Source organism: Zhenhengia sp. (genome assembly GCF_046966505.1).
GTDB lineage: Bacteria > Bacillota > Clostridia > Lachnospirales > Cellulosilyticaceae > Zhenhengia > Zhenhengia yiwuensis.
The window spans coordinates 57,672-173,014 of sequence record NZ_JBKVCH010000003.1; the positions used below are offsets into that span (position 1 = coordinate 57,672).

Genomic DNA, 115,343 nt, shown 5'->3' on the forward strand with positions numbered 1-115,343 from the left:
TTGTTTATTCTACTTTACCATCTTTACAATTTACCATATGTTATATAAAAAGTAAAAGGCTTAAAATATCCATGTAGTTGTCTGAAGTATAGGAAATAGTGAATTCATCTATCTGTCTTGCCCCTGGATAAAAAGAATATTTGTAAGCATCTTGATGCTTGTTAAAAACAATCTTTAGGTTAAAGACTTCTGGTATTTTTACATCACTTTGCCAACCTACTTTCTTAAGATCTAATAGACTCTCTTTAACTGTTTTTTCAATGCGCTCTAGTGCAAGGTCTGGGTGAATACTAATCAATCCCCCGCCAAAGCCTTCCTGTACAGCTACGGTTGCAATCTTATCATCAAACTGATTTACTTCTCGTACAAGACCACCATCTCCTGTTACAGCTATAATAGGTACACTTAATAAGTAAGCTACATAAGCATATAAAGTAAATTCACTTGCTGGTTGATTATTTAAATAAATCCCCCTAATTACATTTGGAAATAATGTATGTGCAAGAGGAGAGGTATTCGATAAGCCTTGACTATGGTAACCAATAAAAATAATACCATCAAAAGTATCATCAAGTCCTTCTACCATATTATAAGGATGATTACTCCATCCTGATAAAAGTTTTGCATTTCTAGGCAATAAGTTCCCTAAAAGGTTATGACCTTCTCCATGTGCATCTTTAATAACAAAATCCAAAGCACCTGCACTAATAGCTCCCTTACATGCTGCTACTACTTCCTTTGTCATACGTTCCTTTGCTTCATACGGTGGCACGTCGGCTGCCATATTCCAGTTAGAAATGCCTGTAATTCCTTCAATATCTGCAGTAATAAATAAACGCATACCTTTCCCCCTGTCTTTTGTATCTTTTGTTTATAGTATATCAAACGTTTATAATTATTTCCATTTTTCTATTATGTTTTAAGTAAAAAAGTAGTATACTAAAGCTATTCAATTTCTTTATTTTGAAAGGAGTAAACGATGTCAACTTTAATTAAACGTAGTGATGTTGCACTTCAAGATACATGGTGCCTTGAAGATATTTTTACAACAGATGATCTTGTAAAAGAAGGTATGAAAGAGGCTAGAGCACTTCTTGACGGTTTTAAAGTATATGAAGGTAAACTCACTTCTTCTGCAGAAGTTTTATATGAAGCACTTCAAAAAAGTGATGAGGCAAGCAAGCTTGTTGAAAAAATTTATGTATACAGCCATATGCGTCTTCATCAAGATGGTGGCAACAGTTTTTACCAAGATTTATCAAGTCAAAGCGAAAAGCTTCTTGTAGACTTCCAGACTGCTCTTTCTTTTGTAAATCCTGAACTTAGTACACTTACTGAAACGGATGTAGAGAAGCTTATCGCTTCTTATGAACCCCTTAAACTTTACAAACGTAGTCTAGAAGAAGTACTTCGTCAAAAAGAACATATTTTAGATGCTAAAATGGAGGATGTACTTTCTCAGTTCAGAGAAATTGCTACTGCACCAAGTAATACTTATGCTATGTTCAATAATGCGGATATTAAATTCCCTATTATTCAAGATAGCCAAGGTACTCCTATCCAAATTACTCACGGTAACTTCATTGACTTCTTGGAAGGTCATGATCGCAGAGTAAGAGAAGAAGCTTTTAAAGGTGTCTATCATACGTACTCAAGCTTCAAAAACACATTAGGAACTAACTTTGCAGCTAATGTGACACAGTACAGCCTTTTTGCTAAACTTAGAAATTTCAAATCTCCTCTTCATGCAGCTTTAGATGCTAATAATATTCCTGTTGAAGTATATAATAATTTAATTCATACAATGGGCGAACATATGAATCTTATGCACCGTTATATGGGGCTTCGTAAAGAAATCATGGGTGTAGATGAACTTCATATGTATGACCTATTTGTACCACTTGTAAGTGATTTTACAAAAGAAATTACTTATGACGAAGCCTGTAGCATTGTGCTAGAAGCCCTTAAACCACTTGGTGAAGACTACACTGCTCTTGTAAAAGAAGCTTTCGAAAATCGCTGGGTAGACAAGTATGAAAATGAAGGAAAACGTAGCGGTGCTTATTCATGGGGCTGCTTCGATGCACCACATCCTTATGTTCTTATGAACTATACAAATAATGTAAACAATCTCTTTACTTTAGCACATGAGATAGGTCATGCAATGCATAGTTATCTTTCTTCTCATACTCAACCGTATCCATATGCAGACTACTGTATCTTTGTAGCTGAAGTTGCTTCTACCGTAAATGAAGCGCTTCTTATGCAATACCTTCTTAAAACAACAACAGATGAAGCATTCCGTAAATACCTTGTAAACTACTTTATGGAACAGTTCAGAACAACCATCTACCGCCAAACTATGTTTGCTGAATTTGAAAAAATGGTTTATGACATGCATATGGAAGGTGTTACTTTAACAAGCCAAACTTTATCTGACACTTACTATGCCCTTGTTAAAAAATATCATGGTGATCATATGGTAGTAGATAGGGAAATTGCTATGGAATGGGCACGTATTCCTCACTTCTATACACCATTCTATGTTTACCAATATGCAACAGGCTACTCTGCAGCTATTGCTTTATCTGAAAGCATCTTAAGCGAAGGTGAAGAAGCTGTTAAACGTTACAAAAACTTCTTAAGCGGTGGTTCTTCTAAAGACCCTATCGACCTGCTAAAAGATGCCGGTGTAGATATGAGCACACCAGCACCTATTGAAGCAGCACTTAAAGTCTTTGAAAATCTTATTGAGGAAATGCGTAGTCTTTAACCAATACCGCATCCCCATCTTATAAGAATATAGAAGCTTATAACAAATAAACCAAGCAGAATGTTCCGTGTTACCATGGACTTTCTGCTTTTTTTAGTCCAAAAACTATATATAAGTAACACAGCTAATACAGGTAACATGACATAACCATTAAACCAAAGCATAATCTCACTATGCTTCCACCAATCCATAAACTGCTCTTGTAGAATATTCATTCCAAAAAAGCCTGTTACAAAAGTGGGGATAACAAGTGCTGTACCTATAATAGTCAAAAAATCCATTTTCCCTTTAGATTGTGCCTTATCAATTAAAGTAGCATATTCATGAATTTCCTGCATTTCAAAATCCAGTTCTTTCACGCCTCTTTCAATACTTAACTGCCTTAAAAGTTCATTATAAATATAGCTTCCTTGTACATCTACTGTTACCTCATTAAAGCGCATTTGACTGATAAACTGAATATAAATTTCATATAAATTCCCTATAGCAGATACCAATTCGTTTTTAGGTAGATCTGCAATAAAAGCAATCTGATTACCAAAATGAAGCAATGAAGCTTTCTGCATAAGTGCTAAAATCACAAGCTGATTATAAAGCTTGCTTTCTTTATTAGACTCCATCATACAAACTAAAGAAAATCTACTAATCCCATAAACGACTTTAGGTAAATCTAAATAAGTTGCGCCTTCTAGTAGCTTCTCTTTTTTACTAAATAAAATAAAACTATTTAAAAAGCGTTTAGAAACTACCTTATTTTTAACATCTCTAAGAAAACTAGGATTTTGATACATACATAAAGCAAACATACGATTGCCAAATAAGGGCTCTACAAAAAGCTTACCTTTTTCTAGAAACTTATAGTCAAAGATAAAACTTGGTCCTAATACTTTCCTAATCATGTCACAAATACACATAGGTGCTTGCTTATAGTCTTTTTCGAACTTTTCTACTATCTCTTCATGCGCATTAAAATGAATAATGACCTCTTTAGGAAATAAGTCTTTATGCGCATTTTCAAGGGGAAGCTTATAAGGATAGACGCTCTTACTTAAGCTATTAATAGCTATAATATCTTCTGGATTACCATATTCTTTATTAAGACATTTAAAGCTTAAAAGTCCTATACCATTTTTATATAGCCTAAGCTCCATGTTTCTCAGTACTGTCTTATATGTCTTTTCTCCTACTTTAATCTGAATAAAGCTTTCTTTCTCTATTCCCTGTTTTTCATAGTTATAAACCATACTCTTGCCTTCTACATCATAAAGCATCTGAAAGGCTGGCTTATAAAAGTATACATATTCATTATAACTTTCATCTGTTAAAGCTTTAAATACCCTATCCTTCCATCCTTCTAAGGGAATTCTGTCCTTTGTTTTTTCATGTTTATGTCCTTTAAGTACCTGTCTTCCACTAATATTTTTAAGTTCCCATGAAAAAGGAAGATAAAATACGTGAGTACTTATAATACTATCTTGCATACATGATTCATCCCATCATTTACCTTTTATTAGTTTAACTTATCTGCTAAGTTTATGTAAAAAGAACATAAAAAATACCCTGACTCGTTCTATAAACGAATCAGGGTATTTCGATTAAGTATATTTAGTTGCTACGCCTTCAATAAAGGTTGGGTAAAGCACGAAAGCAATTTCTAACATCCATACAGCACTATTAAGCACTGCCTTGTTTACATCTAATTCCATGCGCTCATGCATGGTATGACAATTTGCTATTTCCGCTTTATAACTTTCATTTTCCATATAGATATAAGCATCTATTCCTTTTTTTCTAAGCTCATTCCATTTTTTAAAGATAAGACTAATATCAAAATGCTGAGTAAGGTCTCTAATATGACGATGCATATAAACCTCATACTTACGATGCTGTCTTAAAGATAAATCATGAAAGTTATGCGCATAGCAAAAGGTATCACTAATATAATGACTCATAATGCCTGCCGCATAAGATATAAGCCAAATAGTATAACGTCTCTTATGCACAAATTCTGTAAAAGACTCCCATTCTTTTGCTGCAATTTTTATATTATGTGCTTTGAATCTTCTATGTGGTGCTAGGTCAGGCATTCCTGCCCCTAAACTGATTGCTTTTTCATTAAAAGTTATAGGAAGATACGCCTTAACAAGTTCATACGCTGTATGAGCTATAACTTGATGTGTCTTAACTTTCAATTACCTAACCTCTTTTCCTTTGTTATAATATGCTCTTTAAACTCTATGAATAGGTGTAAGATTATAGCGATTAGCAACCGTAACCTGTAAGTCTTTTCCTATTTCTATCTGTTTCTCTAGTAGAGCATTTTTAGCACTTAAATACGCTAAATCTGGAAGATTGTTCTCGTTGCTAAGATGCCCAAGTATTGCCCATTTTAAGTTTGGATGATAAATATGAGCCAGTACTTTTGCTGCAAGCTCATTATTTAAGTGCCCATAGTCGCCTAATATACGTTGTTTAAGTGGAAAAGGATAACTTCCTACTTCTACCATATTCACATCATGATTAAACTCAAGGAGTATACCATCTGCATTATAAAAACGCTCTACTATTTTCCTGTCCACTTTTCCCATATCTGTTGCAAGAACCATTTTTTTACCCATATACTCAAATACATAGCCTACAGGATCTACAGAGTCGTGATAAATGCTATAAGGTGTTACCATTAACTCTCCAAAGTAAATAGGCTCATCTTTAGAGATAATTCTTTGATTATGTTCTTTGACTTTACCAAGCATTTGAGCACTTTCCATACGCTCCCAAGTAGGTTTTGTTGCATAAATAGGTAAGTCATATTTACGACTTATAATACCTACACCTTTGATATGATCACTATGTTCATGTGTAATGAGAATACCTTTTAGTGTAGTAGGATCAATATCAATTTCGGTAAGTCCTTCTGTTACACGTTTCCCACTTACACCAACATCTATCAGTAATCTTTGTTCATCAGCATGTAGATATGTACAGTTTCCACTACTCCCACTTGCAATGGGACATAAATAAAATTCCATTTCAGTCCTCCATTTTAGTCACGCTTATTTTGTTACATATATGTAGTTTATCATATTCACCCCTATTCGTATACGTTTAGCTCACTCAAAAAATAGAGGGCAAAAAACTGGATAAACCTTGACTCATCCAGCTTTTTGCCTCTTTATTAATTATTTTCAATAAGTACTTTTTTATCCTCACTACAAATCACCTTACGTTCAAATCCTGTAAGATATGTCTTTAGAATGACTTTACCACCCCAAAGAGCTTGAATATGTTTAAGTGTTTCCGTAGCATAAGAAAGCTGAAGTTCACGCCCATCATAAATATGTCTGAGAATGAGTGTATGATCACCACGCTGCATATCTTCTACAATAATATTAGGAATACTACCTACTCCTACATTATTAGCAAGTGTATTACGTACCTGCCTCCAGCCATCTTCATTAGATACTTCTGTAATTACATAATAGCGCTCTTCTTCTTCAAATTCAAAAAGGTTAGCTGTATTAGCAAGGTCATAAGTTAAATAATTACGAATAAAAGACGCATCTCTTTCCACGCTTCTAATACGTGCAAGTTCCTTAAAACTATGGTCATACTTTTCATAAAGGTCTTCCCAAATTTGAAACCCTATAAAATAAGGATTAAGTCTACCGGGTACACTACAAATAACATTATTATGATGTTTCAAAAATTCAATTTGCATACCGGAAGAGAGTCCTAATTCATTAACAATATGATAGTGCCAAAAACTTGCCCATCCCTCATTCATAATTTTAGTTTCAATTTGTGGGGTAAAGTATCTACTTTCCTCCATAACAATGAGTAAGATGTCTTTTTGCCACTCATTAAGCTCCCCTTCTCTCCATAAGAATTCTAACAGGTTCTCATAGGGATATTCTATTTTCTCTTCAAAATTAGTAGTCAGCTGGCAGAAGGCACCACAATGATATTTAATAGAGTGCGCCGCATCCAATATACGTTCCACTTCTTCATAACCTATGCTGGGATCTTGAATATATTCTCTGATACGATTGGCATGGTTTTTAAACATGTCAATCGTTAAATTAGCCCTTGTATACTCTTTGAAAAGACGGTTATTCTTAAAAAAGTCGTTATGCCCATACACATGAGCCATAGTCAGTATTTGTAATACTAAACTATTATCTTTCATTAAGTAGGCAATACAAGGATCGGAATTAATAACCATCTCATAAGGGAGCCCTGTCAAGTTATACTGATAAAGTGTCTTAATGCGCTCGTAATTTTTCCCATAACTCCAATGTGGATAATGAGAGGGCATCCCTACATAAGCTTCATAGCAAATCATATCTTCAAAACTAATAACCTCAAACTCCTGCTCATAATAGTCAAGGCCTATTCTTTGAGCAATTTCTTCTATCTGGGTATTATAGTCCATTAACTCCTTCAAAGAATAGTTCATTACGCACCCCCATCTTCACTTGTTCGCTTCTCAATTTTCAGCATATCCATAAAGGCTTTCCACACGTCTTCCTTCTTGAAGATTCTAACAGCTGAAAAATTCGTTTTCTTTACTTCTTCCATATATTTATTCATAATAGTACTCGTATAAGTACTAATTTTAATTTCACCATACCCAAAGAGATTACATACATCACACAGTTCATTAGCCAATACTACTGCCTGTTCATTATCTTCTCCCCAGTTATCTCCATCACTACAATGAAAAGCATAAATATTCCAGCTGTCTGGAGGGTATTTTTCTGCGATAACGTCTAGTGCTTTTTGATAGCCACTACTAATATAAGTCCCTCCACTTTCTCCTCGATGGAAAAAGTCATCTTCTGTTACTTCCTTAGCTGTAGTGGTATGTGCAATAAAGACAATCTCTACATTAATGTATTTAACCTTTAAGAATTGATAAAGAAGGAAATAAAAACTTCTTGCTAGGTACTTCTTCGTATGTCCCATAGAGCCAGAGGTATCCATGATACAAATAACAACAGCATTAGAATCCCTTTGCATCTTAATCTTTCTTCTAAAATATTTCAGATCATCTTCATGAAAAGGTATTCTCTCATTAGTAACCTCAAGACCAAGCTCATGTGCTGCACGCTGCAAGCACTTCTCCCTCTTGATTTTAGCCATCATAGTATGTTTTTTAGAAAGGCGGGGAGGGATCCCCTTTTGCTGAATACCCCATTTTTTACTACTCGCCTCTGATTCTATTTCTTTAAATTTCTTTTGCTCTAGATAGGGCAAATCAAGATCTTCAAACAAATAATGAATGGCCTCATCTATGGTAATTTCTGTTTCATAGATGTCTTCACCTTCTGCATTGCCTGCCCCTTGATTCTGACCACTTTCATCTCCTTTAGCTACACGTTTTCCTTTTTCTTCCTTTCCTGTTCCAGCCCCAATATTTTGCTGATTCTTACCATATCTAAAATAATATTCTTTAACCCCTTTAATAGGAATTTTAATCTTCTTATTTTTAGTCTGTCCAATAATACTTTCTTCAGAAATAATGCTGCCTATATTCTCTTTAATACTCTTTTCTACTAATTCTTTATGCCTGCGTCTATCTTCTACACTCCTATCTCTGCTATTCGGTTGAAACTCTTTAAAAATAGCCATGTGCATCACCTAGTCTTTCCAAAGGTTATTGGCAGCATATTTCAAAATAACGTTACAACAGTGGTCACAGTAACCATTATTCTTCATTTCTTCAACCATTGCATCATACTTCTCATTTTGCTCTTTATCTCTTACCTTACTCTTTGTAATAATACGAGAAAGTTCTCTTACAGACGCTGTAAGTTTCTTTTCTATTGCTTCTTTAAGGGGTTCATAAGATGTATAATCTACACTTGTACCATTACGAATAACTGAGAACATATAGGCTGTTACATCTTGTCTAAAGCCTTTAGCACCACTTTGTGTTACACCAATCTGCTCTTCTATAGAACGCATGAATACTTCATCAGGTGTTAACTCTTCTCCTGTACTGCTGTCTTTTAGCTTTGTTTTATTCACATAAGCCTCTGCATGGTCTAAATAGTTATTAAACAAATCTTGAGCCTGTTCTTTGTAACCATGAATAAAGGCTTTCGTGACTTCTTTTTCTAACATCTTATGATATTCTTTTTTAATCGTATCCTGCAAAAATCCTAAATAACGTTTTTTAAGTTCATCCGATACAGCCATTTCTTTAATTTCTTTTAAGAGTACTTCCATTAGGCCGATAGGGTTAATACAGTCATATTCAGACTCTGATAAAGCTGTATCAAGAGCTTTAGAAATAAATCTTGTTGAAATACCTGACATACCTTCTCTTTCAGCTTCATCTTTTAGTTCCATAATATCGATACGTTTTGTTGTTCCTTTTTCAATAATTTCTTCTCCATTATAAATTTTAAGCTTAGTCATAGGATCAACCTTTGCAGATGGGCCAAGTCTTGTTAAAATAGCAAACATAGAAGCAATCTCAAGTGTGTGCGGTGCAATATGCGCTTCAAAATTAGAACTTTTAAGCATCTTACGATAAATCTTCACTTCTTCATCTAATTCTAAGCAATAAGGCACTTCTACCTTAACAATACGGTCTAGAATAGCTTCGTTAGTATGATCAGATTTAAACTTATTCCACTCCGCTTCATTAGAATGGGCTAAAATCACACCATCAAAATAAATCATAGCCCCTTTACCTGGTGAAGGGATATTTTTCTCCTGGGTAGCTGTAATCATCGTATGGAGATACTCCACATCATTTTTGAAAACTTCAATGAATTCTACTAATCCCCTATTTCCTACATTAAAAGCACCATTTAAAGAAAGTACACGTGGGTCATCCTCTGGATATAAGTCCATTTTTGAAATATCGACTGAACCAACTAATACAGACGTATCTTGATTATTAGGATCAACAGGTGGCACAACACCTATTCCTTTACGTGAACGAATGGAATAATCTGTTTGACTTACTGGAAATCTTTCATATTCTCCTTTAAACTCATGAATTAAGCGGTATCGACATACAGGACATAAGTCTCCTTCAATTTTTACTCCTAAAATATCTTCAAATGCTTTACGACTGTGTTTAGGAATAAGATGAAGTGGCTCTTCTCTCATAGGGCAACCTTCTAGTGCATAGATTGGCTCACTATTTTCTACTAAGTTCTTAATACTATCAATTAAAGAAGATTTTCCTGCACCTACTGGTCCTACTAGGTAGAGCACCTGCCTTGCTTCTTCTCCTTGCATAGCCGCAGAATGTAAATACCTTACAATCTTCATCAAAGTCTTATCAATGCCAAAGAAATTGTCTTTAAAGAAATGATAGCGTTTAAGAGTATCCTTTCCATAGATTCTTCTTAGTCTAGGATTTTCTTCCGTTTTAACGAACTCAACCCCTTGATCTACTATTAAATCATAAATACGTTTATGCGCCAGCTTATAAAGTTCTGGATGTTCATATAAAATATGTAAGTAGTCAAGAAAAGTTCCTTCAAAATGTTCAACTTTCCTTGACTGCCTATCGTTTAAAATCATCTTAGAAAAATCTACCATATATTTAATCACTCCTTTAAAAGTGTATAAACTTACTTATATCAAATATATGGCTTAAACTACTTTTCCATGATTAAAAAATTAAAACTGCATATTGTAAGTTTCGAGTAAATTTTCTATACTGAAATATCTATTGCCGTCTAAATAATCAATATAAGGAACTCCTCTTGTATCAATTGTATTAAACAGTGTACGTACATAGCCCTTTTCTATATATTTCTCATCTTCTATTTGTAAAACAGGGACTGTATACTTCATCTGCTCCGTTCCACTTACAGGTGTCTCTTCCTCGACTTCATGCAAAAATCTATCGGATTGAAGTAACCCATGATAGGCATTCACTAACTCAGCTTGGCTAGAGATACGGTAATCATCCTTTCCGCTACTCGCTACTTCCTTCATATCTACATCAATATAAAGCATGCCCTTAATTCTTGGGTAAATCTTTGGAATCGTATCATAAAAGTAATTTAAAGTTTCAGTAGCTTCTCCTACTTTATACGTATGATCTACACGTGAAAAATGAGAGACTGCAATTCCAGAGAGCATCATAGGCTTACTAGTCTGAAAGTTTTTATACCAAAAGTCTAGCCCATCCCCTAAAGAGAATTCATAACGCTTACCATTTTGATATCTTGGTATATACACATTAAGCCCTACCCAATCTACCATGTGGTCTCCAGGATAATAAGTCATACAGTCATAAACTGAGTCTGCACTAATACTCCATACGACTACTGACTCTGGCAAATACCTTTTAATGAGCTTATAGGCTCTTTCATAATAATTCTTATAATTCGAAGGATCCTTCACAGAACTATCTACTGGATAAAGCTCAATAAACACAGGCATACTATAACGTGTCTTAATATTGCTAATCATATGATAAATAGGATTAATATCATAGTCCTTAGTTGGGAGTACTTTAATATAAGGTACTTGCTTATCTGCCAGACATTCTAACATTTGCCTACTCGTTACATCTGAAGCAGTCCTATACTGCATGACACGAATAGCATGCTTTTGCCCTGTCACTTGTTCAAACTGCGTCATACTATAATCAAGTTCAATATTATCCTCTACATAAGCACCGATATAAATGCCGTCTGCTGGCTCTAGCTTGCTATAATCTATTTGTTTAGGTAGATATAAGTCTACTAATTTTTCTGTAACGTCTAGCTCCATTAAAGCTTCCGTAGTCAATTCAGGCTCACTCACTACCTGATTGGCACACCCTGTTAAAAAAGCAGTCATTAAAAAAATCCCTATGAGTGTTTTCTTCATCTTTCTCACCTCATAAGGATTATGGACAGCTTTTCAATTTTATATACTTCTTTTAGATGCAATATACCTGGATAAAGGCTTTAAATAATTCAGATATAGGCCCCCTTCTATAAAAATCTCCATATTATCTTGAAAAGCTGTATAGGGAATAGACTTACGTCCTCCACTTACTGATGCATCATAGTATTTACGTACTTCATCTATCATAAATAGGAAATAACGATCGTATTTTTTAAAGTACACAATAAGGAAGGCCTCACCCCCTTGCTTCACAAAGTCTTCCATAAAGGTAATTTGATGGAGATGAATATTAGCTAGCGGCAGAGATTCTTTTGTAGTCTCTTTCGCATCAAAACAGAGTGGAACCCCTTGTGCTACCCCTATGTAGTCAACTGTACTTTTTTGGTCAAAATAAGCCAGTGTAATAACACCTTTTCCCTTATCAATATTAATAGGCTTAATGGGCGTAGGAACCTTCTGAATTAAAGCCAAATTTTTTTCTCTATAAAGATCATTTGTTAGATTAATCGTTTCTTCTAGAACGCTTCCCCTAAGACCACGTGTATTCCAATATCCCATTTGTTTCCTCTTTTCTTGATTTTTTGTAATTATTTGGTAAAATAAAATTAAGTTCATTAGATTGGAGGGGCTTTATGTATTATGTTCTTTTTATTATAAAATGTCTATTTACAAAGTTCAATTTCTTTCGTCTTACTTCCAATGAAAAAGCTTTGGTCCTTAAAAGAAACCACCTTTATTTCGCTTCTGGGTTACTTTATATGAAAAACAAATCTTATCAAAAGGCCATTTACTGTCTTGAAAAAGCTCATGCCTTTAAGCAGCTTATGGTGTGCTACGAAAAATTAGGTGCAACTTCCTGTGCTATTGGACTAGCTGAAGAACATGGTTATTATAAACAGGGTGCTCTTATCTGTATGAAACATCATAACAAAAAAAAAGCTGCTTACTTCTATAGTTTCACGAAACCACTTTATGCTGCTAAGCTGTATAAAGAATGTGACTGTTACTATGAGGCAGGTATAGCTTATATGAAAACTTATCAATTTCTTCAGGCTATCGAATGTTTCTATAAGGCGACTGACCCTCTTCAGAAACTGGACGGGCTCAGACAAATTGAAGAAGTTGCCATTGTACTTTATCTAAGTAAACAATATGAAGATAGCCTTAAGCTCTTTGAAGCACTTGGCGATTATTACTCTGTTTTAGAATGTGCTAAACGCTGCAAGAATACTGAGCTTGTTAGAAGACTGCAAGAACTTATTGCAACTTATGAAGCACATGAAAACAACTATCTAACAGCAGCACATTACATAGCTTCCTTAAATATGGATAGGGCAAGACTTTATTACTATTTAGATCAATCTTCCAATGACGCTCTTAAACTTGCTATTGATAAGGGTAATTATTTTAGTGCACTTAAAATTTGTTTTAATACGAATAATTTACCCCTTGCAAAACAAGTGGCGAAACTCTATGCATAGAGCTTCGCCACTTTAACTACCTATTAGTCCTTCACCTAAGCAGATTTCACTATAAATCTTCGGTGCTGCCACAGTAAAGACACGGTTTTCCATATATTCAAATAAACTTTCACAAAGTTCAAATTTAATCTTATATGCACAAAGTACCTGATAACAAAGGCCATAACGATTTTTAAAATACTCATTTTCAATGGCATCTCCATATTTTGGATCCCCAATAATAGGATGACCAATCTGACTTAAGTGTGCACGAATTTGATGTGTTTTACCTGTTACAAGTTGTACTTCTATTAAAGTATAACGTCCATTTGTCTGAAGTGGTAAAATACGCGTTTCTACAGGCTTAGCCCCTTCTATATAGTGGTCTACAATTTTCACTTCATTTTTGCCAGGTTCTTTATAATGGTAACCTTTTAATACAATAGGCTCTGTAATACGTCCTAGAACAATACTCATATAGTATTTAGAAATTTGCTTTGTCTTAAGCATCTGACTAATTTCTTGCGTTGCTTTAAGGTGTTTCCCTACAAGTACAATCCCTGCTGTATTACGGTCAAGTCTATTACAGGGTGCTGGTGTAAAACCTTTAGCCATTTTAACGTTATAAGAACCATTTGCGGTTAAATGATAAATCACTTCTTCAGCAAGACTATGTCCATCCTTCTTATCTTTTTGTGTTAATAATCCTAAAGGCTTATCTACAATAAGAATATTTTTATCTTCATAAACAGTCTTGAAATGAATTGGACTTTCTTTAATTTCCTTCTGCTCTTGCAAACTTACAATTTGTTCGTCATGAAGAAACAATTTAATCTGATCATCTTTTACCAGAATTTCATTACCTTTTGGTTTCTTACCATTATATTTAATTTTGTTTGTTCTCATAAATTTATAAAGGAGGCTCTTGGGACACTTATTTAAATACTTTAATAAAAACTTATCTAGTCTTTGGCCTTCTTCATACTGGGTTATAGCCATTTCTCTCATGATGTACTCCTATTTACATTAACATCCCATCAATTATCTTGATTGTATTTTCTAGTGCTTCACCAACTTGACACGCATCTTTTTCTATTCTAATGGTAGCATTTTTTATAGTCTTACCATTTTCCGCATAAATAAAATGTAATTTACTATTTTGAATACCTTTATTTCCAAGTCTTAATGCTAAGATGGGTTTAGCTTTTTGAATGATCTCTTTATTTTTACTGATAAAATAGATACTTTTTGTTGTAACAATAATATGTTCAAAATAGAGTGTACAAGTTGTATCCGGTATAATGGCACTATGATAAAGCCCATAATGACCTTTCATCTGCTCAAGTAGTGCCGCTTGCTTAGGGCTTGGATCTTTATACTTTGCAAAAGCAAAAAAACGTGTAATATGTAGGGCAAGAGGTAAAACAAGTACTGCCGCCACTACTGTAAAATAACTTGAACGTGTATCTAGTAATAAAATACCTGCTCCCATTATTGCTATAATGACACCTGCCCATATTACCGCTTTTATGAAATGATTTTTTTTCTTCTCTGCAATATAGTTTTTCTTTTGTTTGACCATTTTTATCCCCCTATTCGGCGTAAATCATTTTTACCGTCATTCCGCCATCAATTACAAAGTTCCCCCCTGTAATAAATCCTGCATCTTCACTGCTTAAATAAAGTACTGCCCTTGCTATATCTTCTGGTCTTCCTACCCTACCTGCTAAATGTTGTTGATGATCCCTCTCTCTTAATGCTACAAATTTTCTGTCTTTCTTTTTCTTCCATGCATTATCTTCAATCCACCCCGGACTAATAGCATTAACTCTTACCTTTGGTCCTAAACTTGCTGCAAGTGCATGCGTTAAAGATAGGAGAGCTCCTTTTGAAGCCGCATAAGCTTCTGAATTTGGCTCGCTCATAAGTGCTTTTGTAGACGCGATATTCACAATACTTGCGCCTTCACTTATCATATGAGGTGCGCAGTATTTGCTACAGATATAAGCCCCTGTTACATTGACACGCATAACTTGTTCAAATGCCTCTACAGATACATGAAATAGATTACCATTAGTGGTCACTTCCGCATGATTTACTAAAATATCTATTTTTCCATAACGCTCAGCTACTTTTAAAGTCATATTTTTAACAGACTGCTCGTCTCTTACATCCGTTCTTATAAATAAAGCTTCGCCGCCTGCCTCTTTAATGTTTTCTTCTACTTCAAGCCCTGCTTCTTCATCTATTTCAGCAATAATGACTGTTGCATGGTATTTTGCAAATTCTGTCGCTACACATGCACCAATCCCTTGACCTGAACCTGTGACAACGACGATTTTATTTGAAAAATCCATAGCACACCTCCTACCTCCGTTTAGTGCTTTAATGTTTATTCTATCAAAAAAAAACGTGTCTGAAAAGAATCTCTTAGCAAAAAAACACATAAGTCTTAAGAAACTTATGTGTTTTTTGCTTTATATCTTAAATTTTTAAGGTTTCTTCAAATAAGGCCTCATTTTGCGGAATACTTACTGTATTACCAAATACACAGTATTGGTCTTGCTCAAGTACTTTTTTAATAGGTTCCGCAAAGCTTCTAAGGATTTCATTATCTACATTAAAGATATCATCTCTTATACTTTGAATGTCTTCTTTTGTCGTACCAACTAAAGCATAGACTTGAGCTGTATAACCTTCTGTAGATGCTGTATAAGGGAAGTCCATACTGCTAATTGTACCAATTAAATATTGCAACAATTCACGTTCACTTAATTCTAATGATGCAACATACTCTGGAATCTGTCTGTAAATATCTAATGTTTTCTCAACATTAGGATCACGATAAGATACAAAGAACATATTACCGCTCTTTCTGAAATCTGCAAAGCAACCATAAGCCCCATTTTTCACACGAACTTCATTCCATAAATAATCCATAGAAAGGATAGATTTAAGAAGTACAAGACCACCATGATAATCAAAACCTAATTTTTTAAAGTTATATCCCATGGCTACATAATTCACATTCCCCGGATAGATAAGTCCCATTTTCATAGAATGTGATGTAAATGGTATTTTGTGCTCTACTATTTCTTCTTCCTCAAGCTTACTTAATGCATCATACGTACAATCCATACACTCTGTAACACGCTCTTCATCTACTGTAAGTCCTATTGTATAGCGTTTGCGATTCATAAAGAACTGGTAAGCTTCTTTAAGATTTTCTATAACTTCATCTTGTTTTGCATCCCAGTTCTCATCAATTTCACGAACTGTTTGATAGAAGCTTAACCCTTTTGTCGTTTCATCAAAAGCTTCTGCTGGTGAAAAACTGGATAAAAGCATACTATAAGCAATCTTATGCCCTTCACTGCTTAATGACATCTCCATCATAGATTTCATTTCTTTAATAATCTCACGGATACGATTGCGGTCTTCAAATAAAGTTTCATTCATAATGGTATGAACCAGTTTTACTTGGTCTTTTAGTTCATCAATAAGGGCTTTTGTCTTCACTACAAACATTTTTTTGTAAGCTGCTGGATTTTTTACGTCATGCATAGACTGAATATGGAATTCAATACCACCTAAGTGCTGGTCAATGGCCATAGATAAGTCTTCATAATCATAAGAAGCTGTATCTAATTTACTTAACATCCCTACCAGCATACCTAAATAAGGAAGACTTTTATCTGGCACACCTTCTAAATTGATAAAGTAATTAATATACGCAATTTGATTTGTAAAAATTGGTGTAATAATATAGGATGTTCCCTCTTTCTGCCTTGTTTCATAACGTGGGAACATAGATTCTTTATCTAATTCTTCTTTTTTAAGGAGTGGAATACTTAAAAGTGCCTCAAGACTATCTGGTTCTTTTTGCATCTGATTGAAAGCCCGTGTCTTTTCTACACAAGCTTTAATTTGTTCTGGTGTCCAACTTGCTTTAATAGCTTCTAGTTTCTTCTGTACTTTTTCTTCTATAGCTGCATCTAATCCTACTTTAGGATGAATCATCATTTTAACATGATGGCTATTGTTTAAGAGGTATTTTTCAATAAGCTCTTCAAAGTAACCTGTATCTTTTTTAGCTTGAAGAGAATCGATAAGATCCTCATATCTTAAATAGATATTAGGGTCTTCATCATAAATCCAGCTCTTCATAGTCCCTATATAATAGAGCAAGCCTTTGGAGTAACCTTTAAAATCACCTTCTCTTAATTCAAATTCTTTTACTTGAAGTGCACCTTGAAGAAGTGACTTTGGTATACCTTCTTTAACTAAAGTATGAAGTGTTGTATCAATGACTTCATAGAAGCGTTCTTTATTTTCTTCACCTACATTTTTAGCCATTACACTAAAGATAGGCTGTTTAAGATGAGTTTGGAAAGCACCAAATACATCTTCTCCTATCCCCGCTTTAATGAGCGCCTTTTTAAGTGGAGATGCTGGTGTTTCTAGTAGTAAGTATTCTAATATAGATAACCCTACCATAAGTTCACGGTCTACTGTCTCCCCTACTACCCAGTTTGCAGATACATAAAGTTGATTTGGTCTATCCTCTGCTACAGAGTAGTAAGTATCTACTACCTTAGGTGTATCAAAAGGCTTCTGCATAGCAACTTTTGAGTCTACCTCTTGGTATTCAAAATGAGATAAGTATTCTTCATCTATAAAGGTTAAGACTTCTTCAATATTCATATCTCCATATAGCCCAATGTAGCTATTAGATGGATGATAGTACTTTTTATGGAAGGCTAAAAAGTCTTCATAAGTTAAGTCTACGATAGCCTCTGGTGCACCACCTGACTCATTGTGATAAGTGGTATCTGGGAAAAGGGCTTCTTTAATTTTTCTAAACCCTACCTCTTCTGGAGAAGAAAAAGCACCTTTCATTTCATTATAAACAACCCCTTTGTATTCTAGTGGGTCATTTTCATTTTCTAAATGATAACGCCAACCTTCCTGCATAAGGATATAATCATTCTTATAAATGTTTGGGAAGAATACAGCATCTAAATACACATCCATTAAGTTATGAAAATCTGCATCATTCTGACTTGAAATTGGATAAATCGTTTTATCCGGATAAGTCATAGCATTTAAATAAGTATTTAAAGAACCTTTTGAAAGCTCAATAAAGGGGTCTTTAAGCGGAAATTTTCTAGAACCACAAAGGACAGAGTGTTCGATAATATGAGCTACACCTGTACTATCATGAGGAGGTGTTCTAAAAGCAATCCCAAATGTTTTATGAGGATCTTCACTTTGCATATAGAGAATCTTTGCTTTTGTACAGTCATGCTCGTAAAGATGAACATTACTATCTATTTCTTTTATATATTCAGTGTTTAAAAGGGTATATCCTTTAACCTTCTGTTCCATTACATTCTCCTTATTTTTAAATTTTTATTTATAAACTTCAGTTTATCATTTTTCTATTGTCCTTGCAAGTTGCGCATAAGCTGGCTAACCGTTACAAATTCTACGTTTTTAGCCTGTAACTGGCTAATCATAGACTTCAGTGCCGCTGCAGTATGAGGACCTTTCTCTGGACCTACATGACCAATTACAACGGCATAACCTTTTTCTTTCGCGACTTTATAAGCTTCATTTAAGCGCTCTACTACATAACCTGTACTTGGTGTATTATCTAGAAAAACATCTCTTACCAAATACGGTGTATGTCTCTCAGTAGCAATTTCCTGTGCAACCTTATTATCATAAGTTTTACTATCTACAAAGTAAAAACCTTTTTCATTAGCAAAGTCCATAAGTGTTCCTACTACATTTTTACTTTGCATTGCACGAGATCCCATATGATTGTTCATCCCTACTGCATAAGGGATTTCTGTCATAGATTCTTCTAATACCCCTCTAATCTTTTCACTACTCATTCCTGAAGTAATTCCTTTTGGCCCAAGCCAGTTTGGTTTCCCCTTAATAGGTTCAAGTGGTACATGCAAAATAACTTCCTTACCTGCATCATGAAGTTTTTTAGCATCATCCTTTGCAAAAGGCATACCTGGAATCACAGCACCTGTAAGTGGAATAGGTAATTTTGCAATTTCTTCTGTTCCTGCCATTTGATTACCAAAGTCATCAATAATTATAGCTATATATACTTTTTGATTCTGAACCTCCTGTGCATATAGTGGGCATACTAACCCCATTAATAAAATAAATGCACTTACTAAACTTTTTATGATACGTGTTGTTCTTTTCATATTGTCGCCTCTTTTTTCACATTATGTTTTAGTATGTGTCTTTAGGCAAAAAAAAACACTTGTTTTAAACAAGTGTTTAATGTGCTAAAAATTTTTCTCTACATTCCCAACTACAGAAGAAATATTCTACGCCATCTTTTACAATGCGATAAGCATCTTGCTTAAGAATTTCTTTGCCGCATATAGGGTCTGTTACTAAATCTTTTGCCTTTTCTTCAGTGCCTACTTCAGATAGGTTTGGCACATTTTCTATAATTTTAATCTCTCCATTCACAATGGAGATGCCTTTGATATTTGGATTATCTTTATGCATTTTCATAATTTTTCTTATCTTAAGCGTATAGCGTACTAAGTTAAATAAACTGATTAACATCATAATAAGAAAAATATCTAATATAAAATCAAAAACAACCATTTGACGGATCCTTTCTATTTAGAAATAATGCCATTATACCTAAAGAATGTGAATTTAGTTTGAATATGTAAAGGCTTCTTCTAAATCTTCAATGATATCTAATACATTTTCAATTCCAATACTTAAACGTATCATAGTTGGACTAATACCAGCTGCTTCTAACTCTTTATCACTCATTTGTCTATGTGTAGAGCTTGCAGGGTGAAGTACAGCTGTTCTTGCGTCTGCTACATGAACAACAATGGCTGCAAGTTTTAAATGGTCCATAAATGCTACAGCATCTTCACGACTTCCTTTAATACTAAAAGAAATAACACCACTTGCCCCTTTAGGTAAATATTTTTTAGCTTTTTCATACTGACTATCCCCTTCTAAAAGTGGATAGCTTACACTTTCAACTTTCGGATGATTTTTAAGGAACTGTGCTACCTTTAAGGCATTTTCACTATGTCTTTCCATACGTAAATGTAAGGTTTCAAGACCTAAATGAGTGAGGAATGCATTTTGAGGACTCATACAATTTCCCATATCTCTTATAAATTGTACCCTAGCTTTTGTAATATATGCAGCATTGCCAAAAGCTTTTGTATAAGTTAAACCATGGTAAGAATCATCTGGCTCTGTAAAACCTTTAAATTTGCCATTTGTATAATCGAACTTGCCACTATCTACAATAACACCACCAACACTCGTAGCATGCCCATCCATATATTTTGTAGTAGAATGAGTTACTATGTCTGCCCCATGTTCGAACGGTCTACATAAGTATGGTGTTGCAAAAGTATTATCTACTACAAGAGGTATACCATAACTATGTGCAATTTCTGACCAGTAAGCAATATCTAATACCACTAAAGCTGGATTAGCAATTGTCTCTCCAAAAATAGCTTTTGTATTTGGTTTAATAAGTTTTTCTACCTCTTCTTTTGTGGCATCGGGAGATACAAAGCTTACCTCTACTCCTAATTTCTTAAAAGTAATAGCAAATAAGTTATATGTACCGCCGTAAATAGTATTAAGGGCAATAAAATGGTCCCCTGCTTCACATAAATTAAGCATTGCTACCATAGATGCTGATTGGCCTGATGATGTACATAAGGCTCCTACACCACCTTCTAAAGCTGCAATTTTATTTTCAAGCGCTTCTACTGTGGGATTACTGATTCTAGAATACATATGACCTGGTACTTCAAGGTCAAAAAGCTTTGCAACATGCTCAGTTAAATCATATTTATAAGTTGTGCTTTGGTAGATAGGAAGTACTCTAGGCTCCCCGTTGCCTGGTTTGTATCCTTCTTGTATAAGTTTAGTTTCAATTCTCCAGTTATGTTCCATTTTTATTCCCCTTTTCTTTTGTATCAAACTCTACTTAGATATATTTTAGGAAAGATTTATCTTCATCTTCTTCAGTATTTGATTCATCTTCTTCATACTCATCATCATCTTCTTCATCTTCATACTCATCATCTTCTTCATCGTCTTCTTCATTTGCTGAATCCTCACTACGTTTTGCAGCTTCTTCTGCAGCTTTAATATGAAGTGTGAAGTTCTTTTGAATGAAGAAAGAACAAAGTGCCATTGTTAATACAGGTGTAATTAAAAGCATCATAGGAAATGCAATACTTGCTACCTGAACTAAAAGTGCAATACCTACCATAATAAGACTTGATGCAAGATGTTTATGTGCAAAAACAAAGCCTGTTAAAAAGATGCTAAAACCTTTCATATGGAAACGTGACAAGATGGCAAACACATAAAGTGTTAATATGGATGTTTCAAGCACTAAGAAAAGTGCAAATCCTGTAAACAGGAATGAAACTTGTCCATTATAAGCCACTAAAATCATACGGTATAAAAAGCATGAAAGCCATAAAACACCTATTCCTAGCGTAATTGGAATAGAGACCTTAAAGTTTTCTTTGAAACTTTTAAAAAAGTCTTTTGTTACATAGACATCTTCACCTCTTACCTTTTTCCCATACACATAAAAAACTGCTGTTGTAGATGCTCCTATTGAAATAATAGGTAAACTACACACAATCCAGTAAAACGTTAAAATGAGCAGATCAGCAATTTCCGTTCCTATACGGTATACTGGCCCGTCTAAATCAAATAGTTTCACTTTAAAAACCTCCTAGTCATTCTTCTTACTGTGAAGTGATAGTATCATTATACTATATATCATAAGCGAATCATATGTAGAAATTATAATTTGAATGTTAATAAAAATAATACTTGAAATTTAATTTTTTTAATGTATAATTATACATAAATAATCATATATATTATTTTATATTACTATAGGGGGTATTCATTATGAAAGAAAAAGTGGTTTTAGCTTATTCAGGTGGTTTAGATACATCCGTCCTTATTCCATGGCTTAAGGAAAACTATGACTATGAGGTTATTGCTGTATGTATTAATGTAGGGCAGGATGCAGAACTTGTAGGCCTTCGTGAACGTGCACTAAAAATGGGAGTAAGTAAAGTTTACGTAGAAGATGTGAAAGATGAATTTATGGAGGAATATGTATTTCCAATGATTCAATCTGGTGCTATCTATGAATCTAAATATTATTTAGGTACTTCTATTGCACGTGCTGTTATCGCCAAAACACTTGTAAAAATTGCATTAAAAGAAAAGGCTGTAGCTATTTGCCACGGCTGTACAGGTAAAGGCAATGACCAAATTCGTTTTGAATTAGGTATTGCAGCACTTGCGCCTCACCTTAAAGTTATTGCACCATGGCGTATCTGGGATATTTCTTCACGCGAAGAAGAAATCGCCTATCTTGAAGAACGTGGCCTTGAAGTTCCTATGAAGAAAGAAGACAGTTATAGCCGTGATCGTAACATGTGGCATATCTCTCATGAAGGGCTTGACTTAGAGGACCCTTGGAATGCACCTCACTATGAAAAACTTCTTAAACTAGGTGTTTCTCCAGAACAAGCGCCAGATGAACCAACTTTTATCACTCTTACTTTTAAAAACGGTGTACCAACACATTTAAACGGCGTCGAAACAAGACCTTCTCTTCTTCTTGAAAAACTTAATGAGCTCGGGGGAGCAAATGGTATCGGTATTGAAGATATTGTAGAAAACCGCGTTGTAGGTATGAAATCTCGCGGTGTTTATGAAACACCAGGTGGCACTATTCTTTATAAAGCACATGATGAACTTGAACACCTTACACTTGACCGTGAAACTTACCGTTATAAACAAGAAGTTGCGCTTCAATACGCAGACCTTATTTATAATGGCAAATGGTTTACACCACTTCGTGAAGCTTTAGGTGCTTTTGTTACAAGCACCCAAAAAGTCGTAACAGGTGAAGTGAAACTTAAACTTTATAAAGGAAATATTATTCCTCAAGGTGCTTCTTCTCCTTACTCACTTTATAGCGAGAACTTAGCAAGTTTCACAACTGGTGATCTTTATAATCACCATGATGCAACAGGCTTTATTAATCTTTATGGACTTCCACTTAAAGTGCGTGCACTTATGGAGGCCGCTCATCAAGAAGACAACTAGGAGGATAGAACTTATGAAACTTTGGGGAGGGCGCTTTGCAAAAGATACAGATGCTTTAACGGATCATTTTAACTCCTCTATCTCTTTTGATGCAAGGCTCTATAAGCAAGATATTTTAGGAAGCATCGCTCATGTTATGATGCTTGGCAAACAAAACATTATTAAAGAGGAAGAAGCTGTTACGATCAAAGAAGGCCTTCTTAGTCTCCTTCAAGATATAGAAGAAGGCTATGTAGAATTTAATGTTAAGGCTGAAGATATTCATATGAATATTGAAACACTTCTTATTCATCGTATTGGTGATGTAGCCAAGAAAATGCATACAGGTAGAAGCCGTAATGATCAAGTAGCTCTTGATATGCGTCTTTATGTCATGGAAGAAATTTTAGCTATTAAAGATATGCTTCACCACCTTATGAGCGTTATTACAGATATAGCCAATGAGCATACTGAAACTATTATGCCAGGCTATACACATCTTCAGCGTGCACAGCCTATTACTTTTGCCCATCACTTAATGGCTTACTTTGAAATGTTTAAGCGTGATTATAAAAAATTAGAGTTTACTTATGAGATGACAAGTAGCCTGCCTCTTGGAAGTGGTGCACTCGCTACTACCACTTACCCTTTAGACCGCCAAGCTGTTGCAGATGCACTTGGCTTTAAAGAAGTCTGTGCTAATAGTATAGATGGTGTATCAGACCGAGACTTCTGTATAGACCTCTTATCTAATTTAAGTACTATGATGATGCACTTAAGCCGCTTCAGTGAAGAAATTATCCTTTGGAGTAGTCATGAATTCCACTTTATTGAACTTGATGATGCTTACAGTACAGGTAGCTCTATTATGCCTCAGAAGAAAAACCCTGATATCGCCGAGCTTGTACGTGGCAAATGCGGCCGTGTGTATGGCGATTTAATAGGTCTTTTATCCACTATGAAATCCCTGCCTCTTGCTTATAACAAAGATATGCAAGAAGATAAGGAACGCACTTTTGATGCTATAGATACGATTAAAATGTGTCTCCCTATCTTTACAGCTATGCTTCAAACTATGACTGTATGTAAGGAAGCTATGTATAAGGCAGCTTCAGGTGGCTTTACCAATGCTACTGATGCAGCCGATTATCTTGTGAAGAAAGGATTGGCTTTCCGTGATGCCCATGAGGTTATTGGTAAACTTGTCCTTCATTGTGTTACGCATAGTACTGACCTTGAAAATCTTTCTTTAGAAGCTTATAAGGCTATTCATCCAATTTTTGAAGAAGATATTTATGAGGCTATCCGTCTTACAACTTGCGTTAATGAAAGACGTGTTAAAGGTGGGCCAAGTAAAGAAGCTGTCTTAGACCATTTAAAAGCCGCTCATGCTTTTTTAGAACAATCAAAATGAGTGCATAAAAAACGAGAGAAAGTTATCCCATAACTTTCTCTCGTTTTTTTGTTCTTAAATCAAAATAGTTTAAAATCTCATCTAGATAATATTCTATAATCTCTAATACTTTATAAAGGCCTTCATTATTAAGTGGAATAAGTTCCTGCCACCTATTATAAACTTGGAGTGCCTCTCCTCTTGTAGATGCATTATAAAATTTTACAAGAAAATCCTTTATATCATAACTGAATCCTAAATCACTACCTTGCACAAACGTTGCTGCTACTTCTTCCATACAATATAAAGCATCCTTGCCAAACAGTCTAGTCAGAAACTGATAAACCGTTTCTTTATTAATAACAATCAGCACCTTTGGTTTTAAAACATAGATAATTTCGATATAAGCTTCATTAAAAGGCACTTCTATATAATCAAGTGGTTCATTGTAAAACCTAAGCCAGTGATAAAATTGTCCCAGTTCTGTATCATATAAAGTTTGTAATACTTCTTCTGTACCTATATGAGTAATGGTTAGTTGATGATAAGCTGGATCCTGTTGTATCCTTAATCCTTGCATCGACTCACTCCTTTATTTAATTATTTACATACTTTCTAATAATTAAACAAATAAAGGAGTATTCTTAAGAACCTTTATAGAGAAACTACCTTCCTAGAACTCCATGTATAAATCACTGATACTTTTACCTCCCATTATCCCCCTCCGAATTCCCATTTATAATGAAAAAGTCTCCTTCTTTAGTTTTTTTCTTTTTTTAATACAGTTATTGCAAGAGGTGGGATTTCTATTACAATATGCTGACTTTGATTGTGCCATGGTGCATCTACCGCTACTACATGAGTATTTAAAACGCCACTTCCTCCATAAATAGGATGGTCACTATTGAGTATTTCTTTATAAGTACCTCTCTCTGGCACACCAATCCTATAACTATGCCTTACTTCAGGTGTAAAGTTGACTACAACAACTAAATAATCTTCTTCTTTTTTCCCTTTACGTATAAAAGAGACTATACTTTGGTCCCTATTATCGCAGTCAATCCACTCAAACCCATCATAGGTATCATCTAACTGCCATAAGCTCTTTTGTTCTTTATAGAAAGTATTTAAGTCTTTTACAAAACGTTGCATCCGTCTATGTGGTTCATACTGTAAAAGCCCCCATTTAAGTTCTTCTTTTTCTGTCCATTCATTAGTTTGAGCAAAGTCATTTCCCATAAAGAGCATTTTCTTACCTGGATGTGTAAACATATAACCATAGCATACACGTAAGTTGGCAAACTTCTTCCACTCATCGCCTGGCATTTTATAAATCATCGGGCTCTTACCATGTACAACTTCATCATGAGATAAAGGTAAAATGAAATTTTCACTAAAAGCATACATTAAACTAAATGTAATTTTATTATGCTCATACTTTCTAAAAAGAGGATCCATCCCCATGTATTTAAGGTAATCATTCATCCATCCCATATTCCATTTAAATCCGAATCCAAGTCCTCCCTGATCTACAGGATGTGTGACACCAGCCCAATCGGTAGACTCTTCCGCAATCATCATAATACCTTGGAACTTTTCATAAACTACCGTATTAAGCTGCTTTAAAAACGCAATGGCTTCTAGGTTTTCCCTGCCTCCATTACGGTTTGGAATATAATTTCCACCTTCTCTTCCAAAATCTAAATAAAGCATAGAAGCTACAGCATCTACCCTAAGCCCATCAATATGATATTGACTAAACCATGAAAGTGCACTATTGATAAGGAATAAACATACTTCCTTTCTTCCATAATTAAAAATTAACGTGCCCCACTGTGGATGATTAGCCTGTTCAGGTAAAAAATGTTCATACAGTGCCGTCCCATCGAATTTTTCAAGTCCAAATGCATCCTTAGGAAAATGTGCAGGTACCCAGTCTAAAATAACACCTATTTTATTACGATGCATTTTATCTATAAGGTATTTAAAATCATCAGGTGTACCATATCTACTCGTTGGTGCAAAGTAACCTGTTACCTGATAACCCCATGATCCATCAAAAGGATGCTCTAAAATGCCTAATAGTTCTATATGGGTATAGCCCATTTCCTTAATATAATCCGCTAACTCATCTGCAAGCTCTCTATAAGTATAAAAGTTTCCATCAGCATGCATTTTCCATGAACCTATATGTAACTCATAAATAGACATAGGGGACCTATGCCATTCTTTTTTCATTCTACTTTCTAACCACTTTTTATCATGCCATTTATAACTATCCTGCGTATAAACCCTAGAGGCTGTATGAGGTCTTAGCTCACTTCTTGTAGCATAGGGATCTGCTTTATAAAGAAGTGTGTCATCCTGTGTTTTAATTTCATATTTATAGCAGCTATCTACTTCAATCTCTGGTATAAAGATTTCCCAAATACCATTTGTCCCTAGGCATCTCATACTATGTCTTCTACCATCCCATAGATTAAAGTCTCCTACTACACTCACACGTTTGGCGTTAGGCGCCCATACTGCAAAAGAAACGCCTTTTACCCCTCCTAATGTAGTAAAATGTGCCCCTAGCTTTTCATAAAGTGTATAATGCTTCCCTACTTCAAAAAGTCTTAAATCTTCCCCTGATAAAAAGCTTTCAAATTGGTAGGGGTCAATATAATTCCATTTATTTCCCTGTTCATCTTCGCAAAATACCCTATAAATGAATCTATGTTTTCTACGTTGCAGTACACAAAAAAATAATCCTTCACCAACTGGCATTAATTTATATTTTTTTTGCTTATCCCCTACTGGTGCAATACTTATACTTTTAGCATCTGGTCTATAAATACATACTGTTAGTTTCATTTTTTCATCTATTGTATATTCATGTAAACCAAGTAATTGATGAGGATTTTTAGATTCGCCATTTAAGAGAGCTTGTCTCTTATCCTGACCGATTAGATTGAATTGTTCCATTTTTCTACCCCCTTTATATTATTTTAATTGACTATGGTAATAATTTCAAGAAAATAAACCATATTTTTACAAATACCTTAGAATTAGGCTTGCATGTTATATAGAAATTGTATATTCTTAATAGAGTATGACTTTGAAAGGAGATTTTTATGGACAACAATCAAAAATCTATATTTGCAGCTGTTTCCTATTCATATATTTGTATGATAGATGATTATTTAAATGTACTTAAAAATCCTTGTACTTCTTCTTTCCAATACTTTGATGAAGACGTATCAGGCATTTTATCTGACTTAAAAACACTCTTTACAACACTTCCTAGTCTTTTAGATGGCGAAAGTGAATTTAAAGAAACTTATGCTCAAAATTTAGTAGACTACCGTAAAACTCTAGAAGAGAAATTCCGTAGTTTAAGTGCTTATAAACGTGAACTTATGCATCTTACTTCTCTTTACAATCTTAAAAGCTCTATTAATGAAGCAACTTATGAAGATTACCATCTGACAGAAGAAGATGCTAAAAATATGGACTTTAATATGCTTGCTAAAGACTGTAGTAGCTTTGTCTTCGCTGAGAAAGTCCCTCACAAACGCCAAGACCGTGCAGCAAGCCTACTTCCATACGTTCCAATGCGTATGACTAAAGACAGCTTCTTAGCTTATGTTGAGAAGAGCCTTCAAAAAATTAACATTGAAGACACAAGAGAAAATGCTGAGTTTTTAACAAGTATCCTCCTTCAACTTTTTGATGGACAACTTTATGAAAATTACGGATTAAGCTTTGTAGATATTAGAAGAAGTCTTGAAGAACTTCAACTCATTGAAGACCCTGAAGAATTCTTCGAAGAAGCCGATCTTACAAATGAAACTTTAGATTTTGCTATTGATTTACTCCAAAATCTTTATCATATGATTTGTTCATTTAGTAACTTACTTATTTTTGATGCACTTTCTTTCGAAACCCTTACAGATCTACATGTAAGCTTCTATGACTTATACTGTACAATTCAAAACATCTTAACAGATTCAGATGATAAAGATATCTTCCTTGAAACACTTCCTGAACGTGTTGGAACTATTAAAGAAGAGTTAAATGGACTTTATAAAAAAGCTTGCAAAACAAAAGAGATCGATCCACTCTTTGTACTGATGCAAACTTACCTAAGCATGTCTGTTCATCATGTCTTTGGATTTGATGCTGGTAAGCATGAGCCTTATAGCCAAGAAGTACTAGAGGTACTTAAAGACTTTATGAGTGATTTACGTACAAGACTAAATACGCTTGCTCCTATCCCTCGCAAATTACGTATGCAATACTTTATGTCTGTTGTGCCTTTCATTATGAATGAACAAACTTTCTATAACTATATTATGCAAGGTTTTGAAAATGTATCTGATCCAAAACGTAATCTATTCACTATGATGTACTTAAGCAATGTCCTTGAAGAAAAGGGCTTCTTTGATACATTAAGCGGCGTGGATCAAGATGGCTATGTACCTTATGATTTTGAAGATGATTACTATGATGATTCACCACTTTACGGTATGGAGCATGATGACCACTGTGGTTGCGGACATGACCATCACCATCATGAAGAAAATCATAAATGTTGCGGTGGACACCATCACCATGACGCCCATGAGTGCTGCGGCGATCATCATCACGATGATGATCACGACTGTGGGTGTGGACATCACCACCACTCATAAATTAGAAAAACACCCTATAAGTAGCAGGTTATCCTCCTTCTTATAGGGTGTTTTTTATAATCCTATTTAATCTCTAAATTTGATAAAATCTTCACCCATTTCATCTATAATCGCAAGTGACTCAATACGTATACCTTGTTCACGGAGTGCATCTCCACCACCTTGGAATCCTTTTTCAATTGCAATCCCTGCACCTACAAGTGTCGCTCCTGATTGTTTAATGATATCTAATAATCCAATAAGTGCTTTCCCATTTGCAAGGAAATCATCAATAACAAGTACTTTATCTTCTGCTGATAAGAATTTCTTACTTACACGTACCATATATTCCTTTTGATGTGTAAAAGAATAGATTGGACTTGTATAAAGATCTCCATCTAAGTTACGTGATTCTGACTTCTTAGCAAATACAACAGGCACATTAAAGTGTCTTGCAACTATGCAAGCAATCCCTATACCTGATGCCTCAATTGTGACAATCTTTGTAATTTCATCTTCTTTATAACGCTCTTTAAATGCCTTTCCCATCTCATCAAATAGATGAATATCCATCTGATGATTTAAAAAGCTATCTACCTTTAATACATTCCCGCTTTTCACACGACCTTCTGTTAAAATTCTTTGTTTTAGTTGCTCCATGATTTTTCCTCCATTAGTAATCTATTCCAGTCTAATTTTGTGTCTATATCTATAAGTTCGTTCTTATCGCTTACTTCAAAAAGGGTTACATCAGCTAAATGTTTCTTCAGCACTTTTTTACCTCCCACATCTCCTTTCAGCTGCATAAGTTCTTCTTTATAGCAGTTACTAAAAATAACAGGATTACCTAATTCCCCTCTATGGGAAGCACATAAAATACCTGTTTGATTGTCCTTGTAAGTGTTAAGCATATCCGCTATTGTCTCTTTTTTTAAAGCAAGCTGGTCTGCAACTATAAAGCAATAAGCCTCACATTCACTACTTAGTTGCAAACCTAATCGTATAGAAGTACTTATCCCTTGCTGTGCATCTTTATTGATTAAAATGTTGAACTTTAGTCTTTCATCTATAAGCTTATAAGTCTTTTCATTCGTTACAACGTAAACTTCTTCAAATGGTAGTTCTTTTAACTTATTCAAAAGATAATTAAGGACCGTTTGTCCTTTATAAAGTTTCGCAAGCTTATCATCACCAAAACGTGTGCTCAAACCCGCTGCAAGTACAATAGCATGGATACGCATTTTATTCACCGCCTAATATAATTTTTTCAGGGGTAATTGGCAGTTCTCTCACACGTACACCCGTTGCATTATAAATAGCATGTGCAATAGCTGGACAAGGTGTATTAATAACAACTTCACCAATCGATTTAGCCCCAAAAGGTCCTGTTGGTTCATAAGTACTTTCAAATGCTACACGTATATTCCCCACATCTAACCTTGTTGGAATATTATGCTGCATAAAGGTGTTATTACGCATCTTCCCTTCTGCTGTATAAGTAATATCTTCATAAAGTGCCATTCCAATTCCTTGTGCAATTCCACCTTCTGCCTGTATTCTTGCAAGACTTGTATTGATGACTGTTCCACAATCTACAACTCCTACATAATCAATCATTTCAGTGTGTCCTGTTTCAGTATCTACTTCTACCTCAGCAAAACCAACCATAAAAGGTGGTGGTGATACTGGACTTGAATGCGATGCTTGAGCAATGAGGCAATCATGCTCACCTACTACTGCATTTTGAGCAAGTGTATCTAAGCTAATCGTTACCGTACCTTCCTCATTACTAATTTGGTGACCTTCAAAGATTAACGCTTCTTGTGCAATACCTAGTTGAAGTGCTGCTTCTTTTAGCATTTTCTCTTTAAGTTCTTCACAAGCTTTAATAACACTCATTCCAGTTACATAAGTTGTACTCGATGCATAAGAACCCGTATCATATGGAGATTGGTCTGTATCTACGCCATTTACAACAATTTTATCTAAATCACACTCTAAGCATTCTGCTGCCATCTGTGCAAGGATTGTGTCACACCCTGTTCCCATATCTGCTGCACCGATAAGTAAGGTATAGAACCCATCATCATTTAAACGGATCTGACTTGATGCAATATCAATATTCGAGATACCTGAACCTTGCATGGTCATAGCCATTCCAACGCCCCTTACCTTATGGTCATCTACTCTATAACTTGGATATTTTTTATCCCACTCAATCATCTTTTTACCTGTCTCAAGACATTCTAAAAGCCCACAGCTTTGAAGAATCTCACCATAGTAGGCTTTAATACTTTCGCCTACTTCTAACATATTCAGTTTACGCAAAGCAATAGGATCCATATTAAGTTCTACAGCAAGCTCATTCATAGCAGACTCTAATGCAAAAGTACCTTGCGTAGCACCATATCCTCTAAATGCGCCTGCAGACATGGTATTACTATAGACAACGTCACAGCTGAATTTAAGTGCCTCTGCTTTATTATAAAGTGACATGGTTTTATGCCCTGATAGGCCAACTGTTGTAGGTCCATGCTCACCATAAGCACCTGTATTCGATAAAGTGTACATCTCAATCCCTTTAATATGACCTTCTTTATCTGCTCCTATTTTAACGGTAATCTTCATTTCATGACGACTTGTAGAAGCCATAAAAGTCTCTGTACGTGTAAAGAATAGACGTGCTGGCTTGCCTGTCTTAAGTGTAACAAGTGCTGGATAAGGCTCACTTACTACGGTTTGTTTTGCTCCAAATCCTCCTCCAATACGTGGCTTAATAACACGTACTTTACTCTTTGGCATATCGAGTGCACGTGCTAAAATACGTCTTACATGGAAAGGAATTTGTGTTGCTGTTACAATATTAAGTCGCCCATTATAGTCTAAATAAGTATAAGTCTTAAACGTTTCCATCATAGCTTGGTTGTTTGCTTTTGTATGATATGTACGTTCTAGTACAACATCTGATTCACTAAATGCCTTATTTATATCCCCTGCTTCAAAGCCTTCTTTACAACAAATATTACGTTTTACCTCATTACCAATATCAAAGTTTACATGATAATCTTCTTCTGGATGAATACATGAAGGATGATCTATAGCTTGTTCAAAATCAAGAACAGGCTCAAGTATTTCATATTGTACTTTAATCAGCTTAAGTGCACGGTCAACAGCTTTTTCATTCTCTCCTGCTACAATAGCAACAGGATCACCCACATAACGTACATATTTATCTAAGATTAGCCTATCATAAGGACTTGGTTCAGGGTAAGACTGACCGGCCATGGTGAAGCGTTGTTGTGGTACATCTTCATAAGTCAAAATACATTCTATCCCTGGTACTTTAAGTGCGATATCTTTTTTAATCTCTAATATTTTTGCATAAGCATGTGGACTACGTAAAAGTTTTACAACAAGGCAGTCACTTGGTGCTAAGTCCTCCGTATAAACAGGCTTTCCTGTTACAAGCGCTTTTGCATCTAATTTTATAATAGGTTGATGAACTGTCTTCATGTTATGCCTCCCCATTTTGACTCATGTATTTTTTAATGGCACGTAACTGCCCCATATAACCTGTACATCTACATAGATTTCCTGATAAATAAGCTTTAATTTCCTCATCTGTTGGATTTTTAAGCTCTCTTTTCATTCTTAATACATTCATAATTAGACCAGGACTACAATAACCACATTGCTCTGCTCCTTCACTTGCAAGCATCATTCCAAAAGCTTCTGCTTCATCTTGTAAGCCTTCTAAAGTTGTTACATGTTTTCCATCAACACGCATAGCAAGTACACTGCAAGAAAGTACTGCTTTTTCTTCTACCCATACTGTACAAAGCCCACAATTACTTGTATCACAACCACATTTTACACTTTTATAGCCTTTATCTCTTAAGTAGTTAAATAAAGTCATATCTGGTGCAATATCATCTTGAACTAATTTTCCATTAACCCATACTTTAATTTTCATGTCTTTCCCCCTCTAGTAACTAAGTGTTTTTAAAGAACGTTTGATAAGCACTTTTGCAAGATGTTTACGATAAGTTTCACTTGCTCTCATATTTGACCCAAAGTTCAGTTCTTCTATTACTTTATGTACTGCACTTTCTATCATTTCTTCACCAAGTTCATCTCGTGTATTTAAATAATGCATTGCCTCATAGGCAAGTGCTGCTTTACTTGGCCTAGCACCTACAGAGATTTTATAGCCCTTTTGACCTTTCGTAACAGCCACAGCTAAAACTGGAAAATCTGTATGGCTCAAACGTTCTGTCTGATAAGTCCCCTTTATCTGTTCTTTCTTAATAATTATTTTAACAAGAATATCTTTTTCATAAGATGTTTTAATAAAATCTTCTAAAGATAGAATCCCCCCATGATAAAGTTCTACATAAGTATCTAGGGCAAGTAGTGCTGTAAGTATATCAGAAAACCCAAATCGGCTGTAAATGCTTCCTCCAATAGTTGCACAGTTTCTAAACTGTACACCTACTATATCCTTCACACTTTCAGCAACTATCCCTGAAAAATATTCATTCATAAGGGGATGTGTTTCAATCATCCTTAAGGAACACATTGCCCCTATTTCTATAGCTTCTTCATTTTCTACAATTTGATCTAATCCTAATTGACTAAGGTCAATACCTGTATGGATTGTTTGGCTCCCCATTCTCATCCATAAAGTACCCCCTAGAATCTTATTACTTTTATTTTTCCCTAATAAGGCATACGCCTCTTCTAGTGACCCAACTGTTACATAATTTGTCATTGTGAACACAACTCTATCCTCCGTCATTACTGTTTTGATTGTAATAAAATGATGGCTAGTAAAATAGCCCCCATAAAAGATGTTAAAATACTAATGGGAAGCTCTGCTGGAAAAAGTGTTCGCGCACAAGTATCTGCTATAAGAAGCACTAAACTCCCTAACACCATAGCCATGGTCATGCAACTTAAATCCTCTTTCTTTGTATAAAGCTTTGCAAGGTGGGGAGCAATAAGTCCAATCCAACTTACAAGTCCTACTAAAGAAATAATGATTGCAACTAAAAAAGTTGCTACACTTAAAGCACCATAACGTACAGCCTTTACATTGACCCCTAATACATGTGCCGCTTCATCTCCAAGCATCATAACTTTTAACTTCCATCTTAATAAATATAAAGAGACTATAGCTATACTAAATATTAAACCTATCGCCCCAACTTGTTGCCAACTTGCTTGATAAAAACCACCCATAAGCCAAAACTCTATGGCTGGCAACTGTTTGTAAGGGTCTGCTCCATATTTAATGAGCATCAGTCCTGATGAGGCAATGGAACTTGTTACAATCCCCCAAAGTACCAAACCAAGTGTCTTATTTCTCATACGCCTTGCAAGTAGCATGGTTAAACTTACAACAACTATACCGCATAAAAAAGACATGCCTCCTATTGCCATAAGCCCTCCACCTAGAAAAACCATGGCAAAAGCTGCACCAAAAGAACATCCTGCACTTACCCCTAATACATCTGGCGATACAAGAGGATTCCTAAAGACAACCTGATAGGTATGTCCTGCTAGGGCAAGTCCACTACCACATAATAGAACAAGCATAATACGCGGTAAGCGCATTCCATAAACAACTGTATAATGGAGACTTTCTTTAGAAGTCCCCATTATAACTTCTAAGACCTCTTTAAAAGATAGACTATAACGCCCTAATGAAAGGGCCATCATGATGCATAAGATTAAAAGACTACCTACAAAAAGAGTTTTCTTTCTCATAGTCCAAGTGCTTCCTCTGTTACCTCAATATCATAGAATTCTTTATAAAAGGCTTTTGCATCTTCTAAATACGCTTCTTCGTCATAAAGATCTGGATGAAGATCATTTAAAAGCCAAAGCATACCAAGTGCTGCTGATGGTGTTGGATAATCCCAAGGTTCAAGGATAGATGGGAAGTATGCAACATTTCCTGCTTTTACAGCTTCAATATCTTTAAAGTTAGCCTCTTCTGTAATAGCTGTTAAATCATAATCTGCATAACTTACAGCATACATATATTCAGGATTCATACTTAAAAGTTCTTCATTTGAGATTGTCTGCCAGTAAGCATCTGTTAACTCCTTTGTTACATTCTCCCCACCTGCAATCTCAATAAGATCGTTTTGATACATAAGTCCTGTACAAGTTACAAGAGGATTACTACTTCCTGCTAGATATACAGAAGGTCTATCTGTAAGTGAAGCCGTAAGACCTTCTACTTCTTTTGTCACATCATCAAAATATTTAAGAAGCTTCTCAGCCTCCTCCTCATGTCCAATAGCTGTTCCTATTAACTCAATACATGCAAGGAAGTCTTCCATACTTTCAGGCTCTACTGCAATAACTGGAATATTTAAAGATTCAATTTGTGGAATAAAAGATTCTAATCTATACGGTAAAATAATAAGATCTGGCTCTAATGCAAGTGCTTCTTCTACATTGAAAGTTTTACCGGATCCTACTGCTGGAAGCTCTAAGAACTGCGGTGCTGCTTGTTTGTAAATTTCTCTTGTATCTGCCTTCATTTCAAGCCCTACTACTTTATCTTTTGCATCTAAGGCAATAAGCATAGAAGATGTAATGTAATAAGAAGAGACAATACGGTTTACATCTCCTTTGATTGTTACGTCTCTACCTAGCTGATCTGTAACTGTAATCTCACGTTCTACAGCTTCTTGTTCTGGCTGTTTTGCAGTTGCTTCTTTATTTTCTGTACCCCCTTGCTCAGCTGATATAGGCTCAGATGTTACTTCAGGTGAGCCCACTGGTGCCTTTGCACAGCCTACTAATAAACTCATACATGCTACCATATACATAAACTTTTTCATTTTCATGCTATTCCCCTTAATCTATTTATTTGAAAACCTTTTTAGGTAATCTTGTTTAATCTGTTCTTTTATCTCATCCCTATTTTCTTCAGTGACTGTGTAAATCATTGTATCTTCTCTTTGCCTAATGGCATCTAAAAAAGGATGTTCCTTATGCTTTATAACCCCTAGTACAATTTTAGGACTGCTTAATAAGTTATGTACTTGTTCCTGAAAAAGATAAGCCTCTCCTTCTAAAGTGCCAAGTTCGTCCATTACTACATGTTTTTCTGGATATTCCAAGCTTTTAATGAGGACATCCACACCAAGGGTTTCAAAAGTTTCCCTAATACTTTCACAAGACACTTCATCAGGCTGAATAGAAATAGGCTTGTCATTCCCCTCTACTTCTATCATACTATGCAGATAAAATCCTTTTCTTGCCTCCTTTTCAAAGTAAGGTAAAGTAACAAATCCAGTTAAATCTTTAGTCAGCTCTAGTTCCTCTGTAAGTGCCTTTAAAAGTGTAGATTTTCCCACACCTTTACCACCTGTAATAAAGAAATTGGATACATTCATGATTTAACACCCTTTTCTATAAAATAGTAATAAAAAAAAGACTCCTCAAAAAAAGAGGAGTCTATAAGCTTTGCATAGCATGCAAAACATAAACACCTCGTAGTCCACAAATTTAAGGTTTGTAGGTAGAAACTTTCGATCCATATTATCGAATTTATACGATTATTTATAGTCAGTTAACATTATACCTCAATATAAGTATTTTTGACAAGTTATGCTGCTAAATCATTGTATTCAGTTATGAAGCCTTCTCCAAGTACTTCTTTTACATCAGCAATGGTTACAAAAGCCTTAGGATCTATATCTCTTACTAAATCACGAAGCCTCGTAATTTCTTTTTGAGATACAACCACATAAAGGACTTCTTTATCTGATTTAGAATACATCCCCGTTGCTTTAAGCCCTGTTACACCACGTGGAATTTTCTCCATAATTTCTTTAGCAATCTTATCACTATGGGCTGATATGATAAATGCTGCTTTAGCATAGTGTACACCTTCTATAATATTGCTTATTACTTTTGAAGTAATAAATACAGCAATAACAGCATACATAGCTTTTTCCTGCCCGAAAATAAAGAAACCACATAATATAATTATACCATCAATCATAAGCATAAGCTGAGTGATAGGAAAGGATGGGTTCTTAAATTTAATAATAGAGGCAAGCATATCTGTTCCACCTGTTGTCCCTCCTGCTTGTATAACAAGACCAATTGCCGCCCCTATTAATGCTCCTCCAAAAATAGCTGGAAGAAGTAAGTCTCCTGTTGTAAGGAATGGATTAGGGAAAAATCCTGTGAACCATAGAGCAACAGAAAGCCATAAAACACTGTATAAAGACTTCTGCGCAAATTTAAAACCACGTTGTTTAATACTTATTAAAAATAGAGGAATATTTAAACAAATATTCGTTACCCATAAAGGTACACCTACACCAAACACATTGCTTGTGACTTCCTCTACGATAATAGAAGTTCCTGAAATTCCTCCTGTAACTAAGCCACTTGGTGATAAAAACCAGTTAATAGCTAAAGCAAGAAGGGTTGTTCCTAATAAGATTAGGAATAGTTCTTTCTTTGTAATACCTAATATTTTCATACTGTCTCCTCTTTAAGCTGCATATTCTTCATCTCTTGTAACATTGGTAATCCATTTCCAACTTATAATACGTCTTGTACTACAAATAACCTTTAATATTTCATCTACTCTTATAACACAAAATACAGCAATAACTGGCCAGCCCCATACAAAAGCAGCAATAAACCCTAACGGAATAGCTACAAGCCACATAAAAATGACATCATTAACCAATACAAACTTTACATCTCCACCACCACGCAAAATACCAATATTAGTTGTGTTTGCCATGGCCTGGAAGAATACAATCACAGAGTTAACAGCCATAATATCCATAGCAATAGACTTCGTTAAATCTGATACATTATAGAACTGTACAATGAAAGGTCTAAGTGTAAAAGTAAGAAGTCCTGCAAAAACAGCTAAACAAGCTACACAAATTGCAATAGTTGCTGCATATTCTTTAGTCTTCTTATAGTTCCCTTCTCCAATACTATTACCAATCATAACAGCTGCTGCACTTGATAAACCAAAAATAAAGACCGTTACAAATTGATTAACTACATTACTAATACTATTAGCTGCTACAACTTCTGTTCCTAGTCTGCCTACAATAACAGCTACCATAGAAGATCCCATGGCCCAAAGAAATTCATTAAATACAACTGGTGTACAAGTTTTAATGTAATCCTTTTTCATTAGGGCATCTTTTATTTTAAAGTGGCTTAATCTAAACTTGATTTTTTTCTCAAAGAATGCCATAAAACACATTACAATTGCAAATTCTACAAAACGCGCTAAAACCGTAGCAATTGCCGCACCTTCTATCCCTAAACGTGGTGCACCTAAGTTACCAAAAATAAGAATCCAGTTAAAGAATGCATTAACAAGTAGAGAAATAGAATAGACTACCATAGAGATTTTAACGGTCTTCACGGAACGAAGCATCATAATACTACAATTTGTAATAGCATAGAAAAAGTATCCTAATCCTACAATGCGTAAGTATTTTTCTCCAGCATCCACAACTGCCATATCTGGTGTGAAAATACTAATAAATAGACGAGGTGCACATAGTGCTATAGCCGTAAAAACAATAGATAAAGCTACACACACTTTATACATTATAGCAAGCACCTTATGAATAGCCTTTACATCATTCTTTCCCCAATATTGAGAAATAAGAATATTAGAACCTCCTGCAAGCCCAAAGTTCAAAATCATAAAGACAAAGAAAAGATTATTACTAATAGATGCTGCTGATAACTCTACTTCACCTAGTGTCCCAAGCATTAAAGTATCTACCATACTTACTGCAAAAGTAATTAAGTTTTGCATAGCAATAGGAAGTGCAATGCTTAATAATAATTTATAAAACTGTTTATCCCTTGTAACAAGCATATCATATCCCTCATACTTTCTGTAAACCTTTTTAATCTTTAGGTAGTATACAAAAAAACTCATTATATTTCAATAGTCGTACATTATAAAAGCGTGTAAGATTTCATATCTTACACGCCTCTATTTAAGATAGCCATACTTTGTCTAAAAATAGGAAAATAAAGAAATAACCTACCGCGAATGCAAGGACTAATGGCAATATGGCAGCTATAATACCTTTATAAATAGCACGTTTCTCTCCCTTAGTGAGTACAATACGCTCTTCTACAAGAGAGTTACGTTTTGCCTTAGGTCTATCGCCTAATCGGTCATTAGGACCTGCATACCATGGCATACCTGGTATATCCATATCTGCTACTGTTCTTCCATCATCTTTGAATTCATCATTTACCTTATTCATTGTCATATAAGTGGCATGCTACAAAATGTTCATTACCATAATCTCTATACTCTGGTGCCACTGTCTTACAAATTTCCATGCAATGCTGACATCTTGTATGGAATTTACACCCTGATGGAGGATTTGCAGGTGAAGGAATATCTCCTTCTAGGATAATACGATTCATTTTTACTGTTGGGTCTGGCACTGGAATAGCACTGAAAAGTGCTTTTGTATAAGGATGTTTAGGATTTTTGAAAAGCTCTTCTTTAGGAGCTTTTTCTACTAAATTTCCAAGGTACATAACCCCTACTTCATCTGAAATATGTTCAACAACACTTAAGTCATGGGAAATAAATAAGTAGCTGTATCCAAATTCTTCTTGAAGGTCTTTAAGTAAGTTAATAATTTGAGCTTGAATAGATACATCAAGCGCAGATACTGGCTCATCACATACAATAACTTTTGGTTTAAGCGCTATAGCACGTGCAATACAAATACGTTGGCGTTGTCCACCTGAGAATTCATGTGGATAACGGTCAATATGATGAGGTTGAAGACCACATTTTTCCATAATACTCATAATATAGCTTCTATATTCTTCTTTAGGTACAATATTATGCTCACGCACACCTTCCCCAATAATTTCACCAACTGGCATTCTTGGACTAAGGGAGCTATATGGATCTTGGAAAATAAGCTGCATATCTGGGCGAATAGCACGTAATTGTTTGTTAGAAAGCTTGAAAACATCTTTATCATCAAACATAACACTTCCGCCTGAACTTTCTTGAAGACGAAGAAGTGTACGACCAACTGTTGTTTTACCACAACCCGATTCCCCTACAAGCCCAAAAGTAGAACCTTTCTTGATATTAAAAGAAATACCGTCGACAGCTTTAACATGCCCTACTACACGTTGGATAACCCCTGCTTTAATAGGGAAATATTTTTTCAGCTCTTTAACTTCTAAAATATTTTCTGACATTTATTTCCCTCCTTTGCTATCATAAAGATGACAAGCCACTTTATGATCCTCTGATATATATCTAAGTTCTGGAATATCTCCATTGCATTTTGCAATACACTTATCACAACGGTCTTTAAAGAAACAGTAATTTGGCATACTTACAGGGTTTGGTACCGCTCCTGGAATAGAGTAAAGACGGTCTACTACTTTACCTACTGCTGGCTTACTCTTAATAAGCCCCATTGTATAAGGATGTTTTGGATTAAGGAAGACTTCATGAGCTGTTCCTTGTTCTACAATTTTACCTGCATACATAACCACAACATAATCTGCCATTTCTGCTACTACACCAAGATCATGTGTAATAAGGAGAATACTTGCATCTATTTTTTGCTTAATATCACGAAGTAAGTCTAAAATCTGTGCTTGAATCGTTACATCAAGTGCAGTTGTAGGTTCATCTGCAATAATAAACTGAGGGTCACAAGAAAGTGACATAGCAATCATAACACGTTGACGCATACCACCTGAAAGTTCATGTGGATAACAGTCATAAATCCCCTCTGCACGGGCAATCCCTACTAATTTAAGCATTTCAATAGTTTGCTTTTTAATATCTTCATCTTTCATATCAGGTCGATGAAGTTTAATGGTTTCATCAATTTGATAACCAATTGTAAAGATTGGATTAAGACTTGTCATCGGCTCTTGGAAAATCATCGCAATTTCATTACCACGAATATGTTGCATTTCGCTAATTGGAGCCTTAACAATATCTACTGCACCACCTTTACGGTTATAGCGAATAGCTCCATCTACGATTTGACCTGTAGGTCCTTGTACAAGCTTCATAACAGAAAGACTCGTAACAGACTTACCACATCCAGACTCTCCTACTAATGCAACTGTCTTTCCTTTTGGCACTTCAATAGAGACACCATTTACAGATTTAACTGTCCCCATATCTGTAAAGAAATAAGTATGTAAATTATCAATTTCAATAATGTTATCTGGATTTTTCATAGTTGTTTGATACTCAGAAGGATCAACCTTTTTGCGTTTCTTCTCTTTCTCAAACTTCTTAATGATTTTATTATTTTCTTTAGAAATTTGCTTCATACGTAGCTTAGCTTCTTTTTGTTCAGCTTTTTTTATCTTTTTCATTTCTGCTGTCATACCGCTCATGTTATCACCTACCTTTTCATTTTAGGGTCGAAGGCATCACGAAGACCATCGCCAACAAAGTTGAATCCTAGTACTGTTAATAAAATACAGAATCCTGGTGGGAACCAAATATTCAAATACTCCCTCATAATAATAGGATCTGTTACCGTATTAACCATATTTCCCCAAGACGCAAGAGGGAATGGTACCCCTATACCAAGATAACTGTAAGATGCTTCTGCTAAAATAACACTCCCCATACCCATTGTTGCAATAACAATAAGTTGTGGCATAACATTTGGTATAAGGTGTTTCATAATACGTTTAGCTGGGTGAAGGCCAATCGCTTCTGTTGCCACCATAAACTCTTGTTCACGAAGGCTTAGAATTTGACCACGTACAAGACGTGCTACACCTGCCCAACCTAATATACCCATGATAAGCATCAAAATATAAATCTTATATTCTTGTGGTACGCCATATGCTACCATAATAGAACTTACAATTAACATAACAGGAAGAGTTGGTATGCAATAGAATATATCTACCAAGCGCATTATGAGGTTATCAATCACACCACCATAATATCCTGCTATACCACCCATAATAACACCTACTGCTAATTGAAGACCTACTACTACAAAACCAATTAATAAAGAGATACGGCCACCATACATCAAACGAACTAAAATATCACGACCATCTTTATCTGTTCCAAGTAAGTGTGCTTTTGATGGTTTTGCTTTCCCATTAATTTTTACACCACTTTCTTGTGGATCCATACCCTTGTGATCATCTGAACTAAATTCTACACCATCTTTTACAAAGAAAATAGTATATTCACCATAACTTGTAAAAAGAGGCCCTAAGAAAGAAAACAGGAACATACATACAAGAATGACTACTCCCGCAATAGCAAGCTTATTACGTAAGAAACGCTTCATAACAAGCTGCCCTGGAGTAACGATTTTCTCTAAGTTTGCAACTTCCTCTGGTTGATTATTTGTTTGTAATACTTTTTCTTCAGCCATTTCATTACTCCCTTCTATTTAAGTCGTACGCGAGGGTCTACCACCGCATAGAGAATATCAGATAATAGTGTTCCTAATAATGTAAGAATGGCAAGGAACATGGTAAAGGCCATCATAAATGGAATGTCCCCTGATCTAAGTGCTTTAAGCCCTATATATCCAAGACCTTCAATAGAGAAGATTCCTTCTGTAATCATAGCCCCTGAGAAAAGTCCAGGAATCATACCACCAACCATTGTTACAATTGGAATAAGTGTATTTCTAAATGCATGTTTGTAAATTACTTTATGTTCACTAAGGCCTTTAGCTCTTGCTGTACGTATGTAATCTGCATTTAAAACTTCGAGCATATTGGTACGGCTATATCGCATAAGTCCTCCAATACTTAATACAGTAAGTACTGTGATAGGCAGAACAAAGTGCCATGCCATATCCATAATATGTGCAAAGCCTACATAATCTTCACGAGCTGTAACCATCCCTTGAAGCGGAAACCATCCAAGTCCCATTGAGAACGCTCTTTGCAGTACTGCTGCGAAGAAGAAACTTGGAAGAGAAATCCCAATTAAAGCAATTGTTGTAACAGTATAATCTGTAATAGAGTACTGTTTTGTTGCTGAAATAATTCCTAGTGGAATCGCAATTAAGAGTTGTAAAATAAAGGATGGAAGTGCCATCCAGAAGGATACCCACATCTTATCTTTAATAACATCTTGTGCGGGTTTGTTATAAATGAAAGATTGACCTAAATCACCTTTTAAAGCTGAACTTAACCAATCCACATAACCTTCTACTATCCCTTTATCAAGACCATAGAGTTCAGTTAATTTTGCTTTCATTTCCGGTGTTGCATCTGGAATTCCGTTTGTTATAGTACTTACATAATCTGCTGGTGCAGTACGTAGTAAACCATAAATGATAGCCGATACACCCAATAATATAAAGATAGAAATAAATAATCTTCGAATAATATATTGTCTCATTTATATTCACTCCTTTTCTAGTTTAGTGCTTAAACAATGCGCTTTCTTTCTGATTAATATCAACTTACAATAATTGGATTTTTTTGCATTATTTACATAACATTTATTATAGGCTGATATTAATCACCAACCCCTAAGGAGTTGGTGATTAGTTTCATGCCCTATGACTATTTAAGTCTGAATGTCTCAACTTCAGCAAAATATGTATAGTATGGAGTCATGTTCTCTGGAAGAGATTCCATATCTACAATTTCTTGGTTGAATACATACATATTTTTTCTTTGGTAAACTGGCATTTCTACCGCTTCATCCATAATGATATCAAGCGCTTTGCTATAGTAGTCTTTTCTTACTTCTATATCATTTGTTTGACGTGCATCTACAATAAGCTTATCAAGTTCATCATTTTTGATTTTGTAATGATTTGATGGACCTGTTGAGTGGTATACTTGGTACATATCAGGGTCAACGGTTGCCCCCCAAGCTGCTACCCACATGTCCCAATCACTTGTGTTAAGTCTATCAAAGAATACTGTTCCATCTGTATCTGCGATTTCAAGTACAGCACCCATTTTTTCCATTTCAGTTTTCATTTGTGTAAGTACTGGAGCAGTTGGATGGTCCATAGTACCACCACCTGGAATACCTACTTCAACGCGAAGTTGTACGCCATCTTTTTCAAGGCTTACTTTACCATTTTTATCTACTTGCTCATAGCCAGCAGCTTTGAAGTATTCTAAAGCTTTAGCCGGATCGAAGCCATAGTATTCTGTCGCATCTTGTGGGTAAGCCCATGATACTGTTGACATTGGTCTTTCAATAACTGTAGCAAGTTCACCATAATAGGTTTCTACAGCTGGACGACGATTCATAAGGTGCATTAAACCTTTACGAACGTTTTTGTCTGGAATACGTTCTGCATTCATACCAATGTAACCATAACCAAGGTTTTCAATTAATCTATATTCAAGACCTGCAGCTTCTACATCCGCTACCATATCTGGTGAAGCAGATGGATCTGAAATGTCAAACTCACCAAGTTTTAAGCCTTCAAGTTTATTAGTCTCTGCTGTTACTTGGTATTTAATAGTTGGTGTCGCTGGTGCACCTTTGTAATAGTTTTCATTTGCTTTAAGTGTTACTACGTTATTATCAAAGCTCTCAAATTTATAAGCACCCGCACCCATTGGCGCAGCATTTCTTGATTTAGGAACGCTCATATCCCCTTTAGCATATTCTTTACCAGCATCATCTACACCGTAGTATGCTTTTGGCGCTACAGCAATACCACCAAGTTTCCAGATTGCTGCTGGGTCAATGCCTTTAAGTGTAACTTTTACAGTTTTCTCATCTACTTTTTCAATACCACTAATTTCTGTAGCATCACCTTTATTGTACTCTTCCATACCAACTACTGGTAATGTAGTAAGTGTAGATGGACCATCATATGCTGGGTCCGCTAATACCTTATATGAGAAAATAACATCATCAGCTGTTACAGGTGTACCATCACTGAATGTCACACCATCCTTAAGTGTAAAAGTGTAAATTGTTTCAGAAACTGTACCATCTTCACCTTTTATTTCTTCAATTGCATACTCAGCTAGAGCCGCTTCTGGTTGTGCATTACGGTCTGCTTTAATAAGTGATGCATGGACCATATCTGCAATATCCATATCATAACCTGTTGTAGCAAAGAATGGGCTGAATACACCATTCATTTCAAGTGAAGCAACAACTACTGTTTTGTATTTTGATTCTTTTTGAGTATCACCACTACTCTCTTTCTCTCCTGCAGCTTGGCTTGTACCGTTATCTGTTTGTGGTTTATCTTGGCTACAGCCTACTAAAGTAGAAGCAGCTAATCCAGATACTACAGATAAAACTAAAAATTTCTTAGCAAACTTTTTCATCTTAACCCCTCCATTTATTTCATTATTTTTCATTTCAAGTATCGATACTGTTTTTGCAAGTTTTTATCAAATAAACTTCATATCGTATAATTGATTTTTATTTTTCTCCTTCATATTACCATAATATTATGGGTTATTCAATCTTATTCTTGGATTTTATAATAATATTTATTTAAAACAAAATAATTGTATACATGTACATGATTTATTTATAACACAATCTATCATATTTTTGAATTTATTTCAACCAATGTTTATCCCTAATAAATACTTATGTTTGTATATGTCGTACACTTTATGCTTGATTATACAAAAATTATATTATTTATTCTCACAAAAATAACTAAACATTATTTATTATTAGAAATAATATCATAAACTATATTTTTTTACTATATATTTATAAAAAAGAAGTGTTTAATAGCTAGCTATTAAACACTTCTTTTTTATTCATTCCCTTCAGTAGCCCACTCATCTATATTTTGCATTGTATATAAAGGATTAAGCAATTGGGAAACTGTCATCGGTGTTAAATCCATAAGCACATCACTCAAATAGCCCGGGCAATCTATCTCTTCATTTAATCTTCTATCATTAAAAAGATCCGCTGTTGCATCAATTAAATCGGATTCTACTTGAAGTTCTTTCATATGCTTTAATACATCTTTTGTTTCATAAATATAACACACCCCAGCCTCTGCCCCTATAAGGGTATAGACATATCCCACATCTACCGAACTCATTGTTTCATATGTGTACTGCTGGTCCTTACAATAGGCATCTATATCTGAACGTTCTTTTTCATCGCAATACTGCGCTACTTGTTCACCATGATCAAAGCAAATGATTTTACGCGCTGGTGATAAAACTACATACTTCATAAATTTTCCTCCATTATTATAATACTCTTCTTATTTATAATATCTCTTTCACTTACTTATTATTCAGTATCAAGCACTTACTTTTATACATATTGACACCCTATTACCCATAATGTTACTATTAATTATAATTATTCAGAAAACTTCATAAAAAAGGGGGGTATTATATGATAGAACAAAATACTCTTTACACTTCTACTGATCCTTTCAACGAACTTACCCACTTAGCTCAAGAAAATAACCTTATCAATCCTGAACTTTTTACAAAGTACGCTGTTAAACGTGGTCTACGTGACTTAGATGGCCGAGGTGTACTTGTAGGATTAACAGAAATAGGCGAAGTCCATTCCTATATTGTAGACGAAAACGAAATTATTCCTGTTCCTGGTCGTCTACTTTATAGAGGTATCGATATTGCTGATATCACTAAAGGTTACTTAACTGATCATCGCTATGGTTTCGAAGAAACTACTTATCTTTTACTTTTTGGCAAACTCCCTAATCCTAGACAACTTGAAAATTTCAATAAAATATTAAGTGAAAAGCGCAAACTACCTGATGACTTTGTCCGTGATATGATTCTAAAAGCACCTACAAAAGATATTATGAATAGCATGGCCCGAAGCGTACTTGCACTCTATAGTTACGATGAGGATAATCCTGATGATACTTCTTTATCTAATGTCCTTAAACAATGTATTCACCTCATTTCTTGTTTTCCCTCTTTAGCTGTATATGGCTATCAAGCTTATGCTCATTACCATCAAAATCAAAGTCTCTATATTCACACACCTAGGCCAGAACTCTCTACAGCAGAAAATATCCTTTATATGCTTAGACCAAATCGCAAATACACCGAACTTGAAGCTCTCCTTTTAGACCTAGCTCTTATTTTACACGCTGAACACGGTGGTGGTAATAACTCTTCTTTTACAACCCACCTTGTAACCTCTTCTGGGACAGATACTTACTCTACCATCGCCGCTGCTTTAGGTTCACTAAAAGGCCCTAGACACGGCGGTGCCAACCTAAAAGTTGTTAAAATGTTTGAAGATATGCGTGAAAAAATTAAAGATTGGCAAGACGAAGAGGAAATCTGTACCTATCTCACCAAACTTCTTAATAAAGAAGCTTTTGATAAAGCCGGACTTATTTACGGCATTGGTCACGCCGTTTATTCCATATCTGACCCCCGTGCTATTATCCTTAAAGAATATGCAGGTAAACTCGCTGCCGCCAAAGGCGTCGAAGATGAATTTGAATTCTATACACGTATTGAACGTCTTGCACCACAAGTGATTAGCAAAGCTCGTAAAATGTATAAAGGCGTTAGTGCCAATGTAGATTTCTATTCTGGATTTGTCTACAGCTTATTAGATTTACCTTTAGAAATGTATACACCTATTTTCGCCATCGCCAGAATAGCGGGCTGGAGCGCTCACCGCATCGAAGAAATCGTCAATGCAGGAAAGATTATCCGCCCAGCTTATAAGAGCGTAGCTCAGAGAAAGGAGTATATCCCTCTTTCTATGCGCCAATAATTTATTTACTTTTTTTCACACAAAAAGGACTCTCTAAATTGGTTTTAGAGAGTCCTTTTTCATTACTGCATTATTTATTAAACTTTTCAAGGCGTGCTACAACTTCTGCAAGCATAGCTTCGTATTTAGCTTGTTTTGCTTTTTCTTCTTCAATAAGCTTAGCAGGTGCTTTCGCTACGAAACCTTCATTAGAAAGTTTTTTTACAACGCGATCTACTTCACTTTGAAGTTTTGCTTTTTCTTTTGTTAGACGTTCAATTTCTTTTTCAAAATCTACAAGTTCCGCAAGAGGCATGTAAAGTACTGTTTCTGGAATAACTGCTGATACAGCATCCTCATCAATACCTGCTTTATCTTTTTGCATAACAACTTCTGATGCAGAAGCAAGGGTAGCAAAGAATACTTTACCTCTATTAAAGATATCAAGTACTTTTTCATTTTCAGAAACAACAAATACTTGTGCTTTTCTTGATGGTGGTACATTCATTTCACTTCTTACATTACGAATAGAACGTACTGCTTCTTTAATAAGAGAGATTTCTTCCTCTTCTACTTGGAAGTTCCATTCTTCTTTATATACTGGCCAGTTAGAAATCATGATACTTTCTTCTCTATCTTGAAGTCCCATAAAGATCTCTTCTGTAATAAATGGAATATATGGATGAAGCATCTTAAGAACATTAATCATAACTGTTTTAAGTGTCCATAATGCAGCATGACGCGTAGCATCTTCTTTATTGTAAAGACGTGGTTTTACCATTTCAATATACCAGTCACAGAATTCTTCCCATGCAAAGTCATAAAGTTTTTGAACAGCAATACCAAGGTCGTATTTATCCATGTTCTCTGTTACTTCATTTGCAAGTGTATTAACTTTTGAAAGAATCCATTTATCTGCTGCAGTCAGTTCATCAAGACCTACCTCTAGATTTAAATCTTCTCCTTCATAATTCATAAGAATGAAACGTGTTGCATTCCAAAGTTTGTTACCAAAGTTACGGTTCGCTTCTACACGTTCATAATAGAAACGCATATCGTTACCAGGTGCATTACCTGTAATAAGTGTAAGTCTAAGTGCATCTGCGCCGTATTCTTTAATAACTTCAAGTGGGTCAATACCATTTCCTAAAGATTTACTCATCTTACGTCCTTCAGAGTCACGCACAAGACCATGGATAAGAACATCTTTAAATGGTACTTCACCCATTTGTTCAAGACCTGAGAATACCATACGTACAACCCAGAAGAAAATAATATCATAACCTGTTACAAGTACACTTGTTGGATAGAAATGTTTAAGTTCTTCTGTATTATCTGGCCAGCCAAGTGTTGAGAATGGCCATAAAGCTGAACTGAACCATGTATCTAATGTATCTTCATCTTGAACAAGATGTGTATGACCACATTTACTACATGCTTCCGGCATACTACGTGCAATAGTTACTTCACCACATTCCTGGCAGTAGTATGCTGGAATTCTGTGTCCCCACCAAAGCTGACGAGAAATACACCAGTCACGAATATTTTCTAACCAGTTAAGGTATGTTTTACCAAAACGTTCTGGAACGAAACGTAAGTCACCTTTTTTAAGCGCTTCAATAGCAGGTTTAGCCATTTCTTCCATACGAACGAACCATTGTGCTTTCACCATAGGTTCAATAACTGTTTTACAACGGTCATGTGTACCTACATTGTGCATATGAGGTTTAATCTGAATAAGAAGACCTTGCTCTTCTAAATCTTTAAGCATTTCTTTACGTGCTTCATAGCGGTCCATACCAGCATATTTGCCTGCTAAGTTATTCATTGTACCATCATCGTTCATGACACAGATTTCTTCTAAGTCATGACGACGACCTACCTCAAAGTCATTAGGGTCGTGTGCTGGTGTAATTTTAACAACACCTGTACCAAATTCCATATCTACATAATGGTCTGCAATTACTGGAATTTCTCTATCTGTAAGAGGTAATTTAAGCATTTTACCAATTAAATGTGTATAGCGTTCATCTTTTGGGTTAACTGCTACTGCAGTATCTCCAAGCAATGTTTCTGGTCTTGTTGTAGCAATTTCAACGAACTCATCACTCCCTACTACTGGGTAACGTAAGTGGTAGAAGTTGCCTTGACTTTCAATGTGCTCAACTTCAGCTTCTGAAATAGTTGTTTGACATACTGGACACCAGTTAACAATACGTGAACCTTTGTAAATATATCCTTTTTCATGAAGACGAATGAATACTTCTTGTACTGCTTTTGATAAACCTTCATCCATTGTGAAGCGTTCTCTTTCCCAGTCACATGAAGAACCAAGTTTTTTAAGCTGCCCGATAATTGTGCCACCATACTCTTCTTTCCATTCCCAAGCACGTTTTAAGAAACCTTCACGTCCAAGGTCTTCTTTTGTAAGACCTTCTTCTGCCATTTTGGCCACAATTTTCACTTCTGTTGCAATACTTGCATGGTCAGTTCCTGGCATCCAAAGTGTATTATAACCTTGCATACGTTTATATCTAATTAAGATATCTTGAAGTGTGTTATCAAGTGCATGCCCCATATGAAGTTGCCCTGTAATGTTTGGTGGTGGAATAACGATTGTAAATGGCTCTTTGTCTTTTTCAACTTCAGCATGGAAATAACCATTGTCCATCCATTTTTTATAAAGTCTTTCTTCTACGGTACTTGGATCATAAACTTTTTCTAAGTTACTCATATTGAATCCTCCTTTTATTTGTTACATCATCAGAAATAGAAATCCCATAACAGCCACAATAAAGCCTGAGACCTTAACAGCAATAACACCGCCACTTGCTAGCATTTCCATTTCATTTTTATCCTTTTCTTCTAGACGCACTTTAGAAAGCACGATACGCCTTGCTGCAAAGATCAGCATGACACCAATGACCAAAAGTACAAAACCCATAGGCTTCATAGGACACCTTCTTTCTGAAATAAGAATATAAAAAAAGCACTCTCGCCCCTAATAAGGACGAAAATGCTCGCGGTACCACCTTAATTCCAGACTTCTATCTGGCTCTCTATGCTGTAACGGGCCTACCCGCTGCTTCCTACTTAGTTTCAAAAACAGTGCTCAAAAGCTACCTTCTAATATCCTTACATAAGAAACCTTTCAGCTTATAAGTTTCTCTCTCTAAATGCAGGTGTATTATACTCCTCTTTTTCATCGCATTTTTCTATGACGTTTACTTTATGTGACATTTACTTATTATTTTATGCATGAGCCTTTTCTTTGTCAAGTAGAGCTGGTAATTCTTTTATGCTATAAAGTGTATAGTCTGCTTCTTTCATCTCTTCTTCCTGACCAAATCCATACAAAGCAGCTATACAAGGTATATGATTCCAATGTGCTGCTTCTATATCATGAATACGGTCACCTACAACCACACCCTTACATCCCTCATACATCTTAAGTATTTTCGCTAAAAGTTGTGGTTTAGCTAATCCATTATCTTTAACACACTCCGCATAATCTACATAATTTCTAATACCTAGTACATCAAGTGCTGACTCCATATAAGCTCTTGAACAGTTACTATAGAGTACAAGTTTATAACCTCTCTTATGAAGTATAGAAAAAGTATTCTCTACACCTTCAAATTCCTTACCATAGGCTGCCATAGCTTCTGCCATATGCGCCCTATTATAAGCTCTAATTTCTTCCCATCTCTCTACACAACTCTCATCCAATACCCCTTTATAATACTCTTCTGCTGTGCAACCTAAATAGCCCCTTACACGCTCCTCACTCACACGATAAACATAATCAAAGTGCTCCAAAGTATTGTTCATATTTTCCACATTAAAATAAACAGAGTTTAAAAGCGTTCCATCTATATCCAAAATAATTACTCTCGTATCTTGTAACATCCCTTGCCTCCACATACAAAAGAGTGCCCATTAGGCACTCTTTTAATCATTCTATTTAAATAAATCTTTAAAAGCATTTCCTAAAACATCACCCATAGTTGAGATGCTTTCCTCTTCTTCGTTCATATATGCCATCATAGAAGGATCGATCTCTTCTTCTACTTCTGTCATGCTTAAACCAATTTTTTTATTTACTTTATCAAGTTGTGTAATTTTTACCTTAACTTCTTGACCAATCTCTAATGCTTCTTCTGGTTTTGAAATACGTTTCTCTGTAATTTGAGAAACATGAAGAAGACCTTCTACATTTTCACTAAGAGATACAAACGCACCAAAGTTCATAAATTTCACAACTTTACCTTTTACAACTTGTCCTTTTTCAAGGTTTGCTGTTTCTAAGAACCAAGGATCCATCGCTACATCTTTAGCACCAAGAGCAATTTTACCTTTTTCTTTATCTATGCTCAGAACAGTTACATTAAGCTTGTCCCCTTCTTTAACAACATCTGAAGGATGTTTAATACGTGTCCATGAAAGATCTGTATTATGAACAAGACCTTCTACACCACCAATGTTAACAAATGCACCATATGGCATAAGTTTTGTCACTGTACCTGTATATTTTTCGCCCTCTATAATAGAATCAAAACGTTCTTTTTTAGCTTGCTGTGTTTTAGCCTTTGCAATAGCCTTACCTGAAAGAACAAGTTTTTTGTTTTTAGGATTAAACTCGATAATTTCTACTTCAATTTCTTTACCTACAAACTCATTTAAATCTTCTACATAAACATCTGTAATTTGAGAACCAGGAATGAAAGCACGCATACCTTGAAGGTTTGCAATAACCCCACCTTTTACAACTTCTTTTACTTTAACTACAAAGTGTTCATGATTTTTGTAAAGCCGTTCAATATTTTCTAATGCTACTTCTGCCTCAGCACGTTTTTTAGAAACAATAATATTACCATCTCCGTCATCTGTATTTAAAACAAGTACATCGAAAGTATCACCAACTTGTACATCTTCCATTTTCACTTCTTCATAACTATATTCATTCCATGGTACAATCGCATCTGCATGAGAACCAATATTGGTGATAAGCCCTGCATCTTCAATCGATACAACTTTTGCTGTTTTAATATCACCTTTACGAATACGTACCATTGATTTTTCTATTTCATCCATAAAATCCGCCATAGTTAAGTTATTGTCTTCCATTATAATTCCTCCTTTTTACCATATGATTTTATTATACACATTTTGAGGATAAAAATATAGCCTGAATTTTATATACACACAGCAGATTATTAATTTAGAATAAACTTACTATTACAAATTAAGATTTTTATATTGATGTATAATTTATATTTCTATATAATCTACTCTTATTCACGTTATATTAGGCAATACAAGAAAGTAGGTGGAGATTTTGAACGAACGCGACAATTTTTCAAGTAAGTTAGGAATCATTGCAGCAGCTGCTGGCTCTGCAATCGGCCTAGGGAACATTTGGAAATTCCCTTACATGGCTGGTCAAAATGGTGGGGGAGCCTTTATTTTTGTTTATCTGATAGCGGTACTCCTTATGGGATACCCTCTTCTTTATACAGAATTTGCGCTAGGTAGACGCGGCTGTTCTAATGCTATTGACGCTTTTGGCAAAATTACAGGGAAGAAATTTTTAAATATAGTGGGTTACCTCGCTGTTGGAACAGTTTTCCTTGTAGCAACTTTTTATGCTATGATTGCAGGATGGGTAATTTATTACTTCATCATTTCGATTACAGGTGAACTTTATACAATTACACCAAATGTAGAACTTGCTACTCATTTCGAGACAGTATTTAAAACAATGAATCAAAATGCAGTATGGCCAATCATTGGTATGGTCATAGCTGTTCTTGCAACAGGCTTTATCAATTTCTCAGGTATTAAAGATGGCGTAGAAAAATACTCTAAAGTACTTATGCCACTTCTATTTGTGATCTTTATCGTCCTTATTGGTTACTCTATGACTTTAGATGGATTTACTGTAGCAGTAAACTTCTTATTTAAACCTGATTTTAGTGCTTTAACACCAGGTACTATTATTTCTGCTATTGGACAAGCTTTCTTCTCATTAAGCTTAGGAATGGGACTTCTTGTCACTTATGGTAGCTATGTACCAAAAACCGAGAACCTTCGTGCTATTTCAAGACAAGTTGTTATTGCAGATACACTTATTGCTATTTTCTCAGGGCTTCTTATCTTCCCTGCAGTATTTACATACGGTGGTTCTCCTGCAGCCGGTCCATCTCTTCTTTTTGAAGCATTACCACAAGTGTTTGCTCAAATGCCAGGTGGAAGATGGTTTGGTGCACTCTTCTTCTTACTGGTTATTGTAGCTTCTATTACATCTATGATTTCTATCTTTGAAATTATTATTACTTGTCTTTTAGAGAAACTTCATATTTCAAGACATAAAGCTACTGTAATCGTTGTAATAGCTATTTTAGTAGGCTCACTTATTAACATCTTAGGTGAAGGCCCTTGGTCACATGTTACTTTAAATGGCAGCACGATTTTTGGTTTCCTTGATGCTATTACAAATAATATTACAATTCCATTAACAGGTGCTTTAACTGCTGTTATTGCAACTTGGTTCTGGAAATACAAAAATATGGAGCATGAACTTACAAGTGAAGGCCTTTACAAAAGCAACATGGAAGGTCCAATCTTCTTTACCCTCCTTAAATGGGTTATTCCTCCTATCATTTTAGCACTTATTATTACTTCTCTTTAATTAAAACAAGGGCTATTCATAATATTATGAATAGCCCTTGTTTTAATATTATTTTTTCTTATCCTTTTAAACCACCAAGGCTTAAGCCAGATGTTAATTTCTTTTGTACAAGTGCATAGAATACCATAGTTGGCATCATAACAATAACAAGTCCTGCAAACATAGCGCCCCAATCTGTAGCAAACTTCTGAACTTCCATAAGGTTTTTAAGCCCTACTGGTAGTGTGTAATGATCTGGTTTTAATACAGTTAAAGCTAATATATATTCATTCCAATAAGACATAAAAGCAAATACGCCAATTGTTACAAATCCTGGTTTAGACATAGGAATAATAACTCTAAATAAAGTCCCCCAATAACCACACCCATCAATCTGTGCAGCTTCTTCATATTCTTTTGCAATACCTTGCATAAACCCTGTAAGCAAATAAATATTAAAAGGCATTGTTGTCGCTGCATATACAATACACAGTACAAATAAATTATTAAGGAGTCCCATATCTTTTAAGATCATAAAAATAGGCACAACAATATAGTTACAGTTAATAAAAAGACCTGCCATAAAGAGCATTGTAATGCCTTTAGAAAATTTAAATTTAAACCTTGAAAGTGCATAAGCTGCGGGTACAATTAATACAAAGAGTAACCCTAATGACCCAAGTGTAACCCCTATGGAATTCATAAAATAATCCCCCATGTTGGCTTTACTAATCGCATTAGCATAGTTCGACCAGTTAAGTGAACTTGGCAGTGCCCAAGGATTATTGAGGAACTCTGCACTTGTTTTAAAAGATGTATAGATTACCCATAGAATTGGCAAAACAACAATTAAACTGGTTAAAATTAGAACCATCCTAAGGGAAGTATTACCAATCAATCTACGAATATTTTTGGGATGTCTGCCTTTCATTATGCTTCCTCCTTTACGCATCATTCTTTTTTGTTAAAATATTACTAATAATCGCTAGTGCAAAAGCAACAATAAAGATAATAACTGCAATAGCCATGGCATAACCAAAGTTTGCATTTGTAAAGGCCTGCCTATACATATACGTGAGCAGTACTTCTGAACTACCGTTTGGTGCACCATCTGTCATAACATTAACAAATAGGAAACTCATGTTGAGTGTTGAAGTAATGAAGAAGACTAAAGTAACACGTAAGATTCCCCAGATCATCGGAATAGTAATCTTAAAAAACTGTACAAACTTAGATGCCCCATCAATATCCGCTGCTTCATAGAGTTCTGGCGAAATACCATCCATCCCTGCCATGTACATAACCATATAGTATCCAACAGCTTGCCAAATCATGGCAACACCTATAGCCCATAAAACAGTTTTACCACTCCCTAACCAAGGTTGAGCTAAGTGATTAAGTCCTATACCTCTTAATAAAGAGTTTAAAATCCCCATATTAGGTTCATAAATATTACTAAAGAGTACACCTATTACAACAATAGAAAGTACATTGGGAAAGAAGAAAAGTACACGGTAAAAGTTTTTCTCTTTAAGTTTAGATTGTGTTAAGGCTGCCGCAAAAAACAAGGCTAGAATCATTGTTATAGCTGTACAAAAGATAAGTAAAAAAATCGTATTTTGAAGTGCAGTCCAAAACTTGGTGTCATTAAAAAGCCTTATAAAATTTTCAAAACCAATAAAAGTTTTTTGTTTAGATAAACCACTCCATTGGTACATAGATGTGCGAAACACATTAAAAGTTGGATAAATTACAAATAATGCATACAGAGCTAACGCAGGCAGCAAAGATACAGTGATTGCTATATTTCTTCTGGTCTGCTGTTTCTTTGGCATATATTTTTTTAAATTGGTCATCGACTTCCCCTCCTATTCCTATTTTTACAGTTTGTTCTCATGCTCTGTTAGATACAAAAAAGGAGAGGTCACAGTTCTCTAGCCCTCTCCTTTTTATACAATCTATGAAAGCGATTATTTTACAACATAATCTCTTACCGAGTCAGAGATATTTTCCATATAAGCTGCCCACTCAGCTGCTGACATTTCACCACTTACTACAGGTGCTACTTGATTGAAGAGTTCTGTTCTTGGATCAAGTTCTGTCCCTTGAACACTTGCAAATCTTACGATTGTTGGTTCATAACCTTGATCGAATAATTTATAAGTTTCATAAGTTGCACCAGATACATATTGTTTAAGTTGTTCTGCTGCACCTTTTACTGGTGGGATACCTTTTGCTTTTTCAGCATTAAGTGCTACTGCTTCATCACTGTATTGGAATTTTAAGAACTCTTTTGCAAGGTCAATTTGATCTGAATCAGCTGGAATAAACATTTCTTCAAATGTAGTGAATACATATTTAGTATCCTCTGCATTCATAACTGGTGGGGCTGTAAATCCCCATTCAAATCCATCTTCTCTTGGTGATTCTGCCATCTCACCTTCAAGCCAGCTACCACAAGGAATAAAGAGTGCATCTCCTTTTAACCATTGTTGTTGTGCTTGTGTATGGCTAAGGGCCACAGTACCTTCCATTAAATAATTATTGGTAGACATTTTAGCAACTTGTTCCATTGCTTTTACAATACCTTCTTGTTCCCAAGCACCATCTTCATAGTTAAGTGCTTTTTCGAAGTTTTCTGGTCCTACCGAAGCTACCATAGCTGGAATAAGCATAGCTTCCATATACCCTGGTGCAAGACCTTGGTATGTAATAAGTGCACGGCCTTTTTCTTTTGCTTTATCTCCTAATGCATAGAAATCATCCCATGTCACAGGCACTTCCCAACCATTTTGTTCAAATACTGTTTTATTATAGAAAAGACCTGTTGTAGAGTAGTAAAGTGGTGCTAAATAGACTTTACCATCTCCATAAGGACTGGTTGCAACATTATCTATAAAACCTGGTAAAATTTTATCTTTAATAGCTGGATCTTCAAAAACATCACTAATATCTGCTAAAAGTTTGTCTTTAATAAGTGCATTCGTTACACCTGATTTATTCGTTGTTGGTAAATAAATAAAATCTGGTGCATTACCTGATAATAAATCTGGGCGAATGATTTCACCAATTTCAGGGTTCGCATTAATGACAACATCTACATTAGGATTTTGTTTTTCAAATGCCTCTGCCACTGCATCCCAGTAAGCACGTCCATATCCACCCTCAAATACTGCTACATCTAAAGTTTGTTTTTCTTCACTTGTTGCTGGTTCTTCTTTTTGCTCATCAGCTGGCTTCTCAGCTACTGGTTGTTCTCCAGTTTCTGGAGCTTGTTCCACGTCACCTTGAGCACATCCTGTAAATACTGAACCCATAAGTGCTGTAGTCATTAAAGCTGCAATAAGTTTTCTTTTCACTATTAATTCCCCCTCTAAACTTTCTATAGTATCTTTCCTTGTTTTTATTATATTAAACAATTTTCAGAATTAACATGAACATTATTGACTCAAATTTGTATATTTTTTATACTCTTTAGGATTAACCCCAAAGTACTTATTGAACATTCTATTAAAATAAGACTGTTCTTCAAACCCTAAAGCATAAGCCACGTCCTTTACAATCATATTCTTCTCTTTCAAAAGTTCTTTGGCCTTTTCCATTTTACTTACATTAATGTATTGAATAATATTCATACCTGTTTCACTTTTAAATAATCTACTGATATAACTTTCATTCATATTAATTTGATTTGCTATAGAATTTAGTGTAATTTTCTCCGTAATATGCTGTTCTATATAATCCATAATCTCTACTATTTCACGTCGATAATTTTTATTTTTAATTTGTAAAATTAAAGTACAAATCATATAAATAAGTTCTTTAATTAACCCCTGCATTTCATCAAGTAATGTACTGGCTCTATAGGACTCTACAAGTTCGTTTAATCTACTTTTATCACTTTCAAGATAAATACTATAGTCTAATATAATACCTTGTAATAAAGGATTAAGTCGTTCTTCTACTTGCTCCTTTGGTACATAAGATCGCCTCATTTCTTCCATATACATATCCAGCAAATTATTGGCTTCGCTATAATCCCCCTTATTCATAGCTTGGTGAAGCCTTTCTTCTACTATTTGAGCACTCCTACCTAAATAGGGTTTCATAAGTATATGCATTTCTTCTTCTAACACTTCTTCATAACCTTTATAAAAACTTAATTCAGCCACATCCTGAGTTTTCTTCAAGGACTCTCTTAAATCATAAGAAGTATAAATAACCTTACTTATAACTCCTGTTATTTTAATATTAGTGTAAAGTTTAATAAGATTTAAGATATGCATACTAATCCTATGTAAAACATCTTTTTGTTCCACATATCCCTTAGGAAATAAATAAAGCCCCCATTCCCCTTCGAAAAACAATCTTGGTATACTTTGATTAGGGACAGCCTCTGAAATAATATTTTCAATTGATTCTCTATATGCTTCTAACGTACAGGCCCTATGTTTTTCTTTCTGTGCTTTACTTTGGACATGTTTAAATAGTAGAAAAACATAAGGCATAGATAAGCTTTCTTTCTCTATGTTGTTTTCCCCTTCTAAATGATTTGTTTTAAAAATACGCTCTATTACCTTTAAGTCCTGTTCATTATTTATATCTTCTCTCTCCTCTTCAAAGAGTTTTTCACCTTTCTCATCTAATTTTCTCTGTACCTTAAGAACAGCCTGCATTAATTCGTCCGGCACGAGCGTTCCTTTAAGCAGATAATCTCCTACGCCGTAGCGCAAACACTGCCTTGCAAACTCAAATTCTCCATAACTTGTAAGCATAATAATTTCTCCCAAAAAGCCTCGTTCATATAAATTCTGTACCAATGTAATGCCGTCCATATAAGGCATCTTAATATCTGTCAAAATCAAATCAACTTTTTCTCTTTCTATAACCGCTAAAGCCTGCTTTCCATCACTTACTGCATCTATAATCTTAAACCCTACTTCCTCCCAATTAATAAGTGATCTAAGTCCAATACGGATAATTCTCTCATCATCTACAATCAATACGTTGTACATCATTTCCCCTCCATCTTTGGTATATGTAAGGTTACTATAGTCCCCTTTCCTATTTCACTTTGAATAATAGTGGTATAGTTCTCTCCAAAATGCAACCTAATTCTATCCCTTACATTATCAACACCTATTCCAGAAAGCTTTACATCTTTAGCTCTTGATATATCTAATATACTAGGATCAAAGCCTTTCCCATCATCTTGTACTGTAAAGATTATATGTCCACCTACTTCTCTTATTGAGATCAGAATTTGCAAGACACTTTGATCTTCTTTAATACCATGTAAAATAGCATTCTCTACAATAGGCTGCAAAATAAACTTTAAAGTTTGACAGCTTAGAAGCCCTTTCTCTACATCCATTAAAAGTCTAAAAGAATCTCCGTATCTTAGCTTCTGAATAAGTATATAATTTTTTACATTTTCTAGTTCATCCTCTATGGTGATATACTCCTTTTTCTGGATAATCGTATTTTTAAGTAAACAAGATAGCGCTAAAATACCTTCGCTTACACTATCCGCCTTGCTCATCATAGCAATCCACCTTAAGGAATTAAGTGTATTAAAAAGAAAATGAGGATTAATTTGCGCTTGTAGCATATTAAGTTCTAACTCTCTTCTTTCTTTTTCATTTTTTTCGATAGCAGTAATCATCTCTTGCATTTCTTTAGTAATCTGTACATAACTTCGGCTGAGCATGCCTAGTTCATCTGGGCTCTCATCATCTAGATTCGTTCTAAACTTCTCCTCCATAGAGGCTGATATATAATACTTTAATTTTTTAAGAGGCTCTATAATACTTCTACAGATCCTCTTTGCAATCATCATACATAAAAGCCCACATAGAATCATAATGACAACTATCTGTCTTAAAATGAGCATCACTTCTTTTAATAAATACGTATAAGGAATCGTTGCGACAAGCTGTATATTATAAGGTTTAATCAATGTGGGAATTACAAATAACTGTTCATAATGCTTATGTATGGTAAAATAACGTCTCCCATCTTTTTGAAAGCCCTTAATTTGCTTTATAATCTCTTCGTTTAAGAAAGTATTTTCCTCTAACTGACTTGATAAAATGTTCTGATTCTGATCAATAAGCCAAATACCTGACCCTTCTCCAAAATTCATATGCTCATATACCTTTTTAAGAGCCTCCTCTTTCAGTACCATAATGATATAGCCTACTTTTTCTTGAGTATAACTTGAGTAAATAGCTCGAGATAAAATCACATACTCCTCTCCATAAATGGCTTGCATAAAACATTGGACAAAGCCTCCCATCTGCTCGATTACATGTGTCATGGTTTTTACATGACTTTCATCATTAAGTAAATAGCCATGCTGATAAACCACTTCATCTTTTAAATTGACTATTTTTATATCTCTTATATAGGGATAGGAAGATAATTTCGGAATTACAACTTTATCAATTTGATTTTTAAATTGTGCCTTCTCGACATATGTATTATGATCATACTCATATAAACCCTTCTGAACTGTCTTATTGACTATAAGTTCATTAAGTAAGGCTTCGTAATTACTAAGTTCATTCTTTAAATTATCTCCTATAGCATCCACAAGCTGAACACTATAATTGGTACTTTTATTCATAACGCCATCATAAGTAATTTGCATGGTACATAGGCCAACTATTAAAATAGAAATAAAGGCAATAAGAAAAAATGCATATATTAATCTATTTTCAATTGTAATATTTCTCAAATTCATTCGAACTTTATTAGCCATATTGATTCCTCTTTATATTTTAAATTTATTATAACATTATAATATATATAAAATAATTTATCAAAATATAATTTACTTTGTCTTTTGTGCACTAAAAAAGGAAGCTATTCTTAATAGCTTCCTTTTGCTTATTGGTTTTTGATTTTCTCATCAAGCTCACTTAAGTATTCCCAACGTTCCATTTTATGCTCAAGCTGACTTTCTAGTTGTTCTTTTTCTTTTATTAAGTCATTTAATTTACTATAGTTACTTGCTTCCTTCGCCATCTCTGATTCTATATTTTCAAGACTTGCTTCTAACTTTTCAATATCTGCCTCGATATGTTCAAACTCCATTTTTTCGTTATAGCTCATTTTAAGTTTTGTTTGACTGTTTTTCTTCCAACTGTCTGTTTTTGCTTTATTATCTTGTTTAACTGGCGTAGCGATTTGCCCTTCCTGCTTACGGTGCTCTATATAGTCACTATAACCACCTACACTATCACGAATCACACCATTACCTTCAAATACAAAAAGCTTGTCTGAAATACGGTCAAGGAAATAACGATCATGTGAAACAGCAATAACAGGCCCTGCAAACTGTTCGATATAATCTTCTAATATTTGTAATGTCTGTATATCTAAATCATTAGTAGGCTCATCTAAGAGAAGTACATTGACATCATTCATCAGTACTCCTAATAAATATAGTCGGCGTTTTTCACCACCTGATAGCTTACCAATTGGCGTATACTGCATATGTGATGGGAATAAGAAACGCTCAAGCATTTTACTTGCTGATATAAAGCTGCCATCTTCTGCTCTTACATATTCACCACGTTCTTTCACATAATCAATTACACGCATGGTATCATCCATGCCTTTACTTTCTTGGCTATAGTAACCAATACGTACTGTCTCCCCAATTTCAATCGTCCCACTATCTGGTTTAATTTCTTCTGTAATAAGATTTAAAAGGGTAGATTTGCCTAAACCATTATTACCGATAATCCCAATACGTTCACCTTTAATAAAGTTATACGTAAAATCACGAATAAGTACCTTATCTCCATAAGCCTTACATACATCTTGCATTTCTATCACTTTTTTACCAAGCCTTGAAGTGGCAAACCCCATCTCCATCTTATCACTTTGCTTAAACTGCATTTGGTCTTTGAGTTCGTAGAAACGTTCCTGTCTTGCTTTCTGCTTTGTTCTTCTTGCCTCTACTCCCTTACGCATCCATTCTAATTCTTGCTTATAGAGGGTTTTCTGTTTATCTTCCATACGCTTTTGAATGCTTTCTCTCTGTGCTTTAAGTTCAAGATAAGTCCCATAATTACCTTCATACGTATAGAGCTTACCATCTTCTAGTTCCACAATTTTATTTGTTACACGGTCAAGGAAGTAACGGTCATGAGTTACCATAAGTACAGCACATTTTTTATTTTTAAGAACTTCTTCTAAATAATCGATAGTATCATTATCCAGGTGGTTAGTAGGCTCATCCATAATAAGTAGATTACATGGTCTAATGAGTGCACCTGCTAGTGCGATACGCTTTTTCTGCCCACCTGATAAATTTCCTACTTTCTGATTAAATTCACTAATCCCCAGTTTGGTTAATACTGCTTTCGCTTCACTTTCTGCTTGCCATGCATCTACTGCATCCATCTCAGTTGTAAGTTTTAATAATTTTTCTTGTAAAGCTTCATTATCTGGCTCTTTCTCTAAGGCTATTGTGACTTCTTCATAATTTTTAAGAACCTGCATAAATCGAGAAGTTCCTTTGAAAATCTGTTCAATAACTGTAGCCTCAGGATCAAAATAAGGGTTCTGTGGCAAATATTCTATCATAAGTTCATTAGAAGTTGTAATTTCTCCTGCGTCAGCTGTTTCAAGCCCTGCTAATATTTTAAGAAGACTTGATTTTCCTGTACCATTAATCCCGATTAATCCTATTTTATCTTCACTATGAATACTTAATGCTAATTGATTAAAAATTATTTTTTCACCATAGACTTTTTTTATATCTGTTGCTGCTAATAAAATCATATTATTTCCTTTCACTTTAAGTCAATCTAAAATTTTAATTTTATTATAGCATAGAAGTCCTATTTTGCCTTATCTTTATTCAGCAACATAAATTCATTCATTTGTTTTGTGACAAAATTATCTTTTCCTTTTCTTAAGCTCCTATAAATCCAAAACGAAAAAATAATTCCTATAATAACGCAAATAAGCATATCTTCCATTGTATCACTTAAACTTCCAAGCTGTGCATTGGTTCCAAAGAAAGTATCTCCAACAAATTCGAAGATTTCCCAAAACACTGCACTCGATGAAATAGTGAGGAATATTATAATACTAATAAGCCCATATTTTTGATTTTTAAAAGTCATAAGTTCTGGATCACATAATCTTAATATGACAAGTCCACCTAATCCTACTACAAAAGCAGATAATCCATGCAATAATAGATCCCACCAACTGATCACATCATAAGCTCTTAAATATGTCCCACACCACTGAGACAATAGAACAAACACTATAAAAAAGTAATTCATAAATTTTGTTAGCTCTACACCTGTTGTAAACTTTAATGCTTCAGGTAGAAAACTTACCAAAAGCACAGAGGCCACAACAAGCACTTGAATCCACTGCATTGTACATATTAGATAAATCATATTAATGATTAATAAAATCCTTATACCCTTTATAATTTGCATGCTTTTACTCCTATACCTTTTATGATTTCTTTATCCTATTCTATATACTATGGTATCTCAGCCTTTGAATATGCATCTAAAAATTTCTATTGACAAATTCTATTTATATCGTTATTATCATATTAGCTTACATGATAGTTTAAATTTTAACTTTAAAAGGGAGTAGTTGAAATATATCATCAACAATCGCGATTGCTCACAATCTGGTGATATATACCATCTGATGGTTACAAGACTTTTAATGGATTTTCAGTGATACTAAGCTGAAAATCCATTAAAAGTCTTTTTTTATTCTACTCAATTCTAAAATTTCGAATTAGGAGGCTCTTTATGGATAAGTTTTTTAATCAATCCCCAAGTAACGTACTTAAACATTTTCATGTATCTCTAGATGGTCTTACCACCAAGGCTGCACAAGAAGCCTTGCAAAACTATGGACCTAATGCACTTTCTGAAGGAAAAAAGAAAAGCATGGTCGTGGTATTTCTAGAGCAATTTAAAGATCTACTTGTATTTATTTTAATTGCTGCTGCTATTATTTCCGCACTATCAGGAAATTTAGAAAGTACTATTGTTATTTTTGCCGTTATTATTCTAAATGCTATTTTAGGCACCGTACAACACTTTAAGGCAGAAAAATCTTTAAGTAGTCTTAAGGCTCTTTCTGCACCCTCTGCTAAAGTCATTCGTAATGGCACAAAAATAGAAATACCTTCTAGTGAAGTGGTTCCAGGCGATATTATCTTCCTAGAAGCTGGCGACCTTATTGTAGCTGATGGAAGGGTTATTGAAAGTTATTCTTTACAAGTTAATGAAAGTTCTCTTACAGGTGAATCTGAAAGCGTTAATAAAACTGCTGAAATTATTGATCGCACTGAAGTTGCCTTAGGTGACCAAATTAATATGGTCTTTTCTGGTTCTCTTGTAACTTATGGACGTGGTATTGTCTTAGTTACTGCAACAGGTATGCAAACTGAAATTGGTAAAATTGCAACACTTATGAATCAGACCCAACAAAAGAAAACACCTCTTCAAGTGAATTTAGACGATTTTAGTAAAAAGCTTGCTATGATTATATTAGGTATTTGCTTTATCGTCTTTACCCTTAGTATTTATCGTAAGATTCCTGTACTAGATTCTCTTATGTTTGCTGTAGCGCTTGCTGTTGCTGCTATTCCTGAAGCTCTTAGTTCTATTGTTACAATAGTATTAGCACTGGGCACACAAAAAATGGCTAAACAAAATGCTATTATGAAAGAGCTTAAAGCTGTAGAAAGTTTAGGTAGTATTTCTATTATCTGTTCCGATAAAACAGGTACACTTACTCAAAACAAGATGACTACGAAAAAAGTTTATCTTAACCACACTCTCGTAGATGGTGATACTTTAGATTATACAAATCCACTGGAGCGTCTATTACTTCAAAGTGCTGTACTTGCTAATGATTCCACCAACCAAGAAGGTCAAGAAATCGGTGACCCCACTGAAGTTGCCCTTGTTAACCTAGGACAAAAACTCGGTCTTAGTGAGATAAGTTTACGTAAGGACTATCCTCGTCTTAGTGAAATACCTTTTGATTCAGATAGAAAGCTCATGTCTACGCTTCACTTTATTGATGGGCAGTACATCTTATTTACAAAAGGTGCTTTTGATGTTTTACTTGACCGTACAAATACCATTGCTACCACAGAGGGTATCCGCGAGCTTACTTTAGAGGATTGTAATCAAATTAATGCAGCTAATCAATCTTTGTCCGAAAATGGCCTTCGTGTATTAGCTTTCGCCTATAAGGTTCTTCCTAGCGAAAAACTCCTTACTCTAGAAGATGAAACAGATTATACCTTCCTAGGACTAATTTCCATGATTGACCCACCTCGTGAAGAATCAAAAGCTGCGGTTGCAGATGCAAGACTTGCTGGTATTAAACCTATTATGATTACTGGAGACCACAAAGTTACTGCTTCTGCTATTGCACGTGAAATCGGTATATTAGCAGATAGTGATATTGCTGTAGAAGGTACAACTCTTGATCATATGACAGATGCTGAACTCGATGAGAAACTCGAACATATCGCTGTTTATGCACGTGTTTCTCCTGAAAATAAAATTCGTATTGTAGATGCATGGCAACGTAAAGGTAAAATTGTAGCCATGACTGGTGATGGTGTTAATGATGCTCCTGCTCTTAAAAAAGCTGATATTGGTATTGCTATGGGTATTACAGGAACGGAAGTTTCTAAAGATGCAGCTGCTATGATTTTGACAGATGATAACTTTGCAACTATTGTCAAAGCTATTACAAATGGACGTAATGTTTATACTAATATTAAAAACTCTATTAAGTTCCTGCTCTCAGGTAATACTTCTGGTATTTTAGCTGTTCTCTATACTTCTATTTGCGCACTTCCTATGCCATTTGCACCTGTTCACCTACTCTTTATCAACTTGGTAACAGACAGTTTACCTGCTATTGCGATTGGTATGGAAGAAGCTACAGATGACCTCCTTCACCAGAAACCACGTAATCCAAGGGCTTCTATTTTATCTAAAGACTTCTTAGTACGCATTCTAGTAGAAGGAAGTATTATAGGTCTCTTTACACTTATCGCTTACCATATAGGCCTTACTACTAGCCCTCAGCTGGCAAGCACCATGGCTTTTGCTACTTTATGTCTAGCACGTTTATTCCATGGTTTTAACTGTAGAGGCAAACAGTCAATCTTTAAACTTGGCTTTGCTTCAAATAAATATAGTCTTTGGGCTTTTTTAGCTGGATTCTTATTCCTAAATGCCGTTCTTTTTATACCAGGACTTACATATTTATTCGAAGTTGCACCACTTACACTTTCTACAACTTTAACGATCTATGGTCTAGCTTTCATGCCTACTGTTATTATTCAAATTTACAAAGTCCTTCGTGAACGTTTTTTAAAATAATATAATTCTTCAAAAATAGTGCTATCCTTAAAATACTTAAGTTGATTAGCACTATTTTTTATAACCTTTCCAAACTCCTCTATTTTACTAGGAATATTCTTTCCAACTTTATGTTACATTTAACCTAAATAGTAACCTTACTCGTGTAGCATGCTCACTAACTCTATCTTGGATTCTTAGCTTTAGACCATACAAGTCATGTAGACCTTGTAGAATTTTACAATTTAGATCTTTAACTTAAATAAAAATAAAAGGATAGTCTTTTATCAAAGACTATCCTTTTATTTTTATTTATCTAGTGTGATCATTTCTAAATGCGTACCTTTTTCTAAGTTCATTAAGACCATTGTTAAAGGTAATCCAAATCGCCTTTTTCCACATGCTCCAGGATTAATATATGTTGTTTTGCTTTTATAATGTATATCAAACTGATGAGAATGACCACTTATAATAAAATCATAACCTTTAGGCACTTCCTTAATACTCTTAAGGTCATGAATCATAAAAAACTTATAACCTTCTAATTCTACTTCTAAGCTTTTGGGTAACCCCATTTCTATCGAGTCGTTATTGCCCTCCACTCCATAAACAGGTGCTATCTTTCTAAGCCTCTCAAGAATTTCCATACCGCCTACATCACCTGCATGAAATAGAGCCATGCATCCTTCTAAATTCTTTAGGACTTCTTCTTTTAAAATACCATGTGTATCTGATAAAATACCAATTTTCATTACGCCTCATCCCATTTGCAAAGGTCTTCTATCACATTCACACATTTTTCTAAATACATAGCATCTATTTCATCAAACCTTGATAAGATTGGACTATCTATATCTAATACCCCCATAATCTCATTCCCTTTTCTTATAGGAATGACAATCTCAGACCTTGATGCACTATCACAAGCAATATGTCCTGGAAAAGCATGTACATCCTTAACAAGTTGTGTTTTATTCTCACTCACTGCCGTACCACATACACCGCGTCCAACAGCAATATGCATACAAGCTACTTTACCTTGGAATGGTCCAAGAAGTAACTCCCCCTTTTTCATCAGGTAAAAACCTACCCAGTTAATCTGTTCTAAACATTCATTTAAAAGTGCTGATGCATTGGATAAAATCGCTATAGGATTTTCTTCTCCTTCAAGTAGTGCTTGAAGCTGCATAAGCATAAGCTCATAAAAAGCATGTTTATCTTCACTTGTTGTCTTTTCTACAATAAACATCTCTCTTACTCCTTTACTGTATCAATCCTATTTTTCTTATTATCGCAAATCCTCACGCCTATTTCAATGGAAAACAAAAAAATCTCTCATCCTATAAGGCTAAGAGATTTTTTACATCATCTGAAAATCGATCTATCAAAAAAGCTTTATTTTGATGATAATATTTTTGCATACGTTTTGAGACATTAGGCGGATACTCATACCTTATCTGCTTAATTCCTTCTTCAAGTACTGCTAATGCCATATGTCTAATTTCTTCTTCCTTTAAAACATTTCCTTCTTGCGCTTTATAACTGCTTTTATACATTTGTGCCTTTGCTTGATATAAAATAGTGTAGGCATCCATATTCGTAGTCATTTTATTCACCCTTTCCCCTTTGACGTTTATATTCTAACCTCTTTTCCATAAATTGTAAATACTGTTTTCAGCACTATGTATTAAATTCAAAAAATTAATTGAGCAGTTTTTCTTCTTTCTTTACTTATGGTAAGGATTTCAATTAGCCAATATGAACTTTTTTTTAGACTTTTTTTGTTCATTATACTAAACCTATCTAATAAAAGATCTTATTTTATCTTAAATTTTAATAACTTTTTCAAACTTGGATAAACTAGCAGGTATGTAAAAGATTTTTAAAGGAGGCTTCATATGAAAAAACTTTATCATTTAGGCGTACTTCTCTTAAGTTTCGTCTGCCTACTTATGCCTATTTATGCAAGCTCACTGGATAATACTAAAATAGACTGGTGGCTTGTTAGAAGCAAGGATCATTCTACACCACGTATTAATGAAAATCTTAAATTTGATCTTAAAACTTATGATGCCTATTATGTAGGTGATACTTCCTCAAAAGTGCTCTACCTGACTTTTGATGAGGGATATGAAAAGGGCTATACACCTAAAATTTTAGATGTTTTAAAAGAAAAAGATGTAAAGGCTATTTTCTTTGTAACTTCTCCTTATGTAAAAAGTAACCCTGACCTCATCAAACGTATGGTAGATGAAGGGCATATTGTAGCTAACCACTCTAATCACCACCCTTCTATGCCAAGCTATACAGGGGATCCTAATAAATTTGCTAATGAACTTAACGATGTAGCTGCTAAATACGAAGAAATTATAGGTAAGCCTATGGTTAAACTTTTTAGACCACCTATGGGACATTATTCTGAGAAGAGCCTTGCTATGACTAAAGAACTAGGGTATAAAACGGTTTTCTGGAGTTTTGCTTATAGCGACTATAATGTAGACAAACAACCTTCTCACGAAACAGCTAAGAAAATGATTTTAGATAATCTGCACAATGGTTCTATCATGCTTTTACATGCTATTTCCAAAACGAATACAGAAGTTTTAGGCGAAGTGATTGATCAGGCTCGTCAAATGGGCTATACTTTTGAACTTTTCCAGTAACTCATAAAAAAGAGTAGAACAAAATGAATTTTGTTCTACTCTTTTTTATGTATATTAAGCCTTTGCTGTTTGTTTAATTAAAAATACCATATTATCTGCAAGTGTTTCAAGGGTTGCTACCCCTTCCTCATCTTTTAGCAAGTCTCCTCTTTTTAGCGCCAAACTCATATTCCAGTAACTAGAAGATGCTATCGTCATTTCATTAATGCCATAGAAAAAGTTGATTGCTGAGTAAACAAAATTGCTCCCTGCTCTACGTGCTGGTACAACACTTGCACCCACTTTACGTTTTAACGGGTTACCATTTGCCATAGCAACATAACCACATCTATCTATAAAAGCTTTAACTTCTGTTGTCACATTACTAAAGTAAGAAGGTGAACCAATAATAAGTCCATCTGCTTCAAATACTTTTTGTATAACCTCATTCATCCCATCATCTGTTACACATTTTCCATTTTTCATTTTAAAACAACCATTACAAGCCCTGCATCCCGCAAAAGTATGTCCACCCAATTGAATAATCTCTGTTTCAATACCTTCTTTTTCAAGAATTTCTTTCATAACTTCTAGTCCAGCCATGGTGTTACCATTGGCTCTTGGACTCCCATTTAAAGCAACTACTTTCATATTTCCTTCCTTACTTTCTTTAAAAATTTAATATTTGTGCTTCTATTTTATCAAAAATTCTTTTATTTTCCTATTATAAAGTAGATAAATCAATCTGCTTTTTTCTTCTGCTAGTATAGTCATCCTATAAATAGATGCATAGGCTCCCCTCCATACTCCCTTTATTACAGTATATGCAGAGGATGACTCTCACATCTTATTTTTTAAATTGTAAAATATAGAGATAAGCACCTTCTTTTTTAGATAGCATTTCTGTCTTTAGTATAGTATAAGAATCTCTTTGTCTTAAGCTTCTTTCCATAAGTGCTTTGTTTCTTGTATAAAGAATAAGTACAGATTCATCTTCTAACAAATGAGGCACCTTTTCAAAAAATCTATCATATAAAAGAGCAAGTTCACCCTCTGTCGTTCTTCCTGTGGCTGTTGGCATATTAGTAAATAACTCATCAAAAAGATACTTATGTGTAAAATCAAAGAAATCCTTTGTTATAAAGTAAATATCTGTATCTGCCCAGTTACTATTTTCAATAGCACCATCAATAGCTTCTCCATAAAGGTCCACCCCATACATCACTTTAGCTTTCTTCACTTGATTACGTTCAATAAGCATAGTGCCTACACCACAGAATGGATCTAATACCTGAGCCTCTTCTTTTAAGTAATCTTTAGCAAGTTGTGTAATAAGTGCCGCTGTATCTGGGGCTATACTTGCTGCTACTGTATTTTTTCTATAACTAAATCGGTTATCTTCTATAGTGTATAATTTAAGTAAGACATTAAAACGACCTTCTTTATTTTCAATAAGACGGATTTCAAATTCATAGTGTGAAGTAGAATTAATAAGCTGTCTTTTTGTTAAATTTTCTAATTCTGCACCCATCTTTTTTGTAAAGGCACTTTTTTTATCAAGAGGCATCTTGGTTTTCATTTCAATTCTGAAATAGTAAGGTGGATACCCCATATGTCTCTCATTCATAAATTCTAATAATCCACCTTCTACAAGAGTCTTACTTGCTTTGATTGGATCATATTCTACTGTTCCTACTTCTTTTAATTTGAAAAGCAGTTCCTTATACGTTCTAATTTTAAGAATCTCTTTAAGGTGATTCGTACGTACCAGAACACCTGCTCCAAAAGTTTTTGCCTGTCCCTTTCTAATTTGATCTGCTGTTATATGTTGATGCTCACGATTTGTAATAAGAACAAGATCACTTGCTTCAGTATAACCATTAAACGTATGTGGCTTTGGCTCCTCTACCTTTACAAGCAAACTGGTTAAAATGCGAATTTCTTCTTGAATATGTTTTTTATTACTTTCTTCTACAGGTGTCTGTGTTAAATCGTTTAGTCTGGCTTTAAACTGCTCCACTAATGGCATATAGTCAAAAAAGCTTAAGGCAGTTAAGTAATCACTTTTTACGAATAGCTTCTCTTCTTTTTCATAAGCTGCATAAAGCTTGTCCATAAACTCCGGGATACTAAGCTCTCCCATAATAAGTGCTACATTTTTTCGTATTTTTGCATCTTCATCCTCTAATAATGTATAAAGGGTACTGTAATCCCCATCTAGTTCATACATAAACACTCTTTTGTTATGATAATCTTTAATAAGCTTTCTTAGCTCAATTAAATTTTTTCTTACTTCATTACCTTGTACCACTTGTTTATAAAGTTCTGTAATCATGCCGTCTCCTAACGTATTACTCTTATTGTATTCTGTTACTTAATCTAACATCTTTTGATGTATTACACAACTCTTCTACTTTATTTTTATACTTTTGTAGTATCTTATTCAATATTCGTTCATTTATTTACTCTATACTATAAAAGACTATGGGAGCTTATAAGGAGAGATTAAAATGTTAAGAAATTCTAAACCTCGCTATAAAAAGAATGTTAAGAAAAAGAAAACCTTATTAGGTCTCTTTCTAAAATCCTGCATCTATACCTTTCTTGGTCTTATTTTGACAGGTATTGCTTCTTTTTATATTTTCATTGTATCCGGCTGGATTAAACCTACTCAAGAACTTTGGGTCACAACAGCTATGACTACCTTAAATCATAAATGGCTTGCTACTGCTTTTATTAAAGAAGAGACTATAGAGGATATTATGAAGCGTAATCAAGTAGATGATTCAGGTTATGAAACTTCCACAGACCTCGTTGAAATTCCTATTTCTTCTAAAGATGAAACAGCTTCTTCTAATACAGAAACACCTAAAGAAGATTACATAGATGAAGGGTATACAAAACTTGAAGAAGGTATTTATGTGAAAGATGTAAGTGGTGGCACATGGAAAGGGAAACTTATGCTTATTAGTGACCCATCCCGTGTTACGCTCGCTCAAACACGTTATCAATTTGAACGTGGTGACTTAGTTAAAACAATGGTGCAAACCCACAATGCACGTGCTGGTATTAATGCAGGTGGCTTTGTAGATGGTCCTAACTATGACTCAAACGGTGGCACACCAGCTGGACTTCTTATTGTCAATAATGAGCTCATTCAATCTAATGGCAATATGAAACATAGTGTTATTGGTTTTAATCAGGACAATGTCCTCGTCCTTGGAAAAATGACAAAGCAAGAAGCCCTAGATGCTAATCTTAGAGATGCTGTAGACTTTAGACCTTTCCTCATTGTGAATGGTGAAAAAACGATTAAAGAAGGTACAGGTGGTTGGGGAATTGCTCCTCGTACAGCTATTGGTCAGCGTAAAACAGGTGAAGTACTTTTCCTCTGTATAGATGGTAGACAGCCGGGACATAGCCTTGGTACAGACTTAGATGTCCTTCAAAACACCCTTTATGATGAAGGCTGTATCAATGCAGCTATGTTAGATGGTGGTAGCTCTACTGTTATGTACTATAAAGATGACTATGTGAACAAACCAAGTTTAGGCCACGAGCGCTACATTAACAACGCTTGGATTATTAAATAAAATAAAAGACACTATTAATTTAAATTAATAGTGTCTTTTATTTTACTTTTTTATGTTCATCCGTATTTATTAATTAATATTTTTCCAATGGTAAATCATCTAATAATAATTACCTTATCAGCAACACTTTGAAGTTTCTCTTCATCTAAGTAAATGCCAAATCCATGACCTGTTCTACTGGCATTAATTGGATTTTCACTACTATCAGTAGCCATTTTAAGCACTGCGTCATAATAAAAATCGGATTCTATCTCTTTTTCTGTAGCTTCTACCCAAACTGCTGATAATCCAATAGCCAATTGCTGCCAAATGGTACAGCCAGGTCCGACTAAGCTATCATCTCCTATCATTAACCTTGCTCCTAGACTACGAATTTTTTCAGCTAATGCTATAGCGTCAATAATAGATGCCGAAGTCCCTGGGTGAATATTGTAGACTTCCCCCATTCCACCTATAATCTCTTCTCTCGATTTTCTTGCTGGCCTCATAGGATAATCTGGTATTAAAACTAGTGGCTGCACTAGATTTTGTAACCTCATCCATTCTCCTCTCTGAAGAAATGCTGGATCCTCACAAGCATCTAACCCTACTTCATATAAATGTTTTAAACTAGTTGCAATTCTATCTAGATCCTTTTGTGTTCCTTCTGGTCTATACCCGCAATTCACATCCCCAATAAGGTACGCTTCACTACGCGAAAGATACTTTCTAACTGTGTTAATGACTTGACAATCAAGCTCTTCACGTCCAAATAATTTTACTTTAATAAAACGTGTCTTTTCCTTTAAAATAGCATATTGAACCTTTGATTCTATAAAGTTCAAATCATCACTAAGAATTACATAGACCCCACAAACAGGTTCTGTACCTGGTAGTTCTAAAAGTTCCATAGCATTTTTCTTCTCTAGTTTTCCCCACAGATCTATCAAACACATTTCTACCATTTCTGTCATACGATCCTGCCAGGTATCAAGATGACTTCTAAGATGCTCTATTGCATTACCTACTGTCTGTCCTACTAATTCCTTGATCCAGTTACACCAATCATCTAGCAAAATATCTGGTTGATTGACAGAAATAATATTTTCTCCATAACCTGTCTCATCCCCAGCTTTAATCGCTACAAATATATGCTGTCTACTCGTCCAAGTTCCAAAACTAAATTTTTTTGTAGCATGAATCTGAAATAAATATAACTTCGCTTCAGTTATTACAGCATTTACATTTTCATATGACCTCATATCATATATTCTCCTATATAAGTTATTTATACTGTACTAAATAAAACTTAAATTAGCTACTTTTCATTCAGAAATATGATTTAAGAAACCATCCTTTTGTTCCTTTAACCAAATTACTAATTCTTCCTCTAACTTTCTAGAAACAGGATGTTTCCTAAAATCTTCTATCATAGTTGGGCTCATTTGTAATGGATCTTCTTCTAAATCATATAAAAATCTATTAATATGAGGGATTGTATCATATCCAGCTTCTACAACGTATACATATTTAGAAGTACGTACTCCTCTCCATCCAAAATCCATCGGATTCTTTCCAGCTTCTCTAAATAATTCCAAAAATACATCTCGCCCTGGGCAAGCCGCCAAATAACAAATTTTATCTTTATGCACTGACTTACCTCTAATATCTTCAGAACAATCTACTCCTTCAACAGTTTCTGGAATAGGCAGTTGTAAAAGACCTAATAAGGTAGGCATGAAATCTGGACTTCCTATAACTGTTTCACAAACACCTGCCCTTAACCCTCCCCCACCTATAATAAGAGGAATACCTATAGACTCCTCATACCATACATGTTTTGCCATTAGTCCATGTGACCCCATCATATCACCATGATCTGCTGAAAGCACTATAATTGTATCATCATAAAGCCCTTGTTCTTTTAATGTACTTATTAAACGCCCAAACTGATCATCTAACCCAGTCACAGCTGCATAATATTCTTTTGTTACTTGAATAAGCTCTTCCTTACTATAGCCTATTTGTTCATATGTATGTTGATGAATATTATAAAGGTCTACATTTTGTTTTAACTTAATCTCCTCATTTTGATATAAATCTAGATAGCGCTTTGGTACTAAATTATAAGGACTATGAGGAGGATTCCAAGAAATAAATAAAGCAAATGGCTCTTCTCCTACTTGCCTCTTTAGATAGTCAATAGCAATATCTGTTTCATGCTCTGGCGACCAAGTATTAATCTTAATCTGTTTAGAGCTATTTTTCCAATAATGAGGTGTCATATGCTCATCACATGCACCATAAGAATACCAAAAATCAAATCCATGTCTACGTAGTCCTGGTGGTGTATATGCATCCCAATTTTTAGCCCCTGATTCAGGCTCTGATACTCGATTCTGTTCTGGTTCATCTAGATGCCACTTTCCAATATATCCATTCTGATAACCATGAGCTTTTAAAACATCCCCAATACAATTCTCTTTTTCATTAAGGGACATTTCTAATCCTATTTTACAATTGGTAAATATTCCTGTTGAAAGTGGATGTTTCCCTGTGAGTAAGCTTGCTCGATGAGGAGAACATAGAGGAAATGTACTAACTGCATCTGTACAGTATACTGACTCCCTTGCAAATGCATCTATATGAGGTGTTTTAACACCATCTTTTTTCGCGTATCCTACAGCATCTCTACGCCACTGGTCTGCAAATACAAATAATAAATTCTTCTTTCGTTTCTTTTCCTTAAAAAAAGGATCCCTATTTCTGAATGCAAATTCCTTTAGTTGATTATACAATTCATTGGCAACTTCTCGAAACCGACTATTCAAGCAAAGATTATACCTTTCATCTGGATCAGCATGTAAATCATATAATTCTTCTGTTGTATTATCATAAATGTATTTATATCTTCCTTTCACTACCATACGTCTCATGTCACCAAATTGATGATTTCCACAATAAACTCCAAATATAGGTCTTTCCTCTGGCTCTGTTCCATTTAGGATACTTTCCTTCAAAGACTGACCATCTAAATCATTATATGTTCTTAAATTCAACATATCAATCAATGTAGGCACAAAATCAAGATGTGATACTGCTGTAGATAATACCTTATTCTCTTCCCCCGGTATATGAAAAATCGCAGGTACTCTTACTGCTGGTTCATACATTTCCATCTTTTGATACATACTATGTTGTCCCATATGTTCTCCATGATCTGTTGTGAATACAAGCATTGTATTATTATCTAATCCTGTCTTTCTTAAAGTCTCTCTAATTTTTCCAATCTGACTATCACATAAATGAGAAAGTGCTAGATGAGCATGCCACCCTTCCTTCCAGCCATTTTTAGGAGGATATTGTCCTAGTTGCGCTGCTACTCCTCTACAGCGATTCTCTGGCTCTCCAATAGACTTCTCTCCAGTGTACGGTGGTAAAATAATTTGAGACTCATCAAATACATCCCAATGTTCTTTTGGAACAATCAAAGGTGGATGTGGTGCCCACATGTACAAAAATAGTGCAAATGGTTTTTCATGTTGCTTATGCAAATACTCAACTGCACGGTTTGTAAACCATACATCTTTAAAATCCTCTAGCTCATATGGCCAAATAGATGTTCTTGCATTGGAATAACGTCGCCTTTTGTATTCTCCATCTGCCATCTCATCAATTACCACTGAATCTTCTTCTTTTCGTTGAATTGCTATACCTTTCTCCTTAGCATATGCCTCATAAGTATTATCATCCTCCCATACAACATATGGCATAGATTCCTTTAATGGAGGCTTTACACTAATATGATTCACACCAATGTGTGCTACCTCATAACCCGCTTCAAATAACATCTGATGAATTGTTTGATGATTTTGCGCATATTTCCCCTCTAAATCATTTAGCATCATTCCATTTTTTATTGGATTTATTCCCGTTGCTAAAGCAGTTCTGGCAGGGACACATAGTGGACATGTATTATAAGTACGTTCAAATACTACGCTTTCCTCTGCCAGACGATTTAACTCTGGTGTTACTTCTTTTCCTCCAGATATCATTCCAAGAGTATCAGCTCGTTGCTGATCCGTCATAATAAAAACTAAATTTTTTTTCATTTTTACTCCTAACATTTATCTCTTTTTAAATTAATCTAGTGCTCGATAACGTTCATATGCAGTTTGATAAATCTCTATGTATTCTTGAATACCCATTTTCTCAAGTGTCTTCAGATAAGCATCCCACTCATTTTCAATACCACCATTTACAATCCAATTTGCATAACACTGATCTACATAAGCTTTAATGTCTGTCTCAAGAGCAGAAATCTTTTCTACTTCTTCCATAGTAAAATACACGCTTGGAAATACTTGTTCCTTGGCTACATTGTATGGTGCATAAAATTCGTCTAATTCCTTTCTCTCTTGCAGGTTGGCATTTAATTTTAGCTTAGAAGCTATATCCATCGTTACAGCTCCTAGACTATTAACACCTGGTGAATAATCATGAATCATCTCTGTAAACGTCTTACCTTCTGGAACTGGCAAATACTGATAACTTCCATCTTCTTTCTTTTCTAGAGTACGCCCAAAAAGCCCCTGGTCTATTTGAAGCGAAGTCTCAGGATCAAAATGAAGGTCAATCCAACGCATTAAGATTTCAGGATTCTCAGCTTGATTTGTAATAGCAAAGGACCCCTTTGCATTAATAGCTGAGGTATAAGTATTCCAAATTTGTTTTCCATCTTCTCCTTTTAATGGCGCTAAAGGAATAAAATCATCTTTATTTGCTCCTGCACTAGAGGATAGGCTCCATCCCATGAAAGAACCTATATTCTTTTCAGGTGCCTTTATTTTTGCTGTAAAGACATTAAAATCATGCGTAAATCCTTCTTTATCAATTAATTGATTTTTATATAACTCATTAAAATATTGGATGGCTTTTTTAAATGGTTCTGTTATTGCGGTATAGATCACCTTATCATTTTCTATGATGAAGTGATCTGCTCTATCTAGCTGTCCAAAACTTCCGAACAATGAAAAAAGACCATTTTCTCTTCTGTTATAAAGGAAAGTGAATGGAATTTCATCATCACTACGTCCATTACCATTCATATCATTATCACGAAACGCAATTAAAACCTCTCTAAATTCATCTAATGTTTCTGGTACTTCTAAACCTAATTTATCTAACCATACCTTGTTAATAAAAAGTTTGTCATGCGTTGTAGGGGATAACTCAGTTAATGATGGAAGGCTGTAGATATTCCCATCAGGAGCAGTTAGCTGCTTACGATATTCCTCATTACTTTCTAATAGATTTTTCACATTAGGTGCATACTGATCAATTAGATCATTTAAAGGAATTAACATTCCTTGAGAACCATATTTAATGACATCTACATCTGTCAAAATACCCTGACCATAGAATGCATCTGGAAGCTCGCCTGCAAACAAGAGACCTTTCTTTTCCTTCCATCCATCTTCTGAACTCATATTCCAATCAACATGTACCGAAGTATTTTCTTCTAGTTTTTGAAAAAATTCTAACTCTGAGAAGTTTTTATTATGTCTTGATTTAGCCGCAATTTCATAAGTCACTTGCTCATTAACAATTGGCAACCCCACTACATTAAAAATACTCTCTTCTATTGAAGTCGTAGCAGTTGTGGCAGTTTCTGAATTAACCTCAGGTTGTGAAACCTTCTTTGGTACACATCCCGTTAACATTCCTGTTGTCATAGTTGCAGCCAACACTGTACATAATAACTGTTTTTTATTCCATTTCATCAATACTTCCCCCTTATTTGAAAATATCATTTTACATCATCCCTTCACTGCACCAACCATAACACCTTTAGCAAAATATTTTTGAAGAAATGGGTAAATAATGAGTACAGGTAAGGCTGATACTATAATTAGACCATATTTAATCAACTCAGCTGCTTTTTGTTGCTCCATCATACTTTCTATATCAGCCATCATATCAGCTGAAGCTTGGTTCTGCACAAGGATACCCCGTAGAACAAGTTGTAAAGGATACAGCCCTTCATCACGCAAATAAACAAGTCCATTCATAAATTCATTCCAATGTGCAACTCCATAATAAAGTACTAATACTGCTATTATGGACTTAGAAAGTGGCATGATAATTTTGCCAAAGAATTGAAAATGGTTACACCCATCAATGATTGCAGCCTCATACAATTCATCAGGAATATTATTTTGGATATTAGTTTTAGCTATAATAACATTAAATACATTAATCGCTGGAAGTAGTACCATTACCCAAGGTGTATCATATAAACCCATTTTCTGCATGAGAATATAAGTAGGCATTAAACCACCTTGAAAATACATGGTAAACATCATAAAAAATGTAAATAATTTGCGACAGCTAAAATCTTTTCTAGATAATGGATATGCAAATAACATGGTAAGTACAATGTTAATACCAGTCCCAAACAAAGTATAAAAAATAGTATTACCATAAGAACGCCATATTTTTGTATCTTCAAAAATCTTTTGATATCCTAGTGTATTGAATCCTTTAGGAAAAAATATAACTTGACCTGTATTAATAGCATCTGGGTCAGAAAAGGATGCTATTACAATAAAATATAAAGGATATAATACTAATAACGTAATAACTCCTAGTATAATAGCATTAAAAATATCAAATATTAAATCACTCTTACTTTTTGTTCTTAATTTCTTAAACATTGGCTTCACTCCTCTACCATAAGCTATTTTCACTGGTTTTTTGTGCAATTTTGTTAACTGTTACCAATAAAATAATATTAATAACATTATTAAATAAACTAATAGCTGCAGAGTAGCTGTATTGTGCATCAATCAACCCAATTTTATAAATATAGGTAGGTATAATTTCACTAGATGAAATATTTAATCCATTTTGCATTAAGTATGCTTTTTGGAAACCTATGTTCATAACTTTTCCCATTTCCATAATCAGCATCATAGTTATAGTAGGCATAAGACCTGGAATATCAATATACCTAATAATCTGCCACTTATTGGCTCCATCCATTTTTGCTGCTTCATATAAATCTGGACTAATTCCTGTTAAGGCAGCTATGTAGATAATGGCATTCCATCCAGCATTTTGCCATACTCCAGATAATACGAATATAGGTCTAAACCAAGATGGCTCTCCTAAGAAAAATTTAGGTTCTCCTCCTAAAGATGTAATCAGATTATTAATTAAGCCAGTACGTGGTGATAAAAAGATATAAAGCATACCAGTTAAGACAACAATAGAAATAAAGTGAGGACAATAAGTTACCGTCTGAACAAATTTCTTAAACTTTAAATTTTTTACTTGATTGAGTAGAATAGCTAGAATAATAGGAATAGGAAAACCAACAATAATCTGTAGAAAACTTAATGATAACGTATTTTTAATTAATGGCCAAAACTGATAAGAATCAAAAAAACGTTTAAAATATTTAAGTCCTACCCATTCACTTCCCCAAATTCCTTTGCTTGCATAAAAATCTTTAAATGCAATTTGAACACCATACATAGGAAGATAATGAAATACAATGAAATAGATGATTGGCAATAGACACATAATAATAAGTTGCCAATCTTTTCGTATAACTTTGTTAAGCTGAAAAGATAATGTTTTTTTCTCCTGCTTATTAATCACTTGCTACACCTCCTATAAGGATTGTATATAACAAAACTATATAATCTCAATGCTCATTTTTTTTAAAAATAACATTTTTTATATAAATAAATTTTTATATTACTAGTAAACTCAAAAAACTGCCTATAAGATAACTCTTTTTCATCGTTATAATATACATTTTTTATAACAGTTTTCATTTTTTATTATTGAAAATATATGATACATTAACTATAATATATTTAATATTCTAAATTTAATCCCACTTAAAAAGGAGGATACAGATGCATTACTTAAAAATAGACAAGTTATTTCTAAAATTTTTATCTTCCTATATATTAGTTCTTTTACTTCCTATTTTGTTTATTAACGTGCTATTTAGTTATCATTTTATACAATCTTATCAGAAGGAAGTCCATTCTCAAGTCGACATAGATTTAAATCATGTAAGTAACTTAATTGATACAGAAATCCAAACCTTGTCTATGATAGTAAATCAAATGCGTATGTCTCTTAACTTTAGTACTTATAGATTTGATGATAATCCTCTCTTAGGTCGAACATATATGAATACATTATCGATGTATAGTACAACTAATCCTTTTATTCATGAAATGGCATTATACCTACGTAATGAAGACTATATGTTTATTAATAATTCTACCTGTAAAGTAGATTTCTTTTTAGAGCAACTCTATCAATTTGAAAATACTACGCCAATACAACTCAAAGAACTACTCTCTTATAGTGAGCATAGGATTGTTCTACCAGAACAGTCAGTCATTACTCCTGGGAAAGTCATACAGTATATTACTGTATTTTTACCACTTTATTCTGACTATCAGACTATACGAGGGAACTGCATATTTTTTATTAAATCTGATACGATTAGAAAAATAGCCTCTAATCAACTAGGCAAATATGATGCTATCTTTGAAATAAAAGATCAAGATAATCGTATAGTATTTAAGTCAGAATCTCCTCCATCTGTTTCGAACATACCAGACCAAAGTTATTTTACTTCTACCTATATTTCTAATCAAACTGGATGGACTTATACAGCCTATATTCCAAAAAATCAGCACTTTATAAAAAAAATTAGTCTAATGAATAAGGACTTATTAATCACTACTATGCTAGTACTCATACTTTCTAGTTTTCTTATCTTTCTCCTAATGCGTATGAACTATTCTCCAATACATAGGCTTGGGCAAAAAGCGTCTTCCCTTCACCATCTACCAATACCAACTGGTGAACTCGAAACGATTTCAAGTACACTAGATTTCTTATCTCAGCAAAATGAACACCTAACTTCTAAACTACAAAGTAGCCTTTCAGCCATAAAAAATACGCGTCTACAAAAACTCCTCATGGGGCATTACATGAATAAAGAGAACTTTAATCTAGATGTTGAGGACTTAAATTTGGGATATAAAAATGACTGTTTTTTTGTCTCTGTTATACAGTTACATGGCCAAGTAGAGGATATGGATGCCTTTGCACGCTATATCCAAGAACTCCTTCTTGGTTCTATGGAAAGTTTTTATACCTTCGCCCTAGAACCATATAAACTCATTTTAATTAATGGTATTAGACAGGAGAATCAAGATAATATAGAGTATATCTTAGAACAAATGCGCCTCACCATAAAGGAGGAATATCATCTAGATTTAACTATAGGCTCAGGGAATCTATGCTCTAGTACCCTGTCTATTCCTAAATCTTATCTAGAGGCAAGTAGTGCTTTAGACTACCGTTTTGTAAAAGGAAATGGAACTACAATTTTATATAGTGATTTAGTAAAGTTTTCTATAACCTCTCTTCCATACCCTAAACGCCAGTTTGATCATCTTAAAGAGGCCATTTCACACTCCGATGAAGTCTTAATACATAAAGCTGTAGGCTCATTAATTGATTATATACAGAAGAAAAAACTACCTTTATTTGTAGCTAAAGGAATTTGTTTTGATATACTAAGTATATTCATTGAGACTTCTATATCTTTCCCTTATAGTTCTTCAAATACCCTTAATCTATCTAATCTAATGCAACTTGATACAGTAGATGATGTTATTAACTTAATTCAGAAGCTTAATGCAAGTCTACCTCCTCAGTCACTTGAACCCATCAGACAAGATTCGGATATTCTTTTAGAAAAAATCATGGCTTATATCAAAGATAACTGCCTACGTTGTGATTTTTCCATACAAGAGACGGCAGAACATTTTCATATGCTACTCCCTAATCTCAGTCAATTTTTCAAAGAAAAAACTGGTAAAACTATTTTAGATTACTACACAGATTTTAGAATGGATAAGGCAAAAAGACTTCTCCTAGATTATGATTTTCCTCTTAAAGATATTAGCCAGCAAGTGGGCTATTACAATGTTCCAAGCTTTATTAGGCGTTTTAAGCAATTAAATGGGATAACTCCTGGTGATTACCGTAAACAACTGGGCCGCCACTAGTTATTATGATATTTCACATCTATCCTATATTTCCCTAAAAAAAATAAGGACTATGCCACAAGGCATAGTCCTTATTTTTTTTACTCTACTTCATGATCTTTATGTGCGTTGGCTTCTTTCACACGTACACTAGAAATAAGTTTTTTACAATGATTACAAAAATAATTGCTTGCACCACAAGCATTGATTTCTTCTACTTCTTGGTTATAGCAATCTGGACAAATTAGTTTCTCTTTCATATTCCTGCTCCTTTTACGTTTTTAGATGTATAAACTTGCTAATCTTTTGTAATTCTACTCTTCTTTTATTATATAAAGAACATTTAAGTTAATCTATAAAAATTTTATGACGCATTTCTACTACTCATCCGTATATATAGAGTATAGGAATCAAACAAATCCTAGGTCGTTTTTATTCCTATATGTTGTATGCCGCATTTGCAAATGTATTAGTCCCCCTTCTAATACTTTACATGCTGGTTTACAACCAACTCTTTAATAGGAGTTGTGGCAGCCTATTAAAGAGCCTACCCTCATATATATCCTTAAGATTTACCTAACTTCATAAAAGTTATAAGCCTTATCAGCTGTTAAACTCTACTGTCTCTATGTTGCCTCCATACCACTTCTGTGATACATGATCTGGTCATCCCTATCACGAATAGCTCTATGGACATCTCATCTAGCCCGTATAGTTTGCTTAAGAAAATGCTTCTTCTCTTTTATCTCGTAATAATCTTTTGGTTTATATATTGCCACACAAAAAGCCAGCACAATGCCATCAATTTTAAGGGGGGGATGGCTTTGTGCTGGCTTTTAATACTTTTCTATTATTCTATTTAAGTTTCTACTTATACCCTTGTGTAGTCTCTGTATTTATCTGCATAGGTGGTCATACATTCAATATCCAGTACAACCCCTTCTTCCTTATAAGCCTGACCTTTTACCATGCAGTCTTCATTAATCTTAGAGATAAGATTTAAATCTTTATAAGGAATAAACAACTGAGTCTTTATATATTCTGCAAAAATTTCCTCACATATTGTTTCGATAAGGGCTTCCATTCCCCTATTCTGCTTAGCAGAAATTTTAATACCTTCCTGCTCTATACTATCCATTTCAAGTTCATCTATTAAATCTACTTTATTATAGACATAAATCATAGGTACATGCTCTGCACCTATTTGTTTTAAAGTTTCATTGGTTACTTCTATCTGCTTCTTATAATGTGGACTAGAAAGGTCGACAACATGAATTAATAAATCGGCTTCACATACTTCCTCTAAAGTTGATCTAAAGGCTTTTACAAGATGATGTGGTAAATTGCTTACAAACCCTACTGTATCTGAAAGTAGAAAGGCTCTATGATCAGGCAGTTTGATACTTCTAACAGAAGTTTCAAGTGTAGCAAAGAGCATATTTTTTTCAAATACAAGCTTTTCTTCTCCTTTATTAAATTGGCTCACGAGCCGATTCATAATAGTGGACTTACCTGCATTGGTATAGCCTACAAGTGCTACCGTAGGCAAATGAGATTTTCTTCTCTTGTTACGCTGAGTAGTGCGCTGACCTTTTAACTTCTCAAGTTCTTTATTAAGCGCAGCAATTTTTTCTTCTACCTGTCTTCTATCTAACTCTAGCTTCTTCTCCCCTGCCCCTTTATTTTTAGTCCCTACACCGCCACCTTGTCTACCTAGATTTTCATTTGCTCCAATTAATCTTGGCAGGGCATATTCAAGGCTTGCTACTTCGACTTGAAGTTTAGCCTCACGTGTTTTAGCACGCTCACCAAATATATCTAGAATGAGCACTGTTCTATCAATTACTCTACAGCCTATTTCATCCTCAATATTTTTAATCTGAGAAGCAGACAGTTCATTATTAAAAACGACAATGTCTATCTCCTGCACAGCTCTTAAATAAGCCAGTTCCTCAAGTTTACCACTTCCAATATAATATTTAGCATTGATCTTCTTAGCATTCTGCACCATATGTGCTACCACCTGGATATCACATGCCTCACATAAATTCTCAAGTTCAACCATAGATTCTGTATAATCTACTTGATTATCTTTATTTAAACCGACTATTATTCCTCTTTTATTCATAACATAATCTCCTTTTATTCTGTTTCATTAAGCACGAATGAGCACGAGATTATGATGACTCACACCTCGTGCGTTATTTTCTTAGTCTCATGGCCTTAGTCCTCCTTTAATCTATAAAGAGGTATAAAAATACCCCCGTGGCGCATGTGCACATATACTCTGCTCCAAGGGGGAATGTATACCTTATTTACCTAGTCCTATTTATATGAACATTAGTGGGAGCAATGCATTTATTTTTAAATGTTTGAAAGTGTCCATTGTTTTTTTCATGATCATTACTCCTCTCTTATAAATAGTTTATAAGCTCATTATAAATAAGTTTCGTTCAATTGTAAACAATTATTTTTATTTTCCAAGCAAACTAAACTGATTAACTGTTGCAAAATTTTGTACGTTATAGAGCATGAGTACATCTTTTAAATTATTTGAACGCATATAAGCAGCAATAGGCATATTAAGAAATCTTAAATCTAGTACGTGAATTTCCTCAAAATGATTTGTTAAGAATGGAATGAGTGCATTTGCATAAGAATCTTTTACGATGGCTAATTTCTTACCATTTTTAACACCTGTTTTAATCTGAATAATAGGATGATTGTTATCTAGAAAAACACTATATTTATCCTTCTTATCTAAATGACTCATTTCATAAAGAGAATCTGTATGTTTATCACTTCCCATATAGTACACATCTAATGTTTCTTCTACTTTAGGTATAAATAGTTCTAATGTATCAGGTTTTGCAAAAGTAAAATTTCCTTTTGAAAACAATGAGCCATAAAAGCTATTACTACCTATAACACGTTCAAAAGCACTAATAGGCATAGGCTCTATACCATAACCTTTACAAAAAGCTTCATAGCCATAATAGGCACCAAGTGTGGTCCAATGATGATCTGTTTTATAGTATATCTCTTCATTCTTATGGGCCTTCATAGTTTCTAAAACATCAATCTTATGAACCTTTTGGCCTAACCCCCCACTTACTTCTTCTATAAAGCTTTCTTCATCATAAGGCATTGCAAAGTTTGGTAGTTTCTCTGCATAGATTTTAGTTGCAGTAGATGCAAGCATAAAGTATACATCAAAACTTTCAGCAAACCGATTGATATATTCTATATTCTTCTTCATAAGCTGCTTATCTGGCACATTAAACTTTTGAAGAAAATAATCATCTTCCCCTATATAAACACCATTATTTTCTTTCTTTTGAAGCATAAGTTCACTTTGTGACTTAATGGCAATAAACTGATTTCTAAATGGAAACTGATCTGCAATATACTTCTCTACATCTTTGCCGTAAGTTCCATTAAAAAATTTATCTTTGCTCCATACAGGTTTCCCTGCAAGAGGTCTATTTTCAAGGTCAGAAAAAGTTTTATCTTGACCTAATAATTGAAGTGTAAAAAATCCTCCGATGTACACCACAAAACCTAGTGTCATCCCAATATGAAATTTACGTTTCACGGTCTACCTCCTAGAATCTGAAATATAAAAATGGATTAAATGTAGAATCTACTAGATAAGCTGTACTTAGTACAAGCATCACTGCATAGAAAACATATAACATCCAAGGCTTTAAGTGCTCTTTAAGTCTATTCATAAGAGGTGTTGCAAACACTACTCCTATTAAGAGTGTTAGTCCAAAGTTACTTAAGTTATACAAAGTTTCTGTGCTTATTAGGCCACCCTCACCTATACCGAACATAGCCTTTAAATACATCATAATTTGACTGCCACTTTCTAATGAGAACAGGACCCAGCTAATCATAACCACAAACAGTAAATAAATGTGACTTATAAAAGCTGGACATTTTTCAAGCACCTTTAAAAGTCCCATACGTTCTACAATAATAAGTACCCCAAAGAAAAGTCCCCAAAGGACAAAGTTCCAACCTGCCCCATGCCAAAAGCCTGTTAAAAACCATACAATCATTAAATTACGGTAGAATTTTGGCTTACTTACTCTATTACCCCCAAGAGGGATATAAAGATACTCTCTAAACCAACTTCCAAGTGTCATATGCCATCTACGCCAAAACTCTGTAACACTTTTTGAAAGGTATGGATAATTGAAGTTCTCTGGGAATTTAAATCCCATCATCTTCCCAAGTCCAATAGCCATGTCAGAGTACCCACTAAAATCAAAATACAGCTGAAGGGCAACCGCTATAATGCCAAACCAGGCTCCTACAAAAGTAAGACTGCCTTCTGGCATAGCTTTCATAGTCTCCCATGCTAATCCTATATTATTAGCTAGCAAAACTTTCTTTGCCAGACCTTCTATAAAGCGCATAACCCCTTCGCTAAATTGCTCAATAGTTTCTGTTCTTTCATTAAGTTCCTTTTCAACAGTTTCATACGTTACAATAGGCCCTGCAATAAGTTGTGGAAACATAGCTACATAAGCACCAAATGAAATAATATTCTTCTGTACGCCTATTTTTCCACGATATAAATCTATTGTATAAGACATAGTCTGGAAGGTATAAAAAGATATACCTATTGGCAATGCAATCTTTAAAAGGTTTATATCTAGACCTAAAAAGTTGTTTAGATTTTCAATAAAGAAATCAGCATATTTAAAGAAACCTAGCATTCCTAGATTACCACATACTGATACAGCTAAAGCTATTTTAGGAATGAACTTATCCGTGCGGTAATGATCAATAACACGCCCTACTGTATAATCTAGCAAAGTAGAAAAAATCATAATCAGCACATAGACTGGCTCTCCCCATGCATAGAAAATAAGACTGGCTATAAACAAGATGAAATTACGTAACCTCTTAGGTGCTACGTAATAAATCATTAAAAATAGAGGTAAAAAGATAAAAAGAAATAATAAGCTACTAAATACCATAGTGCCTTACCACCTTATATGACATTTGTATTAAAGTTGCTAATAATTGTGTCTGCATATTCACTGACTACGAAAATCACATAATTTCCCTTTGTTGCTGTTTTATAATTATTTACCAGTTCTAACTGATCTGGAAGATAAGAACCCCATTGTGCCTTAAGTCCTTCTATACGCTTATTGATTCCAGTTATAACCTTTGATGCATCACCTGCATCTTTTAACTCAAATACTGCAATTTCTGAAGCATGTACCATCATCATTGGCATTTGTACTTTATAACTTTTTAAGATAGAAGTATCAATTCCATAAGTATCAGCAAAGAAACTGCTATCCATCTCCAGTAAAGATGGTAATTCCATATCACTTGTTACTACTTTACTATACAATTCTGAAGCACTCATTGATGGTGTCTCCACCGGCTTTTCAGTTTCTGGTTTTTGTTCTGGTTTAACTTCTGGCTTAACTTCTGGCTTAACTTCCGGCTTTACCTCTGGTTTTTGCTCTGGCTTAGCTACTGGCTTGTTTGCCTCTGGCTTAGTCGTTTCAGGTTTTTGTGCTGGCTGTTCTGCCGGTTTCTCTACAGGTTTAGTCGTTTCTGGCTTTTTCTCCTCTTCCTGTTTTACTTCTTCCTTATTAGAATCTGTTTTTGTATCTTCTTCAACTTTTACCTCTTCTGTCTTTTCTTCTCCTTCAGGTTGACTCTTTTCATCTGTTACTTCATCTTCTGTCTTTTCATCCTCTGGAGCACTTTCTTCTTGCTCTGGTACAGATGCTACTATATCTTGTTCTTGTGTATTATTTGAAGAACTACATCCTACTACTGCTCCTCCTAAAGAAGCTATAAGCATAAATCCTATAATTTTTTTTGTCAGTTTCATCACGTCATCTCCTAGCTTTTTACTTTATTTGATAAGTATAAGACGCATAAAAAAAAACTAAAGTTCCCTATTTTTATAGATTCCATATTTTGCTTTGCATATTTTAATCTATCCTTTATAACATGCTTAATACTATGCTAAAATATTTCTTCAGTCCCTCAATGAAAAATTCCTATATCGAGATGTGATTGAGCTTATATAGGTTACACTAGAAGAAATTGCATAATTAAGGAGGTTAAAATGAACTTTACTGCAATAGACTTTGAAACAGCAAACGAAAAACGTAATAGCCCTTGTTCACTTGGGATTACTGTAGTCGAAAAGGGCCAAATTATACTTGAGAAATATTGGCTCATCCGTCCTAAAGAGATGCGTTTTAGCCCTATGAATATATGGATTCATGGTATCCGTGAAGGAGATGTAAGAAATGCACTAGAGTTTGATGCACTCTGGGAAGAAATACGTCCTTTTCTAGAGGATAGATTAGTAGTGGCTCATAATGCCGCTTTTGATATAAGTGTACTTAGGCAAACCCTTACACTTTATGGTATACCTTTTCCAACCTTTGATTATTGTTGCACTATGGTTATGTCTAGACACTTTTATTCTTATCTTGAAAATGCTAAGTTAAATACGGTTAATCAACATCTAGGTTATAGCTTTACTCATCACCATGCAGGTGCCGATGCATCAGCTTGTGCCAATATCCTTATGAATATCTCTAAGGAACTTCAGCTTCATGATATCAATGCCATAGCAGCTGCAGTAGGCTTTAAATTAGGCAAACTGTTTCCAGGGGGATATAATGCCTGTGGCACAAATGGAGGCGGCGTGACTTCTCAGAACATCTATAACGCATCCGCTCAGCCTAAATTAGATTATTACTCTTGTACAACGGACTTTTTCAAGGATAAAATTGTAGCCTTTACTGGTTCACTTTCCTCTTTATCAAGAAGTGAAGCCATCTCACTTGTTGAACGCTGCGGTGGTGACTACAGTCCTTCTGTCACACTCAAAACTAGTATTGTCGTTACAGGCATGAAAAATGTGCATATGCTTACACCTGCGCAAATGAGTACTAAGCTTAGACGTGCCATGATGCTTATAGAGCGTGGTCAAAAGATTGTCTTTCTAAATGAAGATGATTTTCTAGAGCTTATGCGCTAATAAAATAGGATAGTCCCTTAGGCTGTTATGCCTTTATTAAAGGACTATCCTATCTTTTATAGTTCTTATAAATAATAGACTTCTACTTCTTTATTCATTTGTTTGAGCAATTTCACAATTTCATGCATAACTGCATTTTTTAAATTAAAATTTTCCGGGAAATCTGGATTCTGATGTGCAGGATTAATAGCCTGACCTACCCAACATGTAACAAAAGTACTATCCTCTATTAAAAGCCTTGCTAAACGTGAAGCACCATCTAGTCCCATTATTTTTTCAGGAACTAGTCCTTTTTGTTTCTCTATTAAATATTTTTCTAAATGTTCTTTTGTAGCATTAAGTGTCAGTAAACCTTCTGTCACCAGGTCAATTCCTTTCATATACCCCATAGGTGGAACCTTAGGTGTATAATGTTCTAAGTCAATCATAATAGATTCATCTAACTCTCTTGCTACAATATTAGCCGTTGTTCCTCCACATAGGACTACTTTACCTTTTGCATGCTTAATGATTTCGATCATTTTTTCATCACTTTGTCTATCTTTCGGTGGACCAGTAAATAAGTCTAGGTAAGTAGCCTCTTTAAGCTTGATTGCTACAACAGTTGTATCATCTCCTGGTCTATTGTCATAAAGATTTTCACATACTCCTAGTAAATCTCTTGCTATACATAAGGCATCTTGTTCTACAACTACTAGGTCTTGTAAATACTGGTCAATATGCTCCCACTGCCATCCTAGATTAAGGGTCATCCCTACCCCTGCATGAACTACACCATCACTGATGATTACCAGCGTATCTCCTACTCTCATTTTAAAATTGCTTTCATAAATAACTTTATTATTAATAGTACGCTTTTCTTTATGGATAGAAAGTGGACTACCTTTTCGATAATAAAAAACGGGAGGATTATCATATTCTACCATATAAACATCTCCATTATTTTTAAGGTCTACAATGGTAAAGGTAGAATAAGCCAACTTTCTTACCTGACACTCAGGTAAGGTACTTGCAATAGTACAGATGGTATCCTCAATACTGGCGCCTTCTTTTAACATAGTAATGGCTATTTTAGAAGTAAGGGTCGCTAGTATATTAGCTTTTACACCACTTCCTAGTCCATCTGACAGAACCACAATCATGCCATCTTTCGTTTTAATGGTTTCTACATGATCTCCGCACAACTCTTCCTGATATTTGTTCATGCTGCATTTCGCTACATCTATCGAATAAGACATCAGCAGTCACCTTCCTCACTTAATACCTTCTTTAGCTTCATAATCGCTACTTTTGTCTCAGCTGTTGTCTCCCCTAAGAGGCTGGCTATTTCCTGGGCAACACGCATCTGTTTATCAATAATGGACTGAGTCACATCTAAAGTATTTCCCTTTAAAGTAGAAACTTCTTTTTTACGTTTTTCTTCATCTGTCACATCTGCAAAAATAACGAGAAGAGCCTGCTGCTTTTCTAAATAAATAATATCTCTATAGGCTATCAAATCATATGTAGGGAGTTCTATTTTCTCTTTACCTAATGAAACCTTCTCTTTAAGTGCCGTTTCAAAAGGTGTTTTATCCATCATAATTTGAATATCTTTACCTTTCATAAGTTCTGTCTTGTAACCAAAGCAGACTTCCCCGCTTGGATTCATATCAAGTAATCTGCAGTGTCTATCTAGTAATAAAATACTGTTAGGGGAATTATAGAAAATCTCATTACTTAGTCTTTCTGCTATACTACGTGTATAAGGCAAGCACATATCTATTTGGGACATACCATGAAGTACTGCAATAGCTTTGTCACGGCAAGTTTCATACCCACAAGCCCCACAGTTTAGCTCATCACTTTTCTCATATTTACCCATTGTCTCAAAAACCTGCTTAATCTGCTGCTCGGTAGCCGTATAAACCTCCACCTGCTTATTCTTAAAAGTACGTTCAAAGGAAACTTGAGGATCATATGCCTTAATTGCTACACCTTCACATACAGGCTTTCTCATAAATTTCTGGATGGCACTTAGCCTTGTAAATACACTACCTTCCTGATTATGCCCTCCTGGACCTGCAATACAACTTTCACTGCAAATATTCATTTCAATGCATACGTTCTTAAGCTTACCTGCTCTTAAGTCATTAAGAACCTCTTTACAATTCTCCATGCCATGCACACGAAGTACTTCTAAGTGTTTCTCTTCCAAAGTCGGTCTAATGCCATTTAAAACGCCTCCGACTACAGGATATTTGCTTCCCCTTAAGGTGCCTATCTGACTTGGACTTTCAGGCTCAAGGTTCCTATAATCAATACCTTTTTCATTAAAACAATGTAGCATTTCATCAAAGGTTAAAACAGCATCAATATCCCCTTCAAGCTCATCACTGAGTGCTTCACATATTTTAGAAATACAAGGTCCTATAAAGACCGTATAAGCTTCTTTACACTGCTCTTTAATCATACGACCATGCGCAATCATAGGTGATACAATCGGGATCATGGTATCCATAAGATCAGAGTAATACCTTTCTATAAGCCTTACTGTAGAAGGGCAACACGTCGTAATAAGCTCAGTCTTATCTGTTTGATGGATATAATCCTCATAGGCCCTAGAGACTACTTCTGCTCCTACTGCAGTCTCCTCTATTTGATCAAATCCAAATCGCCTAAGTGCCGCAATAAACTTACCACTTTCTTCGAAGTAAGCCCTGTAAGAAGGTGCTAGTGAAACGACTACCCTGCGCTTTTCTTCTAAAGCTTTCTTCACACTTTCTAAACTCGATTTTACGTCTCTGGCATTCTGTGGACACACTACTAGACAATGCCCACAAGCTACGCATCTTTCCGTGATAATATGTGCTTTATCATCTTTAACTTCTATAGCTTTAACAGCACAAGTCCTTACACATTTATAGCAGTTTTTACAGTTTGTGCTCGAGAAATTCATTACTTGCATGATTGAATCCTCCTATACACCTGTTCTTTAAAGAAAGTTGCCACTTCTTCTTTAGGTACACCATAGATTACATCCCCTATCTGTATGGATACCGCCTCTGTACAATGGCCTAAACAAAAAGCTGCTTTTAAAACAACTTGCTTTTCTAACCCATACACTTTAATAAGTTCCTGAAGTGTTTCAATCACTTCATGTGATCCCTTTACATAACAAGCACTACCTACACATACCTTGATTTCCATAGACCCACCCCTAATAGTCTAAATTTTAACAAATAGTATGATTTTATTATAACTTTTCTATTCTTAATGTTCAACCATATTATGTATCCACTTAGATGACTTAAAGCGCACCATACAGAATATAGATTTTACTAATTCCTCCATCATAATCATAGCTACTACATACTCTAGTCTAAATCCTAAGAGATAAGCACCAATAAAGGATAAAGGCACACCAATAAGCCACATTGTAGAAGATTCAAGTATAAGGGAATATCTTGTATCTCCACCCCCTCTGAAAATCCCCATAATCATAACAATAGTAAAAACCCTAGGAATAATAATAACGGCATTAATAAGCAGAATATTAACCGTTACATGAGCTACTTCAGGCGTCACATTAAAGCAGCTTACAATAAAAGGTGCAAGTAAAATAATCCCTAGGCAGATTAAAATACCTATCCCCATTGATAATACAATAATACGCTTTGCATAAAGCTTAGCTTTTGGCACATCCCCTTCACCTATAGCATTACCTACAATAGTCAATACTGCAGAAGCTAGAGCGAAAATAACAACTAAGAAGAAATTAGTTATTGTATTTACAATCTGTACACTCGTTACCGCTTCATAACCAATATGCCCATAGGCTTTAGTATAGACAACACTCCCTAGCCCCCAACATATTTCATTACCTGTAATAGCAAGCATAGGTTTTGCTGCCCTTTCCATAAGCTCACGTGGAATAGGTAAGAGTTCTTTGATATGGGCTGCTAATTCGTACTTCATTTTATATACACCTACTATAATGAAAACAGTCTCTATAATACGTGCAAGTAAAGTTGCTAAGGCTGCACCTGCTACACCCATAGCCGGAATGAATTCTCCTAAACCAAAAATAAACACTGTATTAAAAATGACATTAATGGCTACTGCAATACCACTTGCAACCATAGGGAGCTGTGTACGCCCTATACATCTTAGTGCAAAACTATAGGCAAAAGTAATGGCTGTAAAAATATAGCTGATAGATACAATTTGAAGGTAAACTGTTCCTAATTCTAAAATTTTAGGATCTTTATTAAAGAAACCTATAGATTGACTTGGAAAACATTGTACAAATACAGTAATAACTAGGGCATAGATACTTCCTACTGTTAGTGCAAGCCCTAGCATTCTCTTTATATTCACAAGGTCTTTTTTCCCCCAATATTGAGAAATAAACACCCCTGCACCTGCACAAATTCCTGTAAGTCCTGTAATGATGAGCAAGAAGAGCTGATTAGCTAGCCCCACTGCTGCTATTTCACCTTCTCCTAGTCTTCCAATCATTAAGGTATCAATCATATTGAGGGATGAACTAATAAGATTTTGAATAACGATTGGAATAGCAAGTACAAATAGCATTTTTAAAAATGGCTTATCTTTTATCATGTCTTTCATAAATTGAATCATTTTCTCTCTCCTATGTATAAAAAAATACTTTAAACTTATGGAAGTTTAAAGTATTTTTTATTTTTTGTCAAGCATTCTATTTCGTTTGAAGCCATGACATGACTTTTTCTTTAATTGCAGCTCTTAACATTTTAGCTTCTTCTTTTGTAATTTGTTTATTTTTTACACCTTCATTAATAGCTGCATAGTATTGTTTTAAAAGAGCCTTTTTAAATTTAGCTACAGGAATATTTTTTAGTTCAAGTACTTCAGGTAATTTCTTACCTTCTTTAATCATGCCTTCTAATTCTTCTGGTTGTACCCCTAATTTTTGAAGTGCACCTTGAATAACTTTGAAGTTATCAATAACGAAAGTATTTTGTGTAGATTCATTATCTGTAGCAGGTTTATTATGTGTTGGTTTTACTGGCGCTGCTGGTTTACATGTTTCTGGTTTTACTGGTGCTGCTGGCTTACATGTTTCTGGTTTTACTGGTGCTGCTGGCTTACATGTTTCTGGTTTTACTGGTGCTGCTGGCTTACTTGTCTCTGGCTTCGAAATAGGTTTGTTACTTCCACATTTTGCACGAGTACCAGCCTCTTCTGTTTCTTTAGATTTTTGTTCTGGTGCTTTCTGGGCACTTGCTATCATACATTCACAATAAGTAGAAGAATTTTGATTAGGTACAGGTTTACTTACATCTGCTTTTGGAGCTGCTGTACACGCAAAGATTGGACTAATAACCAAACTCCATGCCATTACACCACAAAGCATTTTTGCTGAAAACTTTTTCATGATTTTATCTCTCCTTCGTTCTTATATCTCTTTATTAGGATGTGAGATTTTATTCTTTCTATCCTTCCAAAATCTAGAAATGCATAGACTGCTAAATTCTGGACATCCTATAAATAAGAGATTTACTTTAGAGACGAGGTGATGCAAATGGCAAATTATTTACGTTGTAAAAATTGTGGCTATGATCTCTATGGTCCTGAATATCTCTCTAATGCTATTGACCCTTTTGCTTACTCAAGTGATGCTTACTATCCAAGTACTGCTCTGCTTAATCTGAGCACTAAGCCTGACAGTGAAATTGAGTGTCCATTTTGCCATGCCAAAGGAAATTGGGGCCACTAAAAAAAGAGGTGTTTACACCTCTTTTTTTAGTGGCCTTTGTAATTAATAATTAAGCTATCGTATTTATAATAGGCTGAATAAGTAATAGCTGCCTGCTCTACTTTTAAAATACTATCTAAAACAGATTCTATAGACCAACGCTCCTCACCCACATTATAGAAAATAATATTAGCCTCTTTTAAGCCATCCTGACCAAGCTGTTTTTTCAATGCTTGCCACTCCTTTTGAGAACTCACCTTATAAATCCCCTCTCTAGGTATAGGTAAATAGATAGACAAATACTTTTTCCCTTCTGCCTTTGGAAAATGCCCTTTTTCCCATATATGGGTTAATTCCATATATGTATCTGTCTCATTAAAGTAATTATAAAAGTTGCCTATATGGTCTTCTTCTAAGTCAGCCCATGTTAAATCTACATGGTAATAACCATCTATAAGCTTAACTAAATTCCATGCATGAGGAATGTTATCTGCCACACCTGTTACAAACTGTGTTGGAATGCCTATACTATTAAGTAAATACATATAACTTTTTGCATAACCATCACACACAGCTCTCCCCTCTGTTATGGCACCCTGCATAGTATGATTTAAATGAGTCTCCTGCTTTGCATAAATAATATTTTTAATGAGGTAATCACCTAATACCCATTCTCTTTCATAGTCTTTCATACCCGGCTGAATAAGCTGTTTAATAAGTTGTTCTATCTTCTGATCTGTATTTTTATCATACTGCTTCAAAGTAGGAATTTGAGGCAGTGCATAAGTAAATTCTAATAAAATTTTAGGCGCTTTATTACCATAGCTTGTGAGCTTATAACTTACATATGTTACTTTAGGATAAGTTACCATCAGTTCATCTAAGACTTTATAAATGACTTCATTCATCTGATTGATCGTATAGCTACCCTTATTAAACTTAATTGTGATTTTTTCCTTATAATTTTCAAGCGTATACTTAAGTATTTCAGTCAGTTCCTTTTCACTATCTATGCGCCACTCATTTTGATTCATGTTATAGGGAATTTGAAATTTTGTTATTCCCTTAAGTGTATCTGATTCTAATTGACTTAAATAATATGTACCAGGCTTTGTAATACGGCTTCCTTTTTGTACCTTAGTAGCATAGCTACCATCTCGTGAAAGTAATAAGGTATTTTGCTCCGCATAAGGTACCGTATAAGATTGAACACTCCCTAAAGATACAAAAAAGGGTTCTGTAGCATACGTTAATCTACTACTTAGAACCCATATGAAAACCATAAATCCCATTAATAAAATATGTTTCCTCAACAGCTTTCCCCCTTAGTAAAATGAGTCTTTCACTTTGATACGTCCATTAATATCATTTAACGGACTCTTTAAAGGATATGCTTCACCTTCAACTGTCATGACAACATATTCTGCATTGTAATAATGTCCTAATGTATTTACTAAACTTGTTATGATTTTTTCTTCTTCTGTCTTACTATACTGAGGATCTATAAAATCTTCACTCATCTCTACATATAAACAAGCTTCTTCTTCATCTAAAAAAAGCTTATTGATAATAGCTCCATTTGAAATATCTATGAGATAATCTTCATTAGGTGCTTTTTTTAATAAATCTGTTAAGAAATGTTTAGGTTCCTCATTCGTCATAACAGCTACCTTTTCAAAAACAGTCTCCATTTTTCCCGTCGCTTTATTCATTAAATAAAGCTCTACTACCTCTTCTTGAGGTTTATTGGAAATCATTTCTGAAAACTGAATCGTTCTTGTTTTCTGAGGGGTTTCATATTTTATTGAATAGAGTCCTATCTTTTCTACAAAAGTCTCTGTAATAGTATAATCCTCATGTCTCGTAGTCATCTCTATACCTGTTTGTTCACCTAACTCTGTTTCATATACTTCATCTGTTTGTGTAATAGTACGAATAGAATTATCAGACATTATCCAACTACTTCCTACTTCTATAGGCCATTTCATGATAATATTATTATATTGTCTAAGTGTGGTATAATCCTGTTTAATCGTTGCATCCTCTACGGTAGCCACTTCATAAATGGCTTCTTCTTCCTCTATAAAAACTTTTGCAGTAATCTTATCACCTTGTTTAAATCTAATCTGAATAATATTATCCTTAATAAAATCAACCCATACACTAATAGGCACATAAGGTGTAGTAGAATCTTCATAAATCCACATAGTATCCTTTATAATTGGCATATATGTATCAAGAGAAACTCTTGGCTTTTGTGGTAAATCTGTTATCTCCTCTTCTATGATAATGCCTTTTATAGGTTTTCTCATTATAACTGCCCATGTGATTAATAGGAAAGCAAGTACAATGACACTACCTATAATGACTTTTTTCTTCACTTGCATATATACATTCCTTCCATCTTAAATGTATCTTCTTATTAACATCTTACCTAAAAACAGTCATAAAATCTAGTTTTTTATTTAACTTGCCCCATTTGATGAACAACGGTAAAACTTCTATCTCTATTTCTTTTTATCTTATAAGTCATCTCAACTTGATAATCATGAATACGCTCTTTTTCATAGACGCGCACCGTTCCTTCTACTATGGCATAACTTTCTTCATGCTGATTCACATCTGTAATACTCTTTATTTCAAAATCTAGTACTTTTTGATAAAGTCCATCCTTACTAATTTGCATAAAAGCTTCATCTGGCATGTTGGTAATATACTCATTAATAAAACAAATTAGGCTTTGGACATAAAAGATAGTTTCTGTAGTATGCATACGTCCTTGCCGTGATTCTGCATTTTTATAGTTCATATTCACCATAACATCCTGCCATCTTTCCCATGTTTTCTCATGTTCGAGTCCCCATCCATTAACAGATTTAAGCATACTTGTAAGAAGGTCTTGCCTTACTTTATCTACTTCACCTTTTACAACCTCTATACCAAAAGGCATTACATAAAGCTTATCCTCTGGATTTCTATGAATTACCATATAGTAATGATAAATGTCTACATTATACTCATTATCAATACCTATGCTATCTAATGTAATAAAATATTTTTGTAAGCCATCTGTTTGAATACTTCTTATAGCAGGATCTATAATAGCTAAATCTTCTTCAAAATAAGTTTCTAATGCTTTTTTAGCAAACGCAAAGAAATATTCGCTTTCCTCACCTGTTATAGTTTGTTCCTGTACTATAGTCTTTTCTTCATGTATAGGCTCTCCTTTAGGGGAATAACGTGACTGATGTTTGCTAAAGAAAAGATAACAAGCACTCGTCAGCACTATAAGTGTTAGACTGATAAGCCCTATAGCATACCTTTTGATTTTCATGACTGACTCCTTTAATTTTTTATAGACTTAACTTTCACTAAGTGCACGTTCAATAGCTAGCTTCATCTTCCTGATTTCTGTGCGATTAAATACATTAACAAGTCCTAAACTACACAAAATTGTAATAACCATAAAATCAGTAATAAGCCCTCCTACAAAAAACATTAAAAATAAAACAGTCAAAATACCTGCAATTAAAAACGGCTTCTTGGACTTTGACCACATGACTGGAAGTGTGTAACAATCCCCTTTTACATTCACTTCATAAATATACCAGTCTGTCTCTACAAAAGCTCTCCCTTTTTTATTGCAACCTACGCTTAAAATATTTTCCTCTTTAAGCTGATTCTTTAGTTTAGCTACAACTTCCACTACGGTTAATTCTTTTGTAAGATAATAATGCAACATATGTATCCCCTCTATCTCATTGTAGATATTTGTATTATGCCTAATAATTTTTAACACAATATTAACTGTTTGTAAGATAATAAAAAAAGATAGTTATACCTTGTATAACTATCTTTTAACTTTTATACAGCTGGAATAAGATGTGGATGATCCAACTGATATTTAAGTTGATTATGCTGACTTATCACTTGATCAAGCTCTAGCTTTGCTTTATCATAAGCTATTTTACTCTGTTCATATTGCAGATTAGAAATCATGCCTCTTTCTAAGTATAGCTCATTCACCTTAAGTTCTTTTTCTTTAAGCTCTAGTTGGCTTACTAAAAGGTTATATTGAGATTCTAATTGTTTCACTTGCACATAAATTTCACGAATGGACTTTTCTAGATTTTCTTTTGTAAGTCTCTGATTATCTTTTGCTGTTTCACGGTTAGCCTTCATGGTAATCACAGTCATATAGTCTTGTGTAAAAATAGGTGTTTCTAATGCAACGCGTAATTCTTCCGTTGCTTTCCAAAGTGCCACATGGTCCTCAGCTTTGCTAGAAGCAAAACTATCTAAATGAGCCACATCTCTATAAGGCTCAAAAACAAGTTCTGGCTCTTCAAGCGTATAGTACTTCATAGTTAGCCCTACCATATTGCCAAGCTGCATATACTTAAGTTCAAGCTGCTTTTCAAGATCTGCTTTACTCTGAAGAGACTGTTGATGTTCTAGCTCCTTTTGTTGCATATAAAGGTTACTTTTAAGCCCTCTATCAAACTCAATCTGATCTTTCATATTTTGTTTTTCCCAAAGCTGTAAACTTGCACTTAAATTATCTAATTTTTTTTCACTTAAAATAATATCTTCATAAAGATTTGTAACACTTAATGCGACTTGGTCTTTAATTACACCTTGCTGTTTTTGTGTATATTGATAATCTACATTTTTGCTATCATATGCATAATAACCGCCCTGTAAATAAGCCATCTCTGCATTTTCTTTAGCAAGTTCTGTATTTCTCTCTGTTATACGAAGCTGAAGACTTTTAGATTGTGCTTTATTTACAGCTTCTTTAAGCGTAAGAATTTTTTCCTCTTTGACTTCCTTGGCATATGTAAAGTTATTCGCTCCCACCATCAAAGTTGCACCAAGTAAGCAGGCCATAATCTTTCTAGTATCCATTTTCCCCCTCCTATTCATATCTAAGTGCTTCTACAGGATCAAGCTTTGCAGCTTGGCGTGCTGGATATACTCCAAAAATAATACCAATAGCACTCGATGTTCCTACTGCAAATAAAATCATGTCTGAAGTTAAGCTAATAGTAATACCAAAGGCATTCCCTAACGCCACTGCTCCTACATAACCTAATAACATCCCTATTATACCACCTAATAATGTCAGTATAACAGCCTCTACTAGGAATTGTCTTAAAATTTCTTTATTACTTGCCCCTACAGCCTTACGTACACCAATTTCCCTTGTACGTTCCTTAACAGTTACAAGCATAATATTCATAATCCCAATACCGCCTACTACTAGGGATATAGCAGCTACAAAACTGATGAAACCTGTTACAACACTCATAACTGTATTCATTTGATCTAACATACTACTCGCACTTTGAGTTTGATAGCCATTTTGAGTATTATGTCTCTTGTCTAGGAGTCTACTTACCTGATAAGCTACTTCATTTGGATTGTATTCTTCCTTAACTTTAAAACCACCCGTATAGCTTCTTAAATCTCCAAAGTTAGTAATTTGATCCATCGTATGGAAAGGAATATAAGCAATAAGCGGCATCATCTCTTCTGGCATTCCAGGAAAGCTCATTTCCTTCTTAATTCCTACAATTTCAAACTCATGCTTTTCGCCTGCAATATTAAGTTCAAGCATTCTACCTATTGCATCACTTGGTGTATCGCTGCCTAAGATCACTTTGGCATAAGTATCTGAAACAACACATACATTGGCCTTTGCCAGTTCCTCAGATTCTGCATACATACGCCCTGCTGTAATCTCTACATCCTGTACAATAGATATATTATAAGGTGCACCTGCGAAATAAATCCATTTATCTTCTTTCTTATAGTCCTTGATACTTGTCATCCAGTTCTCGCCTACAAATACAGCATCTTCAACTTCTTTCATTTCACGGATAGCCTCAAGATCTGATTGGTTAAGCATATTTTCTGGTCTGCCATCTTTTACATTAATCATAACAGTACCTTTTCCAATAGCATCAAAAGTACTCATCATTAAATCTTTTACACCTGCACCTAGCCCAAGTACCATAATAACAGAACCGATTCCTATAAACATACCAAGCATAGTAAGGAAGGTCCTCATTTTATTACCAAGGAGCTGGTTCATTGCACTCTTAATACATTCTATTAAATTCATAACCCTCTCCTCCTTAGTCTAGTTTAATCTGGTCAAGTTTTTCATCTGCAATAATACGTCCATCTCTAAAGACAACTTTTCTCTTTGTATAGGCAGCAATTTCAGGTTCGTGCGTAACCATAACAATAGTAGCCCCTTCATCATTAAGCTGTTGGAAAATTTTCATAATCTCTACACTTGATTTACTATCTAAATTTCCTGTAGGCTCATCTGCAAAAAGAATGGCCGGATTATTAACAAGGGCACGTGCAATGGCTACCCTTTGTTTTTGCCCCCCAGAAATTTCATTAGGCTTATGTTTAAGACGATGACCAAGACCTACTTTCTCTAATGCTTCTGTTGCACGCTCTCTTCTTTCTTTTGGTTTAACACCACCATACATAAGAGGTATTTCTACGTTTTCTAAAATAGTCAACTTAGGTAATAGATTAAAAGCCTGAAAAACAAAGCCTATCTTTTCATTACGTAGTTTAGAAAAATCTTTATCGTGCATTTCAGAAACATTAACACCATCTAAAATATAAGTGCCCTCTGTGGCCTGGTCTAAACAACCTAATATAGAAAGGAAGGTCGTCTTGCCAGAACCTGATGTACCCATGATAGACACAAACTCCCCTGGATTTACTTTAAGATCTACATCAAATAAAGCTTGTAATTCCATCTTACCGTTTTTATAAATTTTATTCATTTTTTCAATTTGAATCATTTTGCTCACCTGCTTCTTCAAATGGCAGATATCTTACACTCATACCATCCTCAAGTGCTTCTGTCGGGTTTGTTACTACAATATCTCCAACTTCTAGATCACTTACTTGTACATACTGATTATCTGCTGCACCTTGTTTAACCATTCGTTTTGAAAGCTTACCGTCTTCCCCTACTACAAAGAGGTAATTATTATCTTCTTTATCTGTCATGGTTGCAAGAAGAGGTACTGCTATAACATCTTTTACATCTGAAGTAATGATTTTAAGGTCTACAGTTAATCCTTCTTTAAGACCTTTACTACTATCAAGTGCTACTTCTATCGGAATAGCTGTACTTGTTGCACTTTTATCCTGCGCTGATTTTTGTACGGCCACTGGAGAAACCATAGAAACTGTTCCCTCTGTCTCTACAGTTGTAGAACCATTGTACTTCACTGCTACTTTAAGCCCTGTTTCAAGTTGTGCTGCATAATAAGGTGAAATTTCAGCTTTTACTACTAATTGGTCTGGGTTAATAATTTTTACAAGCTCTGCCCCTGGTGCTACATAACTGCCATCTTGTACCTTCACTTCTGAAATCACACCATCCATTGGTGCAATCACATTTACAGCAGCTTTTTCTAACTGCTCTAAAAGTGCCTGTTTTTGAAGGGTTAAAGATGCAATCTCATTTTGTTTAACTGCTATATTCTCTAACTTTGTTTGGTCTTCTACTTTATTTAATAAGACATCTAAATCATACTGTGCACTTTCCTGCTGCATTTTAGCCGTCTCTAAACTTTTCTTTGTAGACTGAATTTTTGTTTCTAGAGAATTCACTTGATCTTTTGCATTCATAAGTGCCTGCTCTGCATCATCTAACTCTGTTTTAGCAGCTAGTCCCTCACTATGAAGCTGTTTTGTTACATCATAATTATTTTGTGCTTTTTCTAAACTCTTCTTTGAAATCTCTAAAGAAGTTTCTATACTCTTAATACTATCTTCTAAATCTAGAATATTTTTTTCTGCATTGGCAACAGCTGTCTCAGCTCCCATTACAGATTGTTTACTTGCACTTTGCATCTGATTTAATAAAATCTTACTACTTTGTATCTGAAGATCTAATTTCTCTAAATCTCTTTGAAGATTTTCTTTCGTTTCTTGTTCATATGTAAGAAGTACATCACCCTTTTTAACAAAATCACCTACTTCAACGTTTATTTTTTCAACTTGCGTATTGAGCTGCGCCAATACTGTTTCGTTTTTATCAGCTTTTACCATACCTGTTGCAGATATCTTTGTTTGAATGTCTGCTTCAATAGCTTTTTCTACATTAACAAGTTGTCCTTGTGGATCTCCTATTAAAACAGGACCTTTATTTTGGGTTCCTAATAAACTCATCCCCATTACTAATACAATAAGTGTTGCGCCTATGGCAACAACTAGCTTTTTTTTAATTTTCATAATGTCCTCCTTATATTTAAATCAAAATTCCCATATATTAGAAAGCTTAACATGCCATCTACTATAGTTGATAGTTACAAAATTGTCAAACATACTTTCTATGTTTTAATTCCCTTCTGGGCAACTTTCATTATAAATTTCCTATGTAAATTCTATGTGTATTTCTTTACTTCAGTTTAATTTTGTAAAGTTTTTCATCAGTAATAGTAGGCCCACTTTTCTCTTTGTATAGGAAGCAATTTCAGGTTCATGCAACCGCTACTCTTTGTTTCTGCTCCCTGAAATTTTATTAGGCTTATTTTTAATTCTATCACTAAGGCCTATTTTTTCTAATGCTCCTAGTGCAAGCTTACGCCGCTCTCTCGGCTTTACTCCTCCATACCCCCATTCTCTAATAGAGTAAGCTTCGGCAGCCAATTAAAAGCTTAATCCAAACATCCTAAAATAGAAAGAAAGGTAGTCTTCCCAGAACCCGATGCCTCCATAATAGACACAAATTCCCCAAAGTCCATTTTAAAATCTATATCCAAGAAAGCTTGTAGTTCATATAGATAATCTTTTCACAATAGCCTTTTAAATTTATATACAAAATATATTTTATTTATTATATCTTAAGTTTAAACACTGCAATAATCCAGGCATTTATTCACACTTATTTTTATAATTATATTTTTTGATATTTGTTATTTATTTTTACTTATTTATATATTTCCTTATTCATTCGCATTATTTATTTGTACAATGAGTAAGATTGTTTTATAATGAAAAAGTAATTTTCTATTCTGAAATGAGGTGCTCATTATGTATGCAAAATTAGTTCAAGATGCACGTGAGAATATAAAAGATGTTGTTATTAAGACACCGCTTCTCTATAGTCCAGTCTTTTCTAATTTAAGTGGCAATCAGGTATATTTAAAATGTGAAAATCTTCAAGTGACAGGTGCCTATAAAATCCGTGGTGCCCTAAATAAAATCAGAAGTCTTTCTGAAGAAGAAAAAGAAAAAGGTGTTGTATGTTCATCTGCTGGTAATCATGCACAAGGCGTTGCCTATGCAGCTACTTTAAGCCATGTAGACTCCACTATTGTTATGCCAGAGACAACACCTTATTTAAAAGTACAGTCTACTAAAGACTTTGGCGGTAATGTGGTTCTAACTGGAAGTTGCTACGATGATGCTTTTAAAGAAGCTTGTCGTATCGAACAAGAAAAAGGTGCAACGTTTATTCACCCTTTCAATGATCCAGATATTATTTATGGACAAGGTACAGTAGGTCTTGAAATTTTAGAAGAACTCCCAAATCTTGATGCTATCCTTTGCCCTATTGGCGGGGGTGGATTGATCAGTGGTGTTGCCCTTTATGCAAAATCTATTAATCCAAACATTAAAGTTATTGGGGTTCAAGCAGAAGGCGCTAATGCTATGGAACGTAGCTTTAAAGCGGGTAAACTTACATCCCTTGACCGTGTAGATACTATTGCTGAAGGTATTGCTGTAAAAACACCAGGAGACTTAACTTTCTCTTACATAAAAGAATATGTTGATGACATTATTACAGTTAAAGATAGTGCTATTGTAGATAGTCTTCTTGTACTGACTGAAAAACATAAATTACTTGCTGAAACATCCGGAGCGGCTTCTCTTGCGGCACTTAAAAAATTAAACTTCAAAAACAAAAAAGTTGCTGCTATTATTAGTGGCGGTAATATTGATATGCTTACTATTTCTGCCCTTATCCGCAGTGGTCTTGTATCTCGTGGACGCCTCTTCTGCTTCACAGTAGAGCTTCCTAATACACCTGGTCAACTTCTTGAAGTTTCTAAAATCTTAAGTAGCATTAATGCCAATGTTGTAAATCTTGATCACAATCAATTTAAAGCACGTAACCGTTTCAAAAATGTTCTTCTCGAAGTAACTGTTGAGACAAATGGTCCAGAACACATTCATCTTATCAAAAATACATTTGAAGACTATGGATACTTTATTACACAACTTTATTAATATCGAAAAAGACCTAGGAAGCACTTCACACGCCTCCTAGGTCTTTTTTTACTCTCTTTATTCTACTGTATAGTTAATGACTTGATTTGATTTTACCTCAAAGGCATTAGCTTCATCTGTATCAATATGCATTTCAAGTGTAAAAGTAGGATCAACGCGTACAAGCACATTGTGCATCATACCGCCTCTTTCACCCTCAAGTTCTACTGAAATACGTGCTTTATCTTCAAGTCCAAAATTCTTAGCATCTTCAGGTGACATATGAATATGTCTTTTAGCTACAATGCATCCTGTTTCAAGAGTTACTTCACCTTTTGGTCCAATCAGTGTTACACCTGGTGTCCCTTCAATATCTCCTGAATCCCTAAGTACACCTTCTACCTTTAAGAACATAGCATCTGTTTTAGAAATCTCAACTTGTGTTGCTCCTCTAAGAGGTCCTAAAACACGTACATTTTCGAGTTTACGGCCCGCATGACCTACGACTGTTACACGTTCATCTGCTGCATATTGACCACCCATAAGTGTTTTAATCGGATGGAGCTGCGCTCCTTCCCCAAAAAGCACTTCAAGATGTTCTTGGCATAAATGTAAGTGTCTTGCCGAAATCCCTACTGGTATTTGTAATGTCTTCATTGTAATCCCCCTATGCTACAAAACTTTTAAGCACTATTAAGTTACCCTTGATTTCATATTCCCCTGTAGTAGCTGGAATTAAGAAACTTTCACCAAGATTGATTTTAGCTTCAAATCCATCACAGATAAGTGTTCCTTCACCTTCAACACATGTGAAAAGGAAGAATTTTTCTTCATTGCTTGTATCTTTGAATGAATCTGTAATAGTATGTTTTTCAACTGTGAAGTATTCACCTTGGCAAAGAAGTGTTTCACTAATTGCTGTTTCTGGAGTAAGTGTAAAATCCGTTACCTCCATTGCTTTATCAAGATGCATTTCTCTACCACGGTTGTAGTCATATACACGGTATGTAATATCACTGCTTTGTTGAATTTCAGCAATGATTACGCCAGGTCCAATAGCATGGATTAAACCACTTGGAATGTAGAAGAAATCACCTTTTTTAACTGGAATTGTGTTAAGATATTGGTCAAGTGTCCCTTCAAGTGCTGCTGCTTTAAAAGCATCTTTATCTGTTGTTTTAGTACCGATTACAAGTGCTGCACCTTCTTTAGCATCCATAACATACCAACACTCTGTTTTACCAAATTGATTTTCAACACGTCTTGCATACTCATCACCTGGGTGAACTTGTACTGATAAGCTGTCACATGAGTTGATAAGTTTAATAAGAAGTGGGAATTCTTTACCCGCGCATTTACTTCCTACAAGCTCTTCTCCTAAAGTTTCTACAAGCTCAAGTAAAGTTTTGCCTGCATACTCACCTTCGCTTACAACACTCATACCTGCAGTATGTGCTGATACATCCCATCTTTCACCGATTACACCTTCTGGCATATCATCTCTATATTTTTCAAGGTCACGTCCGCCCCAAATACGTTCTACATAAACTGGTTTAAATAAAAGTGGTTTCATATTAAGTCTCCTTTGTTTTGATTATGATAATGCAGCAATAGCTGTTCCAATTAAGTTAAGATCTTCACCTTTGATAAATTCATAGTAGTGACCATGCTCTTTTACAAGGTAAGCTTTCATATAATAGTCAAGTTTTTCTTTATAGCCTTTAAGCTTGTAGAAAGTAGTCCCTTCTCCAACAATAGCTACAGGTCTTGCCATATCACGACCTGTATTTGTTTTAAGAATACATGCACTTAATTTGATTGCACAGATTTTAGCTGCACGCTCAATCATAGCATCAATTAATTCATACATAAGGGTTGTATCTGCCTCTTCTGCATTACATTTTACAAGTACATTTTCTTGATTGTGTGGGTCAGCCATAAAGAAGCTTACATCAATAAGCTCTAAGCCTTCAAGTTGTAATAAAGCCTTATTACATTCAGGTGAGAATATCCCTTCACTTGCTGCACCTTTTAACACTTCTTGTACAAGTGGTCCTAAGTATCTACCACTTACCATTTTTTCTAACTGATACTCTCCAGGATTGTTAGAAGTTTCATCAAGCTTAGCATCCATTATACCTCTTGGTAGTTTGTTATAACCACCAGATTCTGTATTGATAATCATTGTTTGATCTTCTGCATCATTGATTTTAGTAATAGCGTCTACATTTTCAATATAGCAAAGGTTTGTCCCTGTACCAAAGATGAAACCAATATAACCATCAAATACACGATGGCTTGTAATTCCTTTACCACCAAGAAGTGTTGCTACTGTATCATTTAAGATGGCTACTGTGCGATCTTTACCATCCACTTCTTTTAACCCTGCTACAAGGTTAGCACCAATTTTTTCACCTACAACTTCCGGTGCTTTTACTTCTTTTGTCCAGTAAAGAAGGACACCATCTTTGTCTTTATTAATCTCCGTAGGGTAAGAGAAGCAAAAACCTATATCTGTAGATTTTTCAGCCACTTCTTTTGTATGATCTACTAAAGCACCGAAAAATTCTTGTTTACTAAGTTCACGTGCAATACCTGGCATTTGTGTTTTAGAAAAATCGCTTACTGAAGCTTTCATGTTATCATCAAAGCTTACAAGACCTACTCTGAAGTTCGTCCCACCTGCATCAATAACAACAGCTGGTTTATTCATTTGAATCTCATTTTTTACAGATAAATATGTAGGAATCATAGCTAAACTACTACCTTCTGTAGATAAGCCCTTATCCATTTCTTCAATAAACTTTTGGCATTCTGCTTCAAAGTTAAGATCGCCATAGTACATGCCATGCTGACTTAAAAATTGAGTAATAATTGTCTTTGACATATTCTTTCCCTTTCCTTTATCACATTCAAACTTTAATCATTTTCTACCTTATCATATCATGTATAAGTCCCTCCGTTAAGAGTAATTTTATATAAATGTTAGTATTTTTTGGTTCTTACTAAAATTACGTTCTATCTTGTTGATTTTTAACTTTTAAAAAGGTATAATTGACACATTGATTTAGTTGAATAATACATATTTACGGAGACTTGTGTGATGAATAACAAGATTAAAAGTATTTTTTCTATTTTGCTTGGAACTTTTCTAATGGCTATCGCAGTTAATGGAATTCTTGTTCCAAATCAGATGCTTAGTGGGGGCATCAGTGGTATTTCTTTATTCCTACATTTTTTAGCTGGTGCGAATTTAAGTTTGACGAATATTTTACTTAATATTCCACTCTTTATACTAGCTTTCATTTTTCTCAAAAGAAGATTCATCTACTTTAGCTTACTTGGTATGATATGCTTTTCATTTTGGCTTGAACTAACCAATGGCTTTATCATTCCAACTCAAAGTCCTCTTACTATTATTCTTGTAGCAGGTCTTTTAAACGGCCTAGGCATGGGAATTCTCTTTAGAGGTGATGCTTCTGTTGGAGGAACAGACATTATAGCTAAAATCCTGAATAAGTTTTTCTCATTTAGTATGGGAAATGTTATTCTTTCTATCAATATGGTCATTATGTTGACTTCTATCTTTGCATTTGGTATTGATATTTCCATCTTAACTGCAGCAAGTATGTTTATTAGCAGTCAAACTACAAATTATGTAGTAGATGGACTTAACAGGCGTCGTACAGTCTCCATCATTACCTCTCCTGATACAGGTCAAGCTATCGCCAAAGATATTATGGAAGTCATGAATAGAGGTGTAACTATTGTTCCTGCTATAGGTGGTTATACTCATCAAAATAAATATATTCTTTATGCAAATGTAAACTTACGAGAAGTTGCTAAACTCAAACACATTGTATCTGCGCATGATAGCCATGCCTTTGTCACTGTTTCTGACGTAGCACAAGTAATTGGAAACGGTCGTGGCTTCTTATCACTTGAACAAAATAATTAAAAAAGAGCAAGTATAATCTTTATACTTGCTCTTTTTTAATACATACCACTTAGCTTGTGCTGTATGCATTTCTTTATATTTACCTTCTTACTTGATGAGCTATTGCCGTTTAAATTATAGAAGTTTAAATTACATAAGTTCAAATTTAATAGTGCTTATTTCATCATATAAATTTACCCATGTTACAATTTTGTAATTATCATTAAATACAATATCTTTCTCTGATTTAACCCCCATAACAAAAGGTACCCCCATAGCTCTTAACACATAAATTCTATTACTCTCACCTGTAAGTACTTCAAAATGGGTATGAATAAAACGAATAAGTTCCTGACACTCAGGTAAAGTTAACTCCCCTGCCGTGAGTTTATCTTTAAGAACCTTAATCCCTACTACCTGTTCTATGGTTTCAATATTTTTATTCCCTGTAATATCTTTATAAATGGTAATGGACTGCTCTGTAATAACACTCTTTCTAATGAGCCTATCTAAATCTAGATTAGCATGTTCAAATTCTACACTAAACATCTTAGCTAAATCATCTAAAGAAGCCTCATCTTTCATATTTACAATCATTTCAATACGATCTAGAATTTTCTCCCTAGGAAAGAAAGTTTCCTGCCCTGTTGAAACAGATTTTTTTATAAACCATTCCTCAGGAATAATATTTTTTCTTTTCCATCTATATAATTGTCCATATGAAATACCCGTCTGCTCTAACAGCTCTTTCTTTGATATAAGTTCTTCCATTTTATCACCTGTTTCTTCTTGTTATAATCTGTATCTGCTCTTTTACTTTAGAACTTTCATGTATTTTAACGGACTTTGTATATTCAAGGCGTTCAATTTCACAATAAGGCCCTATCTCAATCTCCCCACCACTTACTGTATCTACTTTAGCATGATCTAGATAAATTTTATCTCCTTCTACTGCTTGCGCTCTTAGGTCCCCCTCTTCTTTACCTATATGCATACGCATCTTATTTATCATCTTATGTTTAATACTTTTTTCTTTAATTTTTACTTTTTGTCCTATAGCAATCTCACTTGCTCCTATTTCTTCTACAACGCATTTTCCTAATAGCTCTACCATAATCTTTTCACAATTAATACTTCCTATACATTCTATAGCACCTCTTACAATAAAATACTCTGCATTAATATTATCCTTAACTTCTATAGCACCATAAGCCCTGCAAGTCTCCACTCTTATTTTACCACCTACTTCTCCTGCCCCCATTATACGTAGGCACTTTCCTTCTAAGTTACCCTTTACCTCAAAAGCACCTGATACTTTACAGCGTTCAAAATAGATATTCCCCGTGACTTGTGCAGCCCCTGCACTGGTTAGCTTTTCACATGCAATATCTCCTTCAATCTGCCCACTTCCTATTACACGTACTTTCTTATACTTTCCCTCTATACACTTTCCTGCACCTAATAATAAAACATTTCCACTAGCCATATCCAGCCTCCCTATAGCTTAATTATATCTTTTACAATAGCAGTCTCACTCACTTTAATTTCTTGAGTATATTCTACGCATCTTACCTCCGCATTAGGTCCAAGTGTTATATGCTCTCCCCTAATGGTATCTACCTTAGCATTAGCTACATAAATAGTATCTCCCTCGATTAAATTACCTGTTATACCCTCCATGCTCCCACCAGTAAACATACCAAAAAGCTTGTAAAGATATGGTCTAGATGTTTCACTATAGCCATTAATAGAAACAGTAGATGCACCAATCTCATTAAAAGAACAAGTTCCATTACCACTTCTACATTCAATAATTACTTTTTCAGCATTAATAGTTCCTTCATTTTTAATACTACCATCTATGCGTACTTCTTCAGCTTCTATATTTTTCCCTACTGATAAAGCACCTGAACCACAAACTATTTCTCCCTTTACGCTACCTACTATTTTTGTAGCACCAGATACGGATAAGCTTCCCCCTTTAACATCGCCTTCTATTTTACAACATCCACTGGCTTTAATCTCTAACCCCTCCACATTACCCGTTACTTTTCCTGAACCTGAACAGCTAAACCTTTCACATACAACATTTCCTACAACTTTACTTGCACCAGATCCTGAGAAACTCTTACAGCGTATATCTCCATTTATTTTCCCAGAACCACTAATTGATACACTATCAAATTCTCCTCCTGGATAACTTCCTGCTCCACTAATATGCAAATCTCTATTTCTCATTTAAAACATCTCCTCTTCTCTATTTTCTATGTTAAATTTAATATATCACAACAATGTTTTATTGTAAATATATAAATATAACATTGTTTCATTTATATTGTTGTATTAAAAAAGAGGCTTTCCTTTCGCGAAAACCTCTTTTTTAATCTCTCTATTTCTATTCTATTGAAATTTTAAGTTCTTGCCCATCATAATCTACTACAAAGGTTGAGAACGGTTCTACATCATTAGCAATAAGCATACGCCCAATCAGTGTTTCTACTTTACGCTGTAAGAAACGTTTAAGTGGTCTTGCTCCAAATACAGGATCAAAGCCTTGTTCTGCAAGATAAACCTTTGCCTCATGAGTAAGTTTTACACTAAGCTGTCTATCCGCTAAACGTCTGTTAAGGTCTGTCACAAGTAAGTCTACAATCTGGATAATTTGTTCTTTCATAAGTGGTTTATAAATAACAATATCGTCTAGACGGTTAAGGAATTCAGGTCTAAAATGCATTTTTAATCTATTATTAACACCTTCCTCTACCTCATTTGTAATTTCACCCGTATCTGTAATACCTTCTAAAATAAGGTCAGAGCCAATATTAGAAGTTAAGATAATAATAGTATTTTTAAAGTCTACTGTACGCCCTTTAGAATCTGTAATACGCCCATCATCTAATACTTGCAGCAGTACATTAAAGACATCTGGATGTGCTTTTTCAACTTCATCAAAAAGAATAACTGCATAAGGTTTACGTCTTACAGCTTCTGTAAGCTGACCCCCTTCCTCATATCCTACATACCCTGGAGGTGCTCCAATAAGTCTTGCCACTGCATGTTTTTCCATATACTCACTCATATCAATACGAATCATAGCATTTTCGTCATCAAAGAGTGATTCTGCAAGAGCCTTAGCAAGTTCTGTTTTACCTACGCCTGTTGGTCCTAAGAATAAGAAGGAACCAATTGGTCTACGTGGATCTTTAATCCCCGCACGTGCACGGATAATAGCATCACTTACTTTGGATACAGCTTCTTCCTGTCCAATAACACGTTTATGGATAATTTCTTCTAAACGAAGGAGTTTATGACGTTCACCTTCCATCAATTTTGTCACTGGAATATGAGTCCATCTTGAAATAATTTTTGCAATTTCTTCTTCATTTACTTTATCACGAAGAAGTCCTGCTTCACCTAGCTCATGAACTTTTTCCTCAGCTTCTTTGAGTTTTTTCTCAAGTCCTGGAATAATACCGTATTTATATTCTGCTACTTTATTAAGGTCATAATCGCGTTCATATTTCTGCATAGTTGCTGTAGCTTGTTCAATTTCTTCTTTTGTATTTCTTACAGAAGTAATCAATTCTTTTTCATTTTCCCATTTGATGTGCATTGCATTAAATTTATCTTTAAGTTCTGCTAGTTCTTTTCTTGTTTCTTTAAGATTTTCTCTAGAAACAGCATCCTCTTCTTTTTTAAGAGCCGCTTCTGCTATCTCAAGCTGCATGACTTTGCGTGCAATCTCATCAAGCTCTGTTGGCATAGAATCCATTTCTGTACGAAGCATAGCACATGCCTCATCTACAAGGTCAATAGCTTTATCTGGTAAGAAACGATCTGAAATATAACGGTCTGAAAGTGTAGCTGCTGCAATGAGAGCATTATCCTGAATTTGTACACCATGATAAATTTCATAGCGTTCCTTAAGACCACGTAAAATAGCAATAGTATCTTCTACAGTAGGTTCACTTACCATAACAGGTTGAAAACGTCTTTCAAGCGCTGCATCTTTCTCAATGTATTGACGATGTTCATTAAGAGTAGTCGCACCTATACAATGAAGCTCCCCTCTTGCAAGCATTGGTTTAAGAAGGTTACCTGCATCCATAGAGCCTTCTGTTTTACCTGCTCCTACAATATTATGAATTTCATCAATGAATAAGATAATACGTCCCTCACTTTTCTTAATTTCCTCAAGTACAGCTTTAAGACGTTCTTCAAACTCTCCTCTAAATTTAGCCCCTGCAATGAGTGCTCCCATATCGAGTGAGAAGATTGTTTTATCTTTAAGACTTTCTGGAACATCACCATTTAAAATACGTTGTGCAAGTCCTTCTGCAATAGCTGTTTTACCTACGCCAGGTTCACCAATAAGGACTGGATTATTCTTTGTCTTACGAGAAAGAATACGGATAACATTACGAATTTCACTATCGCGACCAATAACAGGGTCTAGCTTGCCATCTCTTGCACGTTGTACCAGATCATAACCATATTTAGAAAGTACATCGTATGTGCCTTCTGGTGCATCACTTGTGACACGGCTAGCACCACGCACTGTTTTAAGCACTTCACTGAAGTTTTTCTTATTAATATTATAAGCACGAAGTATATTACTTACTTCATAGTTAGCAGTGTCAATAAGTGCAAGCATAATATGCTCTACAGAAATATAATCGTCTTGCATCTTTCCAGCTATTTTTTCACTCTTCACAAGCATTTTATCTACATCTTGTGAAATATAAATCTTATCCGGCTCTCTACCTGGTCCTGAGACTCTTGGTTTTTTATTAATAGCTGTTACAACCGCTTCTTTAACAGCTTTTACATCACAGTTCATTTTAGTTAAAATACTTGGAATAAGTCCATCTTCTTGATCTAAAAGGGCATAGAAAACATGCTCTTGATCAACCTGTGTATTTTCATGACTGATTGTAACGCTTTGTGCTTGATTTAAAGCTTCTAATGATTTTTGTGTAAACTTTTGCATATT

At 34.7% G+C, this 115,343-nt stretch carries 97 protein-coding genes, 1 riboswitch and 1 other annotated feature (1 of these 99 only partly in view); of the genes, 15 read left to right on the forward strand and 82 right to left on the reverse strand.

From position 1 onward, the window contains the following. Window positions 1-40: 40 nt before the first annotated feature. Window positions 41-841 (reverse strand): M55 family metallopeptidase, encoded by an 801-nt coding sequence (locus ACLTBU_RS04430; RefSeq protein WP_177671139.1) that lies wholly within the window; start codon window positions 839-841, stop codon window positions 41-43. 138 nt (window positions 842-979) lie between these two features. On the opposite strand from ACLTBU_RS04430, the gene pepF reads away from it, so the two are divergent. Next, window positions 980-2,773 (forward strand): oligoendopeptidase F, encoded by a 1,794-nt coding sequence (gene pepF, locus ACLTBU_RS04435; protein WP_412217816.1) that lies wholly within the window; start codon window positions 980-982, stop codon window positions 2,771-2,773. On the opposite strand, the gene ACLTBU_RS04440 is transcribed toward pepF, so the two are convergent. From ACLTBU_RS04440 to ACLTBU_RS04475, 8 genes are all read right to left on the reverse strand, one after another. Beyond that, window positions 2,770-4,254, reverse strand: a complete 1,485-nt coding sequence (locus ACLTBU_RS04440; protein WP_412217819.1) for a hypothetical protein — start codon at window positions 4,252-4,254, stop codon at window positions 2,770-2,772. The two genes, pepF and ACLTBU_RS04440, sit on opposite strands and share 4 nt — an antisense overlap. A gap of 114 nt (window positions 4,255-4,368) precedes the next feature. Next, the gene (locus tag ACLTBU_RS04445) at window positions 4,369-4,965 is read right to left on the reverse strand and encodes a zinc dependent phospholipase C family protein (protein ID WP_412217822.1); all 597 of its coding nucleotides are present in this window, start codon (window positions 4,963-4,965) and stop codon (window positions 4,369-4,371) included. A gap of 36 nt (window positions 4,966-5,001) precedes the next feature. After that, on the reverse strand, window positions 5,002-5,802 hold the full coding sequence (locus ACLTBU_RS04450) for an MBL fold metallo-hydrolase (protein WP_320650847.1): 801 nt from the start codon (window positions 5,800-5,802) through the stop codon (window positions 5,002-5,004). Window positions 5,803-5,948: 146 nt separating this feature from the next. Beyond that, on the reverse strand, window positions 5,949-7,229 hold the full coding sequence (locus ACLTBU_RS04455) for a SpoVR family protein (protein WP_177671144.1): 1,281 nt from the start codon (window positions 7,227-7,229) through the stop codon (window positions 5,949-5,951). Next, a complete protein-coding gene (gene yhbH, locus ACLTBU_RS04460; RefSeq protein ID WP_177671145.1) occupies window positions 7,229-8,404 on the reverse strand; it encodes a sporulation protein YhbH in 1,176 nt (391 codons plus the stop codon). The genes ACLTBU_RS04455 and yhbH overlap by 1 nt, the downstream gene beginning before the upstream one ends. Window positions 8,405-8,413: 9 nt before the next feature. Next, entirely contained in the window at window positions 8,414-10,336 is a 1,923-nt protein-coding gene (locus tag ACLTBU_RS04465) for a PrkA family serine protein kinase (protein WP_249331179.1), read from the reverse strand. Window positions 10,337-10,417: 81 nt separating this feature from the next. Next, on the reverse strand, window positions 10,418-11,620 hold the full coding sequence (locus ACLTBU_RS04470) for a glycosyl hydrolase (protein ID WP_412217826.1): 1,203 nt from the start codon (window positions 11,618-11,620) through the stop codon (window positions 10,418-10,420). Window positions 11,621-11,659: 39 nt separating this feature from the next. Next, window positions 11,660-12,199, reverse strand: a complete 540-nt coding sequence (locus tag ACLTBU_RS04475) for a Holliday junction resolvase RecU (protein ID WP_177671148.1) — start codon at window positions 12,197-12,199, stop codon at window positions 11,660-11,662. Window positions 12,200-12,399: 200 nt separating this feature from the next. Between ACLTBU_RS04475 and ACLTBU_RS04480 the strand changes: the two genes are divergently transcribed. Then, window positions 12,400-13,122: a hypothetical protein gene (locus ACLTBU_RS04480; RefSeq protein ID WP_177671149.1), complete on the forward strand. Its 723-nt coding sequence runs from the start codon at window positions 12,400-12,402 to the stop codon at window positions 13,120-13,122. A 12-nt stretch (window positions 13,123-13,134) separates the two neighbouring features. Here ACLTBU_RS04480 and ACLTBU_RS04485 read toward each other — a convergent pair whose 3' ends face one another. The 8 genes from ACLTBU_RS04485 to ACLTBU_RS04520 form a co-directional block, all read right to left on the reverse strand. After that, window positions 13,135-14,109: an RluA family pseudouridine synthase gene (locus ACLTBU_RS04485; protein WP_249331178.1), complete on the reverse strand. Its 975-nt coding sequence runs from the start codon at window positions 14,107-14,109 to the stop codon at window positions 13,135-13,137. 13 nt (window positions 14,110-14,122) lie between these two features. Continuing rightward, window positions 14,123-14,683, reverse strand: coding sequence for a hypothetical protein (locus ACLTBU_RS04490; RefSeq protein ID WP_177671151.1), 561 nt, complete (start codon window positions 14,681-14,683; stop codon window positions 14,123-14,125). Between the two features lie 10 nt (window positions 14,684-14,693). Next, window positions 14,694-15,458 (reverse strand): glucose 1-dehydrogenase, encoded by a 765-nt coding sequence (locus ACLTBU_RS04495; RefSeq protein ID WP_249331177.1) that lies wholly within the window; start codon window positions 15,456-15,458, stop codon window positions 14,694-14,696. A 127-nt stretch (window positions 15,459-15,585) separates the two neighbouring features. After that, window positions 15,586-18,489, reverse strand: coding sequence for an insulinase family protein (locus ACLTBU_RS04500; protein ID WP_412217830.1), 2,904 nt, complete (start codon window positions 18,487-18,489; stop codon window positions 15,586-15,588). A 53-nt stretch (window positions 18,490-18,542) separates the two neighbouring features. Next, window positions 18,543-19,331, reverse strand: a complete 789-nt coding sequence (locus ACLTBU_RS04505) for a divergent polysaccharide deacetylase family protein (RefSeq protein WP_177671154.1) — start codon at window positions 19,329-19,331, stop codon at window positions 18,543-18,545. Between the two features lie 76 nt (window positions 19,332-19,407). Continuing rightward, window positions 19,408-19,746 carry a YHS domain-containing protein gene (locus tag ACLTBU_RS04510; RefSeq protein WP_177671155.1) on the reverse strand — a complete coding sequence of 113 codons (339 nt, stop codon included), beginning with the start codon at window positions 19,744-19,746 and terminating at the stop codon, window positions 19,408-19,410. A gap of 54 nt (window positions 19,747-19,800) precedes the next feature. Next, window positions 19,801-21,081 (reverse strand): O-acetylhomoserine aminocarboxypropyltransferase/cysteine synthase family protein, encoded by a 1,281-nt coding sequence (locus tag ACLTBU_RS04515; RefSeq protein WP_412217833.1) that lies wholly within the window; start codon window positions 21,079-21,081, stop codon window positions 19,801-19,803. Window positions 21,082-21,115: 34 nt separating this feature from the next. Then, window positions 21,116-21,868 (reverse strand): YesL family protein, encoded by a 753-nt coding sequence (locus tag ACLTBU_RS04520; RefSeq protein ID WP_249331174.1) that lies wholly within the window; start codon window positions 21,866-21,868, stop codon window positions 21,116-21,118. A 194-nt stretch (window positions 21,869-22,062) separates the two neighbouring features. Here ACLTBU_RS04520 and ACLTBU_RS04525 point away from each other — a divergent pair, with 194 nt between their 5' ends. Together ACLTBU_RS04525 and argH are read left to right on the forward strand one after the other, a co-directional pair. Then, a complete protein-coding gene (locus ACLTBU_RS04525) occupies window positions 22,063-23,277 on the forward strand; it encodes an argininosuccinate synthase (RefSeq protein ID WP_249331173.1) in 1,215 nt (404 codons plus the stop codon). Window positions 23,278-23,290: 13 nt separating this feature from the next. Beyond that, on the forward strand, window positions 23,291-24,670 hold the full coding sequence (argH, locus tag ACLTBU_RS04530) for an argininosuccinate lyase (protein WP_249331172.1): 1,380 nt from the start codon (window positions 23,291-23,293) through the stop codon (window positions 24,668-24,670). A gap of 22 nt (window positions 24,671-24,692) precedes the next feature. Here argH and ACLTBU_RS04535 read toward each other — a convergent pair whose 3' ends face one another. Then, window positions 24,693-25,229, reverse strand: a complete 537-nt coding sequence (locus tag ACLTBU_RS04535) for a transposase (protein ID WP_249331171.1) — start codon at window positions 25,227-25,229, stop codon at window positions 24,693-24,695. Window positions 25,230-25,408: 179 nt separating this feature from the next. Beyond that, entirely contained in the window at window positions 25,409-27,616 is a 2,208-nt protein-coding gene (glgB, locus tag ACLTBU_RS04540; protein WP_412217838.1) for a 1,4-alpha-glucan branching protein GlgB, read from the reverse strand. Between the two features lie 149 nt (window positions 27,617-27,765). Between glgB and ACLTBU_RS04545 the strand changes: the two genes are divergently transcribed. After that, window positions 27,766-29,325: a hypothetical protein gene (locus ACLTBU_RS04545; RefSeq protein WP_412217840.1), complete on the forward strand. Its 1,560-nt coding sequence runs from the start codon at window positions 27,766-27,768 to the stop codon at window positions 29,323-29,325. A gap of 66 nt (window positions 29,326-29,391) precedes the next feature. On the opposite strand, the gene ACLTBU_RS04550 is transcribed toward ACLTBU_RS04545, so the two are convergent. From ACLTBU_RS04550 to ACLTBU_RS04630, 17 genes are all read right to left on the reverse strand, one after another. Further along, entirely contained in the window at window positions 29,392-29,964 is a 573-nt protein-coding gene (locus ACLTBU_RS04550) for a xanthine phosphoribosyltransferase (RefSeq protein ID WP_249331168.1), read from the reverse strand. Further along, window positions 29,952-30,545 (reverse strand): NTP transferase domain-containing protein, encoded by a 594-nt coding sequence (locus ACLTBU_RS04555; RefSeq protein ID WP_249331167.1) that lies wholly within the window; start codon window positions 30,543-30,545, stop codon window positions 29,952-29,954. The genes ACLTBU_RS04550 and ACLTBU_RS04555 overlap by 13 nt, the downstream gene beginning before the upstream one ends. A gap of 1 nt (window position 30,546) precedes the next feature. Then, window positions 30,547-32,817: a xanthine dehydrogenase family protein molybdopterin-binding subunit gene (locus tag ACLTBU_RS04560; protein ID WP_320651237.1), complete on the reverse strand. Its 2,271-nt coding sequence runs from the start codon at window positions 32,815-32,817 to the stop codon at window positions 30,547-30,549. 1 nt (window position 32,818) lies between these two features. Continuing rightward, window positions 32,819-33,277 carry a (2Fe-2S)-binding protein gene (locus ACLTBU_RS04565; RefSeq protein ID WP_177671166.1) on the reverse strand — a complete coding sequence of 153 codons (459 nt, stop codon included), beginning with the start codon at window positions 33,275-33,277 and terminating at the stop codon, window positions 32,819-32,821. Window positions 33,278-33,289: 12 nt separating this feature from the next. Continuing rightward, window positions 33,290-34,075 carry an FAD binding domain-containing protein gene (locus tag ACLTBU_RS04570; RefSeq protein ID WP_283246124.1) on the reverse strand — a complete coding sequence of 262 codons (786 nt, stop codon included), beginning with the start codon at window positions 34,073-34,075 and terminating at the stop codon, window positions 33,290-33,292. A gap of 26 nt (window positions 34,076-34,101) precedes the next feature. Then, entirely contained in the window at window positions 34,102-35,073 is a 972-nt protein-coding gene (locus ACLTBU_RS04575; RefSeq protein ID WP_177671168.1) for a FecCD family ABC transporter permease, read from the reverse strand. Beyond that, window positions 35,070-36,167 (reverse strand): ABC transporter substrate-binding protein, encoded by a 1,098-nt coding sequence (locus ACLTBU_RS04580; RefSeq protein ID WP_412217845.1) that lies wholly within the window; start codon window positions 36,165-36,167, stop codon window positions 35,070-35,072. The genes ACLTBU_RS04575 and ACLTBU_RS04580 overlap by 4 nt, the downstream gene beginning before the upstream one ends. 15 nt (window positions 36,168-36,182) lie before the next feature. Further along, window positions 36,183-36,719, reverse strand: coding sequence for a nucleoside-triphosphatase (locus tag ACLTBU_RS04585; protein ID WP_249331164.1), 537 nt, complete (start codon window positions 36,717-36,719; stop codon window positions 36,183-36,185). An 80-nt stretch (window positions 36,720-36,799) separates the two neighbouring features. Continuing rightward, window positions 36,800-36,901, reverse strand: a riboswitch (purine riboswitch). Window positions 36,902-36,931: 30 nt separating this feature from the next. After that, complete coding sequence (locus ACLTBU_RS04590) at window positions 36,932-37,819, reverse strand: YitT family protein (RefSeq protein ID WP_177671171.1); 888 nt, start codon at window positions 37,817-37,819, stop codon at window positions 36,932-36,934. A gap of 12 nt (window positions 37,820-37,831) precedes the next feature. Then, window positions 37,832-39,199: an MATE family efflux transporter gene (locus ACLTBU_RS04595; protein WP_320651232.1), complete on the reverse strand. Its 1,368-nt coding sequence runs from the start codon at window positions 39,197-39,199 to the stop codon at window positions 37,832-37,834. A 124-nt stretch (window positions 39,200-39,323) separates the two neighbouring features. Then, entirely contained in the window at window positions 39,324-39,605 is a 282-nt protein-coding gene (locus ACLTBU_RS04600) for a hypothetical protein (protein ID WP_177671173.1), read from the reverse strand. Continuing rightward, a complete protein-coding gene (locus ACLTBU_RS04605; protein WP_177671174.1) occupies window positions 39,592-40,566 on the reverse strand; it encodes an ABC transporter ATP-binding protein in 975 nt (324 codons plus the stop codon). Before ACLTBU_RS04605 ends, ACLTBU_RS04600 begins: the two co-directional genes overlap by 14 nt. Further along, a complete protein-coding gene (locus ACLTBU_RS04610; protein ID WP_337530549.1) occupies window positions 40,567-41,724 on the reverse strand; it encodes an ABC transporter ATP-binding protein in 1,158 nt (385 codons plus the stop codon). Between the two features lie 17 nt (window positions 41,725-41,741). Then, window positions 41,742-42,743 carry an ABC transporter permease gene (locus tag ACLTBU_RS04615; RefSeq protein WP_249331162.1) on the reverse strand — a complete coding sequence of 334 codons (1,002 nt, stop codon included), beginning with the start codon at window positions 42,741-42,743 and terminating at the stop codon, window positions 41,742-41,744. Between the two features lie 14 nt (window positions 42,744-42,757). Then, window positions 42,758-43,726 (reverse strand): ABC transporter permease, encoded by a 969-nt coding sequence (locus ACLTBU_RS04620; protein WP_177671176.1) that lies wholly within the window; start codon window positions 43,724-43,726, stop codon window positions 42,758-42,760. Between the two features lie 167 nt (window positions 43,727-43,893). Then, a complete protein-coding gene (locus ACLTBU_RS04625; RefSeq protein WP_412217851.1) occupies window positions 43,894-45,639 on the reverse strand; it encodes an ABC transporter substrate-binding protein in 1,746 nt (581 codons plus the stop codon). 446 nt (window positions 45,640-46,085) lie between these two features. Beyond that, complete coding sequence (locus ACLTBU_RS04630) at window positions 46,086-46,520, reverse strand: hypothetical protein (RefSeq protein WP_412217853.1); 435 nt, start codon at window positions 46,518-46,520, stop codon at window positions 46,086-46,088. Window positions 46,521-46,687: 167 nt separating this feature from the next. On the opposite strand from ACLTBU_RS04630, the gene ACLTBU_RS04635 reads away from it, so the two are divergent. Beyond that, window positions 46,688-48,061, forward strand: coding sequence for a citrate/2-methylcitrate synthase (locus ACLTBU_RS04635; RefSeq protein WP_412217855.1), 1,374 nt, complete (start codon window positions 46,688-46,690; stop codon window positions 48,059-48,061). Between the two features lie 70 nt (window positions 48,062-48,131). Here the strand turns inward: ACLTBU_RS04635 and ACLTBU_RS04640 are convergent, their stop codons facing one another. The 4 genes from ACLTBU_RS04640 to rpsA form a co-directional block, all read right to left on the reverse strand. Then, window positions 48,132-50,774, reverse strand: a complete 2,643-nt coding sequence (locus ACLTBU_RS04640; protein ID WP_177671180.1) for a valine--tRNA ligase — start codon at window positions 50,772-50,774, stop codon at window positions 48,132-48,134. A 21-nt stretch (window positions 50,775-50,795) separates the two neighbouring features. Then, on the reverse strand, window positions 50,796-50,993 hold the full coding sequence (locus ACLTBU_RS04645; RefSeq protein WP_177671181.1) for a hypothetical protein: 198 nt from the start codon (window positions 50,991-50,993) through the stop codon (window positions 50,796-50,798). Between the two features lie 50 nt (window positions 50,994-51,043). Further along, window positions 51,044-51,255, reverse strand: a binding site (T-box leader). Between the two features lie 37 nt (window positions 51,256-51,292). After that, a complete protein-coding gene (locus ACLTBU_RS04650; protein ID WP_412217857.1) occupies window positions 51,293-51,949 on the reverse strand; it encodes an HAD family hydrolase in 657 nt (218 codons plus the stop codon). A 51-nt stretch (window positions 51,950-52,000) separates the two neighbouring features. Further along, on the reverse strand, window positions 52,001-53,167 hold the full coding sequence (gene rpsA / locus ACLTBU_RS04655) for a 30S ribosomal protein S1 (protein WP_412217859.1): 1,167 nt from the start codon (window positions 53,165-53,167) through the stop codon (window positions 52,001-52,003). A gap of 211 nt (window positions 53,168-53,378) precedes the next feature. Here rpsA and ACLTBU_RS04660 point away from each other — a divergent pair, with 211 nt between their 5' ends. Next, the gene (locus ACLTBU_RS04660) at window positions 53,379-54,731 is read left to right on the forward strand and encodes a sodium-dependent transporter (protein WP_412217861.1); all 1,353 of its coding nucleotides are present in this window, start codon (window positions 53,379-53,381) and stop codon (window positions 54,729-54,731) included. Window positions 54,732-54,789: 58 nt separating this feature from the next. Here ACLTBU_RS04660 and ACLTBU_RS04665 read toward each other — a convergent pair whose 3' ends face one another. The 7 genes from ACLTBU_RS04665 to ACLTBU_RS04695 all read right to left on the reverse strand — a co-directional run bounded on the left by ACLTBU_RS04665 (window position 54,790) and on the right by ACLTBU_RS04695 (window position 64,180). Then, window positions 54,790-55,641, reverse strand: a complete 852-nt coding sequence (locus tag ACLTBU_RS04665; RefSeq protein ID WP_412217864.1) for a carbohydrate ABC transporter permease — start codon at window positions 55,639-55,641, stop codon at window positions 54,790-54,792. A gap of 13 nt (window positions 55,642-55,654) precedes the next feature. Next, window positions 55,655-56,566 carry a carbohydrate ABC transporter permease gene (locus ACLTBU_RS04670; protein WP_249331156.1) on the reverse strand — a complete coding sequence of 304 codons (912 nt, stop codon included), beginning with the start codon at window positions 56,564-56,566 and terminating at the stop codon, window positions 55,655-55,657. 114 nt (window positions 56,567-56,680) lie between these two features. Further along, the gene (locus ACLTBU_RS04675; RefSeq protein ID WP_412217867.1) at window positions 56,681-58,069 is read right to left on the reverse strand and encodes a carbohydrate ABC transporter substrate-binding protein; all 1,389 of its coding nucleotides are present in this window, start codon (window positions 58,067-58,069) and stop codon (window positions 56,681-56,683) included. A gap of 81 nt (window positions 58,070-58,150) precedes the next feature. Then, complete coding sequence (locus tag ACLTBU_RS04680) at window positions 58,151-59,725, reverse strand: response regulator transcription factor (protein ID WP_412217869.1); 1,575 nt, start codon at window positions 59,723-59,725, stop codon at window positions 58,151-58,153. Continuing rightward, complete coding sequence (locus tag ACLTBU_RS04685) at window positions 59,725-61,473, reverse strand: sensor histidine kinase (protein WP_249331155.1); 1,749 nt, start codon at window positions 61,471-61,473, stop codon at window positions 59,725-59,727. Before ACLTBU_RS04685 ends, ACLTBU_RS04680 begins: the two co-directional genes overlap by 1 nt. Before the next feature lie 128 nt (window positions 61,474-61,601). Further along, window positions 61,602-63,506, reverse strand: coding sequence for an ABC-F family ATP-binding cassette domain-containing protein (locus ACLTBU_RS04690; protein WP_412217872.1), 1,905 nt, complete (start codon window positions 63,504-63,506; stop codon window positions 61,602-61,604). Window positions 63,507-63,565: 59 nt separating this feature from the next. Then, window positions 63,566-64,180, reverse strand: a complete 615-nt coding sequence (locus ACLTBU_RS04695) for a hypothetical protein (protein WP_412217875.1) — start codon at window positions 64,178-64,180, stop codon at window positions 63,566-63,568. A 330-nt stretch (window positions 64,181-64,510) separates the two neighbouring features. On the opposite strand from ACLTBU_RS04695, the gene ACLTBU_RS04700 reads away from it, so the two are divergent. Further along, a complete protein-coding gene (locus ACLTBU_RS04700) occupies window positions 64,511-67,117 on the forward strand; it encodes a cation-translocating P-type ATPase (protein ID WP_177671191.1) in 2,607 nt (868 codons plus the stop codon). A 287-nt stretch (window positions 67,118-67,404) separates the two neighbouring features. Here ACLTBU_RS04700 and ACLTBU_RS04705 read toward each other — a convergent pair whose 3' ends face one another. The 3 genes from ACLTBU_RS04705 to ACLTBU_RS04715 form a co-directional block, all read right to left on the reverse strand. Next, a complete protein-coding gene (locus ACLTBU_RS04705; protein WP_177671192.1) occupies window positions 67,405-67,848 on the reverse strand; it encodes a metallophosphoesterase family protein in 444 nt (147 codons plus the stop codon). After that, entirely contained in the window at window positions 67,848-68,345 is a 498-nt protein-coding gene (locus ACLTBU_RS04710) for a GAF domain-containing protein (RefSeq protein WP_412217878.1), read from the reverse strand. The genes ACLTBU_RS04705 and ACLTBU_RS04710 overlap by 1 nt, the downstream gene beginning before the upstream one ends. A 91-nt stretch (window positions 68,346-68,436) precedes the next feature. Then, the gene (locus ACLTBU_RS04715; protein WP_320651385.1) at window positions 68,437-68,712 is read right to left on the reverse strand and encodes a hypothetical protein; all 276 of its coding nucleotides are present in this window, start codon (window positions 68,710-68,712) and stop codon (window positions 68,437-68,439) included. Between the two features lie 282 nt (window positions 68,713-68,994). On the opposite strand from ACLTBU_RS04715, the gene pdaA reads away from it, so the two are divergent. Further along, window positions 68,995-69,759 carry a delta-lactam-biosynthetic de-N-acetylase gene (pdaA, locus tag ACLTBU_RS04720; protein ID WP_412217880.1) on the forward strand — a complete coding sequence of 255 codons (765 nt, stop codon included), beginning with the start codon at window positions 68,995-68,997 and terminating at the stop codon, window positions 69,757-69,759. 54 nt (window positions 69,760-69,813) lie between these two features. On the opposite strand, the gene ACLTBU_RS04725 is transcribed toward pdaA, so the two are convergent. Then, a complete protein-coding gene (locus ACLTBU_RS04725) occupies window positions 69,814-70,389 on the reverse strand; it encodes a flavodoxin family protein (protein ID WP_177671196.1) in 576 nt (191 codons plus the stop codon). A 196-nt stretch (window positions 70,390-70,585) separates the two neighbouring features. Then, window positions 70,586-72,073: a TRM11 family SAM-dependent methyltransferase gene (locus ACLTBU_RS04730; protein WP_412217882.1), complete on the reverse strand. Its 1,488-nt coding sequence runs from the start codon at window positions 72,071-72,073 to the stop codon at window positions 70,586-70,588. A 175-nt stretch (window positions 72,074-72,248) separates the two neighbouring features. On the opposite strand from ACLTBU_RS04730, the gene ACLTBU_RS04735 reads away from it, so the two are divergent. Then, on the forward strand, window positions 72,249-73,331 hold the full coding sequence (locus ACLTBU_RS04735; RefSeq protein WP_177671198.1) for a phosphodiester glycosidase family protein: 1,083 nt from the start codon (window positions 72,249-72,251) through the stop codon (window positions 73,329-73,331). A 95-nt stretch (window positions 73,332-73,426) separates the two neighbouring features. Here the strand turns inward: ACLTBU_RS04735 and ACLTBU_RS04740 are convergent, their stop codons facing one another. The 5 genes from ACLTBU_RS04740 to ACLTBU_RS04760 all read right to left on the reverse strand — a co-directional run bounded on the left by ACLTBU_RS04740 (window position 73,427) and on the right by ACLTBU_RS04760 (window position 80,975). Further along, window positions 73,427-74,572: a hypothetical protein gene (locus tag ACLTBU_RS04740; protein WP_412217884.1), complete on the reverse strand. Its 1,146-nt coding sequence runs from the start codon at window positions 74,570-74,572 to the stop codon at window positions 73,427-73,429. A gap of 63 nt (window positions 74,573-74,635) precedes the next feature. Next, complete coding sequence (locus tag ACLTBU_RS04745) at window positions 74,636-77,422, reverse strand: sulfatase-like hydrolase/transferase (RefSeq protein WP_412217887.1); 2,787 nt, start codon at window positions 77,420-77,422, stop codon at window positions 74,636-74,638. A 30-nt stretch (window positions 77,423-77,452) separates the two neighbouring features. After that, a complete protein-coding gene (locus ACLTBU_RS04750; RefSeq protein ID WP_412217889.1) occupies window positions 77,453-79,093 on the reverse strand; it encodes a hypothetical protein in 1,641 nt (546 codons plus the stop codon). Between the two features lie 36 nt (window positions 79,094-79,129). Continuing rightward, window positions 79,130-80,026, reverse strand: a complete 897-nt coding sequence (locus ACLTBU_RS04755; protein ID WP_412217891.1) for a carbohydrate ABC transporter permease — start codon at window positions 80,024-80,026, stop codon at window positions 79,130-79,132. Window positions 80,027-80,039: 13 nt separating this feature from the next. Continuing rightward, window positions 80,040-80,975, reverse strand: coding sequence for an ABC transporter permease (locus ACLTBU_RS04760; RefSeq protein ID WP_412217893.1), 936 nt, complete (start codon window positions 80,973-80,975; stop codon window positions 80,040-80,042). A 263-nt stretch (window positions 80,976-81,238) separates the two neighbouring features. Here ACLTBU_RS04760 and ACLTBU_RS04765 point away from each other — a divergent pair, with 263 nt between their 5' ends. Beyond that, entirely contained in the window at window positions 81,239-83,422 is a 2,184-nt protein-coding gene (locus tag ACLTBU_RS04765; protein WP_412217895.1) for a helix-turn-helix domain-containing protein, read from the forward strand. Window positions 83,423-83,502: 80 nt separating this feature from the next. Here the strand turns inward: ACLTBU_RS04765 and ACLTBU_RS04770 are convergent, their stop codons facing one another. The 5 genes from ACLTBU_RS04770 to ACLTBU_RS04790 all read right to left on the reverse strand — a co-directional run bounded on the left by ACLTBU_RS04770 (window position 83,503) and on the right by ACLTBU_RS04790 (window position 89,270). Further along, complete coding sequence (locus ACLTBU_RS04770; protein ID WP_177671199.1) at window positions 83,503-83,661, reverse strand: zinc-ribbon domain-containing protein; 159 nt, start codon at window positions 83,659-83,661, stop codon at window positions 83,503-83,505. A 611-nt stretch (window positions 83,662-84,272) separates the two neighbouring features. Beyond that, the gene (gene hflX / locus ACLTBU_RS04775) at window positions 84,273-85,529 is read right to left on the reverse strand and encodes a GTPase HflX (RefSeq protein ID WP_249331147.1); all 1,257 of its coding nucleotides are present in this window, start codon (window positions 85,527-85,529) and stop codon (window positions 84,273-84,275) included. Between the two features lie 345 nt (window positions 85,530-85,874). Further along, window positions 85,875-86,996: a DHHW family protein gene (locus tag ACLTBU_RS04780; protein ID WP_412217897.1), complete on the reverse strand. Its 1,122-nt coding sequence runs from the start codon at window positions 86,994-86,996 to the stop codon at window positions 85,875-85,877. A 10-nt stretch (window positions 86,997-87,006) separates the two neighbouring features. Beyond that, window positions 87,007-88,392 carry an MBOAT family O-acyltransferase gene (locus ACLTBU_RS04785; RefSeq protein WP_412217899.1) on the reverse strand — a complete coding sequence of 462 codons (1,386 nt, stop codon included), beginning with the start codon at window positions 88,390-88,392 and terminating at the stop codon, window positions 87,007-87,009. 14 nt (window positions 88,393-88,406) lie between these two features. Beyond that, window positions 88,407-89,270 carry a DUF4358 domain-containing protein gene (locus ACLTBU_RS04790; RefSeq protein WP_412217902.1) on the reverse strand — a complete coding sequence of 288 codons (864 nt, stop codon included), beginning with the start codon at window positions 89,268-89,270 and terminating at the stop codon, window positions 88,407-88,409. A 240-nt stretch (window positions 89,271-89,510) separates the two neighbouring features. Here ACLTBU_RS04790 and ACLTBU_RS04795 point away from each other — a divergent pair, with 240 nt between their 5' ends. Beyond that, window positions 89,511-90,437 (forward strand): exonuclease domain-containing protein, encoded by a 927-nt coding sequence (locus tag ACLTBU_RS04795; RefSeq protein ID WP_249331144.1) that lies wholly within the window; start codon window positions 89,511-89,513, stop codon window positions 90,435-90,437. Window positions 90,438-90,502: 65 nt separating this feature from the next. Here the strand turns inward: ACLTBU_RS04795 and ACLTBU_RS04800 are convergent, their stop codons facing one another. From ACLTBU_RS04800 to ACLTBU_RS04820, 5 genes are all read right to left on the reverse strand, one after another. After that, a complete protein-coding gene (locus ACLTBU_RS04800; RefSeq protein WP_249331143.1) occupies window positions 90,503-91,675 on the reverse strand; it encodes a SpoIIE family protein phosphatase in 1,173 nt (390 codons plus the stop codon). After that, entirely contained in the window at window positions 91,675-93,384 is a 1,710-nt protein-coding gene (locus ACLTBU_RS04805; RefSeq protein WP_249331142.1) for a [Fe-Fe] hydrogenase large subunit C-terminal domain-containing protein, read from the reverse strand. Before ACLTBU_RS04805 ends, ACLTBU_RS04800 begins: the two co-directional genes overlap by 1 nt. Further along, window positions 93,375-93,626: a (2Fe-2S) ferredoxin domain-containing protein gene (locus tag ACLTBU_RS04810; protein WP_177671207.1), complete on the reverse strand. Its 252-nt coding sequence runs from the start codon at window positions 93,624-93,626 to the stop codon at window positions 93,375-93,377. The genes ACLTBU_RS04805 and ACLTBU_RS04810 overlap by 10 nt, the downstream gene beginning before the upstream one ends. A 63-nt stretch (window positions 93,627-93,689) precedes the next feature. Next, window positions 93,690-95,060, reverse strand: a complete 1,371-nt coding sequence (locus ACLTBU_RS04815) for an MATE family efflux transporter (protein WP_177671208.1) — start codon at window positions 95,058-95,060, stop codon at window positions 93,690-93,692. 76 nt (window positions 95,061-95,136) lie between these two features. Further along, window positions 95,137-95,835 (reverse strand): hypothetical protein, encoded by a 699-nt coding sequence (locus ACLTBU_RS04820; protein WP_412217906.1) that lies wholly within the window; start codon window positions 95,833-95,835, stop codon window positions 95,137-95,139. A gap of 147 nt (window positions 95,836-95,982) precedes the next feature. Between ACLTBU_RS04820 and ACLTBU_RS04825 the strand changes: the two genes are divergently transcribed. Beyond that, complete coding sequence (locus ACLTBU_RS04825; protein ID WP_177671210.1) at window positions 95,983-96,177, forward strand: hypothetical protein; 195 nt, start codon at window positions 95,983-95,985, stop codon at window positions 96,175-96,177. A gap of 26 nt (window positions 96,178-96,203) precedes the next feature. On the opposite strand, the gene ACLTBU_RS04830 is transcribed toward ACLTBU_RS04825, so the two are convergent. The 8 genes from ACLTBU_RS04830 to ACLTBU_RS04865 form a co-directional block, all read right to left on the reverse strand. Next, on the reverse strand, window positions 96,204-97,469 hold the full coding sequence (locus ACLTBU_RS04830) for a transglutaminase domain-containing protein (RefSeq protein ID WP_249331140.1): 1,266 nt from the start codon (window positions 97,467-97,469) through the stop codon (window positions 96,204-96,206). Window positions 97,470-97,481: 12 nt separating this feature from the next. Continuing rightward, window positions 97,482-98,543, reverse strand: a complete 1,062-nt coding sequence (locus tag ACLTBU_RS04835) for a GerMN domain-containing protein (RefSeq protein ID WP_177671212.1) — start codon at window positions 98,541-98,543, stop codon at window positions 97,482-97,484. Window positions 98,544-98,617: 74 nt separating this feature from the next. Then, window positions 98,618-99,490, reverse strand: coding sequence for a hypothetical protein (locus ACLTBU_RS04840; protein ID WP_177671213.1), 873 nt, complete (start codon window positions 99,488-99,490; stop codon window positions 98,618-98,620). A 27-nt stretch (window positions 99,491-99,517) separates the two neighbouring features. Next, window positions 99,518-99,898 (reverse strand): hypothetical protein, encoded by a 381-nt coding sequence (locus ACLTBU_RS04845; RefSeq protein WP_412217909.1) that lies wholly within the window; start codon window positions 99,896-99,898, stop codon window positions 99,518-99,520. Window positions 99,899-100,020: 122 nt separating this feature from the next. Further along, the gene (locus ACLTBU_RS04850) at window positions 100,021-101,064 is read right to left on the reverse strand and encodes a TolC family protein (protein ID WP_177671215.1); all 1,044 of its coding nucleotides are present in this window, start codon (window positions 101,062-101,064) and stop codon (window positions 100,021-100,023) included. Between the two features lie 10 nt (window positions 101,065-101,074). Continuing rightward, complete coding sequence (locus tag ACLTBU_RS04855) at window positions 101,075-102,283, reverse strand: ABC transporter permease (RefSeq protein WP_412217911.1); 1,209 nt, start codon at window positions 102,281-102,283, stop codon at window positions 101,075-101,077. 13 nt (window positions 102,284-102,296) lie between these two features. Next, window positions 102,297-102,989 carry an ABC transporter ATP-binding protein gene (locus ACLTBU_RS04860; RefSeq protein ID WP_177671217.1) on the reverse strand — a complete coding sequence of 231 codons (693 nt, stop codon included), beginning with the start codon at window positions 102,987-102,989 and terminating at the stop codon, window positions 102,297-102,299. Further along, window positions 102,976-104,433: an efflux RND transporter periplasmic adaptor subunit gene (locus ACLTBU_RS04865; RefSeq protein WP_177671218.1), complete on the reverse strand. Its 1,458-nt coding sequence runs from the start codon at window positions 104,431-104,433 to the stop codon at window positions 102,976-102,978. Before ACLTBU_RS04865 ends, ACLTBU_RS04860 begins: the two co-directional genes overlap by 14 nt. An 801-nt stretch (window positions 104,434-105,234) precedes the next feature. Between ACLTBU_RS04865 and ilvA the strand changes: the two genes are divergently transcribed. Continuing rightward, on the forward strand, window positions 105,235-106,434 hold the full coding sequence (gene ilvA / locus ACLTBU_RS04870) for a threonine ammonia-lyase (RefSeq protein WP_249331135.1): 1,200 nt from the start codon (window positions 105,235-105,237) through the stop codon (window positions 106,432-106,434). 57 nt (window positions 106,435-106,491) lie between these two features. Here ilvA and pduL read toward each other — a convergent pair whose 3' ends face one another. From pduL to ACLTBU_RS04885, 3 genes are read right to left on the reverse strand one after another with little or no spacing between them, the layout of a single operon-like run. Further along, window positions 106,492-107,070 carry a phosphate propanoyltransferase gene (gene pduL, locus ACLTBU_RS04875; RefSeq protein WP_177671220.1) on the reverse strand — a complete coding sequence of 193 codons (579 nt, stop codon included), beginning with the start codon at window positions 107,068-107,070 and terminating at the stop codon, window positions 106,492-106,494. 10 nt (window positions 107,071-107,080) lie between these two features. Beyond that, window positions 107,081-107,986: a type I phosphomannose isomerase catalytic subunit gene (locus ACLTBU_RS04880; protein WP_177671221.1), complete on the reverse strand. Its 906-nt coding sequence runs from the start codon at window positions 107,984-107,986 to the stop codon at window positions 107,081-107,083. A 21-nt stretch (window positions 107,987-108,007) separates the two neighbouring features. Further along, window positions 108,008-109,300, reverse strand: a complete 1,293-nt coding sequence (locus tag ACLTBU_RS04885; protein WP_412217916.1) for a hexokinase family protein — start codon at window positions 109,298-109,300, stop codon at window positions 108,008-108,010. Window positions 109,301-109,516: 216 nt separating this feature from the next. On the opposite strand from ACLTBU_RS04885, the gene ACLTBU_RS04890 reads away from it, so the two are divergent. Next, window positions 109,517-110,371 (forward strand): YitT family protein, encoded by an 855-nt coding sequence (locus ACLTBU_RS04890; protein ID WP_177671223.1) that lies wholly within the window; start codon window positions 109,517-109,519, stop codon window positions 110,369-110,371. A 129-nt stretch (window positions 110,372-110,500) separates the two neighbouring features. On the opposite strand, the gene ACLTBU_RS04895 is transcribed toward ACLTBU_RS04890, so the two are convergent. The 4 genes from ACLTBU_RS04895 to clpB all read right to left on the reverse strand — a co-directional run. Then, window positions 110,501-111,121: a DUF4004 family protein gene (locus ACLTBU_RS04895; protein WP_177671224.1), complete on the reverse strand. Its 621-nt coding sequence runs from the start codon at window positions 111,119-111,121 to the stop codon at window positions 110,501-110,503. A gap of 4 nt (window positions 111,122-111,125) precedes the next feature. After that, the gene (locus tag ACLTBU_RS04900; RefSeq protein WP_412217919.1) at window positions 111,126-111,836 is read right to left on the reverse strand and encodes a polymer-forming cytoskeletal protein; all 711 of its coding nucleotides are present in this window, start codon (window positions 111,834-111,836) and stop codon (window positions 111,126-111,128) included. A gap of 11 nt (window positions 111,837-111,847) precedes the next feature. Beyond that, window positions 111,848-112,588: a polymer-forming cytoskeletal protein gene (locus tag ACLTBU_RS04905; protein WP_177671226.1), complete on the reverse strand. Its 741-nt coding sequence runs from the start codon at window positions 112,586-112,588 to the stop codon at window positions 111,848-111,850. 157 nt (window positions 112,589-112,745) lie between these two features. Beyond that, a protein-coding gene (gene clpB, locus ACLTBU_RS04910; RefSeq protein ID WP_337529963.1) for an ATP-dependent chaperone ClpB crosses the window boundary here: on the reverse strand, window positions 112,746-115,343 show its 3' portion. 3 nt of this gene lie beyond the right edge of the window; the window shows 2,598 of its 2,601 coding nt (coding positions 4-2,601); its start codon lies beyond the right edge, outside the window; it ends in the stop codon at window positions 112,746-112,748.

Bases quoted from the DNA above. Each gene is read 5' to 3' on its own strand.
- ACLTBU_RS04430 (WP_177671139.1), bottom strand. From the start codon at position 841: ATGCGTTTATTTATTACTGCAGATATTGAAGGAATTACAGGCATTTCT.
- pepF (WP_412217816.1), top strand. From the start codon at position 980: ATGTCAACTTTAATTAAACGTAGTGATGTTGCACTTCAAGATACATGG.
- ACLTBU_RS04440 (WP_412217819.1), bottom strand. From the start codon at position 4,254: ATGCAAGATAGTATTATAAGTACTCACGTATTTTATCTTCCTTTTTCA.
- ACLTBU_RS04450 (WP_320650847.1), bottom strand. From the start codon at position 5,802: ATGGAATTTTATTTATGTCCCATTGCAAGTGGGAGTAGTGGAAACTGT.
- ACLTBU_RS04455 (WP_177671144.1), bottom strand. From the start codon at position 7,229: ATGAACTATTCTTTGAAGGAGTTAATGGACTATAATACCCAGATAGAA.
- yhbH (WP_177671145.1), bottom strand. From the start codon at position 8,404: ATGGCTATTTTTAAAGAGTTTCAACCGAATAGCAGAGATAGGAGTGTA.
- ACLTBU_RS04465 (WP_249331179.1), bottom strand. From the start codon at position 10,336: ATGGTAGATTTTTCTAAGATGATTTTAAACGATAGGCAGTCAAGGAAA.
- ACLTBU_RS04470 (WP_412217826.1), bottom strand. From the start codon at position 11,620: ATGAAGAAAACACTCATAGGGATTTTTTTAATGACTGCTTTTTTAACA.
- ACLTBU_RS04475 (WP_177671148.1), bottom strand. From the start codon at position 12,199: ATGGGATATTGGAATACACGTGGTCTTAGGGGAAGCGTTCTAGAAGAA.
- ACLTBU_RS04480 (WP_177671149.1), top strand. From the start codon at position 12,400: ATGAAAAACAAATCTTATCAAAAGGCCATTTACTGTCTTGAAAAAGCT.
- ACLTBU_RS04485 (WP_249331178.1), bottom strand. From the start codon at position 14,109: ATGAGAGAAATGGCTATAACCCAGTATGAAGAAGGCCAAAGACTAGAT.
- ACLTBU_RS04490 (WP_177671151.1), bottom strand. From the start codon at position 14,683: ATGGTCAAACAAAAGAAAAACTATATTGCAGAGAAGAAAAAAAATCAT.
- ACLTBU_RS04495 (WP_249331177.1), bottom strand. From the start codon at position 15,458: ATGGATTTTTCAAATAAAATCGTCGTTGTCACAGGTTCAGGTCAAGGG.
- ACLTBU_RS04500 (WP_412217830.1), bottom strand. From the start codon at position 18,489: ATGGAACAGAAGGTTAAAGGATATACCCTTTTAAACACTGAATATATA.
- ACLTBU_RS04505 (WP_177671154.1), bottom strand. From the start codon at position 19,331: ATGAAAAGAACAACACGTATCATAAAAAGTTTAGTAAGTGCATTTATT.
- ACLTBU_RS04510 (WP_177671155.1), bottom strand. From the start codon at position 19,746: ATGGTTGTTTTTGATTTTATATTAGATATTTTTCTTATTATGATGTTA.
- ACLTBU_RS04515 (WP_412217833.1), bottom strand. From the start codon at position 21,081: ATGGAACATAACTGGAGAATTGAAACTAAACTTATACAAGAAGGATAC.
- ACLTBU_RS04525 (WP_249331173.1), top strand. From the start codon at position 22,063: ATGAAAGAAAAAGTGGTTTTAGCTTATTCAGGTGGTTTAGATACATCC.
- argH (WP_249331172.1), top strand. From the start codon at position 23,291: ATGAAACTTTGGGGAGGGCGCTTTGCAAAAGATACAGATGCTTTAACG.
- ACLTBU_RS04535 (WP_249331171.1), bottom strand. From the start codon at position 25,229: ATGCAAGGATTAAGGATACAACAGGATCCAGCTTATCATCAACTAACC.
- glgB (WP_412217838.1), bottom strand. From the start codon at position 27,616: ATGGAACAATTCAATCTAATCGGTCAGGATAAGAGACAAGCTCTCTTA.
- ACLTBU_RS04545 (WP_412217840.1), top strand. From the start codon at position 27,766: ATGGACAACAATCAAAAATCTATATTTGCAGCTGTTTCCTATTCATAT.
- ACLTBU_RS04550 (WP_249331168.1), bottom strand. From the start codon at position 29,964: ATGGAGCAACTAAAACAAAGAATTTTAACAGAAGGTCGTGTGAAAAGC.
- ACLTBU_RS04555 (WP_249331167.1), bottom strand. From the start codon at position 30,545: ATGCGTATCCATGCTATTGTACTTGCAGCGGGTTTGAGCACACGTTTT.
- ACLTBU_RS04560 (WP_320651237.1), bottom strand. From the start codon at position 32,817: ATGAAGACAGTTCATCAACCTATTATAAAATTAGATGCAAAAGCGCTT.
- ACLTBU_RS04565 (WP_177671166.1), bottom strand. From the start codon at position 33,277: ATGAAAATTAAAGTATGGGTTAATGGAAAATTAGTTCAAGATGATATT.
- ACLTBU_RS04570 (WP_283246124.1), bottom strand. From the start codon at position 34,075: ATGACAAATTATGTAACAGTTGGGTCACTAGAAGAGGCGTATGCCTTA.
- ACLTBU_RS04575 (WP_177671168.1), bottom strand. From the start codon at position 35,073: ATGAGAAAGAAAACTCTTTTTGTAGGTAGTCTTTTAATCTTATGCATC.
- ACLTBU_RS04580 (WP_412217845.1), bottom strand. From the start codon at position 36,167: ATGAAAATGAAAAAGTTTATGTATATGGTAGCATGTATGAGTTTATTA.
- ACLTBU_RS04585 (WP_249331164.1), bottom strand. From the start codon at position 36,719: ATGAATGTATCCAATTTCTTTATTACAGGTGGTAAAGGTGTGGGAAAA.
- ACLTBU_RS04590 (WP_177671171.1), bottom strand. From the start codon at position 37,819: ATGAAAATATTAGGTATTACAAAGAAAGAACTATTCCTAATCTTATTA.
- ACLTBU_RS04595 (WP_320651232.1), bottom strand. From the start codon at position 39,199: ATGCTTGTTACAAGGGATAAACAGTTTTATAAATTATTATTAAGCATT.
- ACLTBU_RS04600 (WP_177671173.1), bottom strand. From the start codon at position 39,605: ATGACAATGAATAAGGTAAATGATGAATTCAAAGATGATGGAAGAACA.
- ACLTBU_RS04605 (WP_177671174.1), bottom strand. From the start codon at position 40,566: ATGTCAGAAAATATTTTAGAAGTTAAAGAGCTGAAAAAATATTTCCCT.
- ACLTBU_RS04610 (WP_337530549.1), bottom strand. From the start codon at position 41,724: ATGACAGCAGAAATGAAAAAGATAAAAAAAGCTGAACAAAAAGAAGCT.
- ACLTBU_RS04615 (WP_249331162.1), bottom strand. From the start codon at position 42,743: ATGGCTGAAGAAAAAGTATTACAAACAAATAATCAACCAGAGGAAGTT.
- ACLTBU_RS04620 (WP_177671176.1), bottom strand. From the start codon at position 43,726: ATGAGACAATATATTATTCGAAGATTATTTATTTCTATCTTTATATTA.
- ACLTBU_RS04625 (WP_412217851.1), bottom strand. From the start codon at position 45,639: ATGAAAAAGTTTGCTAAGAAATTTTTAGTTTTATCTGTAGTATCTGGA.
- ACLTBU_RS04630 (WP_412217853.1), bottom strand. From the start codon at position 46,520: ATGAAGTATGTAGTTTTATCACCAGCGCGTAAAATCATTTGCTTTGAT.
- ACLTBU_RS04635 (WP_412217855.1), top strand. From the start codon at position 46,688: ATGATAGAACAAAATACTCTTTACACTTCTACTGATCCTTTCAACGAA.
- ACLTBU_RS04640 (WP_177671180.1), bottom strand. From the start codon at position 50,774: ATGAGTAACTTAGAAAAAGTTTATGATCCAAGTACCGTAGAAGAAAGA.
- ACLTBU_RS04645 (WP_177671181.1), bottom strand. From the start codon at position 50,993: ATGAAGCCTATGGGTTTTGTACTTTTGGTCATTGGTGTCATGCTGATC.
- ACLTBU_RS04650 (WP_412217857.1), bottom strand. From the start codon at position 51,949: ATGTTACAAGATACGAGAGTAATTATTTTGGATATAGATGGAACGCTT.
- rpsA (WP_412217859.1), bottom strand. From the start codon at position 53,167: ATGGAAGACAATAACTTAACTATGGCGGATTTTATGGATGAAATAGAA.
- ACLTBU_RS04665 (WP_412217864.1), bottom strand. From the start codon at position 55,641: ATGAAAGGCAGACATCCCAAAAATATTCGTAGATTGATTGGTAATACT.
- ACLTBU_RS04670 (WP_249331156.1), bottom strand. From the start codon at position 56,566: ATGACCAATTTAAAAAAATATATGCCAAAGAAACAGCAGACCAGAAGA.
- ACLTBU_RS04680 (WP_412217869.1), bottom strand. From the start codon at position 59,725: ATGTACAACGTATTGATTGTAGATGATGAGAGAATTATCCGTATTGGA.
- ACLTBU_RS04685 (WP_249331155.1), bottom strand. From the start codon at position 61,473: ATGGCTAATAAAGTTCGAATGAATTTGAGAAATATTACAATTGAAAAT.
- ACLTBU_RS04690 (WP_412217872.1), bottom strand. From the start codon at position 63,506: ATGATTTTATTAGCAGCAACAGATATAAAAAAAGTCTATGGTGAAAAA.
- ACLTBU_RS04695 (WP_412217875.1), bottom strand. From the start codon at position 64,180: ATGCAAATTATAAAGGGTATAAGGATTTTATTAATCATTAATATGATT.
- ACLTBU_RS04700 (WP_177671191.1), top strand. From the start codon at position 64,511: ATGGATAAGTTTTTTAATCAATCCCCAAGTAACGTACTTAAACATTTT.
- ACLTBU_RS04705 (WP_177671192.1), bottom strand. From the start codon at position 67,848: ATGAAAATTGGTATTTTATCAGATACACATGGTATTTTAAAAGAAGAA.
- ACLTBU_RS04710 (WP_412217878.1), bottom strand. From the start codon at position 68,345: ATGTTTATTGTAGAAAAGACAACAAGTGAAGATAAACATGCTTTTTAT.
- pdaA (WP_412217880.1), top strand. From the start codon at position 68,995: ATGAAAAAACTTTATCATTTAGGCGTACTTCTCTTAAGTTTCGTCTGC.
- ACLTBU_RS04725 (WP_177671196.1), bottom strand. From the start codon at position 70,389: ATGAAAGTAGTTGCTTTAAATGGGAGTCCAAGAGCCAATGGTAACACC.
- ACLTBU_RS04730 (WP_412217882.1), bottom strand. From the start codon at position 72,073: ATGATTACAGAACTTTATAAACAAGTGGTACAAGGTAATGAAGTAAGA.
- ACLTBU_RS04735 (WP_177671198.1), top strand. From the start codon at position 72,249: ATGTTAAGAAATTCTAAACCTCGCTATAAAAAGAATGTTAAGAAAAAG.
- ACLTBU_RS04740 (WP_412217884.1), bottom strand. From the start codon at position 74,572: ATGAGGTCATATGAAAATGTAAATGCTGTAATAACTGAAGCGAAGTTA.
- ACLTBU_RS04745 (WP_412217887.1), bottom strand. From the start codon at position 77,422: ATGAAAAAAAATTTAGTTTTTATTATGACGGATCAGCAACGAGCTGAT.
- ACLTBU_RS04750 (WP_412217889.1), bottom strand. From the start codon at position 79,093: ATGAAATGGAATAAAAAACAGTTATTATGTACAGTGTTGGCTGCAACT.
- ACLTBU_RS04755 (WP_412217891.1), bottom strand. From the start codon at position 80,026: ATGTTTAAGAAATTAAGAACAAAAAGTAAGAGTGATTTAATATTTGAT.
- ACLTBU_RS04765 (WP_412217895.1), top strand. From the start codon at position 81,239: ATGCATTACTTAAAAATAGACAAGTTATTTCTAAAATTTTTATCTTCC.
- ACLTBU_RS04770 (WP_177671199.1), bottom strand. From the start codon at position 83,661: ATGAAAGAGAAACTAATTTGTCCAGATTGCTATAACCAAGAAGTAGAA.
- hflX (WP_249331147.1), bottom strand. From the start codon at position 85,529: ATGAATAAAAGAGGAATAATAGTCGGTTTAAATAAAGATAATCAAGTA.
- ACLTBU_RS04785 (WP_412217899.1), bottom strand. From the start codon at position 88,392: ATGGTATTTAGTAGCTTATTATTTCTTTTTATCTTTTTACCTCTATTT.
- ACLTBU_RS04790 (WP_412217902.1), bottom strand. From the start codon at position 89,270: ATGAAACTGACAAAAAAAATTATAGGATTTATGCTTATAGCTTCTTTA.
- ACLTBU_RS04795 (WP_249331144.1), top strand. From the start codon at position 89,511: ATGAACTTTACTGCAATAGACTTTGAAACAGCAAACGAAAAACGTAAT.
- ACLTBU_RS04800 (WP_249331143.1), bottom strand. From the start codon at position 91,675: ATGTCTTATTCGATAGATGTAGCGAAATGCAGCATGAACAAATATCAG.
- ACLTBU_RS04805 (WP_249331142.1), bottom strand. From the start codon at position 93,384: ATGCAAGTAATGAATTTCTCGAGCACAAACTGTAAAAACTGCTATAAA.
- ACLTBU_RS04810 (WP_177671207.1), bottom strand. From the start codon at position 93,626: ATGGAAATCAAGGTATGTGTAGGTAGTGCTTGTTATGTAAAGGGATCA.
- ACLTBU_RS04815 (WP_177671208.1), bottom strand. From the start codon at position 95,060: ATGATTCAATTTATGAAAGACATGATAAAAGATAAGCCATTTTTAAAA.
- ACLTBU_RS04820 (WP_412217906.1), bottom strand. From the start codon at position 95,835: ATGAAAAAGTTTTCAGCAAAAATGCTTTGTGGTGTAATGGCATGGAGT.
- ACLTBU_RS04825 (WP_177671210.1), top strand. From the start codon at position 95,983: ATGGCAAATTATTTACGTTGTAAAAATTGTGGCTATGATCTCTATGGT.
- ACLTBU_RS04835 (WP_177671212.1), bottom strand. From the start codon at position 98,543: ATGCAAGTGAAGAAAAAAGTCATTATAGGTAGTGTCATTGTACTTGCT.
- ACLTBU_RS04840 (WP_177671213.1), bottom strand. From the start codon at position 99,490: ATGAAAATCAAAAGGTATGCTATAGGGCTTATCAGTCTAACACTTATA.
- ACLTBU_RS04845 (WP_412217909.1), bottom strand. From the start codon at position 99,898: ATGTTGCATTATTATCTTACAAAAGAATTAACCGTAGTGGAAGTTGTA.
- ACLTBU_RS04850 (WP_177671215.1), bottom strand. From the start codon at position 101,064: ATGGATACTAGAAAGATTATGGCCTGCTTACTTGGTGCAACTTTGATG.
- ACLTBU_RS04855 (WP_412217911.1), bottom strand. From the start codon at position 102,283: ATGAATTTAATAGAATGTATTAAGAGTGCAATGAACCAGCTCCTTGGT.
- ACLTBU_RS04860 (WP_177671217.1), bottom strand. From the start codon at position 102,989: ATGATTCAAATTGAAAAAATGAATAAAATTTATAAAAACGGTAAGATG.
- ACLTBU_RS04865 (WP_177671218.1), bottom strand. From the start codon at position 104,433: ATGAAAATTAAAAAAAAGCTAGTTGTTGCCATAGGCGCAACACTTATT.
- ilvA (WP_249331135.1), top strand. From the start codon at position 105,235: ATGTATGCAAAATTAGTTCAAGATGCACGTGAGAATATAAAAGATGTT.
- pduL (WP_177671220.1), bottom strand. From the start codon at position 107,070: ATGAAGACATTACAAATACCAGTAGGGATTTCGGCAAGACACTTACAT.
- ACLTBU_RS04880 (WP_177671221.1), bottom strand. From the start codon at position 107,986: ATGAAACCACTTTTATTTAAACCAGTTTATGTAGAACGTATTTGGGGC.
- ACLTBU_RS04885 (WP_412217916.1), bottom strand. From the start codon at position 109,300: ATGTCAAAGACAATTATTACTCAATTTTTAAGTCAGCATGGCATGTAC.
- ACLTBU_RS04890 (WP_177671223.1), top strand. From the start codon at position 109,517: ATGAATAACAAGATTAAAAGTATTTTTTCTATTTTGCTTGGAACTTTT.
- ACLTBU_RS04895 (WP_177671224.1), bottom strand. From the start codon at position 111,121: ATGGAAGAACTTATATCAAAGAAAGAGCTGTTAGAGCAGACGGGTATT.
- ACLTBU_RS04900 (WP_412217919.1), bottom strand. From the start codon at position 111,836: ATGGCTAGTGGAAATGTTTTATTATTAGGTGCAGGAAAGTGTATAGAG.
- ACLTBU_RS04905 (WP_177671226.1), bottom strand. From the start codon at position 112,588: ATGAGAAATAGAGATTTGCATATTAGTGGAGCAGGAAGTTATCCAGGA.